Here is a 113,055-nt window from a genome sequence, read left to right on the forward strand (position 1 = left end):
GCCCCGGTTCCGGCCCGCCGGCACGCCTCGCCGCTCCCCCGCCGCTGCGCCCGCCCGTGCCCCTCGACCCCGCCGCCGCGGCCGCCGCGCCGGTCCTCGTCCACGGCATCGTCGTCGATCCCGGTGACGGCTCCGCCGCCCAGGACGCGGCCGACCTGCTGCCGGACGGGGTGCTGTGCCTGGACCGGACCGGACGGGTCGTCTACGTCAATCCGGCCGCCGCCGCCCTGCTGGGCTTCCCCCGCGCCGAACTGGTCGGGCGCCCGCTGTGGGACCGTATGCCCTGGTGGAACCGGTCACCGGCCGACGACCACCTGCGGTCCGCCCTGCTGTCGCCGGACCCGGTGCACTTCCAGGTCAGACGGCCGCCGGCGTCGAGCGGCGCGCTCCGCCCGCCGGCCGACGAGGGCGACTGGTTCGCCCTGTCGGCGTACCCCGGCCCCGACGTCCTGACCTGCACCATCGCCCCCGCCCGGCGGATGCGGACCCCCACGCCCGGCGGCTACGCGGCCACCGGACGCGACCTCGCCGACACCGAGGACGACGGCGACCCGCTGCCCGCCTTCGGGGTCACCGCGACGGACCCCGTCTACCGGCCCATCGCCCTGGCCATCGCGCTCACCGACGCCGTGACCGCCCGGCAGGTCTCCGCGGTCGTCATGCGGGAGCTGCTGCCCGCGTTCGGCGGCCGCCGGCTGGCGATCTACCTGCTCCAGGAGCGGCATCTCTACCTGGCCTGGGAGACGGGTTTCCCGCAGGGCTTCCTCTCCCCCTTCGACGGCGTGACCCTGGAGGCGCACCTGCCCGGCGTGGAGACCCTGACCAGCGGCCGCCCGCTGTTCTTCGAGACGATGCAGCAGCTGGCCACCGCCTACCCCGGCATCGCGATGGACGCCGACGTGGGCGCCCGCGCGTTCCTGCCGCTGATCGCCTCCGGGCGGCCGGTCGGCTCGTGCATCCTCGGCTTCGACCGCCCGCGCAGCTTCGGGCCCGAGGAGCGTTCGGTGCTGACCGCGCTCGCCGGGCTGATCGCGCACGCCATGGAGAAGGCGCAGCGTTACGACAGCGAGGCCGCCCTCGCCCGCGGCCTCCAGCAGGCCCTGCTGCCCCGGCGGCTGACCGCCCACCCGCAGGTGGACACCGCGGGGCGCTATCTGCCGGGCACCCAGGGCATGGACGTCGGCGGCGACTGGTACGACGTGGTGGAGGCCGGGGACGGCCTGGCCCTGGTCATCGGCGACGTGCAGGGCCACGGGGTGCAGGCCGCGGCCACCATGGGCCAGCTGCGCAGTGCGGTGCGCGCGTTCGCGCTCGGCGACCGGCCGCCGGACGAGGTCCTCAGCGGCACCAACCACCTGCTCATCGACCTCGACCCCGGCCAGTTCGCCAGCTGCTGCTACGTGCGCCTGGACCCGGCTACCGGGCTCGCCCGGTTCGCCCGGGCCGGGCACCTGCCGCCGCTGCTGCGGCCCCCGGACGGTCGCACCCGGGCGCTCGACCTGCCGGGCGGCGTCGTCCTCGGGGTGGACCCGCAGGCCCGGTACCCGGTGACGGAACTGACCCTGGAGTACGACGCCGTGCTCGCCCTCTACACCGACGGGCTGGTGGAGAAGCCGGGCGCGGACATCGACGACGGGATCACCGCGCTGCGGGTCGGCCTCGCCCGCGCCGGGTCCCTGCCGGGCCGGCGCGGCGGCCGTTCCCTGGTCGGCATCGCCGACCGGCTGACGGCGGCGGCGCGGCACGCCCCCGACCGCCCCGACGACGTGGCCCTGCTGCTCGCGGCCCGCCGCGAGTCGCCCCGTCGCGAGCCGCCCCGCCGGGAGACGTCCCACCGGGAGGCGCCCCGCCCCGACCACTGAACCGCCCCGCCCGCGGCGCTGAAACCTATGGCACGGTTTGTCACCTTGGGTGACGCCTCTCGCCTCCTGAGGCGCGGCAGTGTAGACATGGCACATGGTCCGACTCTTGGGCCGGCCCGGGACCCGGCCGCCCCGCCCGCCCACGGCCACGCGCGCCCGGAGCGGAACCGGCCGGCGGGGGACCGCCGGAGCGCGCAGACCGCTCGGCGGGCTCAGCCTCGCGGGGCAGGTGTTCGTCCTCCAAGTGGTGATCGTGCTGCTGCTCGTGGTCTCGGCCGTGGTGGCGCAGTTCCTCCAGGCACGGCACGACACCAACCAGGAGGCCCGCAACCGCTCGATGGCGGTGGCCCAGACGTTCGCCAACTCGCCGGGCATCGTGGCGGCGCTGCGCAGTCCCGATCCCACGGCGATCCTCCAGCCGAGCGCCGAGGCGGCCCGCAAGAAGGCCAAGGTCGACTTCATCGTCGTACTGAACACCGACGGCATCCGCTACACCCATCCCAAGCCGGACCGGATCGGCAAGAAGTTCGTCGGCACCATCGGCCCGGCGCTGCGCGGGGGCACGGTCACCGAGGAGGTCAACGGGACCATCGGGCGGCTGGTGCAGGTCGTCGTGCCGGTCGAGGACAGCCACGGCAAGGTGGTGGGGCTGGTGTCGTCCGGCATCACCACCGCGCACGTGGGCACCACCCTGGGCCACCAGCTGCCGCTGCTGCTGGGATCCGCGGCGGCGGCGCTGGTGCTGGCGACCGCGGGCACCGCGCTGGTCAGCAGGCGGCTGCTGCGCCAGACCCACGGGCTCGGCCCGGACGAGATGACCCGGATGTACGAGCACCACGACGCGGTGCTGCACGCGGTCCGCGAGGGCGTCCTGATCGTCAGCGACGAGGGGCAGCTGCTGCTCGCCAACGACGAGGCGCAGCGCCTGCTCGACCTGCCCGGACAGGCCGAGGGGCGCAGCGTGCTCGACCTCGGTCTGGACACGGACACCGCCGCGCTGCTGTCGTCGGGCCGGATCGCGACGGACGAGGTGCATCTGGTCAAGGACCGGCTGCTGGCGGTCAACCAGCGGCCCACCGACCTGCGCGGCGGTCCGCCCGGCAGCGTCACCACGCTGCGCGACTCCACCGAGCTGCGGGCGCTGTCCGGACGGGCGGACGTCGCCCGCGAACGGCTGAACATGCTGTACGACGCGGGCGTCGGCATCGGCACCAGCCTCGACGTCACGCGCACGGCCGAGGAGCTCGCGGAGCTGGCCGTGCCGCGCTTCGCCGACTTCACCACGGTCGATCTCTACGACGCCGTACTGAACGGGGACGAGCCGCAGAGCGGCACCGAGCTGCGGCGCACCGCGGTCCGCGGCATCCGCGACGACGCGCCGCTGTATCCGCTGGGCAAGCGGATCGACTTCGTCGCGAGCTCGCCGCAGGCCCACTCCCTGGTCACCGGCGAGGCCGTACGGGTGCCGAGCCTGGCGGACGCGCCCGGCTGGCTCGCCCAGGCCCCCGGCCGCACCGAACGCGTCGTCGAGTACGGCATCCACTCGCTGATCACGGTGCCGCTGCGGGCCGGGAACCTGGTCCTCGGCGTGGTCAACTTCTGGCGCAGCGGGAAACCGGAGCCCTTCGACCCGGAGGAGCTGGTGCTCGCGGAGGAGCTCGTCGCGCGGGCGGCCGTCTCCATCGACAACGCCCGCCGCTACACGCGCGAGCACACCATGGCCGTCACCCTCCAGCGCAGTCTGCTGCCGCGCCGGCTGCCGGAGCAGAGCGCCCTGGAGCTCGCCTACCGCTATCTGCCCGCGCAGGCCGGGGTGGGCGGCGACTGGTTCGACGTGCTGCCCCTGTCCGGTGCGCGGGTCGCGATGGTGGTGGGGGACGTCGTGGGGCACGGGCTGCACGCGGCCGCGACCATGGGGCGGCTGCGCACCGCCGTGCACAACTTCGCCGCGCTGGACCTGCCGCCCGACGAACTGCTCGGTCTCCTCGACGAGATGGTCGGCCGCATCGACCAGGACGAGACGCCGGCCGACGGCGCGGCGGTCATCGGCGCCACCTGCCTCTACGCCGTCTACGACCCGGTCTCCGGGCGCTGCCAGGTGGCCCGCGCCGGCCATCCGCCGCCGGCCCTGGTGCACCCGGACGGCAGCGTGGAGTTCCCCGACGTGCCCGCGGGTCCCCCGCTGGGGCTGGGCGGGCTGCCGTACGAGACGGCGGTGCTGGAGCCCGCCGAGGGCAGCCGGCTCGTGCTGTACACGGACGGGCTGGTCGAGGACCGGGAGCGGGACATCGACGTGGGTCTCGAACTGCTGCGGGCCGCGCTGGAGCGGGCGGGCGGCTCGCCGGAGGAGACCTGCCGGGCGGTCCTCGACTCCCGGCTCACGGCACGGCCGAGCGACGACATCGCCCTGCTGGTGGCCCGGACCCGGAAGCTGGAGCCGGACCGGGTGGCCGAGTGGCAGGTGCACCCCGACCCGGCGGAGGTGGGCCGGGTGCGGGCCGTGGTGACCGAGCGGCTGACCGCGTGGGGCCTGGAGGAGCTGGCGTTCACCACCGAGCTGGTCCTCAGCGAGCTGGTCACCAACGCCATCCGCTACGGCCGCGTCCCGATCTCGGTACGGCTGATCCGCGACCGCTCGCTGATCTGCGAGGTCTCCGACGGCTCCACCACCTCGCCGCATCTGCGGTACGCGGCGATCATGGACGAGGGCGGCCGCGGCCTCTTCCTGGTCGCACAGCTCGCCGACCGCTGGGGCACCCGCTACACCCCGGACGGCAAGGTCATCTGGGCGGAACAGCCACTGCCCTGAGCGAGGGCCGCGGGGCGGGCGGCCGAAGCGCGGGCAGGTGCGGACGGCCGGTCCGCCTACTCCTCCACCTGGCCCGCGCACGCCGAGCGGACTTCCTCCAGCAGGTGGGGGTAGTGCTCGCCGTAGGCGCCCACCGCGTGCCACACCGCGTCCAGCGCCGCCCTGAGCGGATCCGGGTCGGCCGCGGCCAGCACGGCGCGGACTGCGCAGTGCGGCTGTGAGATCCGGCGCGGGCCGCGCGCGGTGCCGTCGGCGTGCACCACTGCCGTGTCGTAGGCGACGTCGGCGGGCGCGGTCGGCACGAGCGCACCGAGCGCCCGGCCCAGTCCCGGCCGCCTCGGCCCTGCGTCGACCGGCCCCGCGGCCGGCACCCACGTCCACCCGGTCGCCGCCGGAGGTGCCGGAGGACGATACGGCGGCCGCTCGGGGGGTACCGCTTCGAGCACCGACACCCGCGGCACCCGTGGATCGGAATTCAGGGTCTCCCACAGCCGGGTCGTGTCGTCGAACGGCGGCGGCAGGGGACGCCTCCGCGTCAACGCGGCAAGCGCCCCGACGACCCACGGGACGCCGATCAGGCCCGCCGTCCCACAGGCCAGCCGGGCAGCCAGCACGGCCACCGCACGCCGGACCTCGCCACCCGCTTCGCCGAGGGCGTGCACCAGATCGCTGTCGAAGCGCGTCAGCTCCCGGGCATGGCCGCCGACGCCCCGCAGCCGCGCACTCGGGAGCCGACCGCCCCACTCCCACCGCTCGCGATGCGACCGCCGCTCCTCGACGGCCCGTTCCGTGGCCTGACGGGCCCGGCGTTCCACCTCGGCACGCTGCTCCGGTGGGGGCAGCGGCGCACGTCCGCGCGCGTAGCGGTGCCAGGCGGCGGCAGTCTGCGAGGTCTGGCGCACCACCCGGTCCGCGGAAGGAGGCGCGGGCCAGAACTGCAGCAGGTAGCTGTCCGCCTGCGGCTCCCCGGACCCTCTGGTGTCCAGCTTTCGTCCCTCGTCCATCCCCCGCGCGCAGTACCGCACCCGGTAGTGGGTCCGCGCGAGACCCAGATCCCGTACGGCCTCACCCCTCCACTCCACCAGACTCGTGCGCTCCGACACCGGGCGGAAGGACACCTCCACCACGTCCTCCCAGGCAGGATCGAGCGCAGGGGGCTCCTCATGGACCTCCGCCACGAAGCCGACGCCGCCCGTGTGCAGTCCGGTCACCAGCCAGAGCACACCCGGCACCGCCGCCCCGCACAACCCCCCGCTCTGTCCCGCGAAAACCTCGGAGAGATCCGGAACCCCACCGCTCGCGTCGCTCTGCACGTAGATCTGACGGTAGTGAACGTGCACCTCACCTGCGACCGGCCTGCGCACGGCACCCACCCCCCTTGTAGCCGACGGCCTCGCAAGACCCTCGCTCGGACGGGCCGTCACCTGCCCCGCATCATGCCGCACGCCACTGACAACCGGTCCGTGACTAGCCGAGCGCGCGGTCGAGGTTGAAGGCCGCGCTGATCAGTGACAGGTGCGTGAACGCCTGCGGGAAGTTGCCCTGCTGCTCGCCGGTGCGGCCGATCTCCTCGGCGAACAGGCCGAGATGGTTGGCGTAGGTGAGCATCTTCTCGAAGGCCAGGCGGGCTTCGTCGACGCGTCCGGCGCGGGCCAGGGCCTCGACGTACCAGAACGAGCAGATCGAGAACGTGCCCTCGTCGCCGGCCAGGCCGTCCGGGCTGGCGAGCGGGTCGTAGCGGTAGACGAGCGAGTCGGAGACGAGTTCCTCGCCGAGCGCGTCCAGCGTCGAGAGCCACTTCGGGTCGGTGGGCGCGATGAACTTCGCGAGCGGCATCATCAGCACCGACGCGTCCAGCACGTCGCCGCCCTCGTACTGGACGAAGGCCTGACGCCGCTCCGACCAGCCGCGGTCCATGATCCGCCGGTAGATGGCGTCCCGGCACTGGCGCCAGTGCCGGTGGTCGGCGGGCAGCCCGCGCCGGTTGGCGAGCCGGATCGCCCGCTCGATCGCCACCCAGCACATCAGCCGCGAGTAGAGGAAGGGCTTGCGCTCGCCGCGGGTCTCCCAGACGCCCTCGTCGGGCTGGTCCCAGTGCGCGCACACCCAGTTCACCAGGCGGCACACCTTGTCCCACTGCTCGCTGGAGATCGGCTTGGCCCACTTGTCGTAGAGATAGACGGAGTCGATCAGGGCGCCGTAGATGTCGAGCTGGAGCTGTCCGGCGGCGGCGTTGCCGATCCGGACCGGCGCGGAGCCGTGGTAGCCCTCGAAGTGGGTCAGTTCGACCTCCGCCAGGTCGCTGCGCCCGTCGATGCCGTACATGATCTGCACGGGCCCGGACTCCGCGCTGTCGTCGTTCGGGGTGATGTGCGTGGTCAGGAAGTTCCCGAACGCCTCGGCCTCGCTGGTGAAGCCGAGCCGCAGCAGCGCGTAGGCGCAGAACGCGGCGTCCCGCATCCAGACGTAGCGGTAGTCCCAGTTGCGTTCGCCGCCGAGCTGCTCGGGCAGGCTGGTGGTCGCGGCGGCGACGATCGCGCCGGTCGGGGCGTAGGTGAGCAGCTTCAGGGTGAGGGCGGAGCGGTGCACCATCTCCCGCCAGCGGCCGCGGTAGCGGGACTGGCTCAGCCACTTGCGCCAGTAGGCGACGGTGGCGGCGAACTCGCGCTCCGCCTCCGCGCTCTGGCAGCCGCGCGGGGCGACGTCCTCGCCGAGCTGGTCGAGCGCGAACACCGCCGACTCGCCCTCGCTCAGCTTGAAGTCGGCGGACACGTCGTCGCCGTCGCGTTCCAGCGCCACCGTGGAACTCAGCGCGAGGGCGAAGCCCGCGCACTCGAAGACGGCGGAGCCGGTGAACAGGCGCATGCTGTGCGGGGCGATGCCGTAGTGGAAGCGGGGCGCGACATGGACCCGGAAGGGCACGGTGCCGCGCGCGCACAGCACCCGGCGGATCAGCCGGTGCCGCTCGGCCTCGTGCGAGTCGCCGGTCACCGGCATGAAGTCCTGCACCTCGCCGACGCCGTCCTCGGTGTAGAAGCGGGTGATCAGGACGTTGGTGTCGGGGAAGTAGAACTGCTTCGAGCGGGACGGCACGGTCGCGGTGAGTTCGAAGGACCCGCCGCGGTCGGCGTCCAGGATCGACGCGAAGACGCTCGGGGAGTCGAAGGACGGGCAGCAGTACCAGTCGATGGTGCCGTTCGTGCCCACCAGGGCCACGCTGCGCAGGTCGCCGATGAGACCGTGGTCGGCGATGGGCAGGTAGCGGGAGACGTCCGGGTCGTCCTGGAATCTCGGTGTCACGGCCATGGCCGGTACCTCCGTCGCCGTCGGCTCGCTGCGCCGAGGGGTTCGTACCAGCTTAGGAGCGAGCGGGCGGCCCGGCATGGCAGAGCCGCTCGGGCGGTCTCCGGGGCTCCCCGGGATGCAGGGCGCGGCGGAGCGGTGAATCGTGTGAGGGAGCACCGGTCTCGCGGCGCGGCACCGGTTCGGCATCCGGACCCGAGGACATCCGGACCCGAGGAGGAGACATCATGACGACGTCAGAACCCGAAGCATCCCGGTCGGCGGGCGGCCCGACCCCCGACTCGCTGCTCCATGCCCGCACCGGCACCGAGGTGGCACCCGAGGACCTGGTGATGGCCACCGGCCGGGACGTCACGCCCAAGACCCTCGAGTGGGCCCGGCGCAAGCTGGCGGCGGAGGGGCCGGCCGCCATGGACAAGCTGCTGCCGTAGCGCCTGCGGCCGCCACGGCACCCTGGTGCCGGTCGCCCCGCCGGGAGTCGGCGGGGCGACCGGTCGTTGGCGTGCGGGGGCGCGGGCGTGCGGGGGCAGGGGGCGCGGCCCTGTGCGGGCGCGGCGCTGTGCGGGCGCGGCGCTGTGCGGGCGTGTCAGGTCGCTTCGCCGGGCGAGCCCGCCACGCACTCGACCGGTACCCGCTGCACCAGGTTGTTCGCGAAGCCGCCGCGGTTCCAGGGCTGGTCGAGCGGCTGGCTGTGTCCCTCGGCGTCGGTGGCGCGGGCGACGAGCACGTACGACCCCGGCGCGGCCGTCCACGTGTGGCGCCAGCCGCGCCACGCCCAGCGGTGCCCGTCCGCCGCGTCGAGCCGGGCCGTCCGCCAGCTCTGCCCGCCGTCGGTGCTGACCTCCACCGCGGTCACCGGCGCCCGCCCCGACCAGGCCCGCCCGTGCACCGTGACCGGACCCGGCCGCACCACCCGCCGCCGGGACATGAAGTCCGGGAAGCCGGGCGGCACCAGCAGGGCGCGCGGCGCGATCCGGGTGACCGGCTCCCCCGGGTCCTCCGCGCGCTCGCGGAGCCGGTACGCCACGGTGTGCTGGAACCCGGTGAACGGCTCGGCGCTCACGGTGACGTCCCGCAGCCACTTCACGTGCGCCATGCCGTACCAGCCGGGCACCACCAGGCGCAGCGGCCGGCCGTGCTGGGGCGGCAGGGGCGCGCCGTTCATCGTGTGGGCGACGAGCACCTCGGGTTCCCCGCCGAGCGCGACGGAGACCGGGAGCGCCCGCTGGTAGTCCTGCTCGACGCCGCGCTCCACACCGTGGTCGGCGCCGGTGAACACGACGTCGACGGCGTCCGGGGCCGGGCCCGCCTCGGCGAGCAGCAGCCGCAGGGGCACGCCGGTCCACTCCGCGGTGCCGACCGCCTCCACGAGCCAGGGCTGGCTCACCGGGCGAGGGGTGAGCAGGGCCCGGCCGTTGCCCGCGCACTCCATGGTCACCCGGGCGGTGACCTGGGGGAAGGTGCGCAGGGCGGCCACGTCCAGGTCGAGCGTACGGCGCACCCTGCCCCCGATGGACAGCCGCCAGGAGCGGTCGTCGGCGACGTAGGGGATGTCGTAGTGGGTGAGGACGTAGTGCAGGCCCGGCGGTGTGATGTCGTAGCGCAGGGCTTCCAGGGGCAGGCCGTGGTTGCGGGTGGCCAGCGCCAGTTCGTCGGCGCCGATCCCCTCGCCGGGTCCGGCCAGCCGGGCGGGTGTGCTCACGGTGTCGAGTCGACGGCCCATGACGGCATTGTCCCTCGGCGGGGAGCCGCGCACCGTGCGAGCACGCGGACGGACCGGCCGCGGAGCGACCGGGGACGAACGGACCGGCCGCGGACGGACCGGCCGGCGAGGTCATTTGGTGGCCCGTCCAGTCTTTCGGAGGGCGCCGTCGGGCTGCCAGACTCCGGAAGGTGCCCGACTTCGACATGCTCGTCATAGGTTCAGGTCCGGGCGGCCAGAAGGCCGCCATCGCCGCCGCAAAGCTCGGCCGTAGCGTCGCCGTCGTGGACCGCCCCGACATGCTCGGCGGCGTCTCCATCCACACCGGCACCATCCCCTCGAAGACGCTGCGCGAGGCGGTGCTCTACCTCACCGGCCTGACCCAGCGCGACCTCTACGGACAGAGCTACCGGCTCAAGGAGGACATCACCGTCGCCGACCTGACCGCCCGCACCCAGCACGTGGTGGGCCGCGAGGTCGACGTCATCCGCAGCCAACTCGCCCGCAACCACGTCTCCTTGTTCTCCGGCACGGGCCGCTTCGTGGACCCGCACACCGTCGCGCTGCGCGAGATCACCGGCCAGGAACGGCTGTTGAGCGCCGACCACGTCATCATCGCGACCGGGACGCGGCCGGCCCGGCCCGAGAGCGTCGCGTTCGACGGCGAGACCATCATGGACTCCGACAACGTGCTGGACCTGCAACGCGTCCCGCGCTCCATGGTGATCGTCGGCGCCGGTGTCATCGGCATGGAGTACGCGTCCATGTTCGCCGCGCTCGGCTCCAAGGTGACCGTGGTGGAGAAGCGGGCCGGGATGCTCGACATGTGCGACATCGAGGTCATCGAGTCGCTCAAGTACCATCTGCGCGATCTCGCGGTGACGTTCCGGTTCGGGGAGACGGTCGCCGCGGTCGAGCGGCACGCCCACGGCACGCTCACCGTCCTGGAGAGCGGCAAGAAGATCCCGGCGGACGCGGTGATGTACTCCGCGGGACGGCAGGGCCTGACCGACGAACTCGACCTGGAGAAGGCCGGGTTGAAGGCGGACCCGCGCGGCCGGATCCAGGTCGACGAGCACTTCCGCACCGAGGTCCCGCACATCTACGCCGTCGGCGACGTGATCGGCTTCCCCGCGCTGGCGGCCACCTCCATGGAGCAGGGCCGGGCGGCCGCGTACCACGCCTTCGACGAGCCGGTGGGGCGGATGCACAACCTCCAGCCCATCGGGATCTACACCATCCCGGAGATCAGCTTCGTGGGCCGGACCGAGGACCAGCTCACCGAGGACTGCGTGCCGTTCGAGGTCGGCATCTCCCGGTACCGGGAACTGGCCCGCGGCCAGATCATCGGCGACTCCCACGGGATGCTGAAGCTGCTGGTCTCGCCCGAGGACCGCACCCTGCTCGGCGTGCACTGCTTCGGCACGGGCGCCACCGAGCTGATCCACATCGGCCAGTCGGTGATGGGCTGCGGCGGCACGGTCGACTATCTCGTCGACGCGGTCTTCAACTACCCGACGCTGGCGGAGTCCTACAAGGTCGCGGCCCTGGACGCCACGAACAAGCTGCGCCAGATCGACCGGATGGACTGACGCGCGCCGAGGGGGCGGGGCAACGCTCTGCCCCGCCCCCACCCCCACCTCGGCCTCAGCTCACAGCGCCCCCGCCCGCCTCCGCGTCGCGGGGAAGCAGCAGCGCCGAGTCGGCGTGCACGGTGATACGTACCGGCACGAACCTGGTGGCGTCCACCCGGGGCCGACCGGTTCCGGGAGGGCGGGCGTAGCGCGGGTGGGCGCCCCCGCTGATCTGCCAGCGGATGCGGTGCCCGGCGGCGAACCGGTGGGCGGTGGCGCTCATCGCCACGGTGACCTGCGCGGGGGTGTCGCCGGTCGTGCGCAGTCGGCCCAGTCCGTCGCAGACGTTGACCGAGCGGCCCTGGGCGTCGACGTCACAGAGGCGGGTGAAGACGTCCGCGTACCCGGTGTCCGTGGAGACGCTCAGCCGCGCGAGAACCGGTCCGAGGAGGTCCAACGGCTCGGTCAACGGCGGTCCCGTGAACGTCAGGACGTCGTCCCGTGCCTCCAGGCCGCGGTTGTCCCGGGGACCGGCGGTCCCGGAGAGCAGCGGGCCGCCGAGGGACGGGGTGGGGTCGGCGGGGTCGTAGCGGAACGACGCCACGGGGGCGGCGTCGGTGGGTGCCTGTTCGGTGAGGTGCCCGTCCGCTGTGGGGAACCACGCGCCCACGGCGGCGGGCGGCGGCCAGTCGGCGAGGTCCCGCCAGGCGTTCGCCCCGCCCATGTGTACGCGCACCGCCGTGGGGCGCAGGTCCGAGGGGTCGGCGCAGAGGTGGGCGCGCAGCCAGGCGAGGCTCTCGGCGAACACCTCGGGCCATCCCCGCTGAAGGGCGGAGGTGTGCGTCCAGGGGCCGATGAGCAGGGCGGTGTCGCAGCCGGCCCGCCGCAGCCGCTCGTACTGTCGGAGGGTCTGGTCGACATAAACGTCGTGCCAGCCGGAGATCAGGCTCGTGGGGACCCGCGGCCCTTCGGCCGGTTCCGCGGGGGACGCGCCGCGCCAGTGGCCGTCCGTGGCGTCCGGGTGGGTCATGACGTCGTCCAGCCAGGGGATCTCGCGCCCGAGGGTGGCGGCGTACGAGCCGCGCAGGGGCTCGGCGGTGGTGACCGAGCGCAGGCGTCGTCGCAGGCGCACTGTCGCTCCGAGGAACGGCCGCAGGCCCTGGTGCTGGTACGTCATGCCGATGCCCACGGCCAGCGCGTTCTCGAGGCGCAGTACCCCGTCCGTGTGGAAGAGGCCATGGGGATCGTGCAGGCCGACCTGCACCACCATGGCCTTGAGCTCGGGCGGCGGGTCGGTGGCGAGGGCCCATTGGACATAGCCCAGGTAGCTGGGGCCGACGGTGCCGAGGGCCCCGGTGAACCAGGGCTGCGCGCGCAGCCAGGCGACGGTGGCCAGGCCGTCGGCGGCCTCGTTGCGCCACAGGTCGAAGGCGCCGCCCGACCCGCCGGTGCCGCGGCAGCTCTGGAGGACCACGTGGAAGCCCTGTTCGGCGAAGAGCAGGCCGTACTGGGGCGCCCACGGCAGGCCCCGGCCGTAGGGGGAGCGGACCAGCAGCGTGGGGAAGTCGCCCTGCGCGCGCGGGAAGTAGTGGTCCGTGATCAGTGGGCTGCCGTCGGCGGCGGGCACCACGAGCCCGGCCTCCCGTCCGACGTCGAACCGTTTGACGGGCAGCCCCCGCCAGGTCGCCCTGATCATGCGGGCGGACAGCGGTGGTCGGCCCGCCGGTGGCACCCACCGCGCTCCGGTGGCGGTGTCGGGTCCGCGTAACGACATGGTCCCCTCCTTAATTCCGTACGGTGTACGAGAATAGAGGATGCTTGGATGGTTCCCGCAAGGGGCCACCCGGACGGAATCCGCCGGGGCCGCCCCCAGGACGGGTGCACTCGACGGCCGGGCGGACCCGAGGACCAGGTACAAGACGACCAGGTAAGGGGTACGACCGTGTCGCGTGACGGCAGGCCGGACGCCGCGGGCGTCGACGCGGAACAGCTCTGGCTGCGTCCCGCCGAACCCCGCCGAGGACGCCGGCCGTCCTTCAGCCGGGAGGCGATCACCGGGGCGGCCGTCGCCCTGGCGGACGCCGAAGGGCTCGACGCGGTCACCATGCGGCGCGTGGCCGCCCAGGTCGGGGCCGGGGTGATGTCGCTCTACAGCTACGCCCCCGACAAGGAGACCCTCCTGGAGCTGATGGTCGACCACGTCAGCGGCGAACTGGTGATCAAGGAGCCGCCCAGCGGCGACTGGCGCGCCGACCTGAGGGCCGTCGCCCACCTCCAGCGCGCCCACATGCTGCGCCATCCCTGGCTGCCGGCCGCCCTGTCCACCCGGCGCGTCCCCGGCCCCAACACCCTGGCCTTCCTGGAGCACGCCCTCGCCGTCCTGCGGCCCACCGGGCTCGACGGCGCGGCGCGGCTGGAGGTCTTCGCCCAGCTCACCGCGTTCGTGGCCGGGCACGTCGGGCACGAGATCGCCCAGCGCGCCGCCGTGCGATCGCCGGGCCGCGTCGCGGCCGAGGCCCGCTATCTCGCCGCCGTCGCCGCCGACGGCCACCACCCGGAACTCGCCGAAGCCCTGGCGGCCCCGGGCCGCCCCCTCACCCCCGACGCCACCTTCGCCCGGTTCCTGGGCCGCCTGATCGACGGCGTGGGCACGGACTGACGGCACGCGGTCCCGACGGCGCCCGAACCGCCCTCGCCTGCGGTGGAGTTGTGTCGGGGTCGATCCGTGAGATTACCGACCGGTCGACATTGAACCGTAAAAAACCGGGGCTATCATCACACCACACGCACCAGGTGTAACCGCCCATCAACGCAGGGCAGGCGGCTGTCCACCCCGTCCTTCCGCCTGTTTTCCCTTCTGTTCGTTCCGTTCTCCTCGCGGTACTTCTCCTCGTTCTCCTCCTCAACGGGCCGTCGCCGACTCCGAGGTCACCCCTCTCCCGTGTCGCCCCCGGTGCCCGCCACACCCCCGTACGCCGCGCCGGGTCCGGCCCGTCGCGGTGTCGCGCACGAAGGAAAGCAGCGCACATGAGCAACAACAGGGGCAGAGGGCTGCAGGCCAACGCCCTCGGCACGTTCGACACCGTGGTGATGGCCGTCGCGGGCAGCGCGCCGGCGTACTCCATCGCCGCCACCACCGCGGTCCTGGTCGGGACGGTGGGCCTGGCGAGCCCGGCGGCACTTCTGTACTGCGCGATACCCATGCTGGGCATCGCCCTGGCCTTCAACTACCTCGGCCGCATCGACGTCAACGCCGGCGCGAGCTACTCCTGGGTGGGCCGCACGCTCCACCCCTTCCTCGGCTTCATCAGCGGCTGGGCGCTGGTCGTCTCGGCGACCATCTTCATGGTGGCCGGCTCGCTGCCGGCCGGTTCGATGACCCTCGCCCTGTTCGACGACGGCCTGGCGGACAACACGGCGCTGTCCACGGCGGTCGGCGCGGCATGGTTCGTGGTCATGCTGCTGGTGGTGCTCGGCGGCGCCCGACTCACCGTGCGGGCCCAGCTGTTGATGTCCGGCATCGAGCTGGCCGTGCTCGTCGTGTTCGCGGTGCTGGCCCTGTTCCACTCGGGCGACGCCCGCGCCTTCGACTGGTCCTGGTTCGGCTTCAGCCACTTCGACGGCGTGTCCGGCTTCGCCTCGGGGGCGTTGATCGCCGCGTTCTACTACTGGGGCTGGGACGTCACCAGCAACCTCAGCGAGGAGACCCGCAACAGCCGTCGTACGACCGGACTCGCGGGCCTGATCGGCGTGGTCGTCGTCTTCCTGCTGTTCGAGGTGTTCACCGTCGCGGTGAACGTCGTGCTCAGCTCCCACCAGATCGAGTCGAACGACGCCAACGTGCTCGCGGTGCTCGGTGAGGAACTCTGGCCCGGCTGGGGCGGGAAGCTGCTGATCGTCGCGGTGATGCTGTCGACCATCGCCACGCTGGAGACCACACTGATCCAGGTCACGCGGTCGCTGTTCGCGATGGGGCGCGACCGTACGATGCCGACCGCGCTGGGCCGGGTGCACCGCACCTGGAACACCCCGTGGGTGGCGATCGCGGTGGTCGGCGCGGTCGCGCTCGCGATGTTCGTCGCGTCCAACGCGCTCGGCTCGGTGGGCGACATCCTCTCCGACGCGATCTCCGCGATCGGCCTCCAGATTGCCGTGTACTACGGCCTCGCCGGGCTCGCGGTCGTCGCGGCGTACCGGAAGATGCTGCTGAAGTCGTTCGGCAACTTCTTCTTCGGCGGGCTGTGGCCGCTGGTGGGCGCGGTGTTCATGTTCTGGATCTTCGTGGAGTCGCTGGGCGACCTGAGCCCCGAGGCGATCAGGATCGGCATCGGCGGTCTGGCCGTCGGCCTGCTCCCGATGTTCTGGTACTGGAAGCAGGGCAGCGACTACTACCGGCCCGCGAAGCTGGACGCGAGCCGCACGGTCGAGGCCGGACACGGCGCCGACCAGTACGCGACCGCGCACTCCGGCGGGGCCCACGAGGGCCTGCCCACCGACTTCTGAGGAACGGGACCATGGCGCGAGACCGCTTCGTCCCGGAGTTCGATCCCGACTGCGGGGACACGCACCTCACCTCCGCCCGGCAGGACATCGTCATCGGCCGCTGGCAGGGGCTCAGGGAACTGCTGCGCGCCGACGGCACCGACCGGCTGGCCCGCGGGCACCGCGTGCGGCTGCTCGCGGGCGCCTGCGCGGGCAGTTCGACGGTCGAGACCTGGCTGGCCGCCGAACCCCGCAGCGCCGACGCGCTGGTGCTGCGGGCCGCGACCGAGACCGCGCGCGCCTTCAACATGGCCATCGCGGCGGGCCGGGGCGCTCCGGTGGACCGCGAGCGCGTCGACACCGCGGTCCTCGCCTGCCTCCAGGCGGCCGAGGCGCGGCCCGACGACCCGACCCCGTGGATCTCGCTGATCTCGGTCGCCCGGCTCTACCCGGGCGGCGTGCGCCGACGGGAACTGGCCCGCTGGTGGGACGAGTTGCACGGCCGGGACCCGTACAGCGTGGAGGCGCACCTCCAGGTCCTGCACTACTACTCGTCCCGCTGGCACGGCACGCACGGCCTGATGTACGACTTCGCCCGCGACGCGGCGGGGGTCGCGCCGCAGGGCAGCGCGCTGCCGGTGCTGGTGCAGTACGCCCGGGTCGAGGAGTTCCGCTGCGCGCAGGACGCGGCGAAGGGCCGGCGCACGGGGGTCGGCGGCAATCACCACTGGGACCACGACGGCGCCGTCAGCGACGTGCGCCGTACCTGGGAGCGCTGGTTCGCGGAGCGCGACGACGCGTTCGTCGCCCCGGGCGAGCTGCGGGACGTCAACTACCTCGCCCACGCGGCCTGTCTGGCCGGGGCGGACGACATCGCGGCCGCGCTGCTGCGGACGGTCGGCCGCCGGGCGACCCGGGCCCCGTGGTCGTACACGGGGGATCCGGGGCAGCAGATCGTCAAGTGGCGCAAGGAGTTGGGGCTGCGGTCATGAGCGACGGGGACCGGTCGGCGGGTGCTCGGGGATGCCGTCGCCTCCCGGAGGGGTCGGCCGGGCGGGCTTCAGGGGGTCGCGGGCGGTCCGTCGGGCCGGTTGCGCCGCTGCTCCACCATCTCCCGGCTCAGCGCCTCGGTCTCCGCCTCGCCGAGCCGCTCGAAACCGTCGGCCGTGATCACCGAGACGATCGGGAAGATGCGGCGGCCGATGTCCGGGCCGCCGGTGGCGGAGTCGTCGTCGGCGGCGTCGTACAGCGCCTGGAGCGCGGCGAGCGCCGCCTGCCGGCGTGACATCCCGCGCCGGTAGGTCTTCTTCAGCGCGCCATGGGCGTACGGCGATCCGGAGCCCTCGGCGTGGAAGTCGGTCTTCTCGTACTGCCCGCCCGCGACGTCGAAGCTGAAGATGCGGCCGCGCCGGCCCTCGGGCGCGGCGAGGTCGTAGCCGGCGAGCAGCGGGACCACGGCGAGGCCCTGCATGGCCTGGCCGAGGTTCTCCCGGATCATGCCGGCCAGGCGGCGCGCCTTGCCGTCGAGGCTCATCGGGACGCCTTCGATCTTCTCGAAGTGGATCAGCTCGACCTGGTAGAGCTTCACCATGTCGAGGGCGAGGCCGACGGTGCCGGCGAAGGCGACGGCGGTGTGCTCGTCGGCGGGGTGCACCTTGTCGAGGTCGCGCTGGGCGATGAGATGGCCCATGGTGGCCCTGCGGTCACCGGCGATCAGCACGCCGTCGCGGTAGGCGAGGGCGAGCACGGTGGTGCCGTGCGGGAAACGCCCGGGCTCGGCGCGGACGCCGTCCGGGAAGGGCGGCCGGGTGGGCAGCAGATCGGGCCGCTGGACCGCGAGGAACTCCGCGAAGGAGGCGCTGCCCGGGGCGAGGAAGGCGTCCCCCAGCCGGCCGTCACCGTGTTCCCCCATGGCGCCCCCTCCGCGTGGACCGATGCGGAAGTCCTACCTGGCGCGGGCGGGCCGGAAACCCCGCCCGGGTCACAGCGCCCGGCGACGGGTCACAGCGCCCGGCGGCGGACCAGCGCGCCGAGCACCAGCAGTCCCGGGAACAGCGGCAGCCACACCGTGAGCAGCCGGTAGCCGAGCACCGCGGAGGCGGCGGTGGCCGCCGGGGCGCCCGCGGCGGTGAGGGCGAGGGCGAGCACGGCGTCGAGGGAGCCGAGCCCGCCCGGCGTGGGCAGGAGGGCCGCGGCGCCGCTGGCGGCGAGGTAGAGCAGCGCGACCCGGGTCGGCGGCAGGGGCAGCGCGACGGCGCGGGCGACGGCGACGACCACCAGGGAGTGGGCCGCCGCGAAGGCGAGCGAGCCGCCCCAGAGGGCCGCGGCGCGGGGCGGGCGTAAGTGCACGGCGCGCACATCGGCGAGCACCACCGCGAGGGCTCGACGGCATCGGGCCCGGAGGGTTCCGCCGACCAGCGCCGCGACGACGGCGAGGACGGCGGCCAGGGCCACGACGGCGCCCACCGGGACGTGGGGCACCCGCAACAGCCCCGGGCTGAGGGGCACGAGCACGGCGATGAGGGCGCCGCGGGCGACACCGCCGGCGGCGGCCTTGACGGCGAGCGCGCTGGCCGAACGCCCGGCCGGCAGCCCGCAGCGCATCAGGAACCGCAGGCTGACGGCGCTCCCGCCGACCCCGGCGGGTACCAGATGCCCGGCCGCGGAGGCGGCGAACTGCGCCGCCAGCAGCCGCCCGCCGGGCAGTCGGGGCACGACGGCCCCCTGCTGGGCGAGGGCGGCACAGACCCAGGTTCCGCAGGCGGCGGCCCCGGCCACGGCCAGCCACCCCTGATCGGCGACGGCGAGCCGCAGCGCACCCGTGCGCACGACCGCCCAGTGCCCCCGCAGCAGATAGGCCCCCGCCGCCAGGACGACGGCCCCGACCAGGCAATGCCACCACAACCGCCGCCCACGGCGGATGTCCGCGGGCACTCCGGCGAGAGCGGGAGCCGCCCCCGCCCGGCTGTCGTACGCCTCCGGGCCGGGCACGGGCACGGGACCGCTCATCCTCCACCCCTCCCCTACGGCCGAGTGGTTCCGGTCGCCCCACGGCCTGGAGGACCGCGGCAGGAACAAGAGAAAACACGGACAAACTAACCGGGAGCACCAGAACCCCGCCCCTTGAGCCACCTAAATGGGCGAATGCCCCCACCCTCACCCTCCGCCACTACGCGCTGTAAGGTTATGGGCATGGCTGGTACGGACCGCGGCAGCGGAGTGACACGACGCGGTTCCGGAGAGCTGGAGAGCGAGATCCTGGCCGCCCTGTGGGCCACCGAGCAGGCCCTGACCCCGGCGGAGATCCAGGCCGGCCTGGGCGGCGGCCTCGCCTACAACACCGTCCACACCATCCTCAAGCGCCTCTACGACAAGGGCCTCGTCCTGCGCGACGCGGACGGCCGCCGTGGCTGCTACCGCCCCGCGAAGAACGCGGCCGAACTGACCGCGCAGGCCATGCGCAGGGCCCTGGACCGCGACCCCGACCCGGCCTCCGCCCTCGACCGCTTCGTGGCGAGCCTCAGCCCGGAGGAGACACGGATCCTGCGGGGGCTGCTCGACGGGGAGGCGTGAGCCCCGCCTCCGCCCCGATCAACGCTCACGCCACGCTGGCCGCACCTCGGTCGCGGACCCGTCGGCGCAGTTCGACGCGGGCCGCGGGGGCCGACGGGACCCGGCTCCAGTACGGATGCCACCAGAGCCGTACCGACCTGTCATCCCGGACGCGCCGCCGTGACAGCGTGACCCACACTGGGTGCCATGACCCCGGTCCCGATCGCCCGCCACCTGCTCCGCGCCAAGGATCTCGCCGATTCGCGGTACGGCGACGAACTGACGGTGGCGGACATGGCCGCGGCCGCCGCCCTGTCGCCGGCGCACTTCAGCCGCTGCTTCAAGGCCGCGTTCGGGGAGTCCCCGCACCAGTACCTGCTGACGCGCCGCCTGGAGCGGGCCGCGGCGCTGCTGGTCACGACCGACTGGACGGTGGCGGCGATCGGGGTGGCGGTCGGCGCGCAGAGCATCGGCTCGTTCACCACGAGCTTCCGCAGGATGTACGGCACGACCCCGCGGGCGTACCGGGCGGCGCACCCGCCCGCCGCGCGGAACGTGCGCATCCCCCGGTGCGTGGCGATGGCCTACGGCCGGCCGCGGAACCGCACGTTTCGAGAAGACACGGGAGAACCGGCTGCCTAGGTTCGGTGGCAGGGGAAGACCGACCGAGGAGTGGCCATGACGACGATCAGGATCGCCAACGCGCAGTTCTGGGTGCACGACCAGGACGAGGCGCTCGCCTTCTACACCAAGCAGCTCGGCTGGGAGGTGCGGGCTGACGTGACCATGGAGGCATGGAACTTCCGCTGGCTGTGCGTCGGACCGCCCGGCGGCGAAGGGCCGGCCCTCGTGCTGATGCCGGTACCCGGGCAGCCCATGCTCGACGGGGCGAGCAGCGCCCAGCTGTCGGACCTGGTGGCCAAGGGGGCGGGCGGCACCCTGTTCCTGGAGACCGACGACTGCCAGGCCGCCTACGACGAACTGTCCGCGCGCGGCATCGAGTTCAACGACCCGCCGACGGCCCAGCCGTACGGGATCGACACCTCGTTCCGGGATCCGTCGGGCAACAACATCCGGCTCACCCAGGTGCTGGAGTTCGATCCGCGACGGCAGTGACCCCGGCACACTGGCTGCCATGCCTTTGTCCCTGCACCACATCGTCATCGACGCCCACGACCTGCCCGCCCAGGCCCGTTTCTGGGCGGAGGTCCTGGGCTGGCGGATCCTCTCCGAGCGGGAGCGGGAGGTCGTGATCGGCCCGGACGAGACCGCGCCGACGGGCATCTGCTTCATGCCGGTGTCCGACCGCAAGGCCGTCAAGAACCGCCTGCACCTCGATCTGACGTCCGCGGCCGAGGACCGGGAGGCCGAGATCGAGCGCGTCCTCGCGCTCGGCGCCCGCCGGGTGGACGTCGGACAGACCGGCGCCGAGTCGTGGACCGTGCTGGCGGACCCCGAGGGAAACGAGTTCTGCGTGGTCCGCCCCAAGCAAACCCTCATCGCCTGAGGGCCCGCCGCCCGTACCGGCGGTGGGGAGGTCCGGGCGGATCAGTGTCCCGGGACCACGAGGTCGGCCCGCTCCCAGGGGCGGGTCAGCGCCAGATAGTGCTCCTCGGCCAGCCGCCAGCGGGACTCCCAGTCGATCGGGCCGTGGTCGTCGCCCCGCTCGCGCAGGCGGCGCATGGACTCCTCGCGCGGCGTGTCGACGTAGACCACGAGGTCGTAGTGGTCGGCGAGTTCGGGCCGGGCGGTGTACACGCCCTCCACGACGACGACACCGGCGGCCGGGACGGCATGGCTCTCGCCCGGCGCCAGAGCGCCGGTCGGCCAGTCGTAACGCCGGTAGGCGGCGTCGCGCCCGGCCGCCAGCGGGGCGAGCACCTCCTCGCGCAGCCGCTGCCAGTCGAAGTAACGGTGGTAGCCCTCCTCGGGGTTCAGCCCGGCGCGCTCGTCCGGGTCCATCGGGCGGTAGAAGTCGTCGCCGTGCACCACCACGGCACCGCGCAGCTCCACGAGGGCGGCCGCCAGGGTCGACTTGCCGGACCCGCCCATCCCGTCGACCGCGACCAGGACCACCCCCGGACCCTGCCGGGCCTCGACGGCGGCGGCGACCTTCTCGGCGGCGCTTGAGATCATCGTCATGGCGGCATTCTCCTCACAGTCGCGGCCGCGGCAGAAGGGTCACGGACGCGGCGTGCGCAACTCCGCGAGGACGGCGGCGTGGTCGGAGGGCCAGACGCCGTCCACGGGCGCGTCGCCGACGCGGCGGACGGTGCTGACCGAGCCGAGGCCTGCGGGCCCCGGCAGGCCGGTGTGGATGTAGTCGATGCGGGCGCTGGGTCCGAAGCCGGCGGCGACGTACGGGTTGGCCGCGTTCCAGGTCGCCGACGGCTGGGCCGGGTCCGCGTACTCCCACGCGTCGAGGAAGACCTGGCCGGGGACGGCGGGGGCCGTGCGGTAGCCGCCGAACCGCCGTACCTCGTCGGAGTCGGGAAACGCGTTGAAGTCACCCGTGACGACGGGCGGGAAGGCGGTGCCGCGGCTGTGCGCCGTGACGAACTCGGCGAGCGCCACGACCTGCCGGCAGCGCACCGCGGAGCCGTCCACGGCCGAGGTCAGGTGGGTGGTGAAGAACGGCACCTGGTGCGCCGGCGCGTCGATGCGTGCGTAGAGGGCCAGCCGGCCGTCGTCGCCGTCCTCGCGGGCCGGGAGTTCGAGCCGATCGTGCTCCACGATCGGCCAGCGGCTCAGCACGGCGTTGCCGACGTCCACCGCCGCGCCCCCGATCCGGCTCCGCCAGTACTCCGGCGCCCGGGAGGCCGCCCAGGTCCAGTCCATGCCGAGGTCGGACGCGAGCCATTGCGCGAGGTTCTCCCCGTCGGCGGCCCAGACCTCCTGAAGCCCGACGACATCGGGGCGGAGGTCTCTCAGCACGGTCAGGATCGCCTTCCGCCGCTCCTCCCACGGGCCGAAACGCCACCACACGTTCCATGTCAGCACACGCATCGCCGTCGCTCCTCCACTCGATTCGCCCCAACGTCGAGCACCCGGCCGCGCGCCGGCCGTCACTCGATGCCCAGCGGTCCGATCCCCAGGTCCTCGCGCATCGCGTGCCGCATCTGCGCCGTCGCCGTACGGCGCCGCACGATCAGGGGCGCTTCCTCGGCGGAGCCGACCTCGACTCCCCGGGCGTAGGCGTCGCGCAGTGCGCGCAGGCCGTGGAACGCGTCGTTCCCCGCCCGCACGACCTGCGGTGGCCCCACGAGCCAGAGGCGTTCGCTCGCCGTGTAGACGCCGGCGCCGCGCACGGCCTCGCGCACGGCCGCGTCACGGGCGGACGCGGACAGGTGGTCGCCGAGGGCCACGGCCCGGATCTCCTCGCCCGCCTCCTTGAGGGCGGAGACGAACACGGTGTACACCTCGCGCCGCACTTCCACCGCGTGCCTCGCCTCCTCCCGTTGCCAGCGCGTGCGATCGGCGATCAGCGTGGCGGCGATGCCGATGGCGGCACCGGCCAGGGTGGAGAGCAGGGGCATCCAGTCCATGGTCCGCAGCCTTTCCCAAACGGTGCGCCGGCACCAGGGGGCGGGCCGCGGACACGGACCGGACCGGCGTGCGGTGGATCGCCGCGCGGGTGGCTCAGTCGCCGGTGAGGATCACCAGGCGGCCCGTCGCCCTCGTCATCGCCACATAGCGGTCCACCGCGCCCTCGACGCCGTCGCCGAAGCGGTCCGGGTTCACCAGGACGACCAGGTCGAACTCCAGGCCCTTCGACAGTTCGGGGGTGAGGGACCGGACGCGGGGCGTCGGCGCGAAGGCCGGGTCGCCGATCACGCAGGCGATGCCCTCGGCGTGCTCGGCGAGCCAGGCGGCGAGGATCGTGTCGCGCTCGGCGGTGGAGGCCGCCAGGACGCCGACGCCGGTGCTGCGTACGGACGTCGGCACGTTGGCGTCCGGGAGAACCGTGCGGATCACCGGTTCGGCCTCCGTCATGATCTCCTGCGGTGTGCGGTAGTTGATGCTCAGCGTCGACATGGCGATACGGTCGGGGGCCAGACCGATCCGGGTCAGGCGCTCGGGCCAGGCCTCGGTGAAGCCGTGCCGGGCCTGGGCCCGGTCACCGACGATCGTGAAGCTGCGCGACGGGCAGCGCAGCAGCAGCATCTGCCATTCCGCGTCGGTCAGTTCCTGCGCCTCGTCCACGACCACATGCGCGAAGGGGCCCGCCAGCAGGTCGGGTGCGGCCGTCGCCCCCTCCTCCGGGTCGACGAGGGTGTTCTGCAGGTCCTCGCCCCGGAGCATCGACATCAGCATGCCCGTCCAGTCGTCGTCGGTGCGCTGGAGGTTCTCGGTGACCTGGGACCGGTAGGCGCGTTCGACGGCGGCCTCGGCCGCGGCGCGGCGCCTGCGGCGGGAGACCTCCGGGTCGCCGAGGCGGTGCCGGGCCGCGTCGAGCAGGGGCAGGTCGGACACCGTCCAGGCCGCCGGGTCCGCGCGCTGGAGGCGTCGTACGGCGTCGCGGTCCAGCCACGGCGCGCACAGCCGGAGGTAGGCGGGCACCGTCCACAGGTCGCCCACGAGGTCGGCGGCCTCCAGCAGCGGCCACGCCCGGCCGAGCGCGCCCGTCAGCTCCCCGTCCTGGCGCAGCGCCCTGCGGAACTGTCCGGGGGTGAGGGTGCCGCGGTACTGGTCGGCGAGGATCGCCACGAGCTTGTCCCAGATCTGCTCGCGGCACTCGTTGTGCGGGGTGCCCGGCTCCGGCGCGTCGAAGGCCACGGCCCAGTCGCGGGCCGTCAGCCGCAGGTCGGACATGTCGACGGTGACCGTCATCGTGTCGGCGGGCGGTTCCTCGTAGAACCGTACGGCCTTCTCGATCGCCTTCACGAGGTCCGCGGAGGACTTGAGGCGGGCCACCTCGGGGTCGGTCTCCGGGGCCGCCGTGGCCCCCTCGGGGACCAGGTCGCGCAGGATGCAGGTCTGTACGCCCTCCTCGCCGAGGCTGGGCAGCACGTCGGCGACGTAGGACAGGTAGGGGCGGTGCGGGCCGACGAACAGCACGCCGCCGCGGCGGTGGCCGAGGCGCGGGTCGGAGTAGAGGAGGTGGGCGGTGCGGTGCAGGGCGACGACGGTCTTGCCGGTGCCGGGTCCGCCGTCGACGACGAGGGCGCCTCGCGAACCCGCCCGGATGATCGCGTCCTGGTCGGCCTGGATGGTGGCGAGCACGTCCCGCATGCGGGCCGAGCGGCTGGCGCCGAGGCCCGCGATGAACGCGGACTGGTCGTCCAGCGCGGCGCGGCCCTGGAGGCCGTCGGCGGTGAACACCTCGTCCCAGAAGTCGCTGATCCGGCCGCCGGTCCAGCGGTACCGGCGGCGGCTCGCCAGGCCCATCGGGTCCGCGTGGGTGGCGGCGAAGAAGGGTTCGGCGGCCGGCGAGCGCCAGTCGATCAGCAGCCGCCGGCCCTCGCCGTCGGTGAGGCCGAGGCGCCCGATGTACACGGGCTCCGGGTCGCCCTCGCGGATCATGTGGCCGAGGCACAGGTCCAGGCCGAACCGGCGCAGGGTGCGCAGCCGGCCGCCCAGCCGGTGCACCTCGATGTCCCGGTCCATCGCCTGCTGGCCCTCTCCCCCGGGCGCCCTCAGCTCGGCCTCCAGCCGGTCGGTCAGGTCGGCGATCGTCTCCGTCAGGCACTCGGCGACGGCCGCGAAGTGCCGCTCGTCCCAGGCGATCAGGCCCGGCTCCGCCTTGTGGGCGAGGCGCTCGGGAAGGTCGAACACCCCGGTGGTCAGGGGCTCCACGTCATCAGCTCCGTTCTCGGGTCGCACGCGACCGGTCACAGCGGCGGCACCGCGCACGGCTGCGTACCGCGTCGCGCGTCCCCGACCCGCATTTTCGCAGGTCATGGCTCAGGCTGATGATTGTGCGACAGCCGGGGGGCCTTGCCGCAAGCCCCCCGGTGCGCTATACGTTGAGAGTGGCAAGGAGTGGTTTCCCCTCCTTGCCTTCCGTGTGTACGGCCTCGCGTGCGTAGGGCTCGCGTGTCTACGGCCTCTCGTGGTGCTCAGCGCGCGTTCGGCTTGCGGTGCGGCGGCTGGACCGGCGCCGGCAGCGGCTTCGTCGGCGGGATCGCCCGCACCACCGGCCCGGACCCGTCCAGCTCCACCTTCTCCCCGTGGTGGCCGATCGTCAGCTCCGGCCCGTCCAGCAGGGTGTACGACGCCTTGTCCGCCCGGATCTCCACCCGCAGCCTGCTGCCGCACAGCTGGAGGGTGAACGCCAGCCGGCTGAACCGCTCCGGCAGCCGGGGCGCGAACGCGAGGGTCGCGCCGTGCCGGCGCATCCCGCCGAAGCCCGCCACCAGCGCCATCCAGGTACCGGCCAGCGAGGCGATGTGCAGCCCGTCACGGGTGTTGTGCTCCAGGTCCTCCAGATCCATCAGGGCGGCCTCGGACGCATAGTCGTAGGCGAGCGCCAGATGCCCCGCCTGCGCGGCGATGACCGCCTGGCAGCTGGCCGACAGGGAGGAGTCCCGGACGGTCAGCGGCTCGTAGTAGGCGAAGTTGCGGGCGACGTGCTCCTCGTCGAAGTAGCTGTTGCAGGTGTACATCGCGAGCACCAGGTCGGCCTGCTTGACGACCTGCTTGCGGTAGAGGTCGAAGTAGGGGAAGTGCAGCAGCAGCGGGTACTGGTCGGGCCGGGTCCCCTCGAAGTCCCAGCGCTGGTGGCGGGTGGAGCCCGCGTCCTGCTCGTGCACGCCCAGCTCGCTGTTGTACGGGATGTGCATGGCCTCGGCGGCGTCGCGCCAGGCCGCGCTCTCCTCGTCGTCGACGCCCAGCTCCGCCGCCTGCCCCGGATGCCGTTCGACGACGTCCGAGGCGGCCAGCAGGTTCGCCCGCGCCATCAGGTTGGTGTACGTGTTGTCGTCGACGATCGCGCTGTACTCGTCGGGGCCGGTCACCCCGTCGAGGTGGAACGCCCCGTGGTGGTCGTGGTGGCCGAGGGAACGCCACAGCCGCGCGGTCTCCACCAGCAGCTCCACGGCGGTGTCGCGCTCGAAGGCCACATCGCCCGTCGCCGCCACGTAGCGCACCACCGCGTCCGCGATGTCGGCGTTGACGTGGAAGGCGGCCGTGCCCGCGGGCCAGTACGCCGAGCCCTCCGAGCCCTCGATGGTCCGCCACGGGAACGCGGCGCCGCGCAGCCCCAGCTGCGCCGCGCGCTCGCGGGCCACCGGCAGCGTGTTCTGCCGCCAGCGCAGCGCCTCCCGGACGGCGCCCGGCGAGGTGTAGGTCAGCAGCGGCAGGACGTACATCTCGGTGTCCCAGAAGGCGTGCCCGTCGTAGCCGGAGCCGGTCATGCCCTTGGCCGGGATCGCCCGCTCCTCGGCGCGGGCACCGGCCTGGAGCACGTGGAAGAGGGCGAAGCGGACGGCCTGCTGGATCTCCTCGTCGCCGTCGACCTCGACGTCCGCGCGCGCCCAGAAGTCGTCCAGGTACGTCCGCTGCGCGCCGACCAGGCCGTCCCAGCCGTCGTGTGCGGCCGCCGCGAGCGCGGCGTCGACCTGGTCGCTCATCGCGGGCAGCGAGCGGGTGCCGGACCAGCCGTGCGCGACGAGCTTCTCCACCCGCAGCGCCTGCCCGGGCTCCAGTACGGAGGAGACGGTCAGCCGGGCGACGTCGGCGCGGCTCTCGCTGCGGCTCGTGGTGCGGCCGGGGCCGGTGACCACGTGGTCGGCGGCCGCGGCGACCCTGAGCCCGCTGCGCCGGGTCCGGTGCACCAGCCGCAGCCGGTAGCCGTCCGTGTAGTGCTCCTCGGACTCCAGCGGGGACTCCAGCGCCATCGCCGCGCGCGGGTCGCCCACGCTGTCCGGGAGCTGCTCGTTGGCGACGAGTTCCGACTGGATCACCACCCGGGCCCGCTCGTCGACGGCCTCCACCTCGTAGGCGATGGCCGCGATGGCGCGCTGCGCGAGGGAGACCAGGCGGGTCGAGCGCACCCGGATGCGGGAGCCCGCGGGCGAGATCCACTCGCAGGACCGTTCCAGCACGCCCCGGCGCAGGTCCAGGAGCCGCTCGTGGGAGACCAGACGGCCGTAGCGCAGGTCGAACGGCTCGTCGTCGACGAGCAGCCGCAGGATCTTGCCGTTGGTGACGTTGATGGCGGTCTGGCCGGACTCCGGGTAGCCGTAGCCGGCCTCGGCGTACGGCAGCGGGTGCAGCTCGTACACGCCGTTGAGGTAGGAGCCGGGCAGGCCGTGCGGCTCGCCCTCGTCGAGGTTGCCGCGCCAGCCGACATGGCCGTTGGACAGGGCGAACACGGACTCGCTCTGGGCGAGGACGTCGAGGTTCAGCTCCGTCTCGCGCACGCTCCACGGCTCGACGGAGTACGACCGTTGAGTGATCACTCCTTGCCTCCCAGCTCGGCGAGGTCCTGCACGACGACGTCGGCGCCGTGTGCGTACAGCGCGTCGCTCTGGCCCACGCGGTCGAGTCCGACGACGTAACCGAAGTGTCCTGCGCGACCGGCCTCCATGCCCGCCAGGGCGTCCTCGAAGACGGCGGCGCGCGCGGCCGGCACCCCGAGGTCGCGGGCGGCGGCGAGGAAGGTGTCGGGGTGCGGCTTGCCCGGCAGGCCGCGCTCCCGGGCCACGACGCCGTCGATCCGGGTGTCGAAGAGGTGCTCGATCCTGAGGGAGCGCAGCACGTCGAGGGTGTTCGCGCTGGAGGAGACGATCGCCGTCCTCAGGCCCTCGGCCCGGACGGCGTCGAGGTAGCGCAGGGTGCCGTCGTACGCCTCGACCCCGTCGGTGCGGATCCGCTCCAGCAGCAGCACGTTCTTGCGGTTGCCGACGCCGTTCACGGTCGGCGCGTCGGGCGGGTCGTCGGGGGTGCCCTCGGGCAGTTCGATGCCCCGGGAGGCGAGGAAGGTGCGCACGCCGTCGGCGCGGGGGCGGCCGTCGACGTACTCGTCGTAGTCGGCGACGGAGTCGAAGGGGCGGAAGCCGGGACCCTCGCGGTCGCGCAGGAACGCGTCGAACGTCTCCTTCCAGGCGGCCGCGTGGACCACCGCCGTCTTGGTCACGACCCCGTCGAGGTCGAACAGGCAGGCTTGGATGTCGTCGGGCAGACCGAGCTCAGTCATACACAGCACCTTCCCCGAAGGCCGAGGTCCAGTGGGTGTCGAGGGCCACACACGTGAGGTACTTTGCGGGAAAATCACCGTCCGGGCCGGGAGGACGTCGGGGACACGGCCGATCCGTCCCCGCGGACGGATGCCGGACTCGGCTCCGTGCCCCTGCCGCCTGGACGCCGGACTCGGCTCCCTCCCCCTGCCGCCCGGATGTCAGACTCGGGTCCGTGCCGCTGCCGCCCGGATGTCACACTCGGGTCCGTGCCGCTGCCGCCTCCTTCCCACGACGTCCAGGAAGCGCCGTCCTTCGACGCGCTGCTCGCGCGGGCCCGCGCCCTCGCCGGGGGCGGCCGGCGGGCGCTGCTCGGCATCGCGGGCAGCCCCGGCGCCGGAAAGACCACGCTCGCCGAACGGCTCGTGAGCGCCGTGAACGGCGACGGGGACAGGGCTCGGGCGGCGCACGTGCCCATGGACGGCTTCCACCTGGCCGACGTCGAACTGGACCGGCTCGGCCTGCGCCACCGCAAGGGCGCGCCCGAGACCTTCGACGCGGCGGGCTACGCGGCCCTGCTGCGGCGGCTGCGCGACGACGACGGCGACCTCGTGTACGCGCCCGGCTTCGAGCGGGTGCTGGAGCAGCCGATCGCGGGCGCGATCCCGGTGCCGCCGGCCGCCCGGCTCGTCGTGACCGAGGGCAACTACCTGCTGCTCGGGACGGGCGCCTGGAGCCGGGTACGGCCGTGTCTCGACGAGGTGTGGTTCTGCGCCATGGACGAGGACGAGCGGCTACGGCGTCTCGTCGCCCGGCACGAGCGGTTCGGCAAGAGTCACGAGGAGGCCGTGGCCTGGGTGCTCCGCTCCGACCAGCCCAACGCCGACCTGGTGGCGGCGACCCGCGACCGGGCGGACCTGGTGGTGACACCGGGCGAGTGGCTGCTGCCCGCCACGGACTGAATACCGGGTGGGGCAGCCGCGCCCCTCACGTCCCCGCCCGCAGGGCCAGCCGCGGCTCCCCGTGGGCGTCGTCCTCCCCCAGCACCGCAGTGAAGGCCTCCGTCCGGACGGTCAGCCCCGCCGGGCCCTGCTCGAACGCGGGCGCGAACTCCCCGTCGGGGCCGCCGTGTCGCACCGCGAAGACATGCAGTCCGGGCGGGGCGCCCGGCGCCGGTCCCGCTTCGAGGGCCGAGGTGGCGACCACCCGCCGCCAGCCGTCGTCCGGGTCGCCGTGCCCACGCGGATCGGCGGCGAGGGCGAACGCGGCCTGTTCCTGGGTGAGTTCGTCACGGGTGTCGAAGTACGCGGGTCCCGCCGGGCGTGGATGGGTCAGCCGCAGGCCGCCCGCCGAGGTCACCCGGGCCCGTGCCGTGCGCCGCACCCGGTCGCCGTCGTCGGCGGCGTACGGCATCCCGGCCAGCAGGTACGGCGTCCCGGTGAGGCGCTCGACGACGACCGTGATCCACAGGGCCGCGCCGTCGGTGACGTAGAGACTGCGCAGATGGCGCAGCACGCGGTCGCGGTCGACGACGGGCTGAGTGACGAGCTTGGCCGTGAGCGGGCCGGTCCGCAGGTCCCGGACGCGCACCGCGCCCTTGGGGCGGGCCAGCAGAAAGCCGTCCGCGACCGGTCCGAAGCCGGCACGGCGGTCGACGACGGCGGGCAGGAGGTAGGTGCCGCCCGCTTCGACGAGGGCCGGCGTCATCCCGTCGTCGAAGGCCACCGACACGGTGCCCGCGCGGAGTTGGTGGCGTGCGGTGCGCGGCGCGGGGGTGCGGTGCCAGCGGGCGTGGTCCTGGATCTGCCAGACGAGCATGAAGGCGAAGTGCCCGTCGAGACGGCCGTCCGGTCGGGTCGCGTGGCGCGCCCAGCGGGTGTCGCCGCGGTAGCGGCCGAGGTCCGCGCCGATACGTCCGCTGAAGCGGCGCAGTCCGAGCACCGCCTCGAAGCCGCAGTGCTGTTCGCTGTAGCGGGGGCCGCCCCAGTCGTAGCCGCCGCAGCTCAGGCGGGCGTCGAGATAGCGGGCGAGTTCGTCGCCGTCCTCGGCGAACACGTCCTCGCCGCTGACCCGGTGGGCCTGGGCGAGGAACGACAGCGCGATCGGGCCGTAGTTGTTGTCGTACGCGCCGCCGTGCTCGGGCGGCAGCAGGGCGCCCCGGTCGCGCACCCGGTGGGCCCGGACGCGGTCGGCGTACAGGCCGAGCGCGCGCGAGCGTGCCGACGCGCCCTCGTCCGGCGGCAGATGGCGGGCCAGCATCAGTCCGCCGACGACACAGCCGATCGCCTGGTTCGCGGCCGACTGCGGGTTGAAGAAGGTGACTTCGGTGAGCCAGCGCCAGTAGCCGCGGCCCAGCTCCACGAGTCCCGCGCGCTGTTCGGCGTCGATCAGACCGCCCGTTTCCACCATCTCATCCATCTCATCCACGTCGTCGGCCGCGTCGAGGACGTTCACCAGCTGGAGCAGGGCCCATACCGTGCTGGGCCAGTCGCCGAGCGGGTGGGCGCCGGGGCGGAGCCGGTAACGGGCGTGCGCCACACCCGAGTCGCGCATCCGCAGGTTGGGGTAGCCGGGGTTGTCCTCGGTGTACACGCGGCTGCCCAGATGGAAGGCGAGGCTGCGGCGCACCGCCTCGACCAGCCGCGGATCCCGGCCGCGCCGCCAGGCGAGGGCGAGCAGCGAGGTGACGCCGAGCGAGGTGTCGCCGATGTCGTCGACCGCGTCGGGGTGTTCGAGGCTGCCGTCCGGCCCGAGCCGGACGAGGGCCTCCTCGGCGATGTCCGCGAGCACGCGGTCGTAGGCCTCGGGGTGGTCCGCGAGAGCGTGCAGCGGGCCGCGCTGGTACGGGAGATGCATACGAGCGCCCTTCCTGACGGTGGGCCGGACCACCGAAGGGGCCGGGCCGCGGACGAGCCTTCCCGGGTCGGCGGTGGACCCGGATGAGCTCCGGCGGGACCGCGGGTGTCGAGCGGGCGAACTTCAGTCCGTGGCAGGCGAGTTCGTCGCCCTGACGGCCACCCGGTCACCCGCCCCCGAATCCTGTGAACCGTACGCCCCGCGTTCATCCCGGTGACAGGCCGCGGTCGCCGGACCCTCGCCGCCGGGTCACGGCCCGGCCGTAGATCTGCGCTGGTACGCAACGGACGCCACGCCCGCCGCCTCGCCCCTCGCCCGCCACCCGGGGCACGCGGACCCGGAACCGCCCCAGAGAGGCACACCCATGCCGTCGTCAGCCCCGCTTCTCCCCGACACCCCCGCCGCGAGCCGCCGCGGCTTCCTGAGAACCTCGCTCGGCGCCTCGGCGGGCGTCCTCGCCGCGCCGACCCTGGCCGGCTGGCTCGCCGCGGCCGACGCGAAGGCCGCCACCGGGACCCCCGCCACCGGGACGACGGCCGCCGACACCACCGGCTCCGCCGCCGCCTTCGTCGACGACTACCGCACCAACCTGCTCACCAACCTCACCCCCGAGACCAACGCGGTCGTCCGCGTCCTCGGTGGTTTCGCGCAGGTGTGGAAGACCGGGGCCGCCTGGAACACCGGCACCCCCCTGCTCCCCGAACTGCTGCGCGCCAACATGCGCCACTGTGCCCGCGTCACCGCCGCCCGCACCGACGCGCAGGCGAAGGAGGCGTTCGTCTACGACCGCCAGCACCAGAGCTACGCGATGATCGCGGGGCTCGGCCCGCTGGCCGACCTGTACCGGACGGGCGCCCGCGCGGTCACGTCGATCACCTCCGCGCCGGACGGCACCCCCGCCACCACGGTCAGCGACGCCGTACCGGCCGACGCGCCCGCGGGTTCCGCCCTCGGCGCCGGGTCGCACGACTCCGCGCTCGGCAAGGTCGCCGAGCTCGTCGACACCCTGCGCGGGAACTGGGCGTCGGGCAACCCGTCCAAGTACGCCTACCAGTACCCGCGGCCGTGGCGGATGACCGAGCACAGCGAGGTCGTCCCGACCGGTGCGACGGACGCGTACGGCTTCCCGGTCTACGACTCCGCGGTGGCCGTCGCCCCGCAGCTGCTGCGCCAGCGCGCCACCTCCCCCACCGACGACGGCGGCTTCCCCAGCGGCCACACCAACGCCTTCCACCTGGCGGGTCTCGCCTACGCCTACGCGGTCCCGGAGCGCTTCCAGGAGCTGGTGACGCGCGCCCTGGAACTCAGCGACACGCGGATCACCGCGGGCATGCACTCGCCGACGGACGTGATCGGCGGCCGCATCATGGCGACCGCGCTGGCCGCGGCGACCCTCGCCGACCCGGCCAACGCCGACCTCAAGGCGGCGGCGCGCGCTCAGGCGCTGGCCTACTTCACCCAGGCCACCGGCACGAGTGCCGACACTCTCGACGCGTGGGCGCACACCGCGGGGCCGGCCGGCGATCCGTACGCCGACCGCGAGGCCAACGCCCGCGCGGTCGCGCCCCGGCTGACCTACGTGTTCCCGCGCTCCGGCCGCGACGAGCCGCTGACCGTGCCGAAGGGCGCCGAGGTGCTGCTGGAGACCCGTCAGCCCTACCTGGACGCCGCGCAGCGCCGCGCGGTGCTGCGCAGCACGGCCCTGCCGTCCGGGTACGTCCTGCTCGACGGCCCCGAGCAGTGGGGACGGCTCAACCTGTTCGCCGCGGCCGACGGGTACGGCTCCTTCGAGTCCGCCGTCGTCGTCGCGCTCGACGCGGCGGCCGGGGGCTTCGGCGCGGCGGACGGCTGGCGCAACGAATCGACGGGCGCGGCTCCCTCACCAAGCGCGGCACCGGCACCCTCACCCTGACCGGCCGCAACACCTTCACGGGCGGCACCACGGTGGAGGCCGGCACGCTGGTGGCCGCCGCCGCGCACGCGCTGGGCCGCGGCGACGTCCGCGTCACGGGCGGCACCCTGCGTGTCACGGACGGCGTCCGGGTCGACGGCGCCTGGGCGCAGGAGTCCGGGACGCTGGCCGTGGCGGCGGGCACCGGGCGGCGCGCGCCGCTGACCGTGGCGCGGCGGGTGAGCCTCGGCCGGGACGCGGTGCTGTCCCTGGAGCTCGACCCGCACCGCGCGCCGGCCGCGGGCAGCACCCTCCCGGTGATCTCCACCCCCCGGCTGAGCGGCGGGTTCGCCCGCGTCGAGGTGAACTCCGACCGGCTGCGGGCCGTACCGGTGTATACGGCGGAAGGTCTGTCGGTACGACTCCTGAAGCGGTGACGCCCCGCGGGGCGGGAGCGATGCGACAGTGGGGCCATGAGGCGGCCCCGGACCGCTCCCGTCCCGGCCGGTGTCGTCGCGGGGCGGATGATGGCGCGCGAACAGCACACGGTCCTCGACCCGGAGGCGCACCGGCCCGCCCGGCTGCGCGCGACCGCGACCGCGACGGCGGCGGCCCGGTCGCGCCTCGCCGCCGTGCGACGCCTGAGGGGCGCTCCGCACGGCCCGGACGGCGACGGCGACGGCGCCCCACACGGCCCGGACGGCGCTCCGCACGGCCTGGGCGGCAGGCTGCGCCGCGCGTACCGCGCGCTGCGCGGACGGCGGCGGTGGCTGGTGCCGCTGCTGGTGGCCCTGCTGCTCGGGCAGATGGCCGCGGCGATGGTGACGACGGCCGTGGAGCAGACCCCCACCATCGACGAGCCGGTGTACGTCGGCACGGCCGCCGTCTATCTGCACGAGCACAGCCTGCGCTACAACCCCGAGCACCCGCCGCTGGGCAAGCTGGTCGTCGCGGCCGGGGTGGCGCTCGCGCATCCGCACTTCGACGCGTCCTTCACCGGGGACCAGAGTCAGGTGGGGCGGCATCTACTGTACGAGTCCGGCAACGACCCGTGGCGGCTGATGCTGTGGGCGCGGCTGCCGATGATCGTGCTGACGCTGCTGTTCGGGCTGGTGGTGTTCGCGTTCGCCCGGGACCTGGCGGGCGACGTGGGCGCTCTCGTGGCGCTCGCGCTGTACGCCTTCTCGCCGGACGTGATCGCTCAGGGCTCGCTGGCCACGCTCGACGTGCCGGCGGCCGGGTTCCTGCTGACCTCGGCCCGGCTGGTGTGGCGCGGGCGGCGCCGTCCCAGGCGGTGCCTGCCGCTCGCCGGGGCCGCGCTGGGAGCCGCGCTCGCCACGAAGATGAGCAGCCTGCCCGCGGTTCCCGTGCTGCTGGGGCTCGCGGTGGTGTCGGTGTGGAGCGCACGGCGGGGCGGGACGACCGGGCGGGTGAGCGCCGAGGCCGCGGCGGGGCCGATCCCGGCCGAGGCCGCAGCGGGGCCGATCCCGGCCGGGGACCCGGCGCGCACGTCCCCGGCCGGGGACGGGCGGGCGGCGGGGCGGCTCCGGGTCCTGGGCCTGGGGCTGCTGTGGGCGGGCGTCATGGCGGCCGTCGCGGTGGCGGTCGTATGGGCGTCGTATCTCGCGGTCGATCCGCATCTGCGCACGGTGTCCAGCGGGCCGGTGCCCGCCGTGCACGGGCTGCGGGCGCGCATGGTGGACCTGCTGCCCTTCCCCGCGTCCTACCGGGAGGGCATGCGCATCCAGTTCGGGCTGGAGAACTACCCGTGGCAGGGCTATCTGTTCGGGCATCTGTACACCGGCCACCGCTGGTACTACCTGCCGGCCGCGCTGCTGGTGAAGACGCCGCTCGGGATGCTCGCGCTGTGGGCAGCCGGGTCGGTGGCGCTGGTGGCGGTACGGCGGTCGCGGCCCGCGGCGCCGTACGTGCTGCTCCCGGCGGGCGTGCTGCTGGCGGCCGCGATGACCGGCTCGCGGGACTTCGGCACCCGGTACGCGATCTTCCTGCCGATGTTCCTCGCGGTGGCGGCCGGCTGTGTGCTGACGGCGCGTCGGCGGTGGACGGGGCCGGTGACGGGCGCCCTGGTGCTGTTCGTCGCGGTCAGCTCGCTGCTGACGTACCCCTACTATCTGCCGTACTCCAACGAGGCGTTCGGCGGGCCGACGAAGACCCATCTGCGGCTGCACGACTCCAACGTCGACTGGGGCCAGGACCTCGGCAGGCTCGCGGACCGGCTGCACGAGCGCTATCCCGGCGAGCGGGTGTGGCTCGTGTACAAGGGCAGCGGGGTGCCGTCGTACTACGGCATCCACGCGGCGGATCCGCGGACCGCGCCACCGGGCGAGGTGCACGGGCTGCTCGTGGTCTCGGACTCCGCCGTCGCCAAGGCCCGGGGAGAACTCGCCCAGTTGATCCACAGCAGCCGCGCGGTGGACGAGGTGGGGCACTCGATCACGATCTACCGGCGGTGACGGACGCCTCGAACGTCTGCGGGGGCGCTCGCCGTACGTCCTCGCCGTACGTCCTCGCCGTACGTCCCGCGCAAGGTATGTCGGCCGCACGCGAGCCCTGGTCACCGAGGTGCGTGAGCTATGTTGAGTCATCGTGGGAGACAAAGGAAACGCGTCCGTGCCGTCGCCGCAGCAGGCGCGCGCGCAGGCGTCCGCGATCACCTCGGGGAAGACCGCTCCGGAGGCGGAGGCCGCCCCCACGTCGCAGCTCCGTGAGATGTTCGACGGGCCGCACCTCTCACCGGGGCAGCGCCGTATCGCCCAGTACCTGATCGAGCACATCACCGAGGCCGCCTTCCTGTCGATCACCGACCTCGCGGACCGGGTGGGCGTCAGCCAGCCCTCGGTGACGCGGTTCGCCGCCGCCGTGGGCTTCAGCGGCTACCCGGCGCTGCGGGAGAAGCTCCAGGCCATCGCGCTCGGCACGCTCGCGGGCGGCCCCGGTGTCGCCGAGGCCAACCGCAGCAACGAACTCCAGGCCGCCGTCGACGCCGAGATCGCCAATCTGGAGAACCTGCGGCGGGACTTCGCCGATCCGGACCGGGTGATCCGGGTCGGCCGCGAGCTGTCCCAGTCGAGCCCGCTGACCGTGCTCGGCCTGCGCATCTCCGTGACGCTCGCCGAGTACTTCGCCTACGCCGCCCGCCGCATCCACCCCGACGTCCGGCTCATCACCTACGGCGGCAGCGTGGCGTACGACGCCCTGCTCCAGGCCCACGAGGCGGGCGGGACCTGGGTGCTGGCGTTCGGGATGCCGCGCCACCACCACGAGACGCTCACCGCGCTGCGGGTGGCGCGCGGCGCCGGGATGCGGGTCGCGCTCATCACCGACCTCGCCCTCGGCCCGCTGGCCGACGAGGCCGACGTCACCTTCGCCACCGGGACCGGCTCGCGCCTGGTCTTCGACTCCTACGCGGCGCCCAACATGATGGCCGCCGCCCTGCTCCAGGCCATGACGGACGCGGATCCCGAGCGCACCTGGGCCCGGCTGGAGGAGTACGAGCAGCTCGCGGAGCAGCACCAGTTCTTCATGAAGGACTGACGTTCTCGGCCGCGGTTCTCGCGCCCTCACCCTGTGCGCACCCCTCCTCCCACGCTTCTCCCACGCCTTCACACCGCTTACAGAAGCGGATCATTCAGCGTAAATCCCGCATGAATGTTTTCATACGCCTTGCCAATCGAACGGCATATATAAATACTGCTCACGGATCGCCTCCCGACCACCTCGGGCCCGCTCCGCCGCACCTGAAGCACCGCTCGCACACGCCCCAGAAAGCCGACGGACCGCCCATGCGCCCCTCGCACCATCCGCAGCGCAGACGCCGTCCGCCGAGGGGCACCCGCACGGACACCCCCAGCCGCCGTCCCCTACCCACGTCGGCGCCCGGGGTGTTCGCCGGGGCCTCGCCCTGAGCGAGCGCCCCGCTCACGGGCGGTCCCGGCCATCCCCTAGGCCGGGACCGCCCCACGACCCGTCGGACCACCCCCTCGACGCCGCACACCGGAAGCGATGATCATGCAACTGACGACCCCGCGCACCAGCCCCGACTGGCCCTGTCAGGTCAAGGCACCGGGCAGCTACGACTGGGAGCGCTCGGCCACCAAGTGGCTGCGCGAGCTGGTACCGGCCCGCTACGCCAGCTATCCCGCGTTCATCCGCCACCCCGTGCTGCTCGCCCGCCATGCGCAGATCCAGGTGCAGAACGAGATCCGGGTGGCCCGCACCGCGCTCCAGACCGCGCGCGCCGAACTGCCCCGGCTGGGGATGCCCGAATCGGTGATCGAGCACACGATCAAGCTGTACGCCGCCGAGGTGCTCCAGCTCCAGCACATCGCGCGCAGCGTCCGCGCCGTCACCGAGGCGCTGGCGGCTCACGGCGCCGGGCGCTGAGCGGCGGCCCGCCAAGCACTGGGCAACGGCTCGCCGCGCACCTCGCGGCCCTCGCGTCCCGGGTGAAAAAAAGGGGTCGCACAGGGCTCTGATCGGAGCACGCCCGATGTGCGATGCTCATCGCGTGACGAGTGATCCCGCGGCCCCCGCGGAGACCGCCCCCGCCCCCGAGCCGGACGGCGACTCCGAGGCGCTCGAGCTGCTCGGCAAGGCGCTGCTCCGGGCGGACTCGCCGCAGGCCCTCGCGCACTGTCTGCTGGAGCACCTCGCCCCCGCCGTGCGTGCCGACGCCGTACTGCTCTACCGCCGCCCGCCGGCCGGCGGCCTCGCACTGATCGGGCGGGCCGGCGTGGACGGCACGCTCGCCGCGCAGTGGCGCCAGGTGCCGCCGGTGAGCGGGATCGCCGCGTCCGAGGCGCTCGACGCGCACGAGCCACGCTGGCTGGAGCACCTCGACGAGGACCGCAAGCGCTACCACCTCATCACCGACCCCCGACAGCACTGGCGCAGCCGCGCCTGGCTGCCGCTGTCGCTGTCGTCCGGCGACCACGCCTCGGTCGCGCTCGGCGTCCTGCGCGCCTGCGACGGTCCGTTCACCCCGCGCCAGCGGGACTTCCTGCGGGCGGTCGCCCGGCTCTGCGCGGGACGGCTGCGCGCCCTCGACCTGCCGGGCGACGACAAGGCCGACGAGGTGCCCGGGGACGACAAGGCCGACGAGGCGCCCGGCGCCGACAGGGCCGGCGAGGTACCCGGGGACGTACAAGCGGTGTTCGACGCCCTGCCCGGCGCGGTGATCCTGATGACTCCCCTGCGCGCGGAGTCCGGCGAGGTCGAGGACTACCGGATCGACTCCGCGACCGCGCAGGCCGTCGACATCCTCGGCCGCACCGGCCGCGAACTGGTCGGCCTGCGCATTCTGGAGTGCCACCCCACCCTCGCCGGCGAGCCGCTGTGGCGGGGCTGTCTGCACACCCTGGCCACCGGAGAGCCGTACGCGGGCGAGCCGTTCGCGTACCACGAGGTCGTGGACGGGGTGCCGCGGACCGCGACGTACTCGGTGCGGGCCACGCGGCTCGGCGAACGGCTCGTGGTCACGTGGCTCCGCCACGACCACGCGGACCTGCTCGAGCAGCGGCTGTCCGACGTGCAGCGGCTCGCCAACCTCGGCTGGGCCGGCTGGAACCTCGCCACCGGAGAGATCACCTGGTCGCCCCAGGTCTTCACCGTCTTCGACCGCGACCCGGCGGACGGCCCGCTCCCCCTGGAGCGGCTGCCGGAACTGGTGCTGCCCGACGACGCGCCGGCCCTGTCCCGTGCCGTCACCGCGCTGGTGCGCGACGGCAAGCCGTTCGACATGCCGATACGGATCCGGGCGGTCAACGGCGTACGGCATCTGCGGGCCGTCGCCGAGGCGGTGTCCGACGCCACGGGCACGCCGGTCGAGGTGCACGGCTTCGTCCAGAACCTCACCACCCTGCGCCGGGCCGAACTCGCCCTGGTGGAGAGCGAACGCGCGATCCTCACGCAGCACGGCGTGCTCCAGGCCGAACGGGCCCTGGCCGCCCGCCTCCAGCACGCGCTGCTGCCGCTGCCGAGCAGGCCGGTCCGGCTCGCCGGGCTGCGGGTCGAAGTCGCCTACCTGCCCGCCCAGTCGGGCGTCCACGTCGGCGGCGACTGGTTCAGCGCCATAGAACTTCCCTCCGACGAGGCCCTGTTCGTCGTCGGCGACGTCGCGGGACACGGGGTGGACGCGGTCGCCACGATGGCGCAGCTCCGCTTCACCGCCAAGGGCATGGTCATCACCGGGTCCTCGCTGACCGGGGCGCTGGACCGGCTCAACCGGCTGCTGCTGCACTCCCGCGACACCCACGCCACCGCGACCCTCGTCATGGCCCGCTACTCCCCCGCCGAACGGCGGCTGGTGTGGGCCCAGGCCGGCCACCCGCCGCCCTTGCTGCTGCGCCGGGGCCGGGCGCGCTTCCTCGACCGGCCGACGGGGATGCTGCTCGGCGCGTGCGCGGAGCCGCGGTTCAAGGAGGCGGAATGCCTGCTCGAACCCGGTGACCGGGTGCTGCTCTACACCGACGGTCTGGTCGAGCGGCCCGGGGAGGGCCTCGACATCGGGCTCGCGCGCCTGACGGAGGCCGTGGTCGCGGAGCGCGACGCGGGACCGGCCCCGATGGCCGCGCTGCTGTCGGCGCTGCTCGAGGGCGAACGGCGGGACGACGTGTGCGTGCTGGACATCCGGGTGCCGGAGGAGTCCGCGGCAGCCCCGGCCCCGTAGTGCGACGGTGTCCGGGGCCCGCCGTCCCGCTCGGCTGGCGGGCGCGGGGTCCGGGTCCGGCACCGGCACCGGCACCGGATTCAAACCGCCCACGCGGGCGTGGGCCGCGGTCAGGTCGCGTCGAGTGTCGTACGGGACTCCAGCGCCTCGCGGGTGTCGTTGCCGTACACGCCGTTCTCGTCGCCGCGGATGCCGTACCAGAGCTGGAACCGGGCCACGGCCGCGGTGAGTTGGGCGTCGTAGCGGCCGGCGGTGGAGCCGTTCGGGTAGACGTCGGGGATGCGGAGCAGGCGCTGCTCCAGTTCGGTCACCTCCTTGCCGCTGTCGCCCTCGCGCAGGGTGCCGGGGCCGTCGGGGTCGGTGGCCCCGGCCGGTGCGGCCGCCGGCGTGGTGGCCGGGTGCGAGGGCTGGGGGGTGGCGGCCTCGCCGCGGCCGGGCAGCAGCAGCGCGCAACCGAACCCGACGAGGGCCGCGGCGGTGACGGCGACCGCGACGGCGGCGCGGCGCAGTCCGGGTCCGAAGCCGAAGGGCCGGCCCGCCCCGGCGTCCGCGCGGTCGGGCCCGTCGCCGACGGGCGGCAGCTCCTGCGTGTCGTCCTCGAAGTCGTGCGACCGCATCGACGCGCTCAGCGGCGACGACGGACCCGGCCTCGGGCTCGGCCTCGGGCTCGGCCTCGAACTCGGCGACGGCGACGGCCGGGATCGCTCCGGCGCCGCGAACGAGTGCGACGGATCCGGTCCCCGCGGCGCCCCGAACGGCTGGGAGGGGCGGGGCCGTCGCTCCGCCGGCCGGCGGAACGCCTCGGCCATCCGCGGCCGTTCGGACGGCCGGGCCGACGAGGACGGCGGAGCTGGGGGTGCGGCCGCCGCGGGCGGTGGCGCCGGGTCGGAGTCGTCGTACCCGCCCGGCGGCGGCAGGTCCTTCATCAGTTCCGCCAGCGCGTCCGTGCGGCGCGGCCTGATGACGCGGATGGGTTCCAGGACCGGCCGCTCGTGCGGGCGGTCCTGCGGCTGCCCCGGTTCGGCAGGTGTCGGCACTGCGCTCTCCTTCCGTCCCGTGCGGGCGGGCAGGCGGTGACGGGCGTGCGCCGTCTGATACGTGACAGGGGCGCGCCAGGTTCAGCGCCCGTGGGACCGTGCCAGGATGGTGCACTCAGTTCCCTCTCAACTGTGCACTGAGTGCCACTGACCTGGGTGCGGATGCTACGTTCGCGTCCATGAGCTCCAGCAGTGCCGCACAGTCCGCCAAGCCGCCGATGCGCGACGCCCTCGTCGCGGCGGCCTTCCGGCTGTTCCTGGAACGCGGCTACGAGCAGACCACGGTCGACGACATCGTGGCGCTGGCCGGGGTCGGCCGGCGGTCGTTCTTCCGCTACTTCCCCTCCAAGGAGGACGTGGTCTTCCCCGACCACGAGCGCTGCCTCGCGGACATGACCGCCTTCCTGTCCGTGAGCGAGCCGGGCCACGAGCCGGTGCAGCGGGTCTGCGACGCGGCCCGGCTGGTGCTGCGGATGTACGCCGAGAACCCGACGTTCTCCGTGCAGCGCTACCGCCTCACCAAGCAGGTGCCCGGACTGCGCGCGTACGAGCTGTCCGTGGTGTGGCGCTACGAGCGGGCCCTCGCCGACTATCTGCGCGCCCGCTTCGCCGGGCGGCGGGACGGCATCCTGCGGGCCGACGTGATCGCCGCCGCCGTGGTCGCGGCGCACAACAACGCCCTGCGGTCGTGGCTGCGTTCGGACGGCGAGGGCGACGCCGGGACGGCGGTCGACCACGCGCTCGGCTATGTGCAGTCGGCGTTCGGGCAAGACGAGTCGCCGCGGGTCGCGGCGCCGCAGGCGGAGGACGTGGTGGTGGTCGTCGCGCGCCGCGACGCCCCGCTGTGGCGGGTCGTCCAGGAGGTCGAATCGGCCCTGGGCCGCGCCTGAGCGCACCCGCGCGCGGCCTCCCGCAAATTGAGGGTACGCAGTGCCTTTACGCGTGACACCGAGTGCCATACGCTGTCGCTGTGCGCGGTGGCACGGACACCGGGCGCGGGCGTGTCCGCTCCAGGGGACGGCACGCGGGATTCCGGCCGAAGTGCGAGGAGTTGACCAGCGTGTACCACCACTCAGGAACTGCCGCTCATGCGATCGCCGGCTCCGCGACGGGCGTCCTCGACACCGAGGGCTCGAACGGGGCGGCCATCGCCTACCAGCGCTGCACCTGGTGCGGCACCGCCATGTACCACCGCCTGCTGTGTCCGGTCTGCCAGTGCAGCGACCTGCGCACCGAGCGCAGCCAGGGCACGGGCACGGTCCGCCACTCCACCGTGGTGCACCGCAACACCCCTGCCGCGCGCAACGTTTCGCTGATCGAGATGGCCGAGGGGTTCGTCGTCCGGGGCCGGGTGATGGGTCCGCCGATCGGCATCCACAGCGGCGACCGGGTGCGGCTGTCCACCGCGAAGGACCCGGTGCGCGGCGAGCCGGTCTTCCAGCTCGTGGACGAGCCGTTCCGCGCCTGGACCTGACGGTCGCTCAATTCTCTTTCTTCGCAGCCCTGCCGACGCCCCGCAGCGCGCGGCTGCGGCCGCGGAACTCCGCGATCACCTCGTCGCCGCGCCGTACGGTGACGTCGTAGACGCCGTTGCGGCCGTAGCGGGTGCGTTCGGTGGCCTCCGCCGTCAGTACGTCACCCTCGCGGGCCGGGGCGACGAAGTCGATGTCGGCGGCCGCGGCGACGGTGGCCGGGCCATGGCTGTTGCACGCGCAGGCGAAGGCGGCGTCGGCCAGCAGGAAGACATAGCCGCCGTGCGCGGTGCCGTGCCCGTTGACCATCGCGGTCGTCACCGTCATCCGCAACACCGCCCGTCCCGGCCCGAGTTCGAGCGCCTCGACGCCCAACCCGCGGGCCGCCGCGTCGTCCTCGAACATCCGCCGGGCGGCGGCGCGTCCCGCCTCCTCGCCGTCGCCGGTCACGGCGTGAGAGTGATACGGATCCCGACCGTCCCGTCGACGCCGCGGCGCAGCCGGCTGCCGAACAGCGTCAGCCGGCCGACGATGCCGTACTTGCGGGCGATCAGCTGGCGGTAGAGCGCCGCACCGGCCGCGTCACGGATCTCCGCGGTGGCCGGCACCTGCGGGCCGGTGGGGTTGCCGCGCACGTCGCAGGGCCCGACCAGGACGTCGGACCGGTTGCGGATCCGCTTGACCTTCCACGAGTCGGCGACGGTCCACACGCCGAGATGTTCCCCGTCCCCCACCACCCACACCGGGGTGGCGACGGTGGTCCCGTTCTTGCGGTAGGTGGTGACCAGCAGATACTTCCCGTTGGCCAACTGCTCGTGCGGCGACTCGTCCATGACGGCAGTGTAGGCGCGAACCCCCGCCTTCCCTCAGCCCTCACCCCTCGCCCCTTCGACCCTCGACCCCCGACCGTCACCCCTCACCCCTCACCCCTCACCCCTCGACCGATGAGTTTCCCGCCCCGCACCGGTCTGCCTCTGCACCGGAAGAACGTACGAGCTTGCGAGGGGAACATGACCACCGACGCACTACCGCCCGTCGTCGACGAGGCCACCTGGCAGGAGAGGCTCCAGGAACTCCGTGTCCGGGAGAAGGCCGCGACACGGGAACTGGACGCCATCGCGGCCGAGCGCCGCCGTCTGCCGATGGTCGAGCTGCCGGACTACGTCCTGGAGGGCGAGGACGGACCCGTGCGACTGGCGGACGTCTTCGAGGACCGCCGCCAGCTGATCACCTACCACCACATGTGGTTCGAGGGACAGGAGTGGCACTGCCCGGGGTGCACCGGGTTCACCTCCCAGTTCACCCGGCTGGAGTTCCTGGACGCCTACGACGCCCGGTTCGTCGTCGTCACCCAGGGCCCCATCGACGAGGCGCTCGCCTACCGCAGGCGGGTCGGCAACCGGATGACCTGGTACTCCACGGCGAACAGCCCCTTCGGGGCCGATGTCGGCGCCCCGCCCGGCGGCGGTTACGCGGTCAACGTCTTCCTGCGCGACGGCGACACCGTCCACCGCACCTGGCACTCCGACGGCCGCGGCACCGAGCAGCTGAGCCACAGCTTCGCGCTGATCGACCTGCTGCCGTACGGGCGGCAGGAGCAGTGGCAGGACTCCCCCGACGGCTGGCCGCAGTCGCCGACCGGCAGCCGCTGGGCGTCGTCGAAGGACATCGCCGCGGCCTACGGCGAGGGGTCCGGCGCGGACTGACGGCCGACGAGCGGGCGGCCGTCGACCGGGCAGCCGTCGACCGGGCGGCGGGTGTGAACGGGTGAGTGCTGAACGGGCGTGACCGGGCAGGCGGTGGTCGACGTCCTCAAGAGGCCCTCCGGTGCACGGCGGCCGGTCCGATGACCCCGGTGCCGAACTTCTCGCGGACCCGGTCGACGGCGGCCTCCGCGACCAGGCGGGCCTCGCGGGCGGTGTCCAGGCTGAGCTGCCGGGCCACCTGCCCGGCGTCGACCAGGTCCTCGCCCTTCAGCGCCAGCCCGGTCAGGCGGCCGCGCTGGAGTCCGGCGGCGTCCATCAACTGGTAGGCCAGGCGCCGTAGATCCTCGTCGTGCCCGGAGGGCTCGGTCAGCCGCCGGGTCTTCTCCCAGGAAGCGCCCCCGGCGAAGGTGAGGGTCAGGGTGAGCGCGCGGGCGGCCTGCCGCCGGCCCCGCAGCCGGGCGCCGAGCCGGACCACCAGCTCCAGCAGCCCGGCGCGTACGGCGGCCCCGTCGAGGGTGTGCCGGTCGAAGGACCGGCCCACGGTCGCGGTCGCGGGCAGCGCGCGGGGCACCACGGGTCGCGGGTCGAGCCCGCGGGCCCGGTCGGAGGCCAGCCGCCCGGCCCTGCCGCCGAGCAGGCGCTGCACGGTCTGGGCCGGGACCGAGGCCAGCATGCCGACGTGACGGATGCCGTAGTCGTGCAGGGCGGCCGCCTGACGGGGCCCGATGCCGTGCAGGTCCTCGACCGGAAGCGGGGCGAGCCACCGCTCTGCCTGCCCGGGCGCCACGGCGATCACGCCGCCCGGGGCGGGCACCTGGCCGGAGGCGGTGGCGGCGACGGTGATCGTCGGGCCGATCCCGACCCGTACGTCCACGCCGAGCCGGGAGATGGTCCGCACCCGCAGCACCTCTCCCAGCCGGCGCGCCTCGCTGCCGTGATAGCGCAGGGCGCCCCTCAGCTCCGCCAGCGCCGCGGTGGGCGGCAGCGCCTGCACCACCGCGGACAGCTCCGCGAGCTGCTCGAGCACCTGCCGGTAGGCCTCCTCAGGCACCCGGTCCGGGCAGCGCACATGCATCACCACACCCGGGCCGCCCGGCCCGCGCCCGATCGTCTGCGTCCGCATCACCTGCACCTCCTCCCCCACCACGTTATCGAACAAATAATCGAACACGCGAGTGTGAAGCGGTACGGCCGCCTTCGATCGTGGATCGTTAGGATCGCCGCCATGCCCCTGCGACCGGTGCACGTGAACATCAAGGCCCTCGACTGCCCGGCGCTCGGCCGGTTCTGGGCGGAGGCGCTCGGCTGGAGCGCCTACCAGCCCGGCGTGACCACCTACGTCGGCCCGCCGGGCGGCCCGGTCTGGCCGGACCCGGTCGCCCTGGGCATCGACTTCGTCCCCGTCCCGGAACCGAAGACGACGACGAAGAACCGGGTGCACCTGGATCTCGCGACCACCTCCGCGGCCCATCGGACGGAGCTGGTCGCACGCCTGGCGGCGCGCGGCGCCACGCCCGCCGACGTGGGCCAGGGCGACGTACCTTGGACGGTCCTCGCCGACCCGGAGGGCAACGAGTTCTGCGTGCTGGAGCCGCGGGAGAGGTACCTGGACACCGGACCGATCGCCGCGGTGGTGGTCGACAGCGTGGACCCGCACCGGATGGCCGCGTTCTGGGGCGCGGCGCTGGACTGGACCCTCCACGAAGTCACCGAGGACCAGGCGGTGTTGCGTTCCGCCCGGGGTGTCGGCCCGTATCTCGAGTTCCTCCGGCGGCCCGGCGGGAAGACCGTGCCGGACCGCGTCCATCTGGACCTGCTGCCGTACGCCGGTGACGACGGGGCCGCGGAGGTGGCCCGGCTGCGTGAACTCGGCGCCGCCGACCTCGACCTCGGCCAGGGCGACGTCCCGTGGACCTGCCTCACGGACCCGGAGGGCCACGAGTTCTGCGTGCTGCCCCTGCTCTGACACTGCTCAGCCCCTGATGCCGTCCCGGGTCTCGGGCCGGCGTCAGGGGCTGAACGGGTCAACGGCTCAACAGGTCAGCGGGTGACCATGATGGCGTCCAGGTGCACGGTGGATCGGCCCGGCGTGCTGCCGGACAGCACCTTCAACTGCACCTTGTGGGAGGCGATCTTCGTACCGAGCGTGTACGTGAACACCACCTTCCGGTAGCCCGTCGTCGAGGCGTAGGTGTTCACCGTGCCCACGGTGACCCCGTCGACGACCACCGCGAAACGACCGCCGTTCGACCTGCGGGTCGCCACGATCCTCAGCTTCGTGCCGGCGGCGGTGAAGGACACCGTGGCGCCCTTCGCGGCGGACACGCGCTCGGTCTTGGCCCAGGCCGACGCCACGGACGCCGACGTCCAGGTCCCCTTGTACGCGAGCACGGAGGACCGGTCGTCGTACGGCACGCCGGTCGCCGCCACCGCGCTCCACGCCCCGGTCTGACCGGCGTCGTCGTGGGCGCGCGCGTAGAAGCGGTAGGTCAGACCGGCCTTCGGCGCGACCGGGCTGCCGGAGGCGCCGAACACCGCCGACTTGGCCGTGGTGCGGGTGCGCCAGGTCTGGAGCGGACCGAGCGTCCAGGTGCCCTTGCTGTCGCGGGTGGCGACCCGCCAGCCGATGTCGTACGACGTCACGCCCGTCGTCTTCGCCGCCCAGCTGACGGGGATCGTCGCGCTGGACGAGCCGTCACTGGCCAGGGTCGGTGCGGTGACGGACGCGACGGGGGCGGTCCGGCGCAGGACGACCGTGCCGCCGAGACCGGCGGCGGGCTCGCCCGTCACCGTGTCCGTGACCGCGAGCGTCCAGGTGTAGCCGCCCTCGGCGGCCGACGCGCCCGCGGTGTTCTTGCCGTTCCAGACGGGGGCGACCTTGCCGCCCGCGGCGGTCCCGGTCAGCGTGCGCACCGTGGTGCTGCCGGACTTGACGGTCAGTGTCCAGTTCACCGGCCGGTCGTACGTCCAGGTCGGCGCCCAGGTGTCGGAGGAACCGTCGCCGTTGGGGCTGAAACCGGCCGGGACCGACGCGGCGGCGGAGGTCCGGGAGGGGGTGCCCGCCCAGACGGCGTGGGTGACGCCGTCGTCGTCCGTCCAGGCGGCCCACGGCGCCTCACGGTCGACGGCCCAGCGCTCGGCGGCGGCGCTGTTCGCCTTCGAGGGCAGGGTGAACAGCGGGCGCGCGGTGGCCCCGGCCACGTCGAGGACCCGTGCGTTCAGGGTGACGTCCGCGCCTGTGCCCTTGGTGAAGGTGTAGAGGACGCCCGTGCCGAGGACGGGGGTCCGCACGGAGGCGTCCACCGTCGTACGGCTGGTGGTGCTGCCCGTCCTGATCAGCAGCCCCTGCTGGGAGGTGGCCCCGCACGTGGTCACGAGCACCCACGAACCCCGCACTTGAAGGCTTCCGGGCAGGCAGTCCACGGTGGTGACGGTCGTCGTCGTGTCGGTCGCGAGATCGGTGCGGCGGATGGACCAGAGGGAGGTGCCGTCCTTCACGGAGGTGTAGAGGGCGCCGCCGTCCAGGGCCGAGCCCGCCGGGACGCGCGAGGACGCGCCGGTGGCCACGGTGTAGAGCAGCAGGGTGCCGTTGTTCACGGTCGTCTTGTCCGAGAGCAGGAAGTGCTCGCCGTCGAAGTCCATGACGTGGTCGGCCGAGGTGTCGCCCAGCGCCAGGGGCACGCCGGTCAAGGTCCCGTTGTCGTAGACCTGGTAGGCGTCGCCCTGCTCGACCAGCACGCGGTCGCCCGCGGCGGCGAGCGTCTGGTGCACGGTGCCGGTGCCGTAGGCCAGGACCCGGGACGGCGTGGTCGCGGCGGCTCCCGAGGGGCCGGCGGTGAGCCGGGAGGAGAGCAGGACGCCGGTGGCGCGGGAGGAGTCGTCGGCGGTGTAGAGGGTGCCGCCGGACAGGGCCAGGGCGTCCAGGCGCGCCTGGCCGGCGGGGATCGTCGTCGCGTCGCCGTCGGCGCGGGAGACCCGGCCGTCGACGAGGGTCTGGACGGCCGCGTCCTTGTCCGGCCGGTACAGCGAGGCGCGCATCCGGCCGTCGTCGCCCACGGATATGTCGCGGAACGTGCCGCCGAGGTCGTCCGCGGAGGCGGTGGAGCCGTCCCGGGACATGGCGTACAGCTCGTTGCCGTCGGCGCTCCACACGTACCAGGCCAGGGTGTCGTCGCTGATCCAACGGGCCTTGTCGGTGGGGAGGGCGACGGTCGCCGGGTCCTGTCCGGGCGCGGACCGCCGCCACTCGGTCAGGGTCGCGCCGTCGATGACGCCGACGTGGGTGGGGGTGAACTCCAGTCCCTGCGGCAGCGCTTCGGAGTCGGGCTCGGCGACGGTGACCGTGGCGCCGGTGGCGAAGTCGACGTAGACGATCCGGTAGTCCCAGGAGGGCGCGGTCCGTCGCCGGACCAGCGCGCCGTCGGCGTCGGAGGCGAGCACCTCGTCCTGCTCGTCGTCGGACAGCAGGGTGCGGTCGCCGTCGGAGGTGCGCAGCACGAGGCGCACGCGGTACTGCGACTGGTCGTCGTAGTAGGCCTGTTGGACGAGGATGCCGTCGCCGGCCTGGGCCCGGTAGCGCTCGTCGGGCGCGTCGCCGGAGGCGTCGTAGGCGACCGCGAGCGTCTCCTGGGTGCCGGTGTCGAGGTGGCGGAGGGTGACGTGGTCGGCCAGGGCGCCGTTGGGGTTGGCCGAGGTGGCGGTCGCGACCACCGAACCCTGCACGGACACCGCGTCGACGCCGACGCCCTCGTCGGTGTCGGCCAGTGCTCCGAGGTCCTGCGCGGCGCCGCCCGCCACGGAGAGCCAGCCGTGCGGGAGCCGGTCGGCGGAGGTCGTCTGCCGCCAGACGACCGTCTGTCCCGATCCCGAGACCTGGTCGGCCGCCGGTACGGAGGTGGTGCGGGCCGGCAGGGAGGCCGTCACGCCGGTGTCGGCGGCCGCGGCGGCGGCGGGGAGCAGCGCGATCGAGCCGGTGAGCATCAGCGTGCCGGCCACGGCCGCGGACAGGACGAGGTGACGCGAGTGTGTGGGCATGCGACCGCTTTCTCCCGGACATGTGGCCGGGATCATCGCATACGGACCTGGGGCACATCCGCGCAGGTCGGGGCGGGCGGCAGCGCCGCGCCGCGAGCGCCGACGCGGATGACTCGCGTGGCGCTCGCGGCGTCCCGAACTCCCCTTTCCTCAGTGCCAGTTGCTGATGCGTACGTCGTGCGGGTGGGGTGCGCCGGCGCCGGTCTCCACCAGCGACTTCAGGCTCATCAGGAACAGGGCCCACTTGGTGGTGCAGTGGTTCATGAACTCGACCGGCTCGCGCCAGCCCTCGTGGGCGAAGAGGACGATGGTCCACTCGCCGTCCCGGGTCAGGTCGAAGGTCACCGTCGTCCCGATCCACTCCTGCGGGCCGTCGACGACCTCCCACCGCACGCGGGTGTCCGGCCGCAGGTCGAGGACCTTCATGTCGAAGCCGCCGACGTCACTGAAGCGGAACTTCAGTACGTCGTCGGCGCTGCCCGTGGTGTCGGTCGTCCACCACGCGGCCAGGCCGTCGACCGTGGTGAGCGCCTCGTAGACCTTGTCCGGTGTCGCGGTGATGCCGACCCGGTGCAGGATGTCCACCATCTCGATCCCTCACTTCTTCGCGTTCTTGGCTCGTTGGATCGCCTCGGCGAGGCTCTTGATGCGCTCCAGACGGGCGTCCCACAGCGCGCCGACAGCCCGCAACTGGGCGACGGCTCGGGCGAGTTGGGCTTCGTCCACGTGGTAGCGCTTCTCGCGTCCGGCGGGCGCGGACCGGACGAGTCCGGCCCGGTCGAGCACGGCCAGGTGCTTGGTCACCGCCTGCCTGGTCACCGGCAGGTGCGCGCTCAGGGTCGTCGCGGTCCCCTGCCCCTCGGCCAGCAGCAGGTCGATCATGCGGCGCCGCGTCGGGTCACCTATCGCGGACCACAGGTCGTCGTCGACGGCGGCGCTCATCGCGTGGCCGCCAGCCGGTCCGCGCACGCGGCCAGGCGTGCCAGGTAGAAGTCCCAGCCCTGCCGGTGGTCGTTGTAGTACGCCTCCAGCAGGGCGGCCTCCCAGCCGCGCTCGCGGTAGCCCGTCTCACGGAAGCGGACCGTGGTCCCCTCCCCCGACGGGACGAGCTCGAAGGTCACGAGCAACGAGTTGCCGGGTCCGGCCGGCGTTCCGGCGCCGCCGGTCCGCGACTCGTCGTACGTCCAGCGGAACGAGAACGTCCGCGGCGGGTCGGCCTCGACGACCGTGAACGGCTCGGACTTGCTCTCGCCGCCGCCCTCGTCCGTCCAGGTCAGCCGGCCGGTCGCACCGGCGGTGGGCTCGACGTCGTTCTCCGCGCTCCACCAGTCCCGGATGTACTCGGGCTTGCTGAGCACCTCGAACACCACCTCGGGCGAGGCGTCGACATGCAGCTCGCGCTCGATGCTGCCGTACTCCGCGCTCCCGTGCTCCGACTCCATGGCCGGCACCCGCCTTTCGCAACCATCGGTTGCATGTAACGGTAGCCGACCCGCGAGCCATACGCAACCAAAAGTTGCGCGTCTACGGCGGTACGGCCCCGGCGGCCACGAGGACGCCGGGGCCCCGCCTCACCAGGGCACCACCCCGGCGTCGTCGAAGAAGGAGCCGGTGGGCCCGTCGTCGGGCAGCGTGGCGAGGCGGAGCGCGATCGCCGCGCCCTGCTCGGGGGTGCGCAGGCCGCGGTGGCCGTTGAGGTCGGTGGCGCAGTACCCGGGGCAGCCCGCGTTGATCAGGATCTTCGTGTCGCTCAGTTCCCTGGCGTACTGGAGGGTGACGGCGTTCAGGAACGACTTCGAGGGCGCGTACGCCACGGCGATCGGCCCGACCCCGGCGCCGGGTGCGCTCTGCAGCGCGAGCGACCCGACGCTGCTCGACATGTTCACGATCCGCGGCGACGGCGAGCGGCGCAGCAGCGGCAGCAGCGCGTTGGTCGTGCGGATGACGCCGATGACGTTCGTCTCGACGACCGCCCTGATCGTCGCGGGGTCCACCAGGGTGGGCTCCTGCGGCGCGCCGCCGGTGATGCCGGCGTTGTTGACGAGCACGTCGAGCCGACCGGCGCGCGCCTCGATCAGCTCGGCCGCGGCGGTGACGCTCGCGTCGTCGGTGACGTCGAGCGGCACGCCGAACGCGTCCGCGCCCGCCGCGCGCAGCTTCTCCACGGCGGCCTCGCGGCGCCGGTCGTCGCGGGCGCCGACGCCGACGCTCCAGCCGAGGGCGCCGAGCCCGGCCGCGATCTCGTATCCGATGCCCTTGTTCGCGCCGGTCACCAGCGCGATGGTCTGTTCGGTCATGTCTCCGATCCTGCGCGGGCGGTGGCGGCACGGGCCAGGACCGATCGGGTGGGCGGCCATACCGTGCGGGTATCGACCCTGGTCGGCCGGGCCGAGGAGTAGCGTGGAGAGGTGGAGACACGGGAACTGCGCTACTTCGTCGCCGTCGCGGAGGAGTTGCACTTCGGGCGGGCCGCCGAGCGGCTGCGGATCGCGCAGCCGCCGCTGTCGCGGGCGATCCAGCAGCTCGAACGGCGGCTCGGGGCACGGTTGCTGGAGCGGGACAGCCGGGGCGTGCGGCTCACGGAGGCCGGCCGGGTGCTGCTGCGCGAGGGGCGGGCCGCGCTGGCGGGGATCGAGGCCGCGGAGCGCCGTACCCGCCGGGCCGCGGCCGCCCGTCCCGGGCTCGTCCTCGCCACGAAGGCGGGCGCTTCCAGCGAGCTGCTGGCGAAGCTGCTCGCCGCGTACGCCGCCGAGCCGGACGCGGTCCCCGTCGACGTGCTGCTGTGCGGGCCCGGCGAGCAGGAGCGGGTGCTGCGGGACGGGCGGGCGGACGTGGCGCTGCTGCACCGGCCGTTCGACTCGACGGCGGGGCTGGACACCGAGGTGCTGGCCGAGGAGCGGCAGGTCGTCGTCCTGCCCGCCGGGCACCCGCTGAGCGGCCGCCGGGACGTCACCACGGCCGAGATCGCCGCGCTGCCGGACCTGCCACTGCCGCGCTGGCCCGACCTCGACGGCGGCTATCCGGACGGCCCCGGGCCGCAGGTCCGCGACAGCGTCCAGCTCATGCAGCTGATCGCCCTCGGGCGGGCCTGCGCGATCGTGCCGGAGTCCGCCCGCACTCATCTCCACGAGCAGCACGCGACGGTCACGGTGTCCGACGCCCCGACCGTCACGACGGTCATCGCCTGGCCCCCACAGAGCCGCTCCCCGGCCCTCGCACACCTCGTGCGGACCGCGCTGGGCGTGTGAGGAACCCGAACCGGAATCAGGAATGTCCGAATGGCTTACATGGAACGGTGACTTTTCGTACTGTGTCCCTCACCTGATGCACAGTCATGCACGACGGGGGCGATCGAGATGGATCCGGTATCGGTGGGGCTTCTGGCAGCGCTCGCGGGCGGCGCCGGGGGCGAGATGGGCCGGCAGGTCTGGGCGAAATTGAGCACGCTGGTACGGCTCCCGTTCCGCCGCGCCAAGGACAACTCCCACGCCCGCTCGATCAGTTCGGGGGAGATCGAACTCGCGGCACTGACCCAGGCACCCGCCGACCCGGCCCGCGCACAGGCCCTCAGCACCGCCCTCGCGGTCCGCGCGGCCCTCGACCCCGACTTCCACACGGGCCTCCAGCAGTGGCACGAACAGGCGAAACTGGTCCGCACCGGCGACGGCGAGGTCCACAACACCATCAGCGGCGGCACCCAGCACGGCCCGGTCCTCCAGGGCCGCGACTTCTCGGGCCTCTCCTTCACGACTCCGCCGCCGCCGACGCGTCCGGACGGCGACGGGCGGTAGCCCGCACATATTCGGTTCCCGTACGCCACCCCCGTGAGGGACCCTGTCCGCAGGCGGGCCGGGCAGGGGCGGTGGTGGTGGGCGGGGAATCCGGGTGGGGTGGGGCGGTCGAGGTCGGGTGTGACGAGTCCGGGTCCGACGGCGAGAACCTGCTGGGCGGCAACACCGACGTCTTCGCCCACGCCAGTGTCCGGCTGACCACCGAGGACGCCGCCGCGTGTGTCCAGGAGGCACGGGACCGGATCCGGTCGCCCGCCGAGGAGTACAAGGCGAACCATCTGCTGCGGGAGAAGCACCGGGCGGTGCTGGAGTGGCTGCTCTCCCCCGCCGGGCCGCTGCACGGACGGGCCCATGTGCATCTGACGGACAAGGCGTTCCTCGTCGTGGAGCGGACGGTGGGGCTGCTGCTCGGGGACGACCCGAGCGCAGCTGCACATCCGGCCCCGGCCGCGGCGCCGATTCCCGGCGCCGCGCTCGTCCTGTTCCGGGACGGGCCCCGCGCGCTCGGTCCGCAGCGGTGGCGGGGGTTCCTGGAGGCGGCCAATCGGCTGCTGCGGGTGCGGGTCAACGGGGTGCCCGCGCCGGCGGGTGAGGCCGCCGACCGCACGGATGCGTTCTTCCGGCTGGTCGGCGAGGCGCGGGCGCTCGCGCGGGCCGGGACGGGTCTGGCGGAGGTGTTGACGCGGATCGGGAGCGCGCGGGAGCGGTGGGAGGCGACCCGGGTGCGGCTGCTGGCGGCACCGGTGCCGATGCCCGTGCTCAATCCGCTGTTCCCCGCGATCCTGCGCACCGCCGCCCACTGGGGCGCGGGCGGCCGGGCGGTGTCGCTGGTGCACGACCGGCAGAACATGCTGACCCCCGACCGGATCGCCTGGATCGAGGAGTCGGCCCGGCGCGAGGGCATCGCGCTGGCCGGGTTCCGGCTCGTGCACTCGCGGCTGGACGCGCGCGTGCAGGTCGCCGACTTCCTCGCCGGGATCGCCCGCAGCATCGCCTCCGACGCGCTGGCCGGGCGCGGGGACCCGGCCCGCACCACGCTGCTGCGCCCCTACGTCGGCGGGAGCTCCCTGTGGGCCGACGCGCCGAGCTGGTCCCGGCTCGGCCCGCCGACCGACCTGACCGGACACGTGGCGTAGGTCAACTCAAGCCTTTACATTGCCTGTTGACCCCCCAGCCACACGTTCCTCAGGCACTCCCAGGAGCTGATCCCGTGTCGTCCGAGAACTCCCCGGCCATGGACGGCGTCGGCTTCTCGCCGCGCCCCCTCATCGACACCACGAGAGCTCACTCGGCGCGGGTGTGGAACTACTGGCTGGGCGGCGGGGACTACTACGAGGTCGACCGGCGCGCCGGTGAGCGGATCCACGAACTGCACCCCGGCATCGCCGCCTACGCCCGCGCCGACCGGCAGTTCCTGGGCCGCGCCGTGCGCCATCTCGTGACGGACGCGGGGATACGCCAGTTCCTCGACATCGGCACCGGGCTGCCGACCGCCGACAACACCCACGAGGTGGCCCAACGGCTCGCTCCGGACGCGCGGATCGTCTACGTCGACAACGACCCGCTGGTCCTCGCGCACGCCCGCGCCCTGCTCACCAGCACCCCCGAGGGCGCGACCGACCACATCGACGCGGATCTGCGGGACACCACCACGATCCTCGAACGGGCCGCCGCCACACTGGACTTCACCCGGCCCGTCGCCCTGCTGCTGCTCAGCGTCGTCGTCTTCCTGCGAGCGGAGGAGGACGCGCACGGGATCGTACGGCAGTTGCTGGACGCGCTACCCGCCGGCAGCCATCTCGTGCTGACGCACACCATCACCGATCCGGAACTGCCCGAGGTCGACGCGGCCGTACAGTACTGGAACGCGCACGGCACCCCGTGGCTCACCCAGCGCACGCCCGCGGAGGTGGCCCGGTTCTTCGACGGGCTCGAACTCCTGGAACCGGGCGTCGTGTCGTGCCCGCGCTGGCGCCCGGACCCCACGGACGACACCGAGCCGTCGCGGCAGGTCGCCCTCCACGGCGGGGTGGGACGCAAGCCCTGCGGACCGGCGCGGCACAGCCCCGGCACAGGCACGCGAAGATCGCCGTCCGTCTGAACATCCCCCGGCCGGGCTCCGTATGAGAAGCAGGGCACTCGATGACCGGAGCGCCCCGCGGTGTTGAGACCGAGTGTTCGGGGTTGGGGAGCCACCTATGAGGCACGCACGACGACGGGTCGTCCGGCGAGTGACACGGCTGGCGGCCGTCGGCGGGATCCTCCTCGGCGGAGCGATGGCCGCCCAGGCGGCCATGGCCGACGAGGCTCCGCGCACCGGCGCGACCGTGCTGCGCGGGTCGACCGGTTCCGCGGAGGACCCGGGTGCGAGCCTGGTGGCGAAGCTCGGAACGGCCCGGACGGCGGGCAACTGGATCGGCGCCGACGGCAAGACGGTCGTCGCGGTCACCGACTCGGCCGCCGCGGCCACCGTGCGCGCGGCCGGCGCCGAGCCGAAGATGGTCAGCCACAGCATGAACGAGCTCAAGTCGGCCGCCGCGACGCTGCGTTCGGCGCCGCGCGTGGCGGGCACCGCCTGGATCATGGACTACCGGACCAACCGTGTGGTGGTCGAGGCCGACAGCACGGTCTCCGCCTCCGACTGGTCGGACATGAAGCAGGTCGCCACCAGCATCGGCTCGTTCGTCGAGATGCAGCGCGCCAAGGGCACCTTCACCACCCGGCTCAACGGCGCCCAGCCGATCCTGTCCACCAACGGCCGCTGCTCGGCGGGGTTCAACGTCACCGACGGGACCACCGACTTCATCCTGACGGCCGGGCACTGCGGGCCGAAGGGGTCCATCTGGTTCGCCGACAGCAAGGGCGACCAGCAGCTCGGCACCACGGTCGAGGACACCTTCCCGGGCAGTGACTTCTCGCTCGTGCAGTACGCGTCGGGCAAGGCCGGCGACGGCGCCGACGTCGTCGCCATCGGCGGCGGCAGCGGTATCCGGATCACGGGACTCGGCGACGCCACCGTCGGGGAGAAGGTGTTCCGCAGCGGCAGCACCAGCGGGCTGCACGACGGCGAGGTCACCGGGCTCAACGCCACCGTGAACTACCCCGAGGGCACGGTGACCGGGCTCATCCAGACCAACGTGTGCGCGGAGCCCGGGGACAGCGGCGGGCCGCTGTTCTCCGACGGGATCGCGCTCGGGGTGACGTCCGGCGGCAGCGGCGACTGCACCGCGGGCGGTACGACGTTCTTCCAGCCGGTGACCCAGGCGGTGCAGACGCTGGGCGTGAAGCTTCTCGTGTCGACGCAGGGCGCGAACGCGCAGTCGGCGGCGCCGTCCGCGACGCCGTCCAGTTCGGCCACCCGCAGCGCGATCGCGCCGAGCGCCGCGAACCCGGGCTCCTCGGCCCCGGTGACGAGCACGGACTCGGGCGAGTCGCTGCTGTCCCGGCTCACCGACACCAACACGGTCGCCCCGGGCCTGCTGGTGATCGCGGGCAGCCTCATCGCGCTGGTGGCGACGCGCTGGATCCGCGCGGAAGCGGACCGCAACGCCTACCGCCGCCACTACTCGACGACGTGGGGATGATCCCGGCCGGACAGGGGCGGGCGGGGACCGGAAAGGACCTGCGGGCGGTGGGACCGGGGAGACGGTCTCAGGAACCGGGGAGGCGGTCTCAGGCCGCGTTCGCCTGCTGGGGAGCGGCCTGGGCCCACTCCAGGACGAGCCGCTGGTACTCCTCGCGCTGTGCGACGCTCAGTGTCCCGCCCGACCGGAGCCACAGGGCCCGGATCTCCTCGTTGACCTCGTCCGCCGATCGCTCGGTGGTTGATTCAACACTGGTGGACATGGCGTGAAGCTTACGGCGGTCGGCGTGAAGGCCGTGTGAGTAACTTCGCATAAATCGGACATTTCAGACAGTGTTGCTGATCACGTCCATCTGCCGCGTCGCCGATCACACCCAACTACCCCGCCAGGCAGCCGAGTTCAGGCGTCCGCCGCACCCAGCACCAGCACCTGGATCGCCAGTACGGCGGCCCCGCGCGCCCAGTCGTGGAAGTCGGAGACCTTGGTCTCCAGGTCGACGGGGGCGGCCAGCGGATGGCGGTGGGCCACCAGGGAGTCCGCAACGGTCCCGCCCGCCACATCCATCAGCCCCACCCCCTCGCCGGCCAGCAGGATCTTCTGCGGCATCACGAAGTTGGCGATCTGCGCCACCAGCACGCCCAGGGCGCGCGCGGCCTCGTGGACCACACGGGCGGGCATGGGGTCCCCGGCCGCGGCCAGGGCGAGAATCTCCTCGTACGACCGCTCGACGCCGCCCGCCGCCTGGACCTGGTAGCGGATGCTGGGGATGGTCAGCAGCGAGGCGGCGCTGCCGCGTCGGCCGTCGGGGGTGAGCGGGCCGTTCGGGTCGAGGATCCAGTGCTGTCCGAAGCCGCGGTCCTCGTGGGTGCCCGGCACCCGCTTGCCGCCCAGGACCAGGCCGTAGCCGATGCCCGCGCCGATCGTGAGCACCACGAACCGGTCCAGGCCGCGGCCTGCCCCGAACCACGTCTCGGCCTCGACGAAGGCGGCCACGTCGTTCTCGACCACCACCGGCAACCCCGTGCGCGCCTCCACCAGGGCCGCGAGCGGCACGCCCCGCCAGCCGAGGAACGGCGACTCCCCGATCACGGAGCGGCCCTCGACCAGACCGCCCACCCCGATGCCGATGCCCGCGAGACCCGGGTGCTCCCCGGCCAGCTCGGCGGTGATCTCCGCGAGCAGCGCGGCGACCTCGGCCGGCTCGTGGGTGGTCAGGGGCCGCTCGCAGCGGGCGGTGATCTCGCTGCGCAGGGTGGTGACCACGCCGTAGACCCGGTCCGCGGTGATCTTGTAGCCGAGGAAGCGGCGCGACTCGGCGACGACGTCGAGCGGCTGGGAGGGGCGGCCCTGGCGGGATTCCGCGAGACCGCCGCCGTCGGGCACCTCGACGAGCAGGCCCGCCTCGGTCAGCGGCTTGGTCAGGCGGGTCAGGCTGCCGGCCGACAGGCCCAGCCGGTGCGCCAGTTCGGTCCGCGACAGCGGGCCGTGCACCAGCACCTCGATCGCCACCGAGCGCTCCCCCGGGCTCAGCGGCAGCCAGCTGCCGACCCGCCCCGCCACGCTGGTCGTCTCCACCCGCACCTCGTCACCTGATTCTTTTCACCACGGAAGCAACAGCGTCACCCTAACGCCACCCCGACCCGATCAGAAGACAATCGGACGGGATCCGAGGCCCTCTTGACGCGACAATATTTCCGGCCCAAAAGTAATGGGCGCGACCTGTCGCACGGCGACGTCCCACACCGCGACGCGTCGCACCCCACGACCAGTGGACCAGCGGACCAGTGAAGGGCACGCATCTCATGACGTTCTCCCTCGGCATCGTCGGCGCAGGCCAGTTCTCGGGCCAGTTCGCCGCCCTCTTCCAGGCCCATCCCGGCGTCGGCGACGTCCACGTCACCGACCTGCTGCCCGAACGCGCCGAGCAACTGGCCGCCGCGCAGGGTCTGGCGGGCACCTTCCCGTCGTACGAGGCGATGCTGGAGTCCCCCGACATCGACGCGGTGGCGATCTTCACCCAGCGCTGGACGCACGGCCCGCTGGTGCTCCAGGGGCTTCAGGCGGGCAAGCACGTCTACTCCGCCGTGCCGATGGCGATCACCACCGAGGAGATCGCCGCGATCATCGACGCCGTCAAGGCCACCGGGCTGACGTACATGATGGGCGAGACCAGCCAGTACAACCCCGCGACCGTGCACGCCCGCAACCAGGTCGCCGAGGGCGCCTTCGGGCGGCTGTTCTACGCCGAGGGCGACTACGTCCACGACATGGACCTGGGGTTCTACGACGCCTACCGCTACAGCGGCGGCGAGAACTGGAAGGCCACCGCGAGCTACCCGCCGCTGCTCTACCCGACGCACTCGGTCGGCGGGGTGCTGGGCGCGTGGCGGACCCACGCGGTGAGCGTCTCGGCGATCGCGGTCGTCGACGAGCGCGGCGACGGCGTCTTCGACAAGTCGGTCAGCCAGTTCGGCAACGACTTCTCCAACGCCACCGCGCTGTTCGAGGTCGCCGGCGGCGGCTCGTTCCGCACCAACGAGTTCCGGCGGGTGGGTTACCCCTCGCACATCCGCGAGTCCCGCTTCAGGTTCTTCGGCACGGAGGCGAGCATGGAGCAACTCGCCACCGTGGCCCTGTGGCAGGACAAGAAGGGCGTCCAGGACATCAGCGAACTGCTCGAACCCAAGCCGTCGTTGTCGCCCGACGACCCCTCGCTGGCGCACATCGCGCCGGAGCTGCGGGCCGCGTTCACCTCCGGCTCGGCACCGGTGCACGACCGCGCGCGGCTGCCGCGGGTGTTCGACACCCTGCACAACGGGCACGAGGGCAGCCACCACTTCCTGGTGGACGACTTCGTCACCGCGGTCGACACCCGCACCCTGCCGTCGGTGAACGCCTGGGTCGCCGCCCGCTACACCCTGCCGGGCATCATCGCCCACGACTCCGCACGGCAGGGCGGCACCCGGCTGGACATCCCGGACTTCGGGGACGCGCCACAGGCGTGACGGGGACGCGGCGGGGGCGGGTCCGGGGCGCGGCGGCGCGCGCACCCCGGACCCGGGGGGACGATGGCGGTGCCGGTCAGGTGCCGGGCTTGCGGCCGTAGACGAAGACGTCGTCGCCGGTCTTCAGCAGGGACCAGTACTTCTTGGCGACCGTGGGGGTCATGTTGACGCAGCCGTGGGAACCGGGCGGGGTCCACATGGTGAGGGCGACGGAGTGGAACGCCTGACCGCCGTCGAAGAACTGGCTGTAGGGCATGGCCACGTTGTAGAGCGTCGAGACGTGGTCGATGTCACGCCAGTAGATCTTCTTCAGGCCGGTACGGGTCTCGTAGCCGTCGCGGCCGGTGCGGACCGGGACGGGGCCGTAGACCAGCTTGCTGCCGTCCTGGATCCAGCTGATCTGGAGCGACAGGTTGACGCAGGCGATCCGGCCCTTGTTCGTCGGGCACTTGCCGTCCTTGTTCGGCTTGTTGCCCACGGCCTTCTGCTTGTTCATGAGGTCCATCACGCCCCAGGTGACCGAACCGGCGTAGCCGATGCTGGGCGTGATGCCGTACTTGGTCTGGAAGCCCTGTATGGCCTTGCAGTCGGCGGTGGACTGCTTGCCGTCGACCGGACGGCCGAGGAACTTCTCCACCTGCTTCTGGTACGGGCCGGCCTGGGTGGTGCAACTCGCGGCCTGCGCCGGTGCGGCGGTCAGGGCCAGCGTGAGCGGGGCCACCAGCCCGGTCACTCCCGCGGCCACGGCGGCTCGTCTTGCTATGTCTCGCATGGCGGTACGTCCCCTTCACGCGTCGTGCGATCTCTGAGTGCCTAGACCCACGCAGGCGGGCCAACGGTTGTGCGTGCGGGCGAACCGCGACGAAACGGTGACTTTACCCTGCATGTCCGTGTGTCTCGGCTGCCCCCTGCGGCCCACCGACACCTCGACGTCGTCAACGTCACACCATCGTGAACGTCACGGCGCCGTGGGCGTCACGCCGTCGCGCCGCCGTGGTGGACCACGGTGTGGAAACCGGTGTTGACCGCCGTGAGGCCGCCGTCCACGACGAGCGAGGTGCCGGTGATCCAGGCCGCGTCGCGGGAGGCGAGGAAGGCGACCGCGGCGGCGATGTCCTCGGGCTCGCCGACCCGGCCGAGCGGATACAGCGGCGCCAGCCCGTCGATCGCGTCCTCGCGGCCCTCCCACGCGGAGGTGCGCACCGTCCCGGGCACCACGAGGTTGACCCGGACCCCGCGCGCCGCGGCGTGCCCGGCCAGGGTGCGGGTCAGCGAGGCGAGGCCCGCCTTGGCCGCGCTGTAGGCGTGATTGCCGAAGTCCTGAAGGCCGTTGACCGAGCCGATGCTCACGATCGCACCGCGTCCGGAGGCGGCCAGGTGCGGCAGGGCGGCGCGGCAGCAACGCCGGGCGCCGGTGAGGGTGATGTCGATGTCCCGGGCCCACGCCGCGTCGCTGTCGTCCTCGAAGCGGGGGGCGTCGGGGGTGCAGCCCGCGGCCGAGTTCACCAGCACGTCGAGGCCGCCGAAGAGGTCGACCGCGTGGGCCACCGCGGCGTCCACGGCCGTCTGGTCGGCGACGTCGCAGAGCGCGGAGGCGGCGTCGAGGCCCTCGTCGCGCAGCGCCGCCGCCGTCTTGTCGACCTCGGGCAGGTCCCGGTCGGTCAGCAGGACGCGCGCTCCCTCCCCGGCGAGCCGCCGGGCCACGGCCGCGCCGATGCCGCGGGCCGCACCGGTGACGAGGACTCCGTACCCTTCGAACCGCTTGGTATCAGCCATGGGCCCGAACCTACTGCCCCGGCGATCAACTGGGCAGATACCGTGCGCCCATGTCCGCGTTCATACAGCAACTTCCCGCGCTCATCGGTGTGGTGATCGGCGCCCTCGGCTCGTATCTGGCGATCGTGCGGGGCGACCGCGCCCGGTTCGACCGTGAGCGGGTGGTGCGTTGGGAGGAGCAGCGGTACACGGTGTACGTCGACTGGGCGCGGGCGCTGAAGCAGACCATCACGCTGAACTACCGGGTGGCCGCGCACCTCGGCAACGACCCGCATCCCCACCCGCTGTCCGCCGAGGACGCGGAACCCCTGATGACGCAGGCGCAGATCGACCGGGATCCGTACGGCGAGGCGCTGATCCTGCTGGGCAGTCCGGCGGTCGTGGACCGGGCCCAGGAGTGGGTGAGCACCGTGATGGCGATGGAGGCGTTCCTGCGCGAGGCCCGGCGCGACCCCGAGGGGTGGCAGGCGCTGCTGGACCGGCAGCGGACGGGGCGGCAGCGCTACTACGCGGCCGTCCGCGAGGATCTGTCGCTGCCGACGGGCCACTCCGGCCGGTGGCCGGCGGCCCCCACCGGGTAGCCCTGCGGGCGGCATGGCTGTCTCTTCACCTGCGGGTCGGTGGGGCCCCTTCGCGCAGTTCCCCGCGCCCCTGAGCGATTGGGGGCGCGGGGAACTGCGCGACCAGCCCCCACCGGACCCGCAGGTGAAAGACAGACGTGCCGCCCGCAGGGACTCAGTGGCCGCGCGCGATCCATGCCCCCAGGTGGGGCGCCTCCGCGCCGATCGTGGTCGCGTCGCCATGTCCGGTCAGGACCTTCGTCTCCGGCGGCAGGGTGAGCAGCCGGTCGCGGACGGAGTCGATGATCGTCGGGAAGCTGGAGTAGGAGCGGCCGGTGGCGCCGGGGCCGCCCTGGAAGAGGGTGTCGCCGGTGAACACGGTGGCGAGGCCGGGGTCGTACAGGCAGACCGCGCCGGGTGCGTGCCCGGGGGTGTGCAGGACGGTCAGGTCGGCGCCGGCCGCCTCGATCACCTGGCCGTCGGCGAGATGCCGGTCGGGTTCACGCTCGGGGTGGGTGAGCTTCCACAGCGGCAGGTCGTCGGGGTGCAGCCAGATGGTGGCGCCGGTGAGGTCGGCGAGGGCGGGGGCCGCGTCGATGTGGTCGCTGTGGGCGTGGGTGCAGATGATCGCCGTCAGGCGGCGGTCGCCCACGGCGCGTGCGATGGCCTCGGCGTCGTGGGCGGCGTCGATGACGATCACCTCGCTGTCGTCGCCGACGATCCACACGTTGTTGTCGACGTCCCAGCTGCCGCCGTCGAGGGTGAACTTCCCGGAGGTGACGAGGCGTTCGATGCGGGCGGTCATCAGAACACCACCACCGAGCGCAGCACGTCGCCCTCGTGCATCCGCTCGAACGCCTTCTCCACCTCGTCGAGCTGGATGGTCTCGGTCACGAACGCCTCCAGGTCCAGGCGGCCCTGGAGGTAGAGGTCGATGAGCATCGGGAAGTCGCGCGAGGGCAGGCAGTCGCCGTACCAGGAGGACTTGAGCGCGCCGCCGCGGCCGAAGACGTCGAGGAGGGGCAGTTCGAGCTTCATCTCGGGGGTGGGGACGCCCACCAGGACGACGGTGCCGGCCAGATCGCGGGCGTAGAAGGCCTGCTGGTAGGTCTCCGGGCGGCCGACCGCCTCGATGACGACGTCGGCGCCGAAGCCGCCGGTCAGCTCGCGGATCTTCTCCACGGCGTCCGTCTCACGGGAGTTGACCGTGTGGGTGGCGCCGAGCGCCTTGGCGGTGGCGAGCTTGCGGTCGTCGATGTCGACGGCGATGATCCGCGCGGCCCCGGCCAGCCGCGATCCCGCGACGGCGGCGCCGCCGACCCCGCCGCAGCCGATCACGGCCACGCTGTCGCCCCGGCCGACGTTGCCGGTGTTGATGGCGGCGCCGATGCCCGCCATGACCCCGCAGCCCAGCAGGCCCGCCACGGCCGGGGATGCCGCCGGGTCGACCTTGGTGCACTGTCCGGCCGCCACCAGCGTCTTCTCGGCGAACGCCCCGATGCCGAGCGCGGGCGACAGCTCGGTGCCGTCGGTGAGGGTCATCTTCTGCTTCGCGTTGTGCGTGTTGAAGCAGTACCAGGGGCGGCCGCGCAGACAGGCCCGGCACTGGCCGCACACGGCACGCCAGTTGAGGATCACGAAGTCGCCGGGCGCGACGTCGGTGACGCCGTCGCCGACCGACTCCACGACGCCGGCCGCCTCGTGGCCGAGCAGGAAGGGGAAGTCGTCGCTGATCCCGCCCTGCTTGTAGTGCAGGTCGGTGTGACAGACCCCGCACGCCTGGACGCGTACGACGGCTTCGCCGGGTCCCGGGTCCGGCACGACGATCGTCTCGATGCGCACGGGCTCGTTCTTCCCCGGTGCGATCACGCCGCGTACTTCCTGCGCCATTGTGCTGGACCTTTCCTCCGAGGGGTGCGTCTCTTCGACCCTACGTGTGACCGATCGGTAACGGCACGGAGGGGGCGGGCGCAAGGCGACGCGCCCGGGGCCGGGCGTCGCGTGGCGGACGGGAGGGTGACGACAGGCCCGAGGGCCGCCCTGGCGGGCGGCCCTCGGGGTGCGGCGTGGTCAGGCCTCGATCCCCGGGAGCAGGCCGGTCACGGGTGCGGCGAGGTCGGTGACCTGGTGCAGCTGGCCGAGTTCGCTGAGCCCGTTGACCCCGTTGAGGGCAGCCAGTTCGTCCCTCAGATGGGGCAGCCGGCCCTGTTCCTCGGCGGGGATGCCGCTCGCGGCGATCGAGTCGAGGGTGCTGACCGGATTCAGCTGACCCGATGCCTGCGGGGCGGCCTGGGCGAGCGGGGCGGCGAGGCCGGTGACGCCGACGGCCAGGCCGACGGCGGCGACGATACGTCGAGGGGAGATCATGCCGTGCGCAACGGCCGCGCGGGCCGCTCGGACACGGGTACGGACCACCGCTCACCCGACAGGCTGACCGGTACCGCTGCGCTTGCCGGGGCCGCCGGGGCGGAGGACGCTCGAAGGTGAGGGTGCCGCGGCCCGTGTCCCCTCGGGCCGCGGACCTCGAAGGAGGTCAGCATGGGCACCGCGACAGGTTCCACTTTCGACACCGAGATGCTGCGCCGGGCGGTGGAAGGCAACACGGGGAACACCCTTCTCGCCCTCTACGCGGACGACGCCGAGATCCGCATCGTCGACCGCAACACCCAGCCCAGCCATCCCATGGTCCTGCACGGCAGGGTGCAGATCGCCGAGATGCTGAACGACGTGTACAGCCGCGACATGACGCACAAGCTGGAACAGTGCGTGATGCAGGGCGACCGTGCCGCCTACAGCGAGTCCTGCGAGTACGCGGACGGAACCCGCGTGCTCTCCGAGTCCATGATCACATTGCGCGACGGCAAGATCGCCGAGCAGATCGTGATCCAGGCATGGGACGAATAACGGGGATGCTGCCGAGGATCCAGGTCACCTGTCGGGCGACCTGGAGCTTCACGATGCGGGCCGGACCGGGTGCGGCCCGGCCCGCCCCCTCCCGCACCAGGAACCCGGTGTCCGCGGTGGACCGGGTGATGGCCGTGGCACTGCTCCGGTCGGCCCTGCACGCGGCCCGGCCGCACACGCGAAGCGCCCTCTCCCACCGCCCCGGCCTGCCTCGGCCGCTGCGGCGGCGGCCGTAGCGCGGGGTCCTACGAGGACGGTGTTGTGGTGGAGGTACGCCGGGCGCCGCCATACTGGCCGTCGTGCGGGTAGCGATCATGACGGCGGGGTCCCGCGGGGACGTGGCGCCGTACACGGGACTGGGGCACGGGCTGAGTCGTGCGGGGCACGAGGTCACCCTGGTCACGCACGGCTGCTTCGCGCCGCTGGTCGAGGGGTCCGGGGTCGGTTTCCACGCCCTTCCGGTCGATCCCCGGGCGGAGTTGGAGTCGGAGCGGGGGCGGGGGCTGCACCGCAGCGCGAGCAGTGTGGGCAAGGCCGCCCGGCTGGCGCGGATGGCCCGCGCGCTGGTGGGCCGGATCGCCGGCGACCTGGTCGCCGCCGCCCGCTCGGCCGACGTCCTGCTGCTCTCCGGGTCGCTCGCGCCGCTCGGCCACACCGTCGCCGAGGGACTGTCGCTGCCGAGTCTCGGGGTCTGCCTCCAACCCCTCTCCCCCACCCGGGAGTTCGCGCCGGCCGTGTTGAGCGCGGGTTCCTGGGGCGGGTTCGGCAACCGGGTCGCCGGGCACGGTGTCGCCCTCGGCATGGAGCAGGTGTTCACGGCGGTCGTTCCCGACGTACGCGCCCGGCTCGGGCTGCCTCCCGCGCGCACGGGCGTGGTGCGCCGCGCCCGCGAGCACGCGGCCCGGCCGGTCCTGCACGGCTTCAGCCCGCGGGTGGTGCCCCGCCCGCACGACTGGCCGGCCGGGCACGGTGTCGCCGGCTACTGGTGGCCCTACGACGGCGACGCGCAACTCCCGCCCACGATCTCCGAGTTCATCGACGCCGGTGACCCGCCGGTCTTCGTCGGCCTGGGCAGCGCCACCGTGCCCGACGCCGAACGGCTGAGCGCTCGGGTCACGGCCGCACTGCGCCGGGCGGGGCTGCGCGGGGTGATCCAGCGCGGCTGGGGCGGGCTGGCCGCCGACGGGGACGACATGCTGACCATCGGCGAGGTGCCGCACTCCGCGTTGTTTCCGCGGATGGCCGCCGTGGTCCATCACGCGGGCGCGGGGACGACCGCCGCCGGGCTGCGCGCCGGGGTGCCGGCCGTGCCCGTGCCCGTCCAGTTCGACGAGGGCTTCTGGGCCGCGCGGCTCACCGCGCTCGGCGTGGCCCCGGCCGCCGTACCGCTGCGCGGCCTCACCGTGGACGCGCTGGCCGGGGCGCTGGTGCGGGCGGCCCGTGAGCCCGGGTTCTCCGCGCGGGCACGGGCCCTGGGGACCCGGGTCCGCGCGGAGGACGGCGTGGCGCCGGTGCTGGAGGCGCTGGACCGGCTGGACGGCGGGCACGGGTGAACCACCCCGTGGCCGTACGCCCGTTCAGAAGTTCGTGGCCGCCCAGGCCGCCAGTTCCGACTGGGCCGCGCTGAGCAGTGCCGCGCTCGGCGCACTCGCGCCGTTGGTGATCAGCGCGTAGTGCACGGTGCCGGAGCCGGTCGCGGTGAGCAGCAGGCGGCGGCTGCCGGTGCCGCCCGGTTCGGCGGCGGTGGCGATCGGTGTCGCGCTCGGGGTGGTCGCGTCGTACGACGGCGGGCCGTACGCGGTGCCCAGGTCGGAGACGACCGTGGTGGTGGCGGTGGGGAAGGACGCCGGGAGGTGCAGTTCGGTGGGGGCGGACTGGCCGCCGGAGCGCCAGACCAGCAGGCTGTACTGGCCCGAGCCGACGAGTTGGGACACGTGCGGCAGCGTGCTGGGCACCGGGTTCCAGGTCAGGGTGGTGGAGCCGTCCCGGGAGCGGTCCTCGTAGGTGAAGGCGAGGGTGGTGCCCGCGGTGGCGCTCGGGTACACGCGATCGAGCAGCCGGGCGTCCTGACGGAGGGTCACCGTTCCGGAGTCGTCCATGGCGACGGCGGAGAAGTCCTCGCCGTTCCAGCCGTCGCCGGAGGTCTGGATCTTGCTGGTGTTCCCGTTCATCGCCTCGTGGTGACGGCCGCTGTAGATGTCCCACTGCCACTGGTCGCCCGACAGGACCGTGCCCGAGGACGCAGGGTGGGTCCACCAGTTGGCTCCGGACTGGCGGGAGTCGAGGGCCTGGTACATCGCTTTGAGGACGGTGGGCGCCTTGTCGGAGACCGTGCCGGAGAGCGGGTGCCCGAACTCGCCGACCACGGCGGTGGTTCCGGCGGCCGAGGCGCGGTCGCGGATGGTGCCGAAGTCGGTGGCGTACTGCCCGTCGGCCGCCTTGCCCCACATGAGGATGCCGGAGATGGCCTTCTGGTCGTAGAAGTGGGTCTCGAAGACGTAGCGCGGGCCGAGCGTGCCGGCGTCGAGCAGTCCGCCCTCCTGTTTCTGGGAGTCGATGTTGGCGTTCCAGAAGGGGTTCGGCTCGACGAGTGCGGGCTTGTCCTGCCAGCCGGCCGCGTCCATGCGGGCGCGGAAGGCGGTGTAGAACGGCCAGAGCACGTTCTGCTCCCAACTGCGGCTGGTCTCGCCGGAGTCGTAGGTGCCCGCGTAGGGCTCGTTGTAGGGGTCGAAGCCGATGACGCCGGCGAACTCGTCGGACGACAGGTGGGTGCGGACGTAGGTCATCGTGGTCTGGGCGGTGGCGAGGTAGGCGTCCTGAAGCCCGTAGGCGTTGTGCCAGAAGTCGTGGAACGCGTCGGTCACGGCCGTGTTCTGGGTGATGTTCTGGCCCCAGAACAGGCAGATCCCGCAGGACTCCTGTGGGTAGCCGCCGAGCGCGACGGCCCAGGCGGGGGCGCCGTCGCCGGTGTACCAGCTGCCGCTGTTGAAGAGGTAGCGGGAGTAGAGGTCCTGGTGGAAGTCGGCGGAGACGCGGATGCCCGCGTCGAGGAAGGCGCGCATCTGGTCGGTGGCCGCGGCAAGATACGTGGTGTCCACCTGGCCCCGCACGGGCTCCGCATGGGCCCAGGAGAGCAGGAAGCGGACGGAGTTGCCGCCGCCGAGGGCGCGCAGCGCGGCCGCCGACTTCTGCGCGTCGGCGACGGAGGCGAAGGGCAGGCCGCTGTCCTCCTCCAGCTTGGTCTCGCCGGAGACGTTGTAGCCGCGCAGGACGACCTCGCGGCCGTAGGAGTCGACGAACCGGCCGCTTTGGACGGTGAGTTGTGAGCCGTCGAAGGCGAGCGACCCGGCCGGGGTGGCGGCGGTGGCGGGCGAGGCGCCCGCCACCGTCAGGAATCCGCAGAGGACAACCAGGACAACGATCATTCGTGCCCGGATAGTAGTCATGTGCATTACAGTCCGGCGGGGCTCCGGTACCGTCAATACTCCTGACTGTTGAGTAAGTTTCAATTCATCAGGCGCCTCTGGAGCACTCCTCCGTCAACCCCCCACCCTGCGTGTCACGTTGAGCAGATACTCCGCGCGGTGCAGCGGGTTGTGGTCGGTGCGCGAGCGCTCGGGCACCGTGTCGCCGACGACCGGCACGTAGTGGTCGAAGGAACTCTCCAGTTCGCCCTCTCCCCGCGTCGGGCCGGGCAGTTGGCGCTCCAGCTCGTGCACCTGCGCCGCCGGTACGACGCCTTCGAGCACGCACAGCGCGCCCCGGGTGCGCGTGGTGCGCGGCACCGCCCGCACCCGGGCGAGCAGCGGGAGCAGCGCGCCCAGGGTGTCGGCCGGCGCCTCCAGACGGAAGCGGTGCACCGGCTCGTGGACCGCGGTGCCCGCCCGCCGCAGCGCCTCGACCAGCACCAGCGGGGTGAGGCCGCGGAAGTCGGCCCCGGTGCTCGACATGCTCTTGTCGAAACCCTGGTGGGCGTGGCTCTGCCGCGGCGAGTAGCCGCAGTGGGTCATCGTGACCGCGCAGTCGGGGACCCGCCAGCCGTGCAGCCCCAGCTCCAGGGTCTCCCGCACGGTGTCCTCGACGGCCTTGAAGAAGGCGTACGGCATCGAGCCGAGCTCCACCCCGAGGCGGAAGGAGACGCCCGCACCCGGCGCGGCGGGCTCGGCGCGCAGGCCCACGGTGGCGAGGAACGGGTTGCCGTCCTTCTTGTTGAACTCGACGGCCGCGCCCGCATCCAGCAGCCGCTCCACACAGATGACGGTCGTCTCCCGGAAGCCCACGCGGAGCCCGAACTCGTCGGCGAGGGTGGCCTGGACGACCTCCTTCTGCACCTCTCCGTAGAGCGACACCGACAGCTCCCGCCGCGCCTCGTCGTGACGCAGGCCGATCAGCGGGTCCTGCTCGGCGAGCCGGGTCAGCGCGAGATGCAGCGCCCGCTCGTCCGTGCCGGGTTCGGGCACGACCACGCTCTCCAGGGTCGGGGGCGCGAAGGCGGGCCCGTGCGCGGCGGGCGGCAGGCCCAGCGCGTCGCCGATGCGGATGTCGGCGAGGCCCCAGAGCCGGCCGATGCGTCCGGCGGGCACGGCGTCGCAGCGCAGGTCGGTGCCGTGGTCGAAGACGCTGACGGCGGTGACCTTGCCGTCCCGGCCGTCGGCGCCGAACGGCACGCGGTCGCGGGTGCGCAGGGTGCCGGAGAAGACGCGGGCGTAGGCGATCTTCTCCCCGGCGGGGCCGCGCTCCACCTTGAACACCGAACCGGAGACCGGACCGTCCGGGTCGCCGTCGGCGGCGGGCAGCAACTCCTTGATCCCGGCCGTCAGCGCCGCCACGCCGGCCCCGGTCGCCGCCGAGCCGAAGAGGACCGGGTGCGCCCGGCACCGCCGGGTCTGCGCGACGAGCGCGGCCCGCAGCCGGGGCTCCGGGACGCCCGCCCCTGCCACGTACGCCGCCACCAGGTCGTCGTCGTGCCGGGACAGGACGTCCAGCGCCCGCGCGTCGAGGCCGGGGACGAAGCCGGCCGCGCGGGTGCCGAGGTCATGGGTGCGGCCCAGGGGTACGGCGTCCGCGGTGAGCCGCCGGGCGATCGCGGCGAGCACCTCGTCCTCCCGCGCGCCGCGCCGGTCGATCTTGTTGACGAAGAGCACGGTGGGGATGCGCAGCCGGCGCAGGGTGCGCATCAGGACGCGGGTCTGCGCCTGGACGCCCTCGACGGCCGAGACGACGAGCACGGCGCCGTCGAGCACGCCGAGGACGCGCTCCACCTCGGCGATGAAGTCGGGGTGACCGGGGGTGTCGATGAGGTTGACGGTCACGTCGTCGACCGGGAACGAGACGACGGCGGACCGGATGGTGATGCCACGCTGCCGCTCCAGCGCGAGCGTGTCGGTCTGCGTGCTGCCGGCGTCGACGCTTCCGATCTCGTCGATCACTCCGGCGGTGTGCAGCAGCCGCTCGGTCAGGCTGGTCTTACCGGCGTCCACGTGGGCGAGGATTCCCAGATTGAGCAGGTGCACTGAGCGTGATGTCCTTCGGCATGGGAGGGATTCCTTCCTGGGTGGACATGCACGCTGCGCGCATCGGGACTCCTCGCGGTTCGGCGGTGGTCTCAGCAGTGCAGCAGAACGGAGCGGAGCCGGGCAACGGATTAACGGCCGCGGAAGGACCCGCGGTCCGATCGGCCGGGCGGCTCGGACGGCCTGATCGGCAGGTCGGACGGCCTGATCGGCGGGTCGGGACCGGCGGGTCGGGACCGGCTGGCCGGCCATCGAGGCAGCTCCCACGGACGTGGGGCGGCGGCGCGGGACAAGGAGGCGCTCGTGCGCGAGATTCTTCCGGCACTCGGCCGGTGGTACGCCGAGGGGTCGCCGTTCGGCCTGGCCACGGTCGTGGCCGTGAGCCGCAGCGCGCCGCGGGGCCCCGGCGCGGCGATGGCGGTCGGGCCCGGCGACGAGGTCGTCGGCAGCGTCTCCGGCGGCTGTGTCGAGGGTGCCGTCTACGACCTCGCACGGGAGGTGCTGGCGAGCGGCACGGCACGCCTTGCGACGTTCGGGTACAGCGACGCGGACGCCTTCGCGGTCGGACTGACCTGCGGCGGCGAGATCACCCTGCTGGTACGGCCGGTGGGCCCCGACAGCGATCCCGTCTTCGGCGCGGTCGCGGAGGCGGTGGCGGCGGGCCGCCCGGTGACCGTGGCCACGGTGGCCGACGGGCCCGCCCCGCGCGGCGCCGCGCTCGCGGTGTGGCCGGACCGGGTCCTCGGCACCCTGGGCGCGAGCGGCCTCGACGCGGCGGTCACCGCCGACGCCCGCGGCGAACTCGCGCTCGGCGCGACCGGGTTGCGGCACTACGGGCCGCACGGCGAGCGCCGGGAGGACGCGGTCGCCGTCTTTCTGCACTCGTTCGCGCCGCCGCCCCGGATGCTGGTGTTCGGCGCGATCGACTACGCGGCCGCGGTCGCCCGGATCGGTGACTTCCTCGGCTACCGCGTGACGGTCTGCGACGCGCGGCCCGTCTTCGCCACGCCCCGGCGCTTCCCGCCGGGCGTGGAGGTGGTCGTGGACTGGCCGCACCGCTACCTGCGGGGCACCGAGACCGACGGGCGCACGGTGATCTGCGTGCTCACCCACGACCCGAAGTTCGACGTGCCGCTGCTGACGGAGGCGCTGCGCCGGCCCGCCGCCTACATCGGCGCGATGGGCAGCCGCCGTACCCACGACGACCGGTCCAGGCGGCTCGCCGAGGCGGGGCTGACGGCCGCGGAGCTGTCCCGGCTGCGGTCGCCGCTGGGCCTGGACCTCGGGGCCCGTACCCCCGAGGAGGTCGCCGTGTCCGTCGCCGGGGAGATCGTCGCGCTGCGCTGGGGCGGCACCGGCAGCCCGCTCACCGGCACGGAGGGGGCGATTCACCGGCCCGGCGGCGACGGGTGAGTCGATGCAGAAACGCGACGTTTTTAGTTTTTTCCCGGTTTCTGGTGTTACGCGCAGGAGAGGGGGTAGTCAACGCAGCATCGGAAAGGCATGACATGCCGTCCCTCCCCTGGAAGGAGGTCCGTGACAGAAAGCGCACACTCGCAGCGCCCGGGCCGCTCCCCACGCTGGAGCGGCCCGGTGCCATGTCCGGAGCCAGGTCCGGGGGTGCGCGGCGCGCCCGGACCGCGGCGCCGCGGGGATGTCCTACGACCGTGGCGGCAGCCGGTGCAGTTCCACGTCCGTGAGCTCGCCGTCCGCCACGGTGGCGGTGAGGTAGGTGCAGTGCGGCTGGCGCCTGCGGTCGGTCGGTGAGCCGGGGTTGAGCAGCCGCAGCCCGCTCGGCGCGGTGGTGTCCCACGGGATGTGGCTGTGCCCGAACACCAGGACGTCCAGGTGGGGGAAGCGGGCCGCACAGCGGGCCTCGCGTCCGGCGGCGGGGCCGGTCTCGTGCACGACGCCGAAGCGCAGGCCGTCCAGGTCGGCGTAGGCCACCTCGGGCAGCCGCGCCCGCAGCGCGGGGCCGTCGTTGTTGCCGTGGACCCCGACGAGCCGTCGGCTGCGCGCCTCCAGCAGATCGAGCGTGGCGGTGTCCACCCAGTCCCCGGCGTGGAGGACGACGTCGGCGCGCGGGATCTCGTCGAGCAGCGCGGGCGGCAGTGCCTTGGCGCGCAGCGGGAGGTGGGTGTCGGACATCAGGAGCAGGCGCACGGGCCCAGCGTAGGCGGGCGTCTCGCATCCTCCGCACACCCCGAACACCCGGCGCACCGCGCGCACCCCGCGGCGCCGGTGCGGACGGCAGGCCCGCGGCCGGAGATCTTCAGTCCAAACTGTGCAGCTTGAACTGGACAGTTCCGGCGGTCTGACCTACGGTGGCCCCATGGATCACCGGGCCCCCTGATCCGGCGCGCGCCCGGGTCGCGGGCCACCGGCCCCGCCCCTTCGAAAGGCCTCCCGTGGCACTCAGCACCCTCGACCCCCGTTCCGCCCTCGTCGTCGTCGACCTCCAGCGCGGCATCGCCGGCGCACCCGTCGAACCCCATCCGGGTGCCGACGTCGTAGCCCGTACGGTGGAACTCGCCGACGCCTTCCGCGCCCGGAACCTGCCGGTCGTCCTGGTCCGCGTCTCCTTCGCGGCGGACGGCTCCGACGCCGTGCCGGGCCGCACCGAGCGGCCCCGGGGCGGCGCCGCCCGCCCCGAGGGCTGGGACCTGATCGTCGACGAACTCGCCGGACACCCCGGCGACATCGTCGTGACGAAGCGCAACTGGGGCGCCTTCCACGGCACCGATCTCGACGTGCAGCTGCGCCGCCGCGGGGTCACCCAGATCGTCCTGACCGGCATCGCGACCAGCATCGGCGTCGAGTCGACGGCCCGCGCCGCCCACGAGCACGGCTACCACGTCACCCTCGCCACCGACGCCATGTCCGACATGAGCGCCGAGGCCCATCACGCCAGCGTGGGGCGCATCTTCCCGCGGCTGGGCGAGACGGGCACCACCGCCGAGGTGCTCGAAACGCTGGCCAAGACCGACGACGCGCGGTGAAGGTGCCGTAGACGGACTGTGACACCGACGGAACAGTCCGGTGTGAACCCGCCCAAGCGGGCGGGTTAGGCTTCGCCCACGCGCACCGTGCCACCACACAGGGTGGCGAGCTAAGGGGGCTTGGAAGCCGGATGCCGGTCAAAGTCAGCGTTGTCGTCCCCGTGTACAACCCCGGGTCCTACATCGAGGACTGCATCTCCTCGATGTTGCGGCAGTCGCTGCCTCCCGACGAATTCGAAGTGATCTTCGTCGACGACGGCTCCACCGACGCGACCCCGGCCCGGCTCGACGCGGTCGCCGCCGAGCACCCGCACATCCAGGTGATCCACCAGGCCAACTCCGGCTGGTCGGGCAAGCCGCGCAACGTCGGCATCGAGGCCGCGCGCGGCGAGTACGTGATGTTCGTCGACAACGACGACTACCTCGGCGACGAGGCCCTGGAGCGGATGTACGAATACGGCGTCGCCAACAAGGCGGACGTCGTCGTCGGCAAGATGGCCGGCAAGAACCGCTCGGTGCCGGTGGAGCTGTTCCGCGTCAACCGCCCGCACGCCTCGGTCGAGAACGCGCCGCTGATCGACAGCCTCACCCCGCACAAGATGCTGCGGCGGGACTTCCTCGACCGCATCGAGCTGCGCTTCCCCGAGGGCAGGCGCCGCCTGGAGGACCACGTCTTCGTCACCGAGGCGTATCTGCGGGCGGACAACGTCTCCGTGCTCAGCGACTACGTCTGCTACTACCACATCGGACGCGACGACGCCTCGAACGCGGGCTTCCAACGCTTCGACCCGGTCGGCTACTTCAAGAACCTCCGCGAGGCCCTCGACGTCGTGGAGCGGTACACCGAGCCGGGCCGGCTGCGCGACCGGCTCTTCCGCCGCTGGCTGCGGGTGGAGATGGTCGAGCGGATGCGCGGCAACCGGCTGCTGTCCAAGCCCGACGCCTACCGGCGCGAGCTGTTCGAGGAGATGCGCGCGGTCGTCGTGGAGCGCTTCGGCCCCGGCGTGGACGCCGGTCTGCCGCCCGCGCAGCGCATCGTCGCCGGGCTGATCAGGGCCGACCGCTACGACGACGTCGTACGGCTGGCCGAGTGGGAGAAGAGCGTCGCGCCCAAGGCGGTCCCGGACACGGTGGCCTGGCAGGGCGACGAACTGCGGGTCGGCTTCACCGTCGAGTACACCGCGGCCAAGGTGCCGCTGACCTTCCCGGCGGACGCGCAGGGCACGCCCGCCGAGGGCCTGCCCGCCGACCTCGACCAGGCGATCGCCTGGCTCGGCGCCGACTCCGTGGCCGCGCTGGAACGGGCCGGCGTGGACCTGGTGCTGCGCAACCGCGAGAGCTCGGCGTCCTACTTCCAGCCGGTGGAGTTCTCCCGCGAGCAGGTCCCGGCGGGCGACGGCCGGGTGCGGCTGGTCCTGCACGCGACGGCCACCGTCGACCCGGCCGGCGCGGCGGGCGGCGCACCGCTCGAAGCGGCGCTGTGGGACACGTTCGTGCGGGTCAGGCTCGGCAGCTGGACCAAGGAGTGCCGGCTGGGCCCGGCGCCCGCGCACCGCCGTCCGACGCCGTACGCCGGTGTCGTCGCGGGCCGTGTCGTCCTGCCGTACTGGACCAAGCAGCACGGCAACCTCTCGCTGGACGTCGATCTGGCGAGCAAGGCCCTCAAGCTGAACCGGCTGGCGCCCGAAGACGTCCTGCTCTCCGGGGACCGGCTCAAGGCGGTGCTCCCGCTGCACGTCGGGCGCACCACGGACGTCGTGCTGCGGCTGACCGGCACCGGCGGACAGGTCGTCGAGACGCCCGGCACGCTGGCACCGACCGACGGCCCCGGCGCGGCCCTCGCGGTCACGCTGCCGTCGGCGGAGCTGCGCGGCGCGAGCTGGCGGCCGGAGCTGTGTCCGGTCCCGGACGCCGTGCCGCGGCGCTTCCACGTGCTGCCGGTGGCGCTGCGCGCCGGGCGGGCGGGAGGCGTCCAGGTGGCGGCTCCGGCGGCGCCGGGCACCGCACGGCGGGTGGTGCGGCGGCTGCGCCGCCTGGTAGGCACGGTCCTGGGCAGGACGGCGCCCAAGGGCGCGACGGGAAGGGCGTGACGGGGTGCGTTCACTGGGCATCGAGGGAGCCTGGGTGCTGGAGCCGAAGGTGTTCCCGGACGACCGGGGCTCCTTCCACGAGTGGTACCGCGGCGAGGAGTTCCGCGAGGCGACGGGGTACGACCTGACGCCGGCGCAGGCCAACTGCTCCGTCTCGCGGCGGGGCGTGGTGCGCGGTGTGCACTTCGCGGACGTGCCGCCGGGGCAGGCCAAGTACGTCACCTGCGTGCGCGGTGCCGTGCTGGACGTGGTGGTGGACATCCGGACCGGCTCGCCCACCTTCGGCCAGTGGGAGGCGGTGCGGCTGGACGACGACACGCACCACGCCGTGTTCCTCGCCGAGGGCCTCGGGCACGCGTTCATGGCGCTCACCGACGACGCCACGGTGATCTACCTGTGCTCGACCGGGTACGCCCCGCAGCGGGAGCACGGGCTGCACCCGCTCGATCCGGACCTGGGCATCGCCTGGCCGGACGGCATCGAGCCGGTCCTGTCCGACAAGGACGCCGAGGCGCCGTCGCTGGCCGAGGCGCTGCGCTCGGGTCTGCTGCCGTCGTACGCGGACTGCGCGGCCCACTACGCGCGACTGCGCGGCGCGAGCGGCGACTGACGTCGTACGGCGGCGCGGCTCACCGGACGACGGAGCGGCTCACCCGGAAGGTTCCGGGTGAGCCGCTCCGTCGTCCGGGGTGCGGGTCAACGCACCGTGCCGAGCTGGCTCACCGCGCGGCGCAGCGGCTCCCAGCCGCGGGCGCGCTTGGTGCCGCGGTTGCGCGCCTTGACCAGTGGGCCCCAGAAGCCGGCGCCGACCAGGGTCTCCGGCTTCACGGACACCGTGCGCTCCAGGATCGACTCGGGCACCTTCTGCGGGTCGGGCACCTCGAACTCGGCGATGATCTCGTCGTACTTGTCCTTGAGGACCGTGCTCGACGGGTCCGCGCCGAAGACCACCAGCTGGCCGGTGGGCTCGGTGTCGACGAGGACCGTCACCAGGTCGGGGCGGTGGCGGTTGAGGATCTCGACGAGCTTGTAGACGTCACCGGTCCAGGCGTTGGTGTGCCGGTCGCGGGCGGCCTCGTCGATGTTGCGCGGCAGCATGTCGTCGAAGACGATGACGCTCGCCCAGTCCGCGTGCTTCTCGATGTTGATGAAGTCGCGCAGCGCGTACTCGAACAGGTGCATGCCGTCGATGAACGACAGGTCGAGCGTGGTGCGCTGCCAGTAGCCGAACGGGCTGCGGTTGCGCGCCAGTTGACGCAGCGGGTGACGGCCGCCCCGCAGGTGCGCCAGCGGGTTGTCGCGCGCGAAGAAGTCGTCGCTGGTCGCCTTGGCCAGATGGACGTCGCAGCGGATTTCCGTGACCACCTTGAAGGCGGGGTCGACCGCGATGCTGGGCACCCGGGAGAGCGTCAGGCTGCGCCCGTCGTTGACGCCGATCTCCAGGTAGTTGCGGTTCGCGGTGACCTTGTGGAGTTCCCGCAGGAACTCATGACGCTTCACGACAGACTCTCCTTGCGGATATGAGGCAGTGCTTCCTTGAGGGCGGACTTCCAGTCCCGCGGCGCCGCCAGGCCCATCTCGCGCCACCTGTCGTGCCCGAGGGCGCTGTAGGCGGGGCGCGGGGCGGGCCGCGGGAAGGCGTCGCTGCTCGTGGGGCGCACCCGGTCCGGGTCGGCGCCGGCGAGCAGGAAGATCTCACGGGCGAACTCGTACCAGCTCGCCTCGCCGGAACTCGTGGCGTGGAAGACCCCGCGGCCGTCCTCGCCCCGGCTGAGCCTGGTGCCGACGAGGACGAGCAGTTCGGCGACGTCGGCGCTCCACGTGGGCTGGCCACGCTGGTCGTCGACGACGTCGAGGGTGTCCCGGCGGGTCTCCAGGTCGAGCATCGTCGCCACGAAGTTGCGGCCGTGGGCGCCGTAGAGCCAGGCGGTCCGCACGACGGCGGCGGCGTCCGGGAGTTCCTCCAGGACACCGCGTTCACCGGCGAGTTTGGTGCGGCCGTAGGCGGTGCGCGGCGCGGTCGGATGGTCCTCCGGGTACGGCGTGGTGCGGGCCTCGCCGGAGAAGACGTAGTCGGTGGAGACGTGGACGAGCCGGGCCGTGTGCTCGGCGCAGGCGCGGGCGAGGACGCGGGGTCCTTCGCCGTTGACCTTCAGGGCGCGGGCCTCGTCGGTCTCGGCGTCGTCGACGGCCGTGTAGGCGGCGCAGTTGACGATCACGTCCGGCCCGTGGTCGGCGAACGCCCGCCGCACCGCGCCCGGTTCGGTGATGTCGAGGTCGTCGCGGGTCAGGCCCGTGACGTCCGCGCCGCGGCCGCGCAGTTCGGCGACCGTGTCGGCGCCGAGCATGCCGCCCGCCCCCGTGACCAGCCAGCGCATCAGGCCCCCTGTCCGGCGCGTCGCTTCAGCGGCTCCCACCAGGCACGGTTGTCGCGGTACCACGCGACGGTGTCGGCGAGGCCGGCGGTGAACTCGCGGCGCGGGTGGTAGCCCAACTCGTCGCGGATCTTGGACCAGTCGACGGAGTAGCGCAGGTCGTGGCCCTTGCGGTCCTCGACGTGCTCGACGCTGTCCCAGGTCGCGCCGCAGGCCTCCAGCAGCAGCCCGGTGAGTTCCTTGTTGCTGAGTTCGGTGCCGCCGCCGATGTTGTAGACCTCGCCCGAGCGGCCGCGGGTGCGGACCAGTTCGACGCCCTGGCAGTGGTCCTCGACGTGCAGCCAGTCGCGGACGTTGAGGCCCTCGCCGTAGAGCGGCACCTTCCTGCCGTCGAGGAGGTTGCTGACGAACAGCGGGATGACCTTCTCGGGGAACTGGTGCGGCCCGTAGTTGTTGGAGCAGCGGGTGACCCGCACGTCGAGGCCGTGGGTGCGGTGGTAGGCCAGGGCGAGCAGGTCGGAGGAGGCCTTGGAGGCGGAGTAGGGCGAGTTGGGCTCAAGCGGGTGGTCCTCGGGCCAGGAGCCCGACGTGATGGAGCCGTAGACCTCGTCGGTGGAGACGTGCACGAACGGGCCGACGCCGTGCCGCAGGGCCGCGTCCAACAGGGTCTGCGTGCCGAGGACGTTGGTGCGCACGAAGTCGGCGGCGCCCAGGATGGAGCGGTCCACGTGGGACTCGGCGGCGAAGTGCACCACCTCGTCCGCGTCGGCCATCAGCTTCTCGACGAGGTCGGCGTCGCAGATGTCGCCCTGGACGAACTCCAGGCGGGGGTGGCCGATCGGGAGGTTGTCGAGGGTGCCCGCGTAGGTCAGCTTGTCGAGCACGGTGATCCGGGGCGCGCCGGGCGCGTCCGCGGCGAGCAACTGCCGTACGTACGTGGAGCCGATGAAACCGGCGGCGCCGGTGACGAGGAGGTTCATGAATGGATCTGCACCTTGCTGTGGTCGCCGAGGACGAGACGGTGGGCGCTGGGGACGCCCGCGGCCGGGGTCAGCTCGACGTGCCGGCCGATCAGTGAGGACTCGATGCGGCCCACCCCGTCGATGGAGGAGTCCCGCAGCACGATGGAGAACTCCAACTCGCTGTCGACGATGCGGCAGTTCTCGGCGACGGAGGTGAAGGGGCCGACGTAGGAGTTGATCACCTCGGTCCCGTGGCCGATGATCGCGGGGCCGACGACGCGGGAGTTGACGATGCGCGCGCCTTTCTCGACCACCACGCGGCCCACGACCTCGGACGCCTCGTCCACCGTGCCGTCGATGCGCTCGTCCATCGCCTCCAGGACGGTCCGGTTGACCTCCAGCATGTCGGTGACGTTGCCGGTGTCCTTCCAGTAGCCCTTGATGATGGTGGAACGCACCTCGGCGCGGACGTCGATGAGCCGCTGGATGGCGTGGGTGATCTCCAACTCCCCGCGCCAGGAGGGCTCGATGGCGCGTACGGCGTCGTGGATCGCCGGGGTGAACAGGTAGACGCCGACCAGGGCGAGGTCGCTCTTGGGCTCGCTCGGCTTCTCCTCCAGGCCCACGACCTGCCCGGCGGCGTCGAGTTCGGCGACGCCGAAGGCGCGCGGGTCGGGGACGCGGGTGAGCAGGATCTGGGCGTCGGGGCGGTGGGCGCGGAACTCGTCGACGAGGTCGGTGATGCCGCCGACGATGAAGTTGTCGCCCAGGTACATGACGAAGTCGTCGTCACCGAGGTACTCGCGGGCGATGAGCACCGCGTGCGCCAGGCCGAGCGGCCGGTCCTGCGGGATGTAGGTGACGTCCAGGCCGAACTGCGCGCCGTCGCCGACCGCCTCGCGGATCTCCTCCGCGGTGTCCCCGACGATCACCCCGACCTCGGTGATCCCGGCGGCCGCGATCGATTCGAGGCCGTAGAACAGCACGGGCTTGTTCGCCACCGGAACGAGTTGCTTCGCCGAGGTGTGTGTGATCGGACGCAGCCGTGTACCGGCACCGCCGGAGAGCACCAGAGCCTTCATCTGCTTCACCTTAGCCTCGATCGTCCGTCAGGTCCCGGTTCCAGTTTTGTCGCTTTGTTACGGCAGTGCCGACGTGAGCTTGCCGCAGGGCGACGGCCCTGTGACCGGGTGTTCCGGGCAAAGCGCGCCCGATCCCCACCTCAAGGTGTCCCCGGCCCCTTTGGAATCGGTGGTTCCGGCCTGTTCGCGGACATGCGGACGTCGAGGCCGCGCTCGGCCTCGACGTCCAGTAATTACTGCGAACGAGTGAATGGCGTTCTTCGGGTGGACCCGATCCCCGTCCGGCCCTCGCCCTCGCTCGGTCTCCGCCCCCGCTCAGTCCTCGCCTCTGACGATGTTCCCGTCGCCGCCCTTGCGCTCGGCGGCCGGGGAGTGCTCGTCGCCGAAGGCCGACACGCAGGTGCGCACCTGTTCCGCCCGCGGGTCGTGCGCCTTCGCCCAGCCTGTCCGGGGCGTCCTGAAGAGGGTCTCGTCATCGCTGCGCGCCGTCACTGCCCTTCATCTTCCTTCTGCGTCCGTCGTCCGTCGTACCGCTCGGGCCCGGCGCCCACCGGACCCGCGCCTCCCGGGTCCCCCGTTCGGGGTAGGGCAAACACGGGCGCCGCGCGCCGTCGCGCGCCCCTCAGCCCCAGCGCCGCCGGCGCTGCTCGGCCGCGGGCCTGGTGCCCGAGGGGTTGAGCTGGTGCGGGGTGAGGCGCTCGCTCCCGTCCTGCGCGCGGGGCACCTCGTCGGGCTCACGCATCTCCCGCGTCTCGTGGACGGGGCCGGAGGCCGGCGGCGACGGCTGGTCGCCGGGGCCCGGGGCCGGGGACTCGCTCCGCCGCACACCGATGCCGAACCGTACGGCCCACACCAGGGCACCGGCGACGACCAGGCCGCCGATCAGCACGGCGACGAGGCCGAGGGCGGTACCGGCGGAGGCTGCTTCGTAGCGTGTGGTGTCCATGGCGGGCGGGTACCCCGCATCGCCCGGCCCGACCCTTATGCGGGGAGCGATCCCACGGCTCAGCGGACTCACGGGTCAGCGATCCCACGGCTCAGCGAACTCACGGCTCAGCGATCCCACGGCTCAGCGAACTCACGGCTGTGCGGGCCCGGTCGCCGCCTCCTCCACGTCGGCCTCCACGTCGGCGCGGGGGCGGCCCTCGTCGCGGGCGTACTCGTTGAGCGCGGTCTGCGCGTCCCGGGCCAGGTCGCGCCAGGCGCGCAGGGCCGTCTCGTAGGTTCCGCTCTGCGTCTCGGTCCACTGCCCGCTCGCCGGTGGGCCGTAGCGGTCCCGCAGTTCGAGGACCCTGCTGTGCGCGAGGTCGGCCGCCCGCTGCTTCTCGACGAGTTCTTCGAAGGTGTGCGCCACAACCCCCGACCCAATCACGGCACCGCGGTCCCGGCCTCCCGAAACCCCCCGGGCGGGGCCCGCGGGCACCCGTGCGGCGGTTCACGCGTCCAGGTTGATCTCGCTCCACACCTGCTTGCCGCCGCTGACCGGCACCGTGCCCCAGGCCGCGGACACGGCCTCCACCAGCAGCACGCCACGGCCGCCGGTGGCCTCCCAGCCGATCCGCGTGGGCTTGATCGGAGTGCGCGGCGAGGTGTCGGAGACCGAGACCCGCAGCCGGTTGTTGACCAGGGTGAGGTCGAGGCGGACCTTGCCGTCGGTGTGCACCAGGGCGTTGGTGACCAGCTCGGAGACGACCAGCAGGGCGCTGTCCATGGAGTCGGCGGAGACGCCCCAGGTGCGCAGGGTGCGGCGGGTGAAGCGGCGGGCGTGCCGGACGGCCTCGGGGACCCGCCACACCGTCCAGCTCTCCCGCTGCGGGCGGGAGGCCATGCCGTCGTAGCGCATGAGCAGCAGGGCCACGTCGTCGCTGCGCCGCGCGCCGTCGAGCAGCGCGTCGGCGACCGCGCCGAGGTGGGCCGGGTCGGTCGCGGCCAGCTCCGCGGCGAACCGTGCCATGCCGTCGTCGATGTCCGTGTCGGGGGACTCCACCAGGCCGTCGGTGGTGAGCGCGAGGACCGTGCCGCGCTGGAGGCGCAGCGGGGTGAGCGGGAAGTCGGCCTGGGTGACGACGCCGAGCGGCGGTCCGCCCTCAGCCTCGACGAGGACGGTCTCGCCGTTCGGCAGGCGCAGCACGGGGGGCAGATGGCCCGCGCGGACCAGCCAGGCGGTGCCCTCCTCCATGTCGACGTCGACATAGCAGCAGGTGGCGAAGAGGTCGGTCTCCATCTCCATGAGGAGGCGGTTGGCGTGGGAGACGACCACGTCCGGCGGGTGCACCTCGGCGGCGTAGGCGCGCAGGGCGGTGCGCATCTGCCCCATGAGGGTGGCGGCGGCCGCGCTGTGGCCCTGCACGTCGCCGATGACGAACGCGACGTGGTTGTCGGGCAGCGGGATGACGTCGTACCAGTCGCCGCCGACCTCCAGGCCCGCGGTGGTCGGCAGGTAGCGGGCGACGGCGACCGCGCCGGGCAGGGTCGGCAGCCGGCGCGGCAGCAGCTGGCGCTGGAGCATGCTGACCAGCTCGTGCTCGGCGTCGAGGGCGTGCGCCCGCATCAGGGCCGCTCCGGCCAGGCCCGCGGAGGCGGTGAGCAGGGCGCGCTCGTCGGGGCCGAAGTCGTGCGGGGCGTCCCAGCCGATCAGACAGGCTCCGGCCATCCGGTTGCCGGCGGGCAGCGGCAGCACGGCGAGTCCGCCGGGGCCGACCTCGGCGAGGGCGGGCTCCAGCGGGGTGCCGGCCGGCCAGATCTGGGCGCGGCCCTCGCGCAGCGCGGTGGCGAGGGTGGGCATGGCGCGCACGGAGGCGTCGGGCCACTCGCCGCGCCACTCCATGCGCCACAGCTCGGGCCAGACCTCCGGCGCGGGCGGGTCGAGCACGGTGACGACGAGCCGCTCGCCCTCCAGCTCGGCCAGCGCGATGCGGTCGGCGCGCAGCGGCCGGCGCAGCGCGGTGACCACGGCCTTGCTGACGTCGCGGACGGTACCGGCGGTGGACAGGGCGGCGGCGAGGCGCTGGACGCGGGCGACGTCGTTCACACCGGAGCGCAGGGTGGAGGCGTCGGCGACGGTGCCGACCAGGCGGGCCGCCTGTCCCTCGCCGCTCGGCACCAGGCGTCCGCGCAGCCTCAGCCAGCGCGGGGACCCGGCGGTGCGCAGGACGCGGAACTCCAGCTCGCGCTCGCCGAGCGAGGTGTGGTCGGCCTCGACGACGGACATCAGGGAGGGCAGGTCCTCGGGCACGGTGAGGCCGAGCAGCGTCTCGACCTTGCCGTCGAATTCGTCCGGGGCGATCCCGAACAGCTGGAGGATCTCCTCGCCGACCTCGACCCGGCCGGTGTCCACGGCCAGGCTGAAGCCGTTCGGCGGCACCCGGCCCGGACCGGTCGCCGCGCCCGGGGCGCCGGGGCGGGCCGGTGCCTGGCGTGCGACGGCGGCGGCGATCAGGTCCAGGCAGCGGCGGTCCTCCTCGTCGAAGCCGTCGGGCTGCTCGCCGATGGCGACCATGCAGCCGGCCGTGCCGGTGACGCGGGTGGGCAGCACCGCGAGATGGAAGTCGCGTGACGGCAGCCGGCGCGCGTCGGCGCAGTCGGCGAGCTCGGACGGCTTGAGCCAGACCGGCCCGCCCGTGCGGTAGGCCTCGGCCACCGGGGAGGGCCCCGCGACCGGGTAGGCGTCGCGCAGGCCGTACAGGCTCCGTGGCAGGCCGGCGGTCTCCACCAGGCACAACACGTCCCCGCCCTCGTCCGGCGTGTACACGGCAGCGACTGCCGCGCCACTGAAGACGAGCGCCTGTTCGAGAACGCCGCGCAGCCGGCCCGGCACGTCCAGATCGGCCGTGAGTGTTTTCAGGGCAACTTCGGCACGCAGCGCTCTCGTTCTGCCCACCGCAGCGCCTCCACTGACCACACTCGTCATTACAGCGCGGATAAGGCTCCTGCGCAGCCCCTGTGACCGCCCCGGACTCGGGGCCCGCGCCGCTGACGAGCGCCCTTGCGCGCAACGGCCCGGAAACGGTGTCCCCTGTATGTCCCGTACACCGAGGCGCCCGGAAACCGGCTGGGCGACGACCGCGCACGATCACGACCGGGTGCGCACGGATCGATACCGGCCAGGGCCCGCTCGCCGTGCGCCGCGCGCTGCCAGGGGGGAGTCTGATCCCTGAGGACCCGTCGCGCGACCGGCGGAGGAGGTGGTCTGCGTGTCCGACGCACATGCGCCGCCGGACACCGCGACGCCGGCGGGCCGGCCCCTGCTGTCCCTCGCGCTCGCCTCCATGATGGACGCCGTGCACGCCCACTCCGGGGCGGTCTATCTGCTGACGCCCGGCGAACCGGTGCTGGAGATGGCGGTGACGGCGGGGCTGCCCCGGCAGTTCGCGGCGCCCTGGGAACGGGTGGGGCTGAGCGCGCCCATCCCGGTCGCGGACGCGGCGCGCGAACGGCGGCTGGTCTGGGTCGGCGGCGAGCAGGAGATGGCGCGGCGCTATCCGCGCATCGCCGTCGTGCTGCCGTACCACTTCGCGCTCGCCGCACTGCCCGTCGCGACGCCCACGAAGGTCCACGGCGCCGTCTTCGTGACCTGGCCCGGTTCGCACCCGCCGGTGCTGTCCGGCTGGGAGCGCGGGCGGCTCACCGCGGCCTGCGACCGGCTGGCGCTGCGCCTCGAACGCGCCTCCCAGGACCACGGCCGGTTCCGCGGCGAGGCCGATCTGCTGCCGATGCCGGACCCGGCGATCGCGGGCACGCTCGGCACGGTGGAGTCGGCGCGGCTGCTGGCCCGGCTGCCGTACGGGCTGGTCTCGCTCGATCTGCACGGGCGGATCGCGTTCGCCAACGGGGCGGCGGCCGAGCTGCTCGGCCGGCCGGCCGGCGAGCTGCTGGGCACCCAGCTGTGGTCGTCGGTGCCCTGGCTCGACGACCCCGTCTACGAGGACCGCTACCGGGCCGCGCTGCTCAGCCAGCACGTCACCTCGTTCCTGGCGATGCGGCCACCGGGGACCTGGCTGTCGTTCCGGCTCTACCCGGACACCACCGGGCTGAGCGTGCGCATCAGCCGGGCCCGGTCGGTGGCGCAGCTGACCCGCAGCGCGCCCGATCCCGGCACGGGGCCGGGCCGGCTGGTCTCCATCTCGCAGGTCCTCAGCCTGGCCGGCGCGCTGACCGAGGCGGCCAGCGTGGAGGACGTGATCCAGCTGACGGCGGACGAGATCGCCCCGGCCGTGGGGAGCCAGGCGCTGGTCATCCTCGGCTCCCGGGCCGGGCGGATGCGGGTGCTGGGGCACCGCGGCTATCCGGAGCCGTACGTGGTGGAGCAGTTCGACGGCACTCCGATGTCCGCGCAGACGCCCGGGGTGCACGCCCTGCGCGGCGGGGCGCCCGCCTTCTTCGACTCGCGCGACGAGCTGGAACGGCTCTACCCGGCCCGGCACGCGATCCCCGACGGCTTCGCGGCCTGGGCCTATCTGCCGCTCATCGCGTCCGGCCGCCCGGTCGGCACCTGCGTCCTCGCCTACGCCGAGCGGCGCGCCTTCCCGGCCGAGGAGCGGGCCGTGCTGACCAACCTCGCCGGGCTGATCGCGCAGGCCCTGGAGCGGGCCCAGCTCTACGACGCCAAGCACCGGCTCGCGCACGGACTCCAGGAGGCGCTGCTGCCCAGCTCGCTGCCGGTGCTGCCCGGGGTGCGGGCCGCGGCGCGCTATCTGCCGGCCACCCAGGGCATGGACATCGGCGGGGACTTCTACGACCTGGTGCCCGCGCCCCCGTTCGCGGCGGCGGTCATCGGGGACGTGCAGGGCCACAACGTGACGGCGGCCGGGATGATGGGCCAGCTGCGCACCGCGGTACGGGCGTACACGGCCGTGGGCCAGGCGCCGGCCCGGGTCATGCGCAGCACCAACCGGCTGCTCCTGGAGCTGGGCTCGGAGCTGCTGGCCAGCTGTCTGTACGTACGGCTCGACCCGGCGAGCGGGCGGGCCGTGATGGCGCGGGCCGGGCATCCGCCGCCGCTGCTGCTGCGCCCGGACGGCAAGGTGCGGGTCCTGGACCTGGCCGGGGGTCCGCTGCTCGGGGTCGCGCCCACGGCCCGGTACCCGACGACGGAGATCGACCTGGCGGCCGGTTCGCTGCTCGCGCTCTACACCGACGGTCTGGTCGAGTCGCCCGGTACCGACATCGAGGACGCGCTGGCCGCCCTGGGCGCGCGGCTCGGGGAGTGCGGCGACGCCCCGCTGGACGAGGTCGCCGACCATCTCCTCGCGAGCAGCCCGGCGGCGCGCGAGCGGGCGGACGACGTGGCGCTGCTGCTGTTGCGGGTCGGGGAGTGACGGCCGCCGGTGCGGGTCGGGGAGTGACGGCCGCCGGTGCGGGTCGGGAAGTGACCGCCGCCGGTCCGGGTCGGGAGTGACGGCCGCCGGAAGACAGAACCGTGCCGCCGGAGAACAGGACGGTCCGGCCCTCCCGCCGGAGGGCCGGACCGTTCCCCACCGCGGCCGGGGCCGCGGGGACGCGGGGCGGACTAGTTGTTCTTGTGCCGCTTGTGGTGGCGCTTCGCCGTGGACTGCGTGGCAGTCGCCGACGGGTCCGTCACGCCGGTGCCGTCGCCTGCCGAGGCGGACGCGGACGGGTCCGCGGTGCCGGCCTGGTCGCCGCCCGTGCCGAGGGTGGCGCCGGTGGCCTGGAGCGCGGCGGTGACCGGCTGGAAGAAGGTCTCGCCGCCGGAGGTGCAGTCGCCGCTGCCGCCGGAGGTGAGGCCGACGGCCCCGCCTTCCTGGGTGAACAGCGAGCCGCCGCTGTCGCCGGCCTCGGCGCAGACGTCGGTCTGGATCAGGCCGTTGACGGTGTCGACACCGTTCGGGTCCGTCTCGCTCTGGAAGTTGACGGTGGCGTCGAGGCCGGTGACCTGGCCGTCGTGCAGGCCGGTGGTGGAGCCCATCCGGAAGACCGTCTCGCCGACGGTGGCGTCCTCGGCCTGGGTGATGTTCACGGTCTGGCCGTTGCCCACGTTGACGTCGCTCGTGGTCTGCGTGGTGGCGTCGTCGTACTTCACGAGGGAGAAGTCGTTGCCGGGGAAGACCGCCTGGTCGACGGTGGCGATCGGCTGGCCGCCCTGGGAGTCGGACCAGTCCGCCGCGGCGACACCGCAGTGGCCCGCCGTCAGGAAGGCGGGGCTGCCGTCCGAGGCGGTGACGTTGAAGCCCAGGGAGCAGCGGATGGTGCCGTCGGTCACCTGGGAGAAGATGGCGTCGCCGCCGGAGACCAGGGTCTTGAAGGTGCCCGCGGACTTCTTCAGCGTGGCCATGCCGGTGCCGAGGTCCTGCACGGTGGAGCGCAGCGAGTTCCAGTCCGAGCCCGTGACCGTGGAGTCGGCGAGGACCACGACCTTGTTGGTCTTCGGATCGACGGACCACGCGGTGCCGGCGATGGTGGCCTTGGTCTTCAGCGTCTGGGCCGCGGCCTTGAGCGAGGCCGTGCTGTTGGCCACCTGACGGATCTTGGCGCCCGCCTTCTCCGCCTGCACGATGACGCTGTCGTTGCCGTTGGCGACGTTCACGACCAGTTGCTTGGCCGTGCTGTCGTAGTAGGCGCCGGCGTAGGAGTCGCCGAGCAGACCGGCGATCTGCGAGGCGAGTCCCGAGGCGTCGCCGGCCTTCAGGGTTCTGGGGGCGGCGTCGGTCGTCGCTCCGTCCTGTGAGGCGTTGGCGTTGGGCAGCAGGATCGCTGCCGCTCCGAGCGCGGCGACTCCACCGATGGCTATCGCGGCCTTGCGCTTCGGAATTCGCTTGTGACTCAACCTACTCGACCTCCTGGGGACGGAGTCGGTGCCGCCGGTCGGCGGCTGCTTGCGGGCGCCTGGATGGCTGTAGGTACGGACGTGACGCGCGGTGCGTTCAATTCCGTTTCCCAACTTCCGCTGTGCGGGCCCGAGTCGGCGCGCCGACGGGCCGCCCCCAGGTGATCCTCCGTCCCTGCTCAGCCTGGTGACCGCCCTGTTCCGGGCGGACCTGCGGCCCGGTGTTCAGGCGGGCAGGTTCAGTTGCCAGGAGACGCCGTACCGGTCGTTGACCCAGCCGAACTTGAGGCTGAAGCCGTACTGGCCGAGCGGCATCAGCGGCGTTCCCTGCTCGCCGAGCGCGGCGTAGAGGCGCTCGATCTCGGCGTCGTCGTCGCACTGCACGAAGAGCGAGATCGCGGGTGTGAAGCCGAACTCGTGCTGGGCGGGGCTGTCGATGCACATCAGGGGCGCGCCGCCGAGCGTGAACGTGGCGTGCTGCACGCTGCCCTCAAGGCCGGGGCCGTCGGCGCCGTAGCGGGTGACGCTGAGGATCTCGGAGTCCGCGAACAGCGAGGTGTAGAAGGTCATCGCCTGCTCGGCGTTGCCCTCGAACATCAGGAACGGGGTGACCTTCTGCGATGTCACGATCTGCATGGCTGCGGCTCCTCGGCGCGGTACGGCGGTCGACAAGTGGACACAAAGCTATCGCCGGGCCCCGACACGGCCGTCGGGGTCGCACCGCCCGTCCGCCCGGGGCGGTTCATCGCGCGGGCTCCTCGGGTGCGCGCCCCCAGGCGGTGAGCAGCCCTGCCGACAGCGCGGCACACGCGTCGGAGTCCAGATACCGTACGGCGGCGTCGACGGCCTCGTCGTCGACCAGGCCGGTGGCGGTCATCGCCGCCCGGCTGCGCCGCCAGGTGTCCGCCCAGAAGCGGCTGATGGGGCTGCCCGGCAGCAACGGCGGCACATGGATCTCGGCGCCGACCGCCTCCAGGCCCGCCCCGCGCAGCAGTTGGGGGTAGGACGGCACCCAGGACACGTCGGTGCCGATGGTGGCGCGCAGCCCCTGCCACATGGCGCGCATGGCGGTGGTGTACGGGCTGCCGGGCTCCAGGCCGCTGGTCAGGTCGACCGCGTCGCCGAGCACCAGGACCCCGCCGGGCTCGACCAGTCGCGCCAACTGCGCGATCACGCGCTCCCGTTCGGGCAGGTGCATCAGCACGAAGCGGGCGTGCACCAGCCGGTAGCGGCCCGTCACGAAGTCGGGGGCGGTGATGTCGGCCTCGCGCGGTTCCAGTCCGGGCACGGGCCGCCGGGCGAGGAACCGTACGTCGCGGTCGACGGCGAGCACACTGCTCACGCGGGCCTCGGTCAGCAGCCGGCGCGCGATCGTGCCGGTGCCGGCGCCCACGTCGAGGCAGCGCCAGCCCGGACCGGCGCCGAGCGCCCGCAGCCGGGCGAAGGTGAAGTCGTCGTAGGCGAGTGCGCCGTAGTCGATGCGTTCGGCCTCCCCCCGCTCTCCGGGCGGGAAGACGCTCTCCCCGTAGCGCCCGTCGCCGTGCGGGACGGCGGTCACCGGGCGGCCGCCGCGGGACCGGGCCCGGGGCAGGGGAGCGGCGGTTCGTCGAACGGAGTCATGGCCGGACCTCTTCACGGGGGTGGGCCGGCCCCGGCCCACGGGGTGGGGCGGTGCCGACCCGCGGGGGTGGGGCGGTGCCGAGGGGCCCGACGCCGGGCCACGGCCTCACCGATTCCTCCACACCCGGCGTGCGGCTCGGCCGAGGCGCGCCGCGCGTGAGCCGATCGGCGCAAGGCCCCCACCGTCGGTGACCGTCCGGTCACCGCGTGCCGCGCGCGCCGCACTGGATCACCGCTTCAGGGAATCTGCACAGCCCATGCCCAACCACGTCACGGCCGGCGGCGGTCCCGCGGGTGGGCGAGCGGGTGCCCCGCGCCTTTGGAGAGGTGTGTCGGATTTGCCGTCGCACACGCACGGACACAACGCGGAGGGGGCGCGGTGATGCCGTGCGGCATGTGAAGAAGTCTTCCCCAAGCCATGCCCGTTCCCTCACCGATGGCACCCACTCATGGTCAACTTCGCTGGTGAGGGCCGTGATTGATTGGAAAGCGCGCACAGCCGCGTGCTTTGATCCATCGCATCGCGGGACCTCGCGCCGGGTTTCCGCAACGGATGCCCGGCGCCCCGCGGTTCGCGGCCGTCATCTGTTTGGAGGGGGCCGCTCCCCCCTTGTGAAGACCCCTATCGAAGGGAAGTTCCCTGATGAACTCCACCCCCCAGGTCGAGACCGTCGAGATCTCCGACGCCGAGCTCGACAACGTCTCCGGCGGTCTCGCCGTGAACGCCCTCGGCACCGTGACCGGCCTGGTGGACGGCGTCGCCCCGGTCTCCGGCCTGGTCAACACGGCCGTCGGCACGGTCGAGGGTGTGACCGGCCTGAGCACCGCCCCGGTCACCAGCCTGGTCGCCGGTCTCTGAGACACCGCCTCCGGCCGCTGATCCCCCACCGGTGGCCGCCGGCCGCGCAGCGGCACAGGTGAGTCCCGGAGCCGTCCCCACCGGCTCCGGGGCTCTCGGCCGTCCCGCCGCGCCCTCCGCTCGACCGCCCGACAGGTGAGGGAAAGTCCGATGCAGTTCCGCAGACAGGCCCTCGCCAGGCTCCAGTCGCCCGAGGAGCTCGACGTCCCGGTGCGGCTGGCCCGCCCGCAGGGCTGGCTGGTGCTGGCGGTGTCGCTGGCCGCCGTCGCCGGTGGCACGGTGTGGGCGGTGACCGGGTCCGTGGCCTCCACGGTCGGCGCGCCCGCCGTCCTCACGCACGCCGAGGGCAGCTACGTGCTCCAGAGCCCGGTGGCCGGGCAGGTCACCGCCGTCCTCGCCCGGCAGGGCGAACGGCTCCCGGCGAACTCCCCCGTACTCAAGGTCCGTACCGCGCAGGGCGATTCGATGGTCCGCACGATCGCCGCGGGCCGGATCACCGCGCTGGCCGCCACGCTCGGCCAGATCGTGCGGACCGGCGCCGACATCGCCTCGGTCGAGAAGGTCGCGCACGCCGGCGACCCGCTGTACGCCACGGTGTACGTGCCCGCGGCGAACGCGGCCGCCATCCCGGCGGGCGCCGCCGTGGACCTCACCGTGTCCTCCGTGCCCACGCAGCAGTACGGCGTGCTGCGCGGCCATGTGCGCTCCGTGGACCGCGCCGCCCAGTCCGCGCAGTCGATCGCCGCCTACCTCGGGGACAGCGGGCTCGGCGAGCAGTTCACCGAGAAGGGCCGCCCCGTGGCCGTACTCGTACGGCTGGACCGGTCGGCGACGGCCAGCGGGCTGAAGTGGTCCACCGCGGACGGGCCGCCGTTCCGGCTCGACTCCATGACCCTGGCCACGGCCTCGATCCGGCTGGCCGACCAGCGTCCCGTCGATTGGCTGCTGCCGTGACCACCGCCCAGGACCGCCGCGACACCGGCACCGACGACACCCCCGGCCGCCGTGACCGGCCCGGCTCCCGCGGCCGCCGCCGCGCCGCACCGCCCGCCCGCCGTCCCGCGCCCCGGGGCCGCGGCACCGTCCGCACACCCACCGTGCTCCAGATGGAGGCCGTGGAGTGCGGCGCCGCCTCCCTCGCGATGGTGCTCGGCCACTACGGCCGCCACGTCCCGCTGGAAGAGCTGCGGATCGCCTGCGGGGTCTCCCGCGACGGCTCGCGCGCGGGCAACCTGCTGAAGGCCGCGCGTGGTTACGGCCTGACGGCCAAGGGCATGCAGATGGACCTCGCCGCCCTCGCCGAGGTGCCGGCGCCCGCCGTCCTGTTCTGGGAGTTCAACCACTACGTCGTCTACGACGGCATGGGCCGCCGCCTCGGCCGCCGCGGCGTGTTCGTCAACGACCCCGCAAAGGGCCGCCGTTTCGTGCCCATGGAGGACTTCGACGGCAGCTTCACCGGCGTCGTCCTCGTCATGGAGCCCGGGGACGGCTTCGAGAAGGGCGGCAGAAAGCCCGGCATCCTGGGCGCGCTGCCCGCCCGGCTGCGCGGCACCGCCGGCACCCTGCCCGCCGCGGTCCTCGCGAGCCTGCTGCTGGTGGCGGTCGGCGCGGCCGTGCCCGCGCTCAGCCGCACCTACATCGACCTGTTCCTGATCGGCGGCCAGACCTCGCTGCTGGGCGTGCTGTTCGCGTCGATGGGCGCGTGCGTGCTGCTCACGGCGGTGCTGACCTGGCTCCAGCAGGCGAACCTGCTGCACGGCCGGATCATCTCCTCCACCCTGTCCAGCGCCCGGTTCCTGCGCCATCTGCTGCGTCTTCCCGTGACGTTCTTCGCCCAGCGCTCCCCCGCCGACCTCGTGCAGCGCCTCCAGTCCAACGACCAGGTCGCCGAGACCCTGGCCCGCGACCTCGCGGCGGCCGGCGTCGACGCGGTGGTGGTCGTGCTGTACGCGGTGCTGCTGTACACCTACGACCCCCAACTCACCTTCCTCGGCATCGGTGTCGCGCTGCTGAACGTCGTCGCGATGCGCATGGTCGTCCGGCTGCGCGCGACCCGCACGGCCAAACTCCGCGCCGACACCGCCCGGTTGACCAACACCGCCTACACCGGGCTCCAGTTGATCGAGACGCTGAAGGCCACCGGCGGCGAGGACGGCTACTTCCGCAAGTGGGCCGGGCAGCACGCCGTGACGCTGGAGGAGCAGCAGCGCCTCGGGGGGCCGTCGGCATGGCTCGGCGTGGTCGCGCCGACGCTGGCGACCGTGAACAGCGCGCTGATCCTGTGGCTCGGCGGGCTGCGGGCGGTAGAGGGGCACATCTCGGTGGGCCTGCTGGTCGCCTTCCAGGCGCTCGTCGCCCGTTTCACCGCCCCGCTGACCCGGCTCAACGGCGTCGCGGGCCGCATCCAGGACTTCGCGGCCGACGTGGCGCGGCTGAAGGACGTCGAGAACTTCCGCGCCGACGCGCTGCACACCCGCTCCGGCGCGGGGGACTCCACGCGCCGGCTGCGCGGCCATGTGGAGCTGGAGAACGTCGCGTTCGGCTACAGCCCGCTGGACGAGCCGCTGCTCACCGGCTTCGACCTGAGTGTCCGGCCGGGTGAACAGGTCGCGCTGGTCGGCGGCTCCGGCAGCGGCAAGTCGACGGTGTCCCGGCTGATCGCGGGCCTGTACGCGCCGTGGGACGGGGTGATCCGCATCGACGGGACGCGACTGGAGGACATTCCGCGCGGCGCGCTCGCCGCGTCCGTCTCCTTCGTCGACCAGGACGTGTTCCTCTTCGAGGGCAGCGTCCGCGACAACGTCGCGCTGTGGGATCCGTCGATCCCCGACGATGCGGTGGTGCAGGCGCTGCGGGACGCGGCGCTGTACGACGTGGTGATGCGCCGCCCGGGCGGCATCCGCAGCCGGGTCGAGCAGGACGGCCGCAACTTCTCCGGCGGGCAGCGCCAACGCCTGGAGATCGCGCGGGCGTTGGTGCGCAGGCCCAGCATCCTCGTGCTGGACGAGGTGACCAGCGCGCTCGACGCGGAGACCGAGCAGGTCGTGATGGACAACCTGCGCCGCCGGGGCTGCGCCTGCGTGGTGATCGCGCACCGGCTGAGCACGGTCCGCGACAGCGACGAGATCGTGGTGCTCCAGCACGGCACGGTCGTCGAACGCGGCCGCCACGCCCACCTGGTGGCGCGCGGCGGCGTCTACGCGGCGCTGGTCAGGGAGCGTTGAGGTGACGTACGGACAGGGCCACGAGACGGCCCACGGACACGGCCCTGAACTGGCGCACGGACACGGCTCCGAGATGGCGCACGGATACGGCCCCGAGCCGGCGCAAGGCTTCGGCTCCGAGGTGGCGCACGGACACGCGCAGGGCGACCTCGTCCTGGCGGCGATGGGCGGACTCGGCGCACCGGTGAACGGCGACAGCCCGGGCCGGGTGGACCTGGAAGGGCCGCAGGTGCTGTGGCTGGTGGCGTCCGGGGCGGTCGACCTGTTCGCCGTGGACGCGGCCGAGGAGGGGCACTGGCACCACCTGGGCCGGCTGGAGGCGGGATCGCTGCTGCTCGGACCGGTCGCCGGGCCGCACCACACCCTGGTGGCGCGCCCGGTGCGGGACTGCCTGCTGCGCCGCATCGCGCTGCGCGAGCTGTACCGCCCGGCGGGCACCGCGTCGTGGTCGTACGACGAGTACGGCAACGCGCGTCTCGTGCCGCCCGCGTCCAGCCCGCTGGAGCACGCGCTGGCGCTGGGCGTGGGCCGCGGCCTGTCCGTCCTGTTCCAGGCGCCGACGGCGGGCGAGGGGGGCGCCGCAGGGGTCGCCGACGACGACGTGTTCTGGATGCGGGTGCCGCCGGGCGGCGTGCAGTACGGCTCGCTGTACGGTGCCGAGGCCGCGGCCGACCTGCTGATGGACCCGGCCGTGTGGCAGAGCATGGTCGACCAGCAGTACCGCCTGCTGACCGCCCTGGACCGGTGGATCGAGCATCTGGAGCGGACCCACGAGACGCGCGCGGCGGCGGGCATCAAGGCGGGCGAGGCGGTGCGGGACCGGGCCGACCGGACGCTGCTCGCGTCGATCGGCGGCGCGCCCGGCCGGCGTGCCACGGGCGCGGACGCGGACGCCGTCTTCGCGGCCTGCCGACTGGTCGCGGAGGCGTCCGGGATCGCCCTCGCCGAGCCCGCGCAGGGCGGCGCGGACGGCGACCGGCTCGACGCGGTGGAGCGGGTGGCGCTGGCCTCCCGGGTGCGGACCCGGCCGGTGCGGCTGGACGGCCGCTGGTGGCGGGAGGACATCGGCCCGCTGGTGGGGCATCGCGCCCTGTCCGGGGCGCCGGTGGCGCTGCTGTGGCGGCGCGGCGGCTATGCGGCCGTGCATCCGGCGACCGGCCGGGAGACCCCGGTGGAGCGGGCAGGCGCCGAGGAGTTCGAACCGCGCGCGGTGATGTTCCTGCGTCCGCTGCCGGAGCGGCCGCTCGGCCCGGCCGGGCTGCTGCGCTTCAGTCTGCGCGGCGCGCGCCGCGATCTGCTGCGGCTCGGCCTCGCCGGACTCGTCACGGTGGCGATCGGCGCGCTGGTGCCGATCGCCACCGGCAAGGTGCTCGGCCAGTACGTGCCCCGCGCGCAGACCGGGCTCATCGGGCAGGTCTGCCTCGCGGTGCTGATCGCCGGCGTGGTGGCGGCCGCGTTCACGCTGCTGGAGAACCTCACCGTGCTGCGCCTGGAGGGCCGGATCGAGGCGACGCTGCAACCGGCCGTGTGGGACAGGCTGTTGCGGCTGCCGACGGCGTTCTTCGGTTCGCGCTCGACGGGTGAGCTGGCGAGCGCGGCGATGGGCGTGAGCGCGATCCGCCGGCTGCTCGCGGGCGTCGGCCCGGTCGTGGTGCAGTCGGTCACCGTGGGCGCGGTGAACGTGGGGCTGCTGTTCTGGTACAGCGTGCCGATGGCGCTGGCGGCGGTCGCCGTGCTGGTCGTGATCGGCGCGGTGTTCCTCGGCCTCGGACTGTGGCAGGTGCGCTGGCAGCGACGGCTGGTGGTGCTCGGCAACAAGCTGAACAACCAGGCCTTCCAGACCCTGCGGGGCCTGCCGAAGCTGCGGGTGGCGGCCGCCGAGAACTACGCCTACGCCGCCTGGGCGGACGGCTTCGCGCGCAGCCGCGAGCTCCAGCAGAAGGTGGGCCGGATCAAGAACCTCACGGCCGTGCTGGGCGCGGTGTACCTGCCGGTGTGCACGCTGCTGATGTTCATGCTGCTCGCGGGTCCGGCGCGGGGCTCGATGTCGGCGGCGGCGTTCCTCGCGTTCAGCACGTCGGTGACGATGGTGCTCACCGCGGTCACCCAACTGACGGGCTCCTTCGTGTCGTTGGTGGGCGCGCTGCCGCTGTTCGAGGAGATCCGGCCGGTGCTGGAGGCGCAGCCGGAGGTGCGCGGCGCGGCGACCCGGCCGGGCCCGCTGTCCGGCGCGTTGGAGGCGCGGCGGCTGTCGTTCCGGTACGCCGACGACGGCCCGCTGGTCCTGGACGACGTGTCGTTCGCGGTGCGGCCGGGCGAGTTCGTGGCGATCGTCGGCCCGAGCGGCTGCGGCAAGTCCACGCTGCTGCGCCTGCTGATCGGCTTCGACCGCCCGGTCTCGGGCAGTGTCCTCTACGACGGCCAGGATCTGGCCGCGCTGGATCTGGCGGCGGTGCGCCGGCAGTGCGGGGTGGTGCTCCAGCACGCCCAGCCGAACACCGGCTCGCTCCTCGACGTGATCCGCGGCGCGGAGCCGTACACGCCGGAGGAGGTGATGGCGGCGGCGGAGCTCGCCGGGCTGGCCGACGACATCCGGCGGATGCCGATGGGCCTGCACACGATCGTCTCGGGCGGCGGCGCGGTCTCCGGCGGGCAGCGCCAGCGGCTGATGATCGCGCAGGCGCTGATCCGGCGGCCGCGCATCCTCTTCTTCGACGAGGCGACCAGCGCGCTGGACAACGACACCCAGCGGATCGTCATCGACAGCACCCGCAAGCTGAACGCGACCCGCGTGGTCATCGCGCACCGCCTGTCGACGGTACTGGACGCCGACCGGGTGCTGGTGATGGAGGACGGCAAGGTGGTGCAGGAGGGGTCGCCCGCGGAGCTGCTCGCGGACGGCGGCGGACGGCTGCACGAGCTGGTGCGACGGCAGCTGGCGTAGGGGCAGGCGGTCCGTTGGGGGCGGCTGTCGGCAGGGATCGGGCGTCGGCGCGGACCAGTCGGCGCCGGGGACCGGCCGTCGGCGGGGACCAGCCGTCGCCGGGGATCAGCCGTCGCCGGGCACGGGCGCACCCGAGGGGGTGCCGGCCTCGGTGTAGCGGTCGTAGAACTCCTTCCACGGCGCGGCGGAGCCGGTGTGCGGTCCGCCGGTGCGCTCGCCGCGGGCGAGCGCGTCGAGGCCGGTCAGGCACACCTCCCAGCCGGCGGCGTTGCGGGCCGCGGCGTCCCGGGTGTCGAGCACGTCGGTGAGGGTGAGGCGGGTGCGGCCCCCGCCGAGGTCCTCCAGGTCGAAGCGGAGTTCGTCGTCGCCCCACGCGAAGGACAGGTGGCGGGGCGGGTCGACGGCGAGGACCCGGCTGGTGGTGTCGGGCATGTGGGGGTCGCCGCTGAAGCGGACGGTGCCGCCGGGACGCAGCTCGAACTCGGCCCGGGAGGGGAACCAGTGGACGAGTTCGTCGGGGTCGGTCACGAAGGTCCACACCCGGTCGACGGGGTGGTCGTAGACGCGGCTGAAGCGCACGGCGCCACGGCCGTCGTCGAGGGTGAGATACGTGCCGGTGAGGTCGGCGCTCATGGGGCTCGGTCCTCCGGTGCGGGGTGGTGGTCGGGTGGGGCGGTCTCGGCCGGTGCGGGGTCGAGATCGGGGCGGGCGGTCTCGTCCAGGCGTGCGCCCAGGGCGTCCAGGCTGCTGTTCCACAGCGCCCGGTAGGGGGCGAGCCAGGCGTCGAGCCGTGCCATGGGGGCCGGGTCGAGTGCGTGCACCCGGCGCTGGGCGTCCTGCCGTACGCGCACCAGGCCGGCCTCGCGCAACACCTTGAGGTGCTTGGAGGCGCTGGGCTGGCTCAGGCCGCAGGCCTCCGCTATCTCGCCGACGGGCCGGGGCCGCTCCTTGAGCAGGGCGACGATGGCCCGCCGGTGGGGATCGGCGAGAGCGCTCCAGAGCGAGGCATCGGACACGGTCTCCAATATGCCTCACAGAGAATATTCCCGTCAAGGAATGTAAAGACCCGCTGCACGCAGAGAGGGAACCGGCTGTGTGACCGGAGACACGCCTAACGAAACTTTGCCGTTTCGATGAGGCCGTACTAACCTCGATGCGTACGAAACGGTTTCGTTTAATAACTGTGACGGCCCGGACCAGGCCGTCCGCAGCTCAGCCGTCTCTCCGCACGACTCTCCCTGGAGTGTTTTTCCATGGCCCAGAAGACCCTCGCCGACGGCACGCCCCCGGGCGCGGCCACGGCACCTCACGAAGCGTCGGCCAAGCGCTGGTGGATCCTCGGCGTCGTCGCCGTGGCACAGCTGATGGTGGTGCTCGACGCCACCATCGTGAACATCGCCCTGCCCTCCGCCCAGGCGGACCTCGGCTTCTCCGACGGCAGCCGGCAGTGGATCGTCACCGCCTACGCCCTCTCCTTCGCCTCGCTGCTGCTCCTCGGCGGCCGCATCGCCGACCTCTTCGGCCGCAAGACGGCCTTCCTCGTCGGCGTCGTCGGCTTCGCCGTGGCCTCCGCGCTCGGCGGCGCCGCCACCGGCTTCGGGATGCTCGTCACCGCGCGCGCCCTCCAGGGCGTCTTCGGAGCGCTCCTCGCGCCCGCCGCGCTGTCCCTGCTGAACACGACCTTCACCGACCTGAAGGAACGCGCCAAGGCGTTCAGCGTCTACGGCGCCATCGCGGGCGCGGGCGGCGCCGTCGGCCTGCTGCTCGGCGGTGTGCTGACCGACGCGCTGGACTGGCGCTGGACCCTGTACGTGAACGTCGCCATCGCGGTCGTCGCCTTCGCGGGCGGCTGGCTGCTGCTCAGCAACCACCGCGACGCGGCCGGTTCCAAGCTGGACGTCCCCGGCACCGTTCTGGTCGCCGCCGGTCTCTTCTCCCTCGTCTACGGCTTCTCCAACGCCGAGTCCCACGACTGGGGTTCCCCGCTGACCTGGGGCTTCCTGATCGCCGGCGGACTGCTCCTGGCAGCCTTCACCTGGTGGCAGACCCGGGCCGCACACCCGCTGCTGCCGATGCGCATCCTGCTCGACCGCAACCGGGGCGCCTCGTTCATCACCGTGCTGATCACCGGCGCGGGCATGTTCGGCGTGTTCCTCTTCCTCACCTACTACCTCCAGTTGAACCTCGGCTTCAGCCCCACCAAGACCGGCGTCGCCTTCCTTCCGATGGTCGCCGCGCTGATGGTCGCCGCCCAGCTCGGCACCACGGCGCTGGTGCCCCGCCTCGGCCCCAAGACGGTCATCCCGCTGGGCTTCGCCATCGCCACCGTCGGCATGGCCTGGCTGACCGGGATCGGCCTCGACTCCCACTACCTGAGCGCGGTGCTGCCGCAGCTGATCGTCATCGGCGTGGGCCTCGGCCTGGTCATGCCGCCGGCCATGCAACTCGCGACCGGCGGAGTGGCCGCCGAGGACGCGGGCGTCGCCTCGGCGACCGTCAACGCCATGCAGCAGGTGGGCGGTTCGATCGGCACGGCGCTGCTGAACACCCTGGCCGCGAGCGCCGCCACCGACTACCTCACCAGCCACGACCCGACCAGCAAGCTGGTGCAGGCGCAGGCCACGATCGAGAGCTACACCACCGCCTTCTGGTGGTCGGCCGGCCTCTTCGCCGTGGGCACGCTGATCGCGTTCTTCCTCTACCGCCGCGGCGTGCCGCAGCAGGACGTCGACGCCGCGCCGGTCGTCCACATGTAGCCGCGCGCAGCGCAGTCCGCCCGGGTCGCCTCGACGGGACGGCCGAGGCGCACCACGGGCCCGAGGGGCCGCCGCCCACAGGGAGACGGCGGCCCCTCACCGCTGTCCGCTCCCGGCCGGTCCGACCGCGGCGGCGCGAGCCGCCTTACGTCCGTCACGCTGTGCGCATAACATCCAACGATGGGGTACTCGCGGGGGATGCGGATCAGTGTGCTGGACGTCGGGTCGAACACGGTCAGGCTGGTGGTGGCGGACGCGCAGGGCGGGGTGCCCCTGCCGGTCCACACGGCCAAGTGGCGCCTGAGGTTGTCCGAACAGGTGGAGCCCGGCGGGACGCTCCCGGACGAGGCCGTACGACGGCTCGCGCGGGCCGTCGCCGAGGCGGACCGCACCGCGCGCGACTGGGGCGCGACGCCCCCGCTCGCCTTCGCCACCACGGTCGTACGCTCGGCGCCCAACCGCGCGGAGGTGCTGCGTGTGGTGCGCGAGCGCTCCGGCGTCGACCTGGTCACCATGCCCGGAGAGGTCGAGGCCGAGCTGACGTTTCTCGCGGCCCGCCGCTGGGCGGGCTGGCAGGCGGGGCCGCTGGCCCTGCTGGACATCGGCGGCGGCTCGCTGGAGGTCGCGTTCGGCCGCGGCCGGCTGCCCGACTTCGTCGCCTCGCTCCCGCTCGGCGCGGGACGGCTGACCCGCGAGCACTTCGGCGGCGAGGACCCGCCCACCCCCGAACAGATCCGCGTGGTGCGGCGCCAGGTGCGCCACCAGCTGCGGGACGCCGCCGCCCGGATCCGCTGGGAGGGGCCGCGCACCGCCGTGGCGACCTCGCGCACCTTCCAGCAGCTGGGGCGGCTGTGCGGGGCCTCCCCCGGACGGCACGGCCCGTTCGTGCAGCGCAGCCTCAGCCGCCGCGATCTACGCGCGGCGATCGACCGGCTGGCCGCGCTGCCCGCCGCGGAGCGCTCCCGGCTGCCCGGCATCTCCGCACCGCGCTCCGGACAGAGCCTGGCCGGGGCCGTGGCCGGGCACGCGGCCATGAAGCTCACCGGCCTGGAGACGGTGATCATCTGCCCCTGGGCGATCCGCGAGGGAATCCTGCTGCGCCACATCGAGGACGGCCCGTCCTGGTGGACCCGCAATACCGGGGCCGACCTGGGACCTTCCGCGCCGGAGCCCGTGCCGCTGAGACTCGCGGCCGCCGCGCCCCCGACACCGTGACCGAGGCCCTCGCCACCCCCTCGCCACACAGTCAACCGAAATCACGGAAATTCACTTGGTCGAGTGAACCGCTTCGTGTCGGGGCCCTCGGAGGGGTGGCGGCCCGGCCTCCCGGGTAGCTACCCGGATCGAATGCGCCCCTGCCCCAGGTGGAGCGGACATGACTCCGGATACCGACGACCGCGCCTTCGAGACGGCCGCGGGGCCGGACCCCCAGGCCCCCGTCCTCGACACGGCGCCCGCCGCGAACACGTATGCCCGCACCTGGCGGCGCGGGCCCTTCACGGTGGTCGAGGCCACCGGGGAGATCGACCTGGAGTCCGCCCAGCGGCTGGCCGAGCACCTGGACGCGGCGACCGCCGCGCGGGAGCCGGACGTGCTGGTCGATCTGCGCGGCGTCACGTTCCTGGACTGCTCGGGTCTGCGCGTCCTGTGCCGGGCCGAGTCCCGGGCCCGGCAGCGGTCCGGCCGGCTGCGGGTGGTCGGCGACGGGCCGCGCGTCCGCCGCCTGCTGCGGGCGGCGGGACTGCTGCAACGATTTCCGCCGCTCCCCGACATTCCCGGGGAGCGGCGGTGATCCGGGAACCGGCGGATGGCCCCACTCCGCCCGCCGGTTCCCGGCGCGAGATCGCTGGTGCCCCGCGACAGGGCCAACACTCCCCATCTGTGGGCCTCTTCCGGCGTGCACGGGAACCGTGCGATCCCGGTCCTAGAACGCGTACACGCTGGTCCCGTAGGAGTCCTTCACGCACGCGTTGCTGAAGGTGCGCTCATAGGCGACGCGCTGCCCCTGCCACACGCCCTGCACCGTGATGACGACGGGGTCGAACAGCTTCGTGCAGCGGACGTCGTCTCTGGCCTTCAGCGCGTCGAAGTCACCGTTCACGCCTCGCAGTTCGGCGCAGGCGTCGGCGGCCGCCGGGTGGGTGCCCGAGGGCCTGGTCGCGCAGTCGAGGGTCACCGCGCGTTCCGGTGTCGCGAGAGCGGAGCTCTCGCCGTGGCCCACGGTCATCACCAGGGACGAGGGGGCGTAGAGCGAGGCCGGCGCGGCGGCCGGGGCGGCGAGCGCGGCTCCGGTCAGGGGCCCGCAGACGGCGGTGGCCGTGAGGGCCAGGGTCGCTGCCCAGCGCGCGGTGTTCCGCATTGTGTGCATCCTTCCGCTTGAGTTCATCGGGGTGCCGCGGCGATCCGGTGGGTGCCACGGCGGCGAGCGCGAGTCTGCCGAGTCCGGCGCCGAAACTCACATCCAACCCACAGGTTTCGGTAACCTTTTGTGTTCAATCAGTGGCGTGAAGTCACGGAAATCGAACGCAACAACCCGGTAACCCCTTGGCCCTTGATCGCGGAAAAAGGCCATGTGGCCGGATCCCATGCGTTCGTTAATAGTCCTGAAACATTCCGCTTCCGCTCTCGGCGCACTCGTTCGCGACCCCTTGTGTTCATGGAGCAGCGGAGTAATCGTCATTACATGATTACTTCAGAGCAGCGAGAGAGGCTGCGCGGCTGGTTCACCGGCCGCGTACCGGAGGATCTGTTCGAAGAGCTGGTCGACGTCGTCGTCGACCGCGAGGAGATCACCGTGATCGGCCGCATCGCCGCGCCCCGGCCGGCCGAGGGAGCGTCGGCCGCCGAGCGGGAGGCGGCGGTGGAGGGCAGGGTGCAGGAGTTCCGCGAACGCACCCGGGAGAGCCGGATGGAGGTGGCGCGGGAGGCCGAGCACCGGTTCCGGCACAAGGTGTCCTGGGGCGTCGAGTGCGCCGGGGAGCGGGTGCTGTTCACACATGTGGCGGCGCCCGTCATGACCCGGCTGCGGCAGCCCGAGCGCCAGGTGCTCGACACGCTCATCGCGGCCGGCGTCGCCCGCAGCCGCAGCGACGCGCTCGCCTGGTGCGTGCGCCTGGTCCAGCGCCACACCGACGACTGGCTCACCGAACTGCGCGAGTCGCTGGAACACGTGCAGCGGGTGCGGGCGCAGGGGCCGGACGCCCCGGCCGGGGACGCGACCGAGGACGCACACGAGGACGCGGCCGGGGACACGCCCGAGGACTCGGCCGACGGCGGCGCGATCTGACCCGGTCGGCACCGCGGCCGCCGGCCGCACGCCCCCGATCCGCCCGCCGGGCCCGGTGAGCGCCCCCTGACCTACCAGCCAGTATGGTCGGGCACGGCGTGGGATCGGCGACGAGAGACGGGACGGACCGATGGCCAAGCACTGGGCGGATTTCCAGTACGAGATCTACCTGAACGGAATGACCGGCGCGGTGCCCCGGCTGCCCACCGACCTGACACGGCTCGAGGAGCTGACCGAACAGCGGCTCGGGCCGGGCCCGGTCGGGTACGTGGCCGGCAGCGCGGGCGACGGCAGCACCGCGCGCGCCAACCGGGCCGCGCTGGAGCGCCGCCGGATCGTTCCGCGGATGCTGCGGGACGTCCACGAGCGGGACCTGGCGGTGGAGGTGCTCGGCCGCGCGCTGCCCGCGCCGCTCGCGCTGGCGCCCGTGGGGGTGCTGTCGATCATGCATCCGGACGCCGAGACCGCGGCCGCGCGCGCCGCCGCGGCGCAGGGCGTGCCGTACATCCTGTCGTCGGCGTCCAGCACGCCGATGGAGCAGGTCGCGGAGGCGATGGGGGACGCCGAGCGGTGGTTCCAGCTGTACTGGGCCAAGGACCGCGAGGTGACCCGCAGCTTCCTCACCCGGGCGAAGGCGTCCGGGTTCAGCGTGCTGGTCGTCACCCTGGACACCCCGCTGCTGGCCTGGCGGCCGCGCGACCTCGACCAGGCATATCTGCCCTTCCTGCACGGGGTGGGCACCGCGAACTACTTCTCCGACCCGGCGTTCCGGGCGGGCCTCGCCAAGCCGGTGCACGAGGACCCGAACGCGGCCGTGATGCACTTCGTCGGCATGTTCGCCGACCCCGGCAAGACCTGGCCGGATCTCGCGTTCCTGCGGGAGAACTGGGACGGTCCGATCGTCCTCAAGGGGATCCTGCACCCGGACGACGCACGACTGGCGGCGGACGCGGGCATGGACGGGGTCGTCGTCTCCAACCACGGCGGACGGCAGGTCGCCGGGTCGGTCGCGGCGGCCGACGCGTTGCCGCGGGTGGCGGAGGCGGTGGGCGACCGGCTGACCGTCCTGTTCGACAGCGGGATCCGCACCGGCGACGACGTCTTCAAAGCGCTCGCGCTCGGCGCGCAGGCGGTGCTCCTCGGCCGGCCGTACGTCTACGGTCTCGGGCTCGACGGGCAGTCGGGCGTCGAGCACGTGATCCGCTGCCTGCTCGCGGAACTGGACCTGACGCTCGCCCTGTCGGGCCACGCGGGTCCGGCCACGGTGGGTCCGGCCGACCTGACGGAACACCCGTCGTAACCGGCAGCCACCGGGCGGCCGGGGTCGTGTCCCCGCGCGGCTGCGTCGCGGCCGCTCGCGCAGTTCCCCGCGCCCCTGACCTGCGGGCACGTCGTGGCTGGTCGCGCAGTTCCCCGCGCCCCTGAAAAGCGCCTCCGGGACCACCCACCAAGGGGCGCGGGGAACTGCGCGACCGGCCCCCACCGGCCCGCGGACGAAATGTGCCCCGTCAGGGGCCGGGGGCGGTCAGAACCCCCGGTCGTTCGGTGGGGCGCCGGTGCCTGCGAGAGACAGGGATCCCGGCACGCCCGGCACCGGGTCGGAGAGCCACCGCTGCCCGGCGGAGCCGTCCCGTACCTTGACCACGACGTCACCGCCCGCCACCCCCGTCGTGGACGTCAGGGCCAGCTGCCCGTCCCAGCGCGCCAGCAACTCCCCCTGCGGAGTGAAGTCGTAGCGCACGTCGTCACCGCGCCCGGACCCCCGCGCCGCGCAGGTGTTGACGATGACCACCCCCGCGTCGGCGTGCGAGTCCAGGCACAGGCCGGAGCCGTCCGCGCTGCGCAGCAGCCCGTCGGCACCGTACGACCACTGCTGGCTCCGCGCCCCGGAGCAGACCGCCAGCTCGGCCGCCGCGCCCGCCGTGGGCGTACCGCGGACGGCGAGGCACAGCCCGGTACCCGTGTTGCGCAGCCGGGTCACACCGGCGGTGGAGAGATGCGCGGTGGCGGGCGGCGAGCCGGCGGTGGCGGACGCCGTGGAGGAGGCGTTCCGGCCGCCGAGGGAGCCGGTGGAGGAGACCGGGGCACCGGTACCCCCACCGCCCGACCGGTCGGCGACCACCACACCGACGACGAGCAGCCCGGCCGAGGCGAGCCCCACGCCGGTCAGCAGCGCGCGCGACGACCGGAACAGGTCACCGACGCGGCCGGGCACGGGCAGCCGGGACAGCAGCCCCTCACGGTGGTGTCGTCCGTGCCCTCGCCCACCGCCCGTCCCGGCCCCGGCGCCACCGCCACCGCCACCGGCACCGCCGCCCGGGCCACGCCGTCCGCCGTCGCGCGACCCGCCGCGCCCGCGCCGGGCGGCGGCGCGCGGCCGGTTCCCGGGCTGGGCCCGTCCGGGCCGGGAGTCGAGATACCGGGCCGCCTCCCAGCCCAGCACCGCCTCCGCGAGCAGTACGCCGAGTCCGCCCTCGAAATGGCTCAGCTGTTCGGCGGCATTTCGGCAGTACCGGCACTCCGCGAGATGTTTCCGGATGTCCGGCAGCAAGGCTCCACCGCGGCTGAGCGAGATGTCGAGGAGACGGTTGTAGTGACGGCACTCGTCGGTCGGGGCGAGTTCCCGATGTGCGCGCACACAGCCTTCCCGGAATTTCTCCGCGGCCTGTTCGAGGCCGGCGGTCGCGAATTCCGCGTCCATACCGAGAAGAGCGGCCGGCACGGCGAGGGGTTCGGCTTCGACCTCCGTGTGCCACAGCAGGCACTGGAAGTACGGGGCCAGTTCCTGGAAGGACCGGGCGGCCAGCGCACGGTGCTCGGGCGGTTCGACCGGGGAGGAAGCCAGGGCGCGGGCGCCTCCCGGCTGGTTCAGCTCCGGCAGAGTGCCGGATATGCGGTGCTCGGCGGCCCAGAGCCGGACCGTGTCCCGGACGGTCAGCAGCAGGCGTGGCCGGAGCGCGACGCCCGGTTCGCCCAGCGTCAGCCGGTCCAGGACCTGATGGAAGGCGGCCGCGGTGACCATCTCGGCGACGCCCGCCGAGGAGCCGAGACAGAGTACGGCGTAGGTGTGGGCGGGTGACCAGTGACGCGCGATCAACAAGGCGGTGACGGCGGCGACTTCGCCGTCCGGACTGCCTCTCAGCCGCGCGGCGAGCGACTCGTCCGGCTCTCCGGGCGGCCCGCCGGGCGCGGAAGCGGAAGGGGGGTGGGGGGTGGGCACTGAGGATTCCTTTTGGTGCGTACCAATGGTGGCGCGCGCGGGGGAGCGAAATTCAGCGCGACCGCCGGGAGACCGAATCACCAGGAATCCATGCGCCCCGGCCGGTCCCCCGCGCGGGTGTTTCACCCTTGCACACCTCACTTGCGCACAACAAGGCACTTGAGGCACCACCCGCCTCACTGAAAAAACGTCAAAACCAAAACCGTGCACGAAATTTCGCACGGGCGCTCGTATTCCCTCGCGCCCCGTGTGAACCGGGCGCACGCGCCGGTGCCCCGCGCACGGTCCCGTCCCCGTCGTCACCGTGGTCGAGTGGGCGTCGGCCCTTCTCGGAAGGCACCGCGCGGGACGGCGGCTCTCCCGCGCGCGCGGGGCCGCCGGCCCGGATCATCCGCCCCGGACCGGCGGCCCGAGGGCAGACCCCGCCAACCCCGCCACGGGCCCGGATCGAGTCGGTGCGGACCGCCCCGTCCCGACAAGGCCATGAGCAACTCGGCGCAGACCGCCCCGCCAAGGTCCGGATCAGCGCGGCGCAGACCGCCCCAACTCGGATCGGCCCGGCTCAGATCCGCCAGGACCGCAGCCGCTCCGCCGCGTCGCCGACGTCCGCCGCGCCGGACAGCAGGTCCCGGACGAGCCCGACGAGCGCGCCGACCGGCGGGTCGACGGCGGCACCGCTCACCGACATGTAGGCCACCGCCGTCGCGCACGCGAAGCGGGCGTTGGCCGCGGGCAGCGGCTTGAGCAGGGCGAGGGTGTGCAGCAGCGCGGCGGCCCGCCAGGCCGGGTCGGAGTCGACGCCGAGCATGGGCGGATCGACCCGGTGCCGTGTCACGGCCGCGGCCAGCGCGGAGAAGTCGTCGACGGCGGGCCGGCCGGGCAGCACCTCGTCGCGGCGCTCCAGCAGCCAGGGCACGTCGATGTACAGGGCGGAGGACATCGGCTCAGGCGGTCCGCCGTGCGCCCTCGGCCGGGGTCTCGTCGTCGGGGAACGCCTCCGCGAACTCGTCGGCGTGCCCGGCGAAGAAGCGGCGGAACGCCTCCGCGCCCTCCTGCAGCGCACGGTGGCGGGCGATGTCCGCCGCGGCCGCCTCGCGCACGAGCGCCTTCATCGACGTACCGCGCTCCTTGGCGATCTGCCGGAGATCCTCCAGTTCGCGGGCGCTGAACTCCACGTTGAGGGCTGGCATGGGACAACGGTACCGCGCGGGTACTCGACCGTAAATCATTGCAGGTGAAGGCCGGTGCGCGACGGTACCGCCGACGTCCTCGGCCGACGGACGGCGCCATGTCCGAATCCCGCCGGAAACCCGGCGCGCGGGGCAGCAGACTCGGCGGTACGACAGTCGCCGCGACACCACGAAAGGCCGGATCATGACCACCCCGACACCCCTGTACACCACCCTCTCCAGCCCCCTCGGCGAGCTGCTCCTCACCGGCGAGGAACGGCCCGGCGGCACGGTGCTCACGTCGGTCTCCTTCCCCGCGCCGCCGGCGGCTCCCCCGCCCGCCCGGCGCGCCGACGGCGCCTTCGCGGCGGCCGTGGAGCAGCTCCGCGGGTACCTCGCCGGTGACCGCACCCGCTTCGAACTGCCCCTCGCCGCACCGGGATCGGAGTTCCAGCAGCGGGTGTGGGCGGCCCTCGACGACATCCCGTACGGCACCACGACGACGTACGGCGCACTGGCGCGGCGGCTGGACGTGCCGTGCGGGCAGGTGCGGGCCGTCGGCGCGGCCCTCGGAGCCAACCCGCTGCTGCTGGTGCGCCCTTGCCATCGGGTGATCGGTGCCGACGGCTCGATGCGCGGCTACGCGGCCGGCGTGGACCGCAAGGTGCGCCTGCTCACCCTGGAGGGCGCCCTCCAGCCCACCCTGCTCTGAACCCGGCCGTGTGGCCTGGCTCACAGAGTGCCCGCGGGTGTCACATCCGGGCCGCCCCCGTCCGTCGCAGTGGTGAGTGCGTCACCGGGAGGCCTCTTCATGTCCACAGACCCCGTACCCGCCGCCGAACCGTCGGCGGCGGCGACCCGCGCCCCTGCCGTCCCCGCGTCCTCGAAGGGCGAGCGCGTCGCGGACTGGCTCGACGGGCGGCTCGGCATCCACACGCTCGGCAGGCGCTATCTGCGCAAGGTGTTCCCGGACCACTGGTCCTTCCTGCTGGGCGAGATCTGCCTGTACAGCTTCGTCGTGCTGGTCCTGACCGGCGTGTACCTCACCCTCTTCTTCCACCCGTCGATGAACGAGGTGACCTACCACGGCAGTTACGTGCCGCTGAACGGCATCCGCATGTCGGAGGCGTACGCCTCGACCCTCCACATCAGCTTCGACGTGCGCGGCGGGCTGCTGATCCGGCAGCTGCACCACTGGGCGGCGCTGATCTTCGTGGCCGGGATGTTCACGCACATGATGCGGCACTTCTTCACCGGCTCGTTCCGCAAGCCGCGCGAAGTCAACTGGTTCCTGGGCTGGTTGCTGCTCCTCCTCGGCCTGTTCGAGGGGCTGTTCGGCTACTCGCTGCCGGACGACCTGCTCTCCGGGACCGGGCTGCGGTTCGTCAACGGTGCCCTGCTGTCGGTGCCGGTCGTGGGCACGTACCTGTCGATGTTCCTGATGGGCGGCGAGTTCCCCGGCCACGACATCGTGGCGCGCTTCTACTCGCTGCACGTACTGGTCATGCCGGGGGTCATGGCGGCGCTCGTCCTGGTGCACCTCCTCCTCGTCGTCTACCACAAGCACACCCAGTTCGCGGGCCCCGGCCGCACCGAACGCAACGTCGTGGGCGCCCCGTTCATGCCGGTCTATCTGGCGAAGGCGGGCGGCTTCTTCTTCCTGGTGTTCGGCGTACTGACGCTGATCGCGGCGGTGGCGAGCATCAACCCGGTGTGGGTCTACGGCCCGTTCCGCCCCGACCAGGTCTCCACGGGCGCCCAGCCCGACTGGTACCTCGGATTCGCCGAGGGGCTGGTCCGGGTCATGCCGGGCTGGGAGATCCACCTGTGGGGGCACACCCTCGTCCTCGGCGTGCTGATCCCGGTCGTCGTCTTCCCCTTGCTGCTCCTGTACTTGGGCATCCACCCCTTCCTGGAGACCTGGCTGACCAGGGACCGCGCCGAGCACCACATCCTGGACCGGCCGCGCAACCGCCCGGTCCGCACGGCGATCGGCACGGCCTGGATCAGCGTGTACCTCGTCCTGCTGGCGGGCGGCGGCAACGACATCGTGGCGACGCGGCTGCACCTGTCGGTCAACGCGGTCACCTGGGCCGTGCGCGTCGGGGTGTTCGCGGTCCCGGCGGCCGTCTTCGTCGTGACCCGCCGTATCTGCCTGGGACTTCAGGCCCGCGACCGTGAACTCGTCGAGCACGGACGCGAGACGGGCGTGATCAAGCGCCTGCCCGACGGCGGGTACGTCGCCGTGCACGAGCCGCTCGACCAGGCCCGCCTGCACACCCTCACCGCCCACCTGCGGCCCGGCCGCCCCGTGGAACACGAGCGCCCGAAGGAACTGGCCGAACCGGACTGAACCGGAGGACCGGGCCGGGGTCAACTCCGCGTACTGTCGGGCTCCTTGCGGAACACCCAGCTCAACTCCGGTTCCACCGCGAAGCGGAGGACCCGTCGCACCGGCGGGGTGCACAGGACCGTGACCACGGCCGCGGCGACCGCGGTGACCGTGAGCGCGCCCACGGCACCGTGCACCCACGCGGGGTCGTACCAGCCCCAGAACTTCGCCCCCTGCGCGACGAACCCGTGCAGCAGATAGCCGTAGAGCGTGCCCGCCCCGAGGACCGTGAACCAGGTACGGCGCGCGGGGACCCAGGCCAGGAAGCAGGCGACGAGCAGCAGGGAGACGGCGAAGAGGGCGAGGGTCGTCAGCGGGCCGTACCAGGCGGGCTCGCCGAGCGCCGGGGCGCTGTCGCGGTGGTAGAGCCAGGACGTCCTCACCACGCCGACCAGCAGGTAGGCGGCGGCCAGGGCGGCCGCGAACACCGGTACCGCGACGATCCGCATCCGGCGGGTGCGCACCCTGCGGAAGTGCTCGGGTTCGAGGCACAGGCCGAGCACGAAGTACGGCAGGAACTGCAGGACGCGCTGGAAGTCGAGGTCCTTGCCGATGGACGGCGACAGGGTGGCCAGCATCGCCACGAGCAGCGCCACCGGCACCGGGTGGCGCAGCCCGCGCCACAGCGGTGTGGTCAGCCGCCACACGAAGAGCGCGGCCAGGAACCACGTCAGGTACAGCGGCTCCATCAGGCTGACGGGACGGTCCCAGGCCTGGTCGGTCCACCGGGTGTAGAAGGTGTACGCCACCTCGAAGACGACGTACGGCACGACGACGCCGGTGACCAGGCGCCTGACCCGGCGCGGGGCCGCGTCGAAGCCGCGCGAGAAGTAGCCGCTGATGAGGATGAACGCCGGCATGTGGAAGGCGTAGACGAGCAGGTAGAGCCCCGTGAGCGCGCGGTTCCCGGCGAGCAGCGGCTCCCAGGCGTGGCCCACGGCCACGAGCACGATCGCCAGGTACTTGGCGTTGTCGAAGAAGGCGTCGCGCTGCCCGGGAGGCCTGTCCCGGGTACCGGCCGGTGGGGTGCGGATGCCCGTGTCGGTACCGGTGCGGGTGTCGGTGCCGGGGGTGCGGGTGCCGGTCTCGGTGCCGGTGCGGGTGTCGGTGCCGGGGGTGCGGTCCGGCGGGGCGGCCGGGCGGCGCGGTTCGAGGGCGGCGGGAGGGCTCTGTGGGGGCAGCGTCTCGCTCACGGTTCCTTCCTCAGGGAAGCCGGCTCCTTCCGCACGGGGCCGGTCCCGTCCTCATGGCGGCCGGCGCGACGGACCCGCGTCCCGCCGCGGCGGCGGGCCGGCTGATCGCAGACCGTCCCGAGCACCCTGCTCACCCGTTTGCCCGGTCCTAAACGCAGGGCGGGCCACCGGCCGCCGACCACCGCCTCGCGCCGCCGTCCCGCCCGAACGCCAGCCGCAGCAGCGCCCGCCAGTCCAGGCGGGGCTTCACACGGGGGCCGCCCGGGCGGTGGCGGGGGACGCGTACGCGCAGCGCGGCCGGGTGGATGCGGCAGGTGACGGGGGTCGGGAAGACCAGCGCCTCGCCGTCGACGCCGACCGGGACCTCGGGCGCGTCGGCGTCGACGACCACCTCCGTGGCGGTGAGCGCGGCGAGCCCCCGGCCGCGGCGGCCGCGCAGCATCCCCGCGGCCTGGGCCGCGTTGTCGACGCTGACCACGAGCACCCCGAGCGCCCCGGTGTCGAGCCGGGGCCGGCCGGGCACGCCGACGGCGCCTTCGAGCTGATAGGGGTTGTTGCTGATGAGCACCGCCTGCGGGGCGTCGACGCCGACGCCCCCGGCGTGGACGCTGAGCCGGGACCCGGTGCGGTGGGTGAGCAGTTCGGGGAGCGCCTGGAGGACCGTGCGCAGCCCGTCGTCGCGGTAGTCGTCGCTCTGCACGACCTCCGCGTAGACACCGAAGGAGGCGTTGTTGACGAAGACCCGGTCGGCGATCAGGCCGAGGTCCATGCGCAGTTCGACGCCGTCGGTGAGGGCGTCGAGGCAGCGCGAGGGGTCGTCGCGGTCCAGTCCGAGGTCGCGCGCGAGGTGGTTGCGGGTGCCCGCGGACACCACGACGAACGGCAGGTCGTGCTCCGCGGCCACCTGCGCCACGAGCGCCTGGGTGCCGTCGCCGCCGGCCACCCCGAGCAGGTCCGCGCCGGCCGCGACGGCCCGCCGGGCCAGCTCCGCCACGTCCTGCGGGTGGGCGGGGTCCAGGACGGCGACCTCCGCGCCGAGGGCGCGCGCCCGCTCCACCAGGTCGAAGCGGCCGACCTTCCCGCCGCCGGAGCGCGGATTCATGATGAAGTACGGCGCCTTGGCCGGCGCCACCCGTCGCTCCGGACGTCCCTCTGCCCTGCTGTCCGCGGCGAGCGCGGCGCGGCCGGTCAGCGAGGCCAGCGCCCACAGCACGACGACCAGCAGGGCCGCCCACAGCAGCCCTACGGCGGCGTAGAAGAGCAGGACGGCGAGCGGCACGAGGACGCCGAGCGTGGCGGCCAGCACGCGGGTCAGACCGCGGTGCGCGAGGGTCCACCACAGCGCCGCGGCGCTCACCGCGAGCCCCGCGAGGCCGACGGCCAGCAGCCCGATGCTGTGGATCCCGGCGGCCAGCAGCAGCACGACGACCGCGGCCGCCGCGATCAGCAGGGCGAGCCGGGACAGCCAGGGTCCGGCCGTCCGGCGGCGCCCCTCCCGGACACCGCCCGGCCCGGCCCCGCCCCGTGTCCCCCCGGTCTCACCCGGTATCCCGCGCACGGCTCCATGACAGCGCCCGCGGCCCGGCCGTACATCACTCGGACCGGGTGATCCGCCGCGGGCCCGGGGCTGCGAGGCTGCGGGAAAGGAGGTCCGCCATGAGCATCCTCAGCGAGCGTTCCCTCTCCGCGCCGTCCGTTCCGCTCTCCCCCGCCGAGCGCGCGGCCCGCGGCAAGGCGGCCCGGGCCCGGCTGCCGCGCTCCGCGCACGCGGTCTTCGACCCGGGCGAGAAGCGGCCGGACCCCATCGACATCATCGACCGGCAGTCCGCCACCCGGGTGCCCGAGCTGGTCCCGGTGCGCTACGGCCGGATGCTGGAGTCGCCGTTCCGGTTCTACCGCGGGGCCGCCGCGATCATGGCGTCCGACCTGGGCGCCCTGCCACACACCGGACTCGTGGCGCAGCTGTGCGGAGACGCCCATCTGCTGAACTTCCGGCTGCTCGCCTCGGCGGAACGACATCTGATCTTCGACATCAACGACTTCGACGAGACCCTGCCCGGGCCGTTCGAGTGGGATGTCAAGCGGCTGGCCACCAGCCTGGTGATCGCGGGGCGCGCCAACGGCTTCTCCGCCAAGGAGTGCTCCTCCATGGTGCGTGCCTGCGTCCGCTCCTACCGCGAGCGGATGCGCGACTTCGCCGGGATGCGCACCCTCGACATCTGGTACGCCCGCGACGACGCCGACCGGCTGGAGGAGCTGCTGCGCGCGCCGGTGGGCAAGGACGTCCTGCGCCGGGTGGCCGGCGCGTCCGCCAAGGCGCGCAGCCGTACGAGCTCCCAGGTGGCGGGCAAGCTCACCCGGCTCGTGGACGGTGTGCCGCGGATCGTGTCGGAGCCGCCGCTGGTCACCCCGCTCGACGAGCTGCTGCCGGACGCCGAGCGGGAGGAGCTGGAGGGGACGCTGCGCGACCTGGTCGCCGACTACGCGCTCACCCTGTCCTCCGAGCGGCGTCATCTGCTGTCCCGGTTCCACGTCACGGACACCGCGCGCAAGGTGGTCGGCGTCGGCAGCGTCGGCACCCGCTGCTGGATCGTCATGATGCTGGGCCGCGACACCGGCGATCCGCTGCTGTTGCAGGCCAAGGAGGCGGGCACGTCCGTCCTCGCGCCGTTCAGCGGCGCCAGCGTCTACGACAACCAGGGCGAGCGGGTGGTGGCCGGGCAGCGGCTGATGCAGGCCGCCGGCGACATCTTCCTCGGCTGGAAGCGGATGACGGGCCTGGACGGCCGCGAACGCGACTTCTACGTACGGCAGTTGCGCGACTGGAAGGGCATCGCACGGCCCGAGACCATGGACCCGCGCACCCTGTCGCTGTTCGGGC

Annotated in this window: 97 protein-coding genes and 1 pseudogene (1 of these 98 only partly in view); 47 read left to right on the forward strand and 51 right to left on the reverse strand. The window is 73.4% G+C overall.

The features are described 5' to 3' along the window. Both WN71_RS04950 and WN71_RS04955 read left to right on the forward strand, forming a co-directional pair. Positions 1-1,862 (forward strand): PP2C family protein-serine/threonine phosphatase (locus WN71_RS04950; protein ID WP_107469563.1); only part of this gene is annotated, 1,862 nt, incomplete at its 5' end. Between the two features lie 94 nt (positions 1,863-1,956). Continuing rightward, positions 1,957-4,671: a SpoIIE family protein phosphatase gene (locus WN71_RS04955; RefSeq protein ID WP_079177659.1), complete on the forward strand. Its 2,715-nt coding sequence runs from the start codon at positions 1,957-1,959 to the stop codon at positions 4,669-4,671. 56 nt (positions 4,672-4,727) lie between these two features. Here WN71_RS04955 and WN71_RS42195 read toward each other — a convergent pair whose 3' ends face one another. Further along, a complete protein-coding gene (locus tag WN71_RS42195; protein ID WP_338058674.1) occupies positions 4,728-5,894 on the reverse strand; it encodes a hypothetical protein in 1,167 nt (388 codons plus the stop codon). Between the two features lie 244 nt (positions 5,895-6,138). Next, positions 6,139-7,977, reverse strand: a complete 1,839-nt coding sequence (locus WN71_RS04965; RefSeq protein WP_046587407.1) for a glycoside hydrolase family 15 protein — start codon at positions 7,975-7,977, stop codon at positions 6,139-6,141. A gap of 224 nt (positions 7,978-8,201) precedes the next feature. Between WN71_RS04965 and WN71_RS04970 the strand changes: the two genes are divergently transcribed. Further along, complete coding sequence (locus tag WN71_RS04970; RefSeq protein ID WP_046587406.1) at positions 8,202-8,405, forward strand: hypothetical protein; 204 nt, start codon at positions 8,202-8,204, stop codon at positions 8,403-8,405. Positions 8,406-8,560: 155 nt separating this feature from the next. Here WN71_RS04970 and WN71_RS04975 read toward each other — a convergent pair whose 3' ends face one another. Beyond that, positions 8,561-9,697, reverse strand: coding sequence for a sulfite oxidase (locus WN71_RS04975; protein WP_046587404.1), 1,137 nt, complete (start codon positions 9,695-9,697; stop codon positions 8,561-8,563). A gap of 170 nt (positions 9,698-9,867) precedes the next feature. Between WN71_RS04975 and sthA the strand changes: the two genes are divergently transcribed. Next, positions 9,868-11,268, forward strand: a complete 1,401-nt coding sequence (sthA, locus tag WN71_RS04980; RefSeq protein WP_046587402.1) for a Si-specific NAD(P)(+) transhydrogenase — start codon at positions 9,868-9,870, stop codon at positions 11,266-11,268. Between the two features lie 55 nt (positions 11,269-11,323). Here sthA and WN71_RS04985 read toward each other — a convergent pair whose 3' ends face one another. Then, positions 11,324-12,946 carry a CocE/NonD family hydrolase gene (locus WN71_RS04985; RefSeq protein WP_107469567.1) on the reverse strand — a complete coding sequence of 541 codons (1,623 nt, stop codon included), beginning with the start codon at positions 12,944-12,946 and terminating at the stop codon, positions 11,324-11,326. A 246-nt stretch (positions 12,947-13,192) separates the two neighbouring features. On the opposite strand from WN71_RS04985, the gene WN71_RS04990 reads away from it, so the two are divergent. From WN71_RS04990 to WN71_RS05000, 3 genes are all read left to right on the forward strand, one after another. Further along, positions 13,193-13,909, forward strand: coding sequence for a TetR/AcrR family transcriptional regulator (locus WN71_RS04990; RefSeq protein WP_046587397.1), 717 nt, complete (start codon positions 13,193-13,195; stop codon positions 13,907-13,909). A 368-nt stretch (positions 13,910-14,277) separates the two neighbouring features. After that, positions 14,278-15,753, forward strand: coding sequence for an APC family permease (locus tag WN71_RS04995; RefSeq protein ID WP_046587396.1), 1,476 nt, complete (start codon positions 14,278-14,280; stop codon positions 15,751-15,753). Between the two features lie 11 nt (positions 15,754-15,764). Continuing rightward, on the forward strand, positions 15,765-16,724 hold the full coding sequence (locus WN71_RS05000; RefSeq protein WP_046587394.1) for a hypothetical protein: 960 nt from the start codon (positions 15,765-15,767) through the stop codon (positions 16,722-16,724). Between the two features lie 68 nt (positions 16,725-16,792). Here WN71_RS05000 and prcB read toward each other — a convergent pair whose 3' ends face one another. Together prcB and WN71_RS05010 are read right to left on the reverse strand one after the other, a co-directional pair. Then, positions 16,793-17,644 carry a proteasome subunit beta gene (gene prcB, locus WN71_RS05005; protein WP_046587391.1) on the reverse strand — a complete coding sequence of 284 codons (852 nt, stop codon included), beginning with the start codon at positions 17,642-17,644 and terminating at the stop codon, positions 16,793-16,795. 89 nt (positions 17,645-17,733) lie between these two features. Then, entirely contained in the window at positions 17,734-18,741 is a 1,008-nt protein-coding gene (locus tag WN71_RS05010) for a lysylphosphatidylglycerol synthase domain-containing protein (protein WP_079177660.1), read from the reverse strand. Positions 18,742-18,924: 183 nt separating this feature from the next. Here WN71_RS05010 and WN71_RS05015 point away from each other — a divergent pair, with 183 nt between their 5' ends. The 4 genes from WN71_RS05015 (at position 18,925) to WN71_RS05030 (ending at position 20,791) form a co-directional block, all read left to right on the forward strand. Next, complete coding sequence (locus WN71_RS05015; RefSeq protein WP_079177661.1) at positions 18,925-19,305, forward strand: BlaI/MecI/CopY family transcriptional regulator; 381 nt, start codon at positions 18,925-18,927, stop codon at positions 19,303-19,305. Between the two features lie 186 nt (positions 19,306-19,491). Next, a complete protein-coding gene (locus WN71_RS05020; protein WP_046587386.1) occupies positions 19,492-19,926 on the forward strand; it encodes a helix-turn-helix transcriptional regulator in 435 nt (144 codons plus the stop codon). Between the two features lie 36 nt (positions 19,927-19,962). After that, the gene (locus WN71_RS05025; protein ID WP_046587383.1) at positions 19,963-20,400 is read left to right on the forward strand and encodes a VOC family protein; all 438 of its coding nucleotides are present in this window, start codon (positions 19,963-19,965) and stop codon (positions 20,398-20,400) included. Between the two features lie 19 nt (positions 20,401-20,419). Further along, entirely contained in the window at positions 20,420-20,791 is a 372-nt protein-coding gene (locus tag WN71_RS05030) for a VOC family protein (RefSeq protein ID WP_046587381.1), read from the forward strand. 41 nt (positions 20,792-20,832) lie between these two features. Here WN71_RS05030 and WN71_RS05035 read toward each other — a convergent pair whose 3' ends face one another. The 6 genes from WN71_RS05035 to WN71_RS05060 all read right to left on the reverse strand — a co-directional run bounded on the left by WN71_RS05035 (position 20,833) and on the right by WN71_RS05060 (position 28,423). Further along, positions 20,833-21,426 (reverse strand): uridine kinase family protein, encoded by a 594-nt coding sequence (locus tag WN71_RS05035; RefSeq protein ID WP_079177662.1) that lies wholly within the window; start codon positions 21,424-21,426, stop codon positions 20,833-20,835. A 39-nt stretch (positions 21,427-21,465) separates the two neighbouring features. After that, entirely contained in the window at positions 21,466-22,290 is an 825-nt protein-coding gene (locus tag WN71_RS05040; protein ID WP_046587378.1) for an endonuclease/exonuclease/phosphatase family protein, read from the reverse strand. A gap of 59 nt (positions 22,291-22,349) precedes the next feature. Continuing rightward, complete coding sequence (locus WN71_RS05045) at positions 22,350-22,829, reverse strand: hypothetical protein (RefSeq protein ID WP_240529561.1); 480 nt, start codon at positions 22,827-22,829, stop codon at positions 22,350-22,352. A gap of 94 nt (positions 22,830-22,923) precedes the next feature. Beyond that, entirely contained in the window at positions 22,924-25,080 is a 2,157-nt protein-coding gene (gene helR, locus WN71_RS05050) for an RNA polymerase recycling motor ATPase HelR (protein ID WP_046587374.1), read from the reverse strand. Positions 25,081-25,343: 263 nt separating this feature from the next. Continuing rightward, on the reverse strand, positions 25,344-27,686 hold the full coding sequence (locus tag WN71_RS05055; RefSeq protein WP_046587372.1) for a glycoside hydrolase family 65 protein: 2,343 nt from the start codon (positions 27,684-27,686) through the stop codon (positions 25,344-25,346). Further along, complete coding sequence (locus WN71_RS05060) at positions 27,683-28,423, reverse strand: beta-phosphoglucomutase family hydrolase (protein ID WP_046587370.1); 741 nt, start codon at positions 28,421-28,423, stop codon at positions 27,683-27,685. Before WN71_RS05060 ends, WN71_RS05055 begins: the two co-directional genes overlap by 4 nt. A gap of 249 nt (positions 28,424-28,672) precedes the next feature. Here WN71_RS05060 and WN71_RS05065 point away from each other — a divergent pair, with 249 nt between their 5' ends. Beyond that, positions 28,673-29,365 (forward strand): nucleoside/nucleotide kinase family protein, encoded by a 693-nt coding sequence (locus WN71_RS05065; RefSeq protein ID WP_240529562.1) that lies wholly within the window; start codon positions 28,673-28,675, stop codon positions 29,363-29,365. 25 nt (positions 29,366-29,390) lie between these two features. Here the strand turns inward: WN71_RS05065 and WN71_RS05070 are convergent, their stop codons facing one another. Continuing rightward, the gene (locus WN71_RS05070) at positions 29,391-31,259 is read right to left on the reverse strand and encodes a hypothetical protein (protein WP_046587368.1); all 1,869 of its coding nucleotides are present in this window, start codon (positions 31,257-31,259) and stop codon (positions 29,391-29,393) included. Between the two features lie 364 nt (positions 31,260-31,623). Here WN71_RS05070 and WN71_RS05075 point away from each other — a divergent pair. The 5 genes and pseudogenes from WN71_RS05075 to WN71_RS05095 all read left to right on the forward strand — a co-directional run bounded on the left by WN71_RS05075 (position 31,624) and on the right by WN71_RS05095 (position 39,838). Further along, positions 31,624-33,587 (forward strand): annotated as a pseudogene (locus WN71_RS05075) (phosphatase PAP2 family protein). A 381-nt stretch (positions 33,588-33,968) separates the two neighbouring features. Further along, a complete protein-coding gene (locus WN71_RS05080; protein WP_420856456.1) occupies positions 33,969-35,624 on the forward strand; it encodes a phospholipid carrier-dependent glycosyltransferase in 1,656 nt (551 codons plus the stop codon). Positions 35,625-35,781: 157 nt separating this feature from the next. Continuing rightward, the gene (locus tag WN71_RS05085) at positions 35,782-36,705 is read left to right on the forward strand and encodes a MurR/RpiR family transcriptional regulator (RefSeq protein ID WP_046587366.1); all 924 of its coding nucleotides are present in this window, start codon (positions 35,782-35,784) and stop codon (positions 36,703-36,705) included. A 468-nt stretch (positions 36,706-37,173) separates the two neighbouring features. After that, positions 37,174-37,554: a hypothetical protein gene (locus tag WN71_RS05090; RefSeq protein ID WP_206300017.1), complete on the forward strand. Its 381-nt coding sequence runs from the start codon at positions 37,174-37,176 to the stop codon at positions 37,552-37,554. A 124-nt stretch (positions 37,555-37,678) separates the two neighbouring features. Further along, positions 37,679-39,838, forward strand: coding sequence for a PP2C family protein-serine/threonine phosphatase (locus WN71_RS05095; RefSeq protein ID WP_052743079.1), 2,160 nt, complete (start codon positions 37,679-37,681; stop codon positions 39,836-39,838). Between the two features lie 110 nt (positions 39,839-39,948). Here WN71_RS05095 and WN71_RS05100 read toward each other — a convergent pair whose 3' ends face one another. Continuing rightward, entirely contained in the window at positions 39,949-40,455 is a 507-nt protein-coding gene (locus tag WN71_RS05100; RefSeq protein ID WP_420856451.1) for a peptidoglycan-binding protein, read from the reverse strand. 599 nt (positions 40,456-41,054) lie between these two features. On the opposite strand from WN71_RS05100, the gene WN71_RS05105 reads away from it, so the two are divergent. Both WN71_RS05105 and WN71_RS05110 read left to right on the forward strand, forming a co-directional pair. Next, entirely contained in the window at positions 41,055-41,765 is a 711-nt protein-coding gene (locus tag WN71_RS05105) for a TetR family transcriptional regulator (RefSeq protein ID WP_046587362.1), read from the forward strand. A 170-nt stretch (positions 41,766-41,935) separates the two neighbouring features. Then, on the forward strand, positions 41,936-42,349 hold the full coding sequence (locus tag WN71_RS05110) for a Zn-ribbon domain-containing OB-fold protein (protein WP_046587361.1): 414 nt from the start codon (positions 41,936-41,938) through the stop codon (positions 42,347-42,349). 7 nt (positions 42,350-42,356) lie between these two features. Here WN71_RS05110 and paaI read toward each other — a convergent pair whose 3' ends face one another. Both paaI and WN71_RS05120 read right to left on the reverse strand, forming a co-directional pair. Beyond that, positions 42,357-42,752, reverse strand: a complete 396-nt coding sequence (gene paaI / locus WN71_RS05115) for a hydroxyphenylacetyl-CoA thioesterase PaaI (protein WP_046587427.1) — start codon at positions 42,750-42,752, stop codon at positions 42,357-42,359. A 41-nt stretch (positions 42,753-42,793) separates the two neighbouring features. Beyond that, positions 42,794-43,180, reverse strand: a complete 387-nt coding sequence (locus WN71_RS05120; RefSeq protein WP_046587360.1) for a PPOX class F420-dependent oxidoreductase — start codon at positions 43,178-43,180, stop codon at positions 42,794-42,796. 177 nt (positions 43,181-43,357) lie between these two features. Here WN71_RS05120 and WN71_RS05125 point away from each other — a divergent pair, with 177 nt between their 5' ends. Further along, the gene (locus WN71_RS05125) at positions 43,358-44,053 is read left to right on the forward strand and encodes a DUF899 domain-containing protein (protein WP_046587358.1); all 696 of its coding nucleotides are present in this window, start codon (positions 43,358-43,360) and stop codon (positions 44,051-44,053) included. Positions 44,054-44,159: 106 nt separating this feature from the next. On the opposite strand, the gene WN71_RS05130 is transcribed toward WN71_RS05125, so the two are convergent. Further along, on the reverse strand, positions 44,160-45,176 hold the full coding sequence (locus WN71_RS05130; protein WP_046587356.1) for a DNA polymerase Y family protein: 1,017 nt from the start codon (positions 45,174-45,176) through the stop codon (positions 44,160-44,162). Positions 45,177-45,278: 102 nt separating this feature from the next. Here WN71_RS05130 and WN71_RS05135 point away from each other — a divergent pair, with 102 nt between their 5' ends. Next, positions 45,279-46,019 (forward strand): VOC family protein, encoded by a 741-nt coding sequence (locus WN71_RS05135; RefSeq protein WP_046587355.1) that lies wholly within the window; start codon positions 45,279-45,281, stop codon positions 46,017-46,019. Positions 46,020-46,093: 74 nt separating this feature from the next. Here the strand turns inward: WN71_RS05135 and WN71_RS05140 are convergent, their stop codons facing one another. The 5 genes from WN71_RS05140 to WN71_RS05160 form a co-directional block, all read right to left on the reverse strand. Then, positions 46,094-49,087: a hypothetical protein gene (locus WN71_RS05140; protein WP_046587353.1), complete on the reverse strand. Its 2,994-nt coding sequence runs from the start codon at positions 49,085-49,087 to the stop codon at positions 46,094-46,096. Positions 49,088-49,237: 150 nt separating this feature from the next. Then, positions 49,238-49,675: an SRPBCC family protein gene (locus WN71_RS05145; protein WP_046587352.1), complete on the reverse strand. Its 438-nt coding sequence runs from the start codon at positions 49,673-49,675 to the stop codon at positions 49,238-49,240. 9 nt (positions 49,676-49,684) lie between these two features. Further along, the gene (locus WN71_RS05150) at positions 49,685-50,029 is read right to left on the reverse strand and encodes an ArsR/SmtB family transcription factor (protein WP_046587350.1); all 345 of its coding nucleotides are present in this window, start codon (positions 50,027-50,029) and stop codon (positions 49,685-49,687) included. Continuing rightward, positions 50,026-50,529 carry an SRPBCC domain-containing protein gene (locus WN71_RS05155; RefSeq protein ID WP_046587349.1) on the reverse strand — a complete coding sequence of 168 codons (504 nt, stop codon included), beginning with the start codon at positions 50,527-50,529 and terminating at the stop codon, positions 50,026-50,028. Before WN71_RS05155 ends, WN71_RS05150 begins: the two co-directional genes overlap by 4 nt. Before the next feature lie 129 nt (positions 50,530-50,658). Further along, positions 50,659-51,384 carry an SDR family oxidoreductase gene (locus WN71_RS05160; protein ID WP_046587347.1) on the reverse strand — a complete coding sequence of 242 codons (726 nt, stop codon included), beginning with the start codon at positions 51,382-51,384 and terminating at the stop codon, positions 50,659-50,661. A gap of 111 nt (positions 51,385-51,495) precedes the next feature. Between WN71_RS05160 and WN71_RS05165 the strand changes: the two genes are divergently transcribed. The 5 genes from WN71_RS05165 (at position 51,496) to WN71_RS05185 (ending at position 56,462) form a co-directional block, all read left to right on the forward strand. Further along, positions 51,496-52,335, forward strand: a complete 840-nt coding sequence (locus WN71_RS05165) for a LysR family transcriptional regulator (protein ID WP_046587345.1) — start codon at positions 51,496-51,498, stop codon at positions 52,333-52,335. 108 nt (positions 52,336-52,443) lie between these two features. Continuing rightward, the gene (locus tag WN71_RS05170) at positions 52,444-52,878 is read left to right on the forward strand and encodes a hypothetical protein (RefSeq protein ID WP_046587344.1); all 435 of its coding nucleotides are present in this window, start codon (positions 52,444-52,446) and stop codon (positions 52,876-52,878) included. 77 nt (positions 52,879-52,955) lie between these two features. Beyond that, complete coding sequence (locus WN71_RS05175) at positions 52,956-54,014, forward strand: hypothetical protein (protein ID WP_240529563.1); 1,059 nt, start codon at positions 52,956-52,958, stop codon at positions 54,012-54,014. A gap of 98 nt (positions 54,015-54,112) precedes the next feature. After that, a complete protein-coding gene (locus WN71_RS05180; RefSeq protein WP_046587424.1) occupies positions 54,113-54,979 on the forward strand; it encodes an SAM-dependent methyltransferase in 867 nt (288 codons plus the stop codon). 97 nt (positions 54,980-55,076) lie between these two features. Further along, on the forward strand, positions 55,077-56,462 hold the full coding sequence (locus tag WN71_RS05185; RefSeq protein WP_046587340.1) for a S1 family peptidase: 1,386 nt from the start codon (positions 55,077-55,079) through the stop codon (positions 56,460-56,462). Between the two features lie 88 nt (positions 56,463-56,550). Here WN71_RS05185 and WN71_RS05190 read toward each other — a convergent pair whose 3' ends face one another. Further along, a complete protein-coding gene (locus tag WN71_RS05190; RefSeq protein ID WP_240529564.1) occupies positions 56,551-56,724 on the reverse strand; it encodes a hypothetical protein in 174 nt (57 codons plus the stop codon). A 137-nt stretch (positions 56,725-56,861) separates the two neighbouring features. After that, the gene (locus tag WN71_RS05195) at positions 56,862-58,037 is read right to left on the reverse strand and encodes an ROK family transcriptional regulator (RefSeq protein ID WP_240529565.1); all 1,176 of its coding nucleotides are present in this window, start codon (positions 58,035-58,037) and stop codon (positions 56,862-56,864) included. A 227-nt stretch (positions 58,038-58,264) separates the two neighbouring features. Here WN71_RS05195 and WN71_RS05200 point away from each other — a divergent pair, with 227 nt between their 5' ends. Next, positions 58,265-59,467, forward strand: coding sequence for a Gfo/Idh/MocA family protein (locus WN71_RS05200; protein WP_046587418.1), 1,203 nt, complete (start codon positions 58,265-58,267; stop codon positions 59,465-59,467). 76 nt (positions 59,468-59,543) lie between these two features. On the opposite strand, the gene WN71_RS05205 is transcribed toward WN71_RS05200, so the two are convergent. Both WN71_RS05205 and WN71_RS05210 read right to left on the reverse strand, forming a co-directional pair. Next, positions 59,544-60,239 carry a L,D-transpeptidase gene (locus tag WN71_RS05205; RefSeq protein ID WP_046587336.1) on the reverse strand — a complete coding sequence of 232 codons (696 nt, stop codon included), beginning with the start codon at positions 60,237-60,239 and terminating at the stop codon, positions 59,544-59,546. A gap of 203 nt (positions 60,240-60,442) precedes the next feature. Next, positions 60,443-61,243: an SDR family NAD(P)-dependent oxidoreductase gene (locus WN71_RS05210; RefSeq protein WP_046587334.1), complete on the reverse strand. Its 801-nt coding sequence runs from the start codon at positions 61,241-61,243 to the stop codon at positions 60,443-60,445. 50 nt (positions 61,244-61,293) lie between these two features. On the opposite strand from WN71_RS05210, the gene WN71_RS05215 reads away from it, so the two are divergent. Further along, the gene (locus WN71_RS05215) at positions 61,294-61,824 is read left to right on the forward strand and encodes a hypothetical protein (RefSeq protein WP_046587332.1); all 531 of its coding nucleotides are present in this window, start codon (positions 61,294-61,296) and stop codon (positions 61,822-61,824) included. Positions 61,825-61,978: 154 nt separating this feature from the next. On the opposite strand, the gene WN71_RS05220 is transcribed toward WN71_RS05215, so the two are convergent. The 3 genes from WN71_RS05220 to WN71_RS05230 form a co-directional block, all read right to left on the reverse strand. Next, positions 61,979-62,608 carry an MBL fold metallo-hydrolase gene (locus WN71_RS05220; protein ID WP_046587330.1) on the reverse strand — a complete coding sequence of 210 codons (630 nt, stop codon included), beginning with the start codon at positions 62,606-62,608 and terminating at the stop codon, positions 61,979-61,981. Beyond that, a complete protein-coding gene (locus WN71_RS05225) occupies positions 62,608-63,693 on the reverse strand; it encodes an S-(hydroxymethyl)mycothiol dehydrogenase (protein WP_046587327.1) in 1,086 nt (361 codons plus the stop codon). The genes WN71_RS05220 and WN71_RS05225 overlap by 1 nt, the downstream gene beginning before the upstream one ends. 180 nt (positions 63,694-63,873) lie before the next feature. Then, positions 63,874-64,170 (reverse strand): hypothetical protein, encoded by a 297-nt coding sequence (locus WN71_RS05230; RefSeq protein ID WP_046587325.1) that lies wholly within the window; start codon positions 64,168-64,170, stop codon positions 63,874-63,876. Between the two features lie 171 nt (positions 64,171-64,341). On the opposite strand from WN71_RS05230, the gene WN71_RS05235 reads away from it, so the two are divergent. Further along, positions 64,342-64,707 (forward strand): nuclear transport factor 2 family protein, encoded by a 366-nt coding sequence (locus WN71_RS05235; protein WP_046587323.1) that lies wholly within the window; start codon positions 64,342-64,344, stop codon positions 64,705-64,707. Positions 64,708-65,021: 314 nt separating this feature from the next. Further along, positions 65,022-66,260 carry a glycosyltransferase gene (locus WN71_RS05245; RefSeq protein ID WP_046587319.1) on the forward strand — a complete coding sequence of 413 codons (1,239 nt, stop codon included), beginning with the start codon at positions 65,022-65,024 and terminating at the stop codon, positions 66,258-66,260. Positions 66,261-66,284: 24 nt separating this feature from the next. Here WN71_RS05245 and WN71_RS05250 read toward each other — a convergent pair whose 3' ends face one another. Together WN71_RS05250 and WN71_RS05255 are read right to left on the reverse strand one after the other, a co-directional pair. Next, positions 66,285-68,159, reverse strand: coding sequence for a cellulase family glycosylhydrolase (locus WN71_RS05250; RefSeq protein WP_046587317.1), 1,875 nt, complete (start codon positions 68,157-68,159; stop codon positions 66,285-66,287). A gap of 87 nt (positions 68,160-68,246) precedes the next feature. Continuing rightward, on the reverse strand, positions 68,247-70,220 hold the full coding sequence (locus WN71_RS05255) for an elongation factor G (RefSeq protein WP_046587315.1): 1,974 nt from the start codon (positions 70,218-70,220) through the stop codon (positions 68,247-68,249). Between the two features lie 303 nt (positions 70,221-70,523). Between WN71_RS05255 and WN71_RS05260 the strand changes: the two genes are divergently transcribed. Next, positions 70,524-71,633, forward strand: a complete 1,110-nt coding sequence (locus tag WN71_RS05260) for an XdhC family protein (protein WP_046587313.1) — start codon at positions 70,524-70,526, stop codon at positions 71,631-71,633. A gap of 246 nt (positions 71,634-71,879) precedes the next feature. On the opposite strand, the gene WN71_RS05265 is transcribed toward WN71_RS05260, so the two are convergent. After that, positions 71,880-72,383, reverse strand: a complete 504-nt coding sequence (locus WN71_RS05265) for a metallophosphoesterase family protein (protein ID WP_046587310.1) — start codon at positions 72,381-72,383, stop codon at positions 71,880-71,882. 245 nt (positions 72,384-72,628) lie between these two features. Here WN71_RS05265 and WN71_RS05270 point away from each other — a divergent pair, with 245 nt between their 5' ends. The 3 genes from WN71_RS05270 to rfbC all read left to right on the forward strand — a co-directional run bounded on the left by WN71_RS05270 (position 72,629) and on the right by rfbC (position 75,919). Further along, complete coding sequence (locus WN71_RS05270; protein WP_046587309.1) at positions 72,629-73,219, forward strand: isochorismatase family protein; 591 nt, start codon at positions 72,629-72,631, stop codon at positions 73,217-73,219. A gap of 131 nt (positions 73,220-73,350) precedes the next feature. Next, complete coding sequence (locus WN71_RS05275) at positions 73,351-75,309, forward strand: glycosyltransferase family 2 protein (RefSeq protein WP_046587307.1); 1,959 nt, start codon at positions 73,351-73,353, stop codon at positions 75,307-75,309. Positions 75,310-75,313: 4 nt separating this feature from the next. Continuing rightward, the gene (gene rfbC / locus WN71_RS05280) at positions 75,314-75,919 is read left to right on the forward strand and encodes a dTDP-4-dehydrorhamnose 3,5-epimerase (RefSeq protein ID WP_046587305.1); all 606 of its coding nucleotides are present in this window, start codon (positions 75,314-75,316) and stop codon (positions 75,917-75,919) included. A gap of 86 nt (positions 75,920-76,005) precedes the next feature. Here rfbC and WN71_RS05285 read toward each other — a convergent pair whose 3' ends face one another. From WN71_RS05285 to WN71_RS05315, 8 genes are all read right to left on the reverse strand, one after another. Then, entirely contained in the window at positions 76,006-76,809 is an 804-nt protein-coding gene (locus WN71_RS05285) for a class I SAM-dependent methyltransferase (protein WP_046587303.1), read from the reverse strand. Further along, on the reverse strand, positions 76,806-77,687 hold the full coding sequence (gene rfbD / locus WN71_RS05290; RefSeq protein WP_046587301.1) for a dTDP-4-dehydrorhamnose reductase: 882 nt from the start codon (positions 77,685-77,687) through the stop codon (positions 76,806-76,808). Before rfbD ends, WN71_RS05285 begins: the two co-directional genes overlap by 4 nt. Continuing rightward, positions 77,687-78,664: a dTDP-glucose 4,6-dehydratase gene (gene rfbB, locus WN71_RS05295; protein ID WP_046587298.1), complete on the reverse strand. Its 978-nt coding sequence runs from the start codon at positions 78,662-78,664 to the stop codon at positions 77,687-77,689. Before rfbB ends, rfbD begins: the two co-directional genes overlap by 1 nt. Further along, positions 78,661-79,728, reverse strand: coding sequence for a glucose-1-phosphate thymidylyltransferase (locus WN71_RS05300; RefSeq protein WP_046587296.1), 1,068 nt, complete (start codon positions 79,726-79,728; stop codon positions 78,661-78,663). The genes rfbB and WN71_RS05300 overlap by 4 nt, the downstream gene beginning before the upstream one ends. Before the next feature lie 315 nt (positions 79,729-80,043). Beyond that, on the reverse strand, positions 80,044-80,220 hold the full coding sequence (locus tag WN71_RS41755; RefSeq protein ID WP_167382895.1) for a hypothetical protein: 177 nt from the start codon (positions 80,218-80,220) through the stop codon (positions 80,044-80,046). Positions 80,221-80,350: 130 nt separating this feature from the next. Further along, positions 80,351-80,674: a DUF6479 family protein gene (locus WN71_RS05305; protein ID WP_046587293.1), complete on the reverse strand. Its 324-nt coding sequence runs from the start codon at positions 80,672-80,674 to the stop codon at positions 80,351-80,353. A gap of 132 nt (positions 80,675-80,806) precedes the next feature. Continuing rightward, the gene (locus WN71_RS05310; RefSeq protein ID WP_046587291.1) at positions 80,807-81,082 is read right to left on the reverse strand and encodes a hypothetical protein; all 276 of its coding nucleotides are present in this window, start codon (positions 81,080-81,082) and stop codon (positions 80,807-80,809) included. Positions 81,083-81,163: 81 nt separating this feature from the next. Beyond that, the gene (locus tag WN71_RS05315) at positions 81,164-83,638 is read right to left on the reverse strand and encodes a SpoIIE family protein phosphatase (RefSeq protein ID WP_071369802.1); all 2,475 of its coding nucleotides are present in this window, start codon (positions 83,636-83,638) and stop codon (positions 81,164-81,166) included. Positions 83,639-83,912: 274 nt separating this feature from the next. Between WN71_RS05315 and WN71_RS05320 the strand changes: the two genes are divergently transcribed. Next, on the forward strand, positions 83,913-86,045 hold the full coding sequence (locus WN71_RS05320; RefSeq protein WP_046587288.1) for a SpoIIE family protein phosphatase: 2,133 nt from the start codon (positions 83,913-83,915) through the stop codon (positions 86,043-86,045). 191 nt (positions 86,046-86,236) lie between these two features. On the opposite strand, the gene WN71_RS05325 is transcribed toward WN71_RS05320, so the two are convergent. The 3 genes from WN71_RS05325 to WN71_RS05335 form a co-directional block, all read right to left on the reverse strand. Next, the gene (locus tag WN71_RS05325) at positions 86,237-87,511 is read right to left on the reverse strand and encodes a S1 family peptidase (RefSeq protein WP_206300018.1); all 1,275 of its coding nucleotides are present in this window, start codon (positions 87,509-87,511) and stop codon (positions 86,237-86,239) included. A 225-nt stretch (positions 87,512-87,736) separates the two neighbouring features. Beyond that, the gene (locus WN71_RS05330) at positions 87,737-88,147 is read right to left on the reverse strand and encodes a VOC family protein (protein ID WP_046587286.1); all 411 of its coding nucleotides are present in this window, start codon (positions 88,145-88,147) and stop codon (positions 87,737-87,739) included. A gap of 106 nt (positions 88,148-88,253) precedes the next feature. Next, positions 88,254-89,069, reverse strand: coding sequence for a class I SAM-dependent methyltransferase (locus WN71_RS05335; protein ID WP_046587284.1), 816 nt, complete (start codon positions 89,067-89,069; stop codon positions 88,254-88,256). A gap of 705 nt (positions 89,070-89,774) precedes the next feature. Here WN71_RS05335 and WN71_RS05340 point away from each other — a divergent pair. From WN71_RS05340 to WN71_RS05355, 4 genes are all read left to right on the forward strand, one after another. Then, complete coding sequence (locus WN71_RS05340; RefSeq protein WP_046587281.1) at positions 89,775-89,990, forward strand: hypothetical protein; 216 nt, start codon at positions 89,775-89,777, stop codon at positions 89,988-89,990. A gap of 150 nt (positions 89,991-90,140) precedes the next feature. Next, entirely contained in the window at positions 90,141-90,944 is an 804-nt protein-coding gene (locus tag WN71_RS05345; protein ID WP_046587279.1) for an HlyD family efflux transporter periplasmic adaptor subunit, read from the forward strand. Then, positions 90,941-93,214 carry an NHLP family bacteriocin export ABC transporter peptidase/permease/ATPase subunit gene (locus WN71_RS05350; RefSeq protein ID WP_420856452.1) on the forward strand — a complete coding sequence of 758 codons (2,274 nt, stop codon included), beginning with the start codon at positions 90,941-90,943 and terminating at the stop codon, positions 93,212-93,214. Before WN71_RS05345 ends, WN71_RS05350 begins: the two co-directional genes overlap by 4 nt. A 163-nt stretch (positions 93,215-93,377) precedes the next feature. After that, the gene (locus tag WN71_RS05355) at positions 93,378-96,158 is read left to right on the forward strand and encodes an NHLP bacteriocin export ABC transporter permease/ATPase subunit (protein ID WP_046587414.1); all 2,781 of its coding nucleotides are present in this window, start codon (positions 93,378-93,380) and stop codon (positions 96,156-96,158) included. A gap of 105 nt (positions 96,159-96,263) precedes the next feature. Here the strand turns inward: WN71_RS05355 and WN71_RS05360 are convergent, their stop codons facing one another. Together WN71_RS05360 and WN71_RS05365 are read right to left on the reverse strand one after the other, a co-directional pair. Then, positions 96,264-96,791 (reverse strand): SRPBCC family protein, encoded by a 528-nt coding sequence (locus WN71_RS05360; protein ID WP_046587277.1) that lies wholly within the window; start codon positions 96,789-96,791, stop codon positions 96,264-96,266. After that, positions 96,788-97,174, reverse strand: coding sequence for an ArsR/SmtB family transcription factor (locus WN71_RS05365; protein ID WP_046587412.1), 387 nt, complete (start codon positions 97,172-97,174; stop codon positions 96,788-96,790). Before WN71_RS05365 ends, WN71_RS05360 begins: the two co-directional genes overlap by 4 nt. Before the next feature lie 237 nt (positions 97,175-97,411). On the opposite strand from WN71_RS05365, the gene WN71_RS05370 reads away from it, so the two are divergent. The 3 genes from WN71_RS05370 to WN71_RS05380 all read left to right on the forward strand — a co-directional run bounded on the left by WN71_RS05370 (position 97,412) and on the right by WN71_RS05380 (position 100,706). After that, the gene (locus WN71_RS05370; protein ID WP_046587275.1) at positions 97,412-98,914 is read left to right on the forward strand and encodes an MFS transporter; all 1,503 of its coding nucleotides are present in this window, start codon (positions 97,412-97,414) and stop codon (positions 98,912-98,914) included. 198 nt (positions 98,915-99,112) lie between these two features. Continuing rightward, positions 99,113-100,129 (forward strand): Ppx/GppA family phosphatase, encoded by a 1,017-nt coding sequence (locus WN71_RS05375; RefSeq protein ID WP_046587273.1) that lies wholly within the window; start codon positions 99,113-99,115, stop codon positions 100,127-100,129. Positions 100,130-100,289: 160 nt separating this feature from the next. Then, positions 100,290-100,706, forward strand: a complete 417-nt coding sequence (locus WN71_RS05380) for an STAS domain-containing protein (RefSeq protein ID WP_046587271.1) — start codon at positions 100,290-100,292, stop codon at positions 100,704-100,706. A gap of 132 nt (positions 100,707-100,838) precedes the next feature. Here the strand turns inward: WN71_RS05380 and WN71_RS05385 are convergent, their stop codons facing one another. Next, entirely contained in the window at positions 100,839-101,273 is a 435-nt protein-coding gene (locus WN71_RS05385) for a protease inhibitor (protein ID WP_046590435.1), read from the reverse strand. A gap of 324 nt (positions 101,274-101,597) precedes the next feature. On the opposite strand from WN71_RS05385, the gene WN71_RS05390 reads away from it, so the two are divergent. Both WN71_RS05390 and WN71_RS05395 read left to right on the forward strand, forming a co-directional pair. Next, positions 101,598-102,200: a hypothetical protein gene (locus tag WN71_RS05390; RefSeq protein WP_046590436.1), complete on the forward strand. Its 603-nt coding sequence runs from the start codon at positions 101,598-101,600 to the stop codon at positions 102,198-102,200. A gap of 130 nt (positions 102,201-102,330) precedes the next feature. Beyond that, positions 102,331-103,500: a lactate 2-monooxygenase gene (locus tag WN71_RS05395; RefSeq protein WP_046590437.1), complete on the forward strand. Its 1,170-nt coding sequence runs from the start codon at positions 102,331-102,333 to the stop codon at positions 103,498-103,500. A 225-nt stretch (positions 103,501-103,725) separates the two neighbouring features. On the opposite strand, the gene WN71_RS05400 is transcribed toward WN71_RS05395, so the two are convergent. The 3 genes from WN71_RS05400 to WN71_RS05410 all read right to left on the reverse strand — a co-directional run bounded on the left by WN71_RS05400 (position 103,726) and on the right by WN71_RS05410 (position 106,610). Further along, entirely contained in the window at positions 103,726-105,420 is a 1,695-nt protein-coding gene (locus WN71_RS05400; RefSeq protein ID WP_046590438.1) for an RICIN domain-containing protein, read from the reverse strand. Between the two features lie 562 nt (positions 105,421-105,982). After that, complete coding sequence (locus WN71_RS05405; protein WP_071369803.1) at positions 105,983-106,360, reverse strand: toxin Doc; 378 nt, start codon at positions 106,358-106,360, stop codon at positions 105,983-105,985. A gap of 4 nt (positions 106,361-106,364) precedes the next feature. Beyond that, a complete protein-coding gene (locus WN71_RS05410; protein WP_046590440.1) occupies positions 106,365-106,610 on the reverse strand; it encodes a hypothetical protein in 246 nt (81 codons plus the stop codon). A gap of 184 nt (positions 106,611-106,794) precedes the next feature. On the opposite strand from WN71_RS05410, the gene WN71_RS05415 reads away from it, so the two are divergent. Together WN71_RS05415 and qcrB are read left to right on the forward strand one after the other, a co-directional pair. Then, positions 106,795-107,301, forward strand: coding sequence for a methylated-DNA--[protein]-cysteine S-methyltransferase (locus WN71_RS05415; protein WP_046590441.1), 507 nt, complete (start codon positions 106,795-106,797; stop codon positions 107,299-107,301). Between the two features lie 99 nt (positions 107,302-107,400). After that, positions 107,401-108,942, forward strand: a complete 1,542-nt coding sequence (gene qcrB, locus WN71_RS05420) for a cytochrome bc1 complex cytochrome b subunit (protein ID WP_046590442.1) — start codon at positions 107,401-107,403, stop codon at positions 108,940-108,942. 20 nt (positions 108,943-108,962) lie between these two features. On the opposite strand, the gene WN71_RS05425 is transcribed toward qcrB, so the two are convergent. Next, entirely contained in the window at positions 108,963-110,015 is a 1,053-nt protein-coding gene (locus WN71_RS05425) for an acyltransferase family protein (RefSeq protein ID WP_046590479.1), read from the reverse strand. A 307-nt stretch (positions 110,016-110,322) separates the two neighbouring features. Further along, positions 110,323-111,723, reverse strand: a complete 1,401-nt coding sequence (locus tag WN71_RS05430; RefSeq protein ID WP_046590481.1) for a diacylglycerol/lipid kinase family protein — start codon at positions 111,721-111,723, stop codon at positions 110,323-110,325. Positions 111,724-111,830: 107 nt separating this feature from the next. On the opposite strand from WN71_RS05430, the gene WN71_RS05435 reads away from it, so the two are divergent. After that, positions 111,831-113,055 carry the 5' portion of a DUF2252 domain-containing protein gene (locus WN71_RS05435; RefSeq protein WP_046590443.1) on the forward strand. It continues 209 nt past the right edge of the window, so 1,225 of the gene's 1,434 nt are visible here — the first part of the coding sequence; the start codon lies at positions 111,831-111,833; its stop codon lies beyond the right edge, outside the window.

This window comes from Streptomyces mangrovisoli (assembly GCF_000974985.2).
Classification (GTDB): Bacteria; Actinomycetota; Actinomycetes; order Streptomycetales; family Streptomycetaceae; genus Streptomyces; species Streptomyces mangrovisoli.

Excerpts from the sequence above, each read along its gene's own strand:
- WN71_RS04955 (WP_079177659.1), top strand. The coding sequence starts at position 1,957 with ATGGTCCGACTCTTGGGCCGGCCCGGGACCCGGCCGCCCCGCCCGCCC.
- WN71_RS04965 (WP_046587407.1), bottom strand. The coding sequence starts at position 7,977 with ATGGCCGTGACACCGAGATTCCAGGACGACCCGGACGTCTCCCGCTAC.
- WN71_RS04970 (WP_046587406.1), top strand. The coding sequence starts at position 8,202 with ATGACGACGTCAGAACCCGAAGCATCCCGGTCGGCGGGCGGCCCGACC.
- WN71_RS04975 (WP_046587404.1), bottom strand. The coding sequence starts at position 9,697 with ATGGGCCGTCGACTCGACACCGTGAGCACACCCGCCCGGCTGGCCGGA.
- WN71_RS04985 (WP_107469567.1), bottom strand. The coding sequence starts at position 12,946 with ATGATCAGGGCGACCTGGCGGGGGCTGCCCGTCAAACGGTTCGACGTC.
- WN71_RS04995 (WP_046587396.1), top strand. The coding sequence starts at position 14,278 with ATGAGCAACAACAGGGGCAGAGGGCTGCAGGCCAACGCCCTCGGCACG.
- WN71_RS05000 (WP_046587394.1), top strand. The coding sequence starts at position 15,765 with ATGGCGCGAGACCGCTTCGTCCCGGAGTTCGATCCCGACTGCGGGGAC.
- prcB (WP_046587391.1), bottom strand. The coding sequence starts at position 17,644 with ATGGGGGAACACGGTGACGGCCGGCTGGGGGACGCCTTCCTCGCCCCG.
- WN71_RS05010 (WP_079177660.1), bottom strand. The coding sequence starts at position 18,741 with ATGAGCGGTCCCGTGCCCGTGCCCGGCCCGGAGGCGTACGACAGCCGG.
- WN71_RS05015 (WP_079177661.1), top strand. The coding sequence starts at position 18,925 with ATGGCTGGTACGGACCGCGGCAGCGGAGTGACACGACGCGGTTCCGGA.
- WN71_RS05020 (WP_046587386.1), top strand. The coding sequence starts at position 19,492 with ATGACCCCGGTCCCGATCGCCCGCCACCTGCTCCGCGCCAAGGATCTC.
- WN71_RS05025 (WP_046587383.1), top strand. The coding sequence starts at position 19,963 with ATGACGACGATCAGGATCGCCAACGCGCAGTTCTGGGTGCACGACCAG.
- WN71_RS05030 (WP_046587381.1), top strand. The coding sequence starts at position 20,420 with ATGCCTTTGTCCCTGCACCACATCGTCATCGACGCCCACGACCTGCCC.
- WN71_RS05035 (WP_079177662.1), bottom strand. The coding sequence starts at position 21,426 with ATGACGATGATCTCAAGCGCCGCCGAGAAGGTCGCCGCCGCCGTCGAG.
- WN71_RS05040 (WP_046587378.1), bottom strand. The coding sequence starts at position 22,290 with ATGCGTGTGCTGACATGGAACGTGTGGTGGCGTTTCGGCCCGTGGGAG.
- WN71_RS05045 (WP_240529561.1), bottom strand. The coding sequence starts at position 22,829 with ATGGACTGGATGCCCCTGCTCTCCACCCTGGCCGGTGCCGCCATCGGC.
- WN71_RS05060 (WP_046587370.1), bottom strand. The coding sequence starts at position 28,423 with ATGACTGAGCTCGGTCTGCCCGACGACATCCAAGCCTGCCTGTTCGAC.
- WN71_RS05070 (WP_046587368.1), bottom strand. The coding sequence starts at position 31,259 with ATGCATCTCCCGTACCAGCGCGGCCCGCTGCACGCTCTCGCGGACCAC.
- WN71_RS05080 (WP_420856456.1), top strand. The coding sequence starts at position 33,969 with ATGGTGACGACGGCCGTGGAGCAGACCCCCACCATCGACGAGCCGGTG.
- WN71_RS05090 (WP_206300017.1), top strand. The coding sequence starts at position 37,174 with ATGATCATGCAACTGACGACCCCGCGCACCAGCCCCGACTGGCCCTGT.
- WN71_RS05100 (WP_420856451.1), bottom strand. The coding sequence starts at position 40,455 with ATGCGGTCGCACGACTTCGAGGACGACACGCAGGAGCTGCCGCCCGTC.
- WN71_RS05105 (WP_046587362.1), top strand. The coding sequence starts at position 41,055 with ATGAGCTCCAGCAGTGCCGCACAGTCCGCCAAGCCGCCGATGCGCGAC.
- paaI (WP_046587427.1), bottom strand. The coding sequence starts at position 42,752 with ATGTTCGAGGACGACGCGGCGGCCCGCGGGTTGGGCGTCGAGGCGCTC.
- WN71_RS05120 (WP_046587360.1), bottom strand. The coding sequence starts at position 43,180 with ATGGACGAGTCGCCGCACGAGCAGTTGGCCAACGGGAAGTATCTGCTG.
- WN71_RS05125 (WP_046587358.1), top strand. The coding sequence starts at position 43,358 with ATGACCACCGACGCACTACCGCCCGTCGTCGACGAGGCCACCTGGCAG.
- WN71_RS05130 (WP_046587356.1), bottom strand. The coding sequence starts at position 45,176 with ATGCGGACGCAGACGATCGGGCGCGGGCCGGGCGGCCCGGGTGTGGTG.
- WN71_RS05135 (WP_046587355.1), top strand. The coding sequence starts at position 45,279 with ATGCCCCTGCGACCGGTGCACGTGAACATCAAGGCCCTCGACTGCCCG.
- WN71_RS05140 (WP_046587353.1), bottom strand. The coding sequence starts at position 49,087 with ATGCCCACACACTCGCGTCACCTCGTCCTGTCCGCGGCCGTGGCCGGC.
- WN71_RS05145 (WP_046587352.1), bottom strand. The coding sequence starts at position 49,675 with ATGGTGGACATCCTGCACCGGGTCGGCATCACCGCGACACCGGACAAG.
- WN71_RS05150 (WP_046587350.1), bottom strand. The coding sequence starts at position 50,029 with ATGAGCGCCGCCGTCGACGACGACCTGTGGTCCGCGATAGGTGACCCG.
- WN71_RS05155 (WP_046587349.1), bottom strand. The coding sequence starts at position 50,529 with ATGGAGTCGGAGCACGGGAGCGCGGAGTACGGCAGCATCGAGCGCGAG.
- WN71_RS05160 (WP_046587347.1), bottom strand. The coding sequence starts at position 51,384 with ATGACCGAACAGACCATCGCGCTGGTGACCGGCGCGAACAAGGGCATC.
- WN71_RS05170 (WP_046587344.1), top strand. The coding sequence starts at position 52,444 with ATGGATCCGGTATCGGTGGGGCTTCTGGCAGCGCTCGCGGGCGGCGCC.
- WN71_RS05180 (WP_046587424.1), top strand. The coding sequence starts at position 54,113 with ATGGACGGCGTCGGCTTCTCGCCGCGCCCCCTCATCGACACCACGAGA.
- WN71_RS05185 (WP_046587340.1), top strand. The coding sequence starts at position 55,077 with ATGAGGCACGCACGACGACGGGTCGTCCGGCGAGTGACACGGCTGGCG.
- WN71_RS05190 (WP_240529564.1), bottom strand. The coding sequence starts at position 56,724 with ATGTCCACCAGTGTTGAATCAACCACCGAGCGATCGGCGGACGAGGTC.
- WN71_RS05200 (WP_046587418.1), top strand. The coding sequence starts at position 58,265 with ATGACGTTCTCCCTCGGCATCGTCGGCGCAGGCCAGTTCTCGGGCCAG.
- WN71_RS05205 (WP_046587336.1), bottom strand. The coding sequence starts at position 60,239 with ATGCGAGACATAGCAAGACGAGCCGCCGTGGCCGCGGGAGTGACCGGG.
- WN71_RS05210 (WP_046587334.1), bottom strand. The coding sequence starts at position 61,243 with ATGGCTGATACCAAGCGGTTCGAAGGGTACGGAGTCCTCGTCACCGGT.
- WN71_RS05215 (WP_046587332.1), top strand. The coding sequence starts at position 61,294 with ATGTCCGCGTTCATACAGCAACTTCCCGCGCTCATCGGTGTGGTGATC.
- WN71_RS05220 (WP_046587330.1), bottom strand. The coding sequence starts at position 62,608 with ATGACCGCCCGCATCGAACGCCTCGTCACCTCCGGGAAGTTCACCCTC.
- WN71_RS05225 (WP_046587327.1), bottom strand. The coding sequence starts at position 63,693 with ATGGCGCAGGAAGTACGCGGCGTGATCGCACCGGGGAAGAACGAGCCC.
- WN71_RS05230 (WP_046587325.1), bottom strand. The coding sequence starts at position 64,170 with ATGATCTCCCCTCGACGTATCGTCGCCGCCGTCGGCCTGGCCGTCGGC.
- WN71_RS05235 (WP_046587323.1), top strand. The coding sequence starts at position 64,342 with ATGGGCACCGCGACAGGTTCCACTTTCGACACCGAGATGCTGCGCCGG.
- WN71_RS05245 (WP_046587319.1), top strand. The coding sequence starts at position 65,022 with ATGACGGCGGGGTCCCGCGGGGACGTGGCGCCGTACACGGGACTGGGG.
- WN71_RS05250 (WP_046587317.1), bottom strand. The coding sequence starts at position 68,159 with ATGCACATGACTACTATCCGGGCACGAATGATCGTTGTCCTGGTTGTC.
- WN71_RS05275 (WP_046587307.1), top strand. The coding sequence starts at position 73,351 with ATGCCGGTCAAAGTCAGCGTTGTCGTCCCCGTGTACAACCCCGGGTCC.
- rfbD (WP_046587301.1), bottom strand. The coding sequence starts at position 77,687 with ATGCGCTGGCTGGTCACGGGGGCGGGCGGCATGCTCGGCGCCGACACG.
- rfbB (WP_046587298.1), bottom strand. The coding sequence starts at position 78,664 with ATGAACCTCCTCGTCACCGGCGCCGCCGGTTTCATCGGCTCCACGTAC.
- WN71_RS05300 (WP_046587296.1), bottom strand. The coding sequence starts at position 79,728 with ATGAAGGCTCTGGTGCTCTCCGGCGGTGCCGGTACACGGCTGCGTCCG.
- WN71_RS05305 (WP_046587293.1), bottom strand. The coding sequence starts at position 80,674 with ATGGACACCACACGCTACGAAGCAGCCTCCGCCGGTACCGCCCTCGGC.
- WN71_RS05315 (WP_071369802.1), bottom strand. The coding sequence starts at position 83,638 with ATGACGAGTGTGGTCAGTGGAGGCGCTGCGGTGGGCAGAACGAGAGCG.
- WN71_RS05330 (WP_046587286.1), bottom strand. The coding sequence starts at position 88,147 with ATGCAGATCGTGACATCGCAGAAGGTCACCCCGTTCCTGATGTTCGAG.
- WN71_RS05340 (WP_046587281.1), top strand. The coding sequence starts at position 89,775 with ATGAACTCCACCCCCCAGGTCGAGACCGTCGAGATCTCCGACGCCGAG.
- WN71_RS05345 (WP_046587279.1), top strand. The coding sequence starts at position 90,141 with ATGCAGTTCCGCAGACAGGCCCTCGCCAGGCTCCAGTCGCCCGAGGAG.
- WN71_RS05355 (WP_046587414.1), top strand. The coding sequence starts at position 93,378 with ATGGGCGGACTCGGCGCACCGGTGAACGGCGACAGCCCGGGCCGGGTG.
- WN71_RS05360 (WP_046587277.1), bottom strand. The coding sequence starts at position 96,791 with ATGAGCGCCGACCTCACCGGCACGTATCTCACCCTCGACGACGGCCGT.
- WN71_RS05370 (WP_046587275.1), top strand. The coding sequence starts at position 97,412 with ATGGCCCAGAAGACCCTCGCCGACGGCACGCCCCCGGGCGCGGCCACG.
- WN71_RS05375 (WP_046587273.1), top strand. The coding sequence starts at position 99,113 with ATGCGGATCAGTGTGCTGGACGTCGGGTCGAACACGGTCAGGCTGGTG.
- WN71_RS05380 (WP_046587271.1), top strand. The coding sequence starts at position 100,290 with ATGACTCCGGATACCGACGACCGCGCCTTCGAGACGGCCGCGGGGCCG.
- WN71_RS05385 (WP_046590435.1), bottom strand. The coding sequence starts at position 101,273 with ATGCGGAACACCGCGCGCTGGGCAGCGACCCTGGCCCTCACGGCCACC.
- WN71_RS05390 (WP_046590436.1), top strand. The coding sequence starts at position 101,598 with ATGATTACTTCAGAGCAGCGAGAGAGGCTGCGCGGCTGGTTCACCGGC.
- WN71_RS05395 (WP_046590437.1), top strand. The coding sequence starts at position 102,331 with ATGGCCAAGCACTGGGCGGATTTCCAGTACGAGATCTACCTGAACGGA.
- WN71_RS05405 (WP_071369803.1), bottom strand. The coding sequence starts at position 106,360 with ATGTCCTCCGCCCTGTACATCGACGTGCCCTGGCTGCTGGAGCGCCGC.
- WN71_RS05410 (WP_046590440.1), bottom strand. The coding sequence starts at position 106,610 with ATGCCAGCCCTCAACGTGGAGTTCAGCGCCCGCGAACTGGAGGATCTC.
- WN71_RS05415 (WP_046590441.1), top strand. The coding sequence starts at position 106,795 with ATGACCACCCCGACACCCCTGTACACCACCCTCTCCAGCCCCCTCGGC.
- qcrB (WP_046590442.1), top strand. The coding sequence starts at position 107,401 with ATGTCCACAGACCCCGTACCCGCCGCCGAACCGTCGGCGGCGGCGACC.